Source organism: Nocardioides currus (assembly GCF_003057875.1).
Classification (GTDB): Bacteria; Actinomycetota; Actinomycetes; order Propionibacteriales; family Nocardioidaceae; genus Nocardioides; species Nocardioides currus.
Genome location: NZ_PYXZ01000013.1, coordinates 55,450 through 139,863 on the forward strand (window position 1 = coordinate 55,450; position 84,414 = coordinate 139,863).

Here is an 84,414-nt window from a genome sequence, read left to right on the forward strand (position 1 = left end):
CGGTCGCCCGGCCAGCCCATTCGCGACCCCAGTGTGGCAGGAGCAGGCCCGCTCAGGCGAGTCGGGTGATGTCGACCTGCACACGCATCGACGACGTCGCGGAACCCGAGTAGATGCCGTGCAGGGGGCGTACGTCGAGGTAGTCGCGCCCGGTCGCCACGACGACCCACCGATCGCCCGGCTCCAGGTCGTTCGTCGGGTCGTAGGCGTGCCACCCGTCGTCCCACCACTCGATCCACGCGTGCGACTCGCCGGCGACCGTCTCGCCGATGGCGGCGTCGGCGAGCGGGTGCAGGTAGCCCGACACGTAGCGCGCCGGGATCCCCATGCTGCGCAGGCCCCCCAGGGCGAGGTGTGCCATGTCCTGGCACACGCCGGCGCGCTGCTCCCACGCCTCGGCGGCCGGGGTGGTGGTGATCGTGGTGCCGGGGATGTAGGACACCTCGCGGTGGACGAACTCGCACATCGCGCGCGCCGCCTCCGCCGGGCGCGACGAGGACGCCGCGAGCTCGCGGGCCTGGGCGACGACCTCCTCCGGCGGGGCCACTAGGTCGGGCAGCTCGAGGTACTCGGTCCACCGGTCGCTGATCCCGGGATCGGACAGGTCCTCCCACGACAGCGCCGGCAGCGGCGCGGGCGCGCGCTCGGTGTGGACGGTCGAGGTGGCAGTGATGGTCATGGTGTCGTGCGGGTCGAGCACCTCGAAGGTGGTGACCTCGGTGCCGAAGTAGTCGCGGTAGGACGCCGACCACGGCGTCGGGCTGACCTGCACGCGGGTGTGCACCACGATCTGACCGGGCGCGGTCAACGGTGTCATCCGGGCCTGGTTGTAGGACGCCAGCGCCTTGCCCTCGTAGGAGAAGACGGTCGTGTGGACGATTCGCAGCTGCATCAGATCCGACCCCCGTGCCAGTTGGTGCCTTCGGAGCCGGCGAAGAACCGGCGGGTGACCGACTCGGTCGCCAGGGCGGTGGTGAGCTGGAGCTTCTCCATCTCGCCCGGCAGGTCGGCCACGACGTCGCTCAGCGCGCGGTACTCGAGGTCGGCACGGGTGCGACCGATCAACCGCAACGCGTCGTTCTGGAAGCCGGCCCGTCCGCCGGCCTCGAGGTTGTCCAGGCACTGCTCGGCGCGGTTGAGCGAGAAGACCACCGACCGCGGGAAGAGCCGGTCGAGGAGCAGGAACTCCGCCGCCCCGCGCTCGGTCTCGGCCCCCTTGTAGGTCCGCAGGAACGCCTCGTAGCCACCGCAGGCACGCAGCGTGCTGGTCCACGGAGCGCCCACGCCGCCCGCGTAGGCCGCCGTGGCGACCAACCGGGAGGTCATGTCGGCGCGTTCGAGGCACCGACCGAGGATCAGGAACTGCCAGCCCTCGTCGCGCGTCATGGTCGCGTCGGCGGCGCCGTTGATGAGGGCTGCTCGGTCACGGACCCAGCTGAAGCCGGACGCCGGGCCCTGCGCGCGGAACTGCCCGGTGACGACCGAGCGGTGCGTGGTGTTGATCGACTCCCACATGGCGACCGACAGGGTCTCGCGGGCCCGGCGGGCGCTCTCGCGCGCGGCCGCGAGCACGGCGGCGACCGAGGCGGGGGCCGTGCTGTCGTAGGCGAGCTGCTCCAGCATGAAGCGGGTGTCGACGGTGACGTCGTCGGCCACCTCGACCCCCATGATCGCGAGCAGGTTGCGGCAGGTGGTCTCCTCCGGGTGGGAGGTGTCCTCCAGCAGCAGCTGCGTCTGCACGTCGAGGATGCGGGCCGTGTCCTCGGCGCGCTCGACGTAGCGACCGATCCAGAACATGGACTGGGCGATGCGGCTCAGCACGGGTCGCCTCCCCACTCGTCGCGGCTCTGCTGCTGCTGCTCCTGCTGGTCGCGACCGCTGGTCAGGTCCTCGATCGCCGGTCCGTTGCTGGGCGGCTCCGCCGGGCGCGCGGTCACCGTGACCTCCTCGCGGGGAGCGCCGGACTGGGTGCCCGCCAGCACCCACGTGTCCTTGGAGCCGCCACCACGTGAGGAGTTCACGATCAGCTCGCCCTCGGCCAGCGCGACCCGGGTGAGCCCGCCGGGCAGCACCCACACCTTGGAGCCGTCGTTGACCGCGAACGGACGCAGGTCCACGTGTCGCGGCCCCATGGTGCCGTCGATGAAGGTGGGCACCGTGGACAGCTGCACCACCGGCTGGGCGATGAAGTCGCGCGGCTCGGCCATCACCTTCACGCGCAGGTCGTCGAGCTCGGCCCGGCTGGCCGCCGGGCCGATGACGATGCCCTTGCCGCCGGAGCCGTCGACCGGCTTGACGACGAGCTCGTCGAGCCGGTCCAGGACCTCCTCGCGGGCGTCCGCGTCGCCGAGCCGCCACGTGTCGACGTTGCGGAGCACGGGTTCCTCGCCGAGGTAGTAGCGGATGAGGTCGGGCACGTAGGTGTAGACGAGCTTGTCGTCGGCGACGCCGTTGCCGATGGCGTTGGCGAGCACGACCTGGCCCGAGCGGGCGGCGTCGACCAGACCCGGGCAGCCGAGCATCGAGTCGCCACGGAAGTGCACCGGGTCGAGGAACTCGTCGTCGACGCGCCGGTAGATCACGTGCACGGGCTCGGGACCGTTGGTCGTGCGCATCATCACGCGACCGCGCCGGCACTCCAGGTCGCGACCCTCGACCAGCTCGACGCCCATCGTGCGAGCGAGCAGCGCGTGCTCGAAGTAGGCGCCGTTGAAGACGCCCGGCGTCAGCACGACGACGGTCGGGTCGGCGACACCGGCCGGGGCGGCGGCACGCAGCGCCGCCAGCAGCCGCTGCGGGTAGCCCGCGACCGGTCGGATCCGGTGGGACGCGAAGGTCTCGGGGAGTGCGGAGGCGATGGCGCGCCGGTTGGTCATCACGTACGACACCCCCGACGGCACCCGGACGTTGTCCTCGAGCACCCGGAACTCACCCGCGTCGTCGCGGATCAGGTCGATCCCGCTGACGTGCACGCGCACCCCGTTGGGCGGGCGGATGCTCGCGGCCGCGCGGTGGAAGTGCGAGGACGTGGCGATCACCCGGCGCGGGATGACACCGTCGGCGAAGACCTGACCGGTGTCGTACACGTCGGACAGGAACGCCTCCAGGGCCCGCACCCGCTGGGCGACGCCGCGTTCGATGGTGACGAAGGCCTCCTGCTCGATGACCCGCGGCAGGATGTCGAGCGGGAACGCCCGCTCCTCACCACCGATGTCGAAGGTGACGCCCTGGTCGAGGTAGCTCGACTGGAGCGCCTCGACGCGAGCGGCCAGCTCGGCCCGGGTCATGCTGTCGAGCGTCTGGCGCACCGCCCCGTAGGCGGGGCGGGGGCCGGCGCCGTCGAACATCTCGTCGTAGGCCGCGCCCTGGCCTCCGGGGTAGTTCGCGAACATCGAGTCCATGCTGCGCCACCCTAGGGCCAGCCGGGCCGGCCCGGGTCACGGATTGGTCAGGACCTCGGCACCGGTCGGTGTCACCAGCAGGGTGTGCTCGAACTGCGCGCTGCGCTTCAGGTCGCGCGTGACGACCGTCCACTCGTCGTCCCACATGGTCCAGTCCGGGGTGCCGAGGTTGAGCATCGGCTCGATGGTGAACGTCATCCCGACCTTGATCTCCTCGTCGTGGTACGTCGAGTCGAAGTGCGGGATCACCAGACCGGAGTGGAAGCTGGTGCCGATGCCGTGGCCGGTGAAGTCCCGCACGACGCCGTAGCCGAAGCGCGCGGCGTAGGCCTCGATCACCCGGCCGATGACGTTGACCCGGCGCCCGGGCTTGACCGCCTTGATCGCCCGGTCGAGCGCGGTCCTGGTGCGCTCGACCAGCAACCGCGACTCCTCGTCGACGTCGCCGGCCAGGAAGGTGGCGTTGGTGTCGCCGTGCACCCCGTGGATGAAGGCGGTGATGTCGATGTTGACGATGTCGCCGTCCTGGACGACGGTCCCGTCCGGGATGCCGTGGCAGATCACCTCGTTGACGCTCGAGCACAGCGACTTGGGGAAGCCCTTGTAGCCCAGGGTCGAGGGGTAGGCGCCATGGTCGCAGAGGAACTCGTGCCCGATCCGGTCGAGCTCGTCGGTCGTGATCCCGGGGGCGACGGACGCACCGACCAGCTCCCGGGCCTGGGCGGCCAGACGACTGGCGATCCGCATCTTCTCGATCGTCTCCGCGTCCTTCACCTCGGAGCCCGTGAACGGCGTGGGGGAGGGCTGGTCGACGTACTCCGGACGGGCGATCGAGGCGGGCACGGCACGCCGCGGGGAGACGACGGCGGGGGCTACAGGACTCACGGCAGCGAGTGTAGTTTCTCGGACATGAGCGAGAGTGAGTACTGGTTCTGCCTCACCCACCACACCGTCGAGGGTGCCGACGGCTGCCGCGCCAAGGACCGTCTCGGGCCCTACTCGTCGGCCGAAGAGGCGTCGCGCGCGCTCGACAAGGTCGCGGAGCGCAACGAGGAGTGGGACAACGACCCGAAGTGGAACGACGACGGTCCGGGGTCGGGCGACGGTCTCACCGACGGCACGCCCGACAACTGACCTACTTCTTCGACTTCTTCTTGCCCTTCTTGCCCTTGCCGGTCGCGGAGGCGGCCGCCTTGCCGGCCTGATCGATCACCAGCTGGGCCGCCTCGGTGGCCTTGCGGGTGTTCTTCTCCATCGTGGCGGTCATGTCGGCGAGGGCCTTGCGCACCTCGTCGGCGACCCGCGTCGCGACCTCGCGCGCGACCCGCTCGGCGGTCTCCTGGGCGATCTTCTGCGCGGCGACCGCTGAGTCGATCGCCTGCACGCCGGCCGCGGTGGCCTTGGCGACCGGCGTGCGTCGCGGGTCGCTCGGCACAGTCGTCGCGGCCGGCGCGGCGTCCACGATGGGGGCCGGCGCCTGCACGGCGGGCGTCTTCTTCGCCGTCGCCTTGCTCGCCGCCGCGGAGGTCTTCCTGGCCGCCGGCGACTTCTTCGCCGTCGTCCTCTCCGTCTTCTTCGCTGCCGTGGAGGTCTTCTTCGTCGCGGGCGTCTTCGTCGCGGTGGTCTTCTTGGTGGTCTTCTTGGTGGTCTTCTTCGCGGCCGTGGTCGTGGTCTTCTTCGTCGCGGCCTTCTTGGCGGGCGTGCTCGGGGTCTCGCTCATGGGAGGTGCTCCTCGTCGACGCGGGTGGGTTCGCCCCGATCCTGCCGGGGCGAGCGTCACCTGTCACTCGTGTACGGTGCGCCGGGTGCCAGACGAGGAACCCGCTCGCGCCGCCGACGCCTCGCCGTACGCCTTCGCCGGGATGATCGGCCTGGCCGCCGTCTTCTTCCTCGTCGCCGCCACCCCGACCGTCGTCGACGCGCCGTGGTGGGCGGTCGCGCTGCTCCTCGTGGGGTGGGCAGCCGGGCTGGTGCAGGGCTGCCGCTGGTTCGTACGCCGCCCGGTGGCCGTGCTCGTGCTGTCGGTCGCCCTCGGGGTCGGCTGGTTCGCGGTCGTGCTCGCCGGTGCCCGCTGGTTCGACTGGGCCTGACCCCCGGCGGCTCGGCGCTGCGTGCTCAGCGGGGCGAGACGCGCAGGATGCGGTCGTCGTTGCCGGCGTTGCTCGTCGTGACCAGCAGGTCGCCGTTGGGCAGCGACGTCACGGAACGCAGCCGTCCGTAGCGCTGGAGCGCCGGCGGGGTGGCGACGTCCATCTGGGCCAGGCCGGCGTCGAAGCGGATGAGGAGCAGGCGCTCGCCGCCGAGTGCGGCGACGGCCAGCGAGTCGGCGTACGCACCCCACTGGTCGCCCGAGGTCCAGGCGGCGCCGGAGGTCGCGATCGTCGGGGTGCCCGAGGTCCAGATCGCCTCGGTCTGCTCGCCCGGCAGGGACTGGTCGGTCATCGGCACGCTCTCGTCGTAGCCGGGGCCGGGGTTCCAGCCGTAGTCGGCGCCGGCGAGGACGGCGTTGACCTCGTCGTCGCGGTAGGAGCCGTGCTCGATGCTGACGATCGACCCGTCGGCCCGCTGGGCCAGGCCCTGCACGTTGCGGTGACCGTAGTTGTAGACGAGTCGCTGGCGCGGGTCGCTCGCGTCGGCGAACGGGTTGTCGGGCATGGCCTTGCCGGTGCGACGGTCGACGCGCAGCACCTTGCCGCCCAGCGAGGTCAGCGTGCGCGGGTTGGCCGGGTCGGCGGCGTCGCCGGTGCCGACGTAGAGCGCCTTGCTGTCCGCGTCGAGCAGCACCCGGCACCCGCCGTGGCGCCCGCTCGTGGTGGGCAGCCCGGTGACGACGTGGCGCACCAGCGACGCCTTGCGCTCGTTGGCGCTCAGCTTCCACATCGACACCCGCACGTCGTGCGCGGACCCCTGTTGCCAGCCCTGGCAGGTCCAGAACCGCCGGGTCTTCGCGAACCTCGGGTCGACCGCGATCGACATCAGGCCGGTCTCGCCCGAGACCCAGACGCTCGAGCGCGGGAAGCGGACGGTGCGGCGCTTGCCCTTGCGCACGACGCTCAGCCGCGCCTTGTCGCGCTCGGTGACCAGCAGGCCGCCCGTCCCGATCGACTGCACGTCCCACGGGATGGAGAGCCCGCCGACGATCGTCCGCACACGGAGGTCGGGCACGGCGGGGGCCGCGGCCCGTGTGGCCGCCTCGATCGAGGCGGTGCCGCCGGCGGCGCGGTTGGCCTCTGCGGCGGGGCCGGTCAGCGCGAGGGCGCCGACGGCGAGGGCGATCGAGACTGCTCCGGACAGGGTGCGGCTGGCGCGGGAGGTCATGTCCCGACGCTAGCCCAGTGGTCCCGCTCCCGGCGAGGCACAGCGCGGCGAGGCCGTCAGCGCGGCGAGACCCGGATGACGTGGTCGATGGCGCCGTTGGAGGTGGTGACGAGGAGGTCGCCGTTGTCGGCGGAGGTCACCGACCGCAGCCGGCCGAACTTCATCAGGCTCTCGGGTGTCTCGACCCACTCGAGCACACCCGCGTCGTCGAACTTCATGAACACCATCTGCTGGGTCTTGAGGCAGGCCACGGCCAGCGTGCCGTCGAGCACCCCCCACTGCTTCCCCTCGACCCAGCGCGCACCCGAGGTGGCGAGGGTCGGGAAGCCCGAGGTCCACTTCGCGTCGCGCTGACCGCCGGGCAGGAAGTGGTCGGTCATCTCCACCGTCTCGTCGTACGGCGGTCGCGGGTCCCAGCCGTAGTCGCCGCCGGGGCGCAGCAGGTTGACCTCGTCGTCGCGGTAGCTGCCCTGCTCGACCGACCAGATCGTGCCGTCCTCGCGCTGGGCCAGCCCCTGCACGTTGCGGTGGCCGAAGGTGAAGACGTAGGCCCGGTTGCCGCCGTCGGCGTAGAACGGGTTGTCCGGCCACGGCTCGCCCGTGCGCCGATCGAGGCGCAGCACCTTGCCGCCGAGGGTGTCGAGGTTGCGGGAGTTCCCGGACACGTGCGCGTCACCGGTGCCCACGAGGAGGGCGCCGGACGTGCGGTCGATCAGGAGCCGGCACCCACCGTGCTGGCCGGTCGTGGCCGGGATGCCCGCCACCAGCAGCCGGGGCTTGCGGACCTTGCGGCGGACGAGCTTCCACGACATCACCCGGACGTCGTGGCCGGTCGTCGTGGTCCCGCCCTGGCAGGTGTAGATGCGGCGGTTCTTTCGGAAGTCGGGGTCGATGGCCAGCGACATCAGCCCGGTCTCGATCGAGACCCACACGTCCTCGCTGGGGAAGTCGACCCGGCGGCGCTCGCCGCGGGTGATCCGGGTCAGGTGGGCGTTGTTGCGCCCGGTGACCAGCAGGCTGCCCGACGGCAGCTGCTGGACGTCCCACGGGACGCGGAACCCCGCGGCCAGCTCGCGGACCTTGAGCCGGGGCAGCGTGCGGACCTCGCCCTGGAGCGTGCCGACCGTCGCCGGCTCGCGGCGCTCCGCATGATCCGGACGGTCCGACCCGTCGGCGGCGACGCCGTGCGGGGTGGTGAGCAGGCTGACGCCCAGGACGACGACGACCAGCAGAGCACGGCGCATGCCGCGACCATAGTCAGAAGGTGTGCTCGGTCCCGGGGAACGCGCCGCTGCGGACGTCGTCGGCGTAGGCGCGGGCGCCCTCGAGGAGCACGGAGTGCACGTCGGCGTACTGCTTGACGAACCTGGCCATCCGGCCGGTGCGCAACCCGAAGGCGTCCTGCCAGACCAGCACCTGGCCGTCGCATCCGTTGCCGGCGCCGATGCCGATGGTGGGGATGGTCAGCTCCTTGCTGATCTGCTCGGCGACGTCGCCGGGCACCATCTCCATCACGACGGCGAAGGCGCCCGCCTCCTGGACCGCACGGGCGTCGGCCAGGACGCGTTCGCTCGCGTCGCCGCGGCCCTGCACGCGGTAGCCGCCGAGGGTGTGCTCGGACTGGGGCGTGAAGCCGATGTGCGCCATCACCGGGATGCCACCCCGGGTGCACTTCTCGATCACGGGTGCCATCTCGGCGCCGCCCTCGAGCTTCACGGCGTGCGCGCCCGCCTCCTTCATGAAGCGGACGGCGGTGAGGTAGCCCTGCTCGGGGGAGGCCTGGTAGCTGCCGAAGGGCAGGTCGCCGACGACCATCGCGCGACTGACGCTGCGGGTGACGGCGCGGGTGAGGGGCAGGAGCTCGTCGACCGTGATCGGGAGCGAGGTCTCGTTGCCGAGGACGTTGTTGGAGGCGGAGTCGCCCACCAGCAGCAGGTCGATGCCGGCCTCGTCGAAGGTCTGGGCGGTGTACATGTCGTAGGCCGTCAGCATCGTGATCTTCTCGCCGCGCTCCTTCATCTCCCGGAGGTGATGGGTGCGGACCTTCCTGATCGGCGCGGTCGTCGCTGCGGGCGTGCTGCCACTGCCGTACGGCGCGGTCTCTTCGCTCATGCTCTGATCTCCTCCAGACATCTCGCAGCTCCCGGTCGGAGTCCACGGACGCCTTCAGGCTAGACCGCGTCGAGGGGGTACGGCGCTGTGTGAAGCGTCACTGCCCGATCAGCTCTGTCAGGCTCGACGGCCCGGCGTCGACCTCGTCCTCGTCGGCCGAGATGGGCTGGATCGAGCCGATCGACAGCTCGACCTCCGCTGCCCCACCGGTGGCCCCACCGGCGGCCCCGTCGCGCACGGTCAGCCGCACCATCACGTTGCCGCGGGTGGCCCGCACATCCTCGAGGTCGGTGGCCTCCCCGAGCGTCAGCCCGGCGTCCTCGACGGCCTGCTCGAGCGTCGCGCGGATCTGCCCGGGCTTCCCGGCGACGCCGGTGAAGCGGCCGGTGCCGCGGTAGTCGTAGAGCCCGAAGCCGCTGCGCTCGGTGAAGCGCATCGGCACGTCGGGGGCCGGGACGCCGAGGGCGCTGCTGAGGGCCGGGAGGACGTCACGCCCGACGTCGACGACCTCGGCGGACGTCTCGTCGGGGGAGGGGTCGCCGCCCTCGCGGACGTCGGTGCTGCACGCGAGGAGGGTCGCCCCCAGCACCGCGAGCAGCAGGAGCCTGGTCATGGCGCCCACCCTAGGCGGCCGCGTCACGGCCACAGGTCCGCGAAGTCGTCCACCCGGTCACCCACCCAGTCCTTGCCGTCCTCGTAGGCGTCCTGGACCTCCTGCACCGTGGTGTCGACCTCCTTCTCCACCTGGTAGGCCACCTCGTCCCTCGCCCAGTCGAAGGCCATGTCGTTGGCGTCCTGGGTGCGCCCGCCGGTCAGGTCGGGCTCGTCGCCGCGCACGATGTCGGTGAGGTTGCTCAGCGACTCCGGGTTGGTCACGGGGTCGAAGTAGGAGGTGTGGTTGGCGACTCCCTGCCCGAGGTTGTCGGCGTGGAACTCCGGTCCGGCGGCGCTCGTGAACACCTTGGCGCCGAAGTCGGCCTGGGTCGGGTCCTGGCCCATCCCGACGTCGCCGTCGCGACCGAGCCACGAGACGAAGTCGTTGTCGGCCGCCGCCGCGTAGACCTTGCCCTCGGGCATGTGCAGGTCCGCGGCGCTGTTGACGTCGTCCCCGCCGGCGCCCGGGCTGCCGATCAGGGCGAGCGCGTCCGCGTCCAGCCCGACGTCGTGCGCGGCGTGAGCGGCCGTCGTCGAGCCGTAGCTGTGGCCGATGACGGTGAGGTTGGAGTCGGCTTCCTCGGGCCGCTGGTCGCTCGCTCGCAGGCCGTCGACGAAGTCGGCCAGCAGCTTCCCACCCGCCTCGGCCTTGTCCTCGGTGACCACGCTGCCCATGTCCAGGCCATCACCGGGCCAGTCGAGGGCGTTCTCGGGGTTCCAGCTGGGGGCGTCGTAGCCCATCCAGGCGATGGTCGCCGCCGACTCCCCGTTGCGGATGGCCTGCTGCTGGAGCATGTAGGCGTCGCGCCCCTGGCCCGCGATGTTGGTGCCGTCGTTGGTGATGCCCGGCACGATCACGGCGGTGTTGTCGGCCGTGTCGGGGTCGCCGTAGCCGACCGCCACGGCGCCGTCGCCGCCGAAGGCTCCGGGCTGGTAGACGATCAGGTTGACGTCGGTCGTGGTGTCGGGCGGGTCGGCGGTGGTCGGGACGTCGATCGCGTCCTGTGCGGCCTGCGCGCGGTCGAGCAGTCGCTGCTCGGCCTTGGTGAGCTCCTCGCCGGCGTCGACCTTGGCCTGGAGGTCGTCGAGGTCGCGCTCCATCGAGGTGCGGTTGGCGTCGTCACGGTCACCGGTCGGGATGCCGTTGGTGTTGCCGACCAGGTCGGGGTCGCTGATCTTGAGGGCTTCGCGCTCGGCCTGGGTGAGGGCGTTCCACCAGTCGTTGATCGCCTCGGGGTCGCCGCCCAATCTGGTCAGGTCGTTGCGCAGCGCGGCGATGTCGGTGGTGTCGCGATCCGCCTCGTCGCGTCCCTCGCCCGTGGTGTCCACGGCCTCGAAGGCGGCGACCAGCGTGTCCTCCGCGGCGGTGACGTCACCCCAGAACGCGGCGATGTCGTCGACGAGCCGGTCGACCCTGCCCTGCAGCTCCCGGGCGCGGGTCTCGAGGGCGGCGACCTCGTCGGCGGTGCTCTGCCCGATCGCGGTGACCAGGGCGTCGATGTCGTGGTTGACGCCGGTGCGCCGACCGACGAGGGCGTCGCGCCGGGTGGTGAGGGCCACGACCTGGTCGACGTAGGTGTCGCAGGCGACCGCGACCCGGGCGAACGCGGCCCGGGCGGCACCGGTGTCCCGCGCGACGCGCGTCATCGCGTGGTCGGCGGCCTCGGCGGCGTCGCCCGTCCAGTCGGCGGGTGCTCCGTGGGCGGTCATCCACTCCGAGACGTCCGACATGGTGGTGGCGGCGGACCGGAAGGCGGTGGTCACGCTGCTGGCGGCCGGGCTGGCGGTCAGCTCCTGGACGGCCGCGACGTGCGCGGGCACGGTGATCGTCGTCATCACGCACCCCCGGTCGGGGAGGCGTTGCGGTCGGTCCACGCCATCAGCTGCTGGCTGCGCTCGACGACGTCGCTGTCGGCCTGGGCGTAGAGCAGGCGGGCCTCCCGCAACGTGTCGCCGTGGTCGGCGGCGTCGGTGCGCAGGCGCTTGACCTCGGTCATCCAGGTGTCGACGAACGCCCGGGCTGCGCCTTCCACCCGGTCCCCGAGCAGGGTGACGTCGGCGTCGGCGAGGGACTTGCCGCAGCCGCGGACGTCCTCGCTGGTCTCCTCCCAGGCGGTGGCCGCGGTGTCGAGGGCGGCGAGGTAGACACGCAGGCTCATGCGTCCGCCCCCTCGCCGGCCAGCAGCGCCTCGTGCAGCTGCGCGGGGACGTAGAGCGGGTCGCTGGTGATGTTGACCGAGACCGCGTCGTCGGCCGCGCTGGCGATCAGCTCGAACGGCCCCGCGACACCGCGGAGGCGCGGCGACCCGTCGGCGGCGGGCCGCGGCTCCCAGCCGAGCCGGACGAGCAGGTTGCCCAGTGCGCGGAGCAGCGCACGCGCCCCGTCGTCGCCGAGGTCGGCATAGCTCGCCGCGGTCACCCAGCGGCGTACCTCCGGGTGGGCCTGGCTCCACCAGTAGTCGACGCGGGTGGCGGGCTCGTGCCCGAGGTTGAGGCTCAGGGTCGCGAGCACGGTGTCGGCGTGGTGCTGGAGGGCCCGGCACTGCGCCCACGTCGCGCTCGGACGGTCGAGGATCGGCTCGACCGGGGGGAGCAGCACGATGTCGACGTCGGGGTGCCGCTCGCGCAGCACCCGCATCATCGGGTCGGCAGCCACGGCGTCCTCGGGGTCGTCCATGACCCCAGACTCACCCGTCGGGCGCGCGCCGAAACCTGGGGCCCGCCGACTGTGGAGGAACGGCCTTAGCCTCGCCTTAGCCATCGCATGGTTCGCGCTTAGCGCTGCGCGCGCGAATCTCTCCTTCGTCAGCCACACCGTCTCGAGGAGAGAAACCATGACCCGCACCAAGCTCATCGGCCTCGTCGCCGCCGCCATCGTCGTCATCGGCGCCGTGGTGGTGGCCGTCGTCTGGACCCAGGGCGACTCCGCCGAGGCCCGCGAGGCAGGCAGCTGCGAGGGCGCCTCGTTCGTGCTCGAGAGCGAGCGCGAGGACAACGCGACCGAGGTGTCGTTCGAGGTCCAGGCCAGCGAGCCCGGGCAGGCGTGGGACGTCCGGATCGCCCAGGGCGACCAGGTCCTGGTCGAGGGCACCCGCACCACCGACGAGGACGCCGAGATCGACGTCGACGCCTACCTCGCCGAGGGCGCCGCCGGTGACGTCACCGCCACCGCCTCCTTCGAGGGCCAGACCTGCACCGCCACCATCCCCGCCAGCTGATCCACCACCCATCAAGGAGATCACCATGAAGACCAGCACCCGCCTGACCGCCCTCGCCGGCGCCACCGCCCTCGTTGCCGCCCCGCTCACCGTCCTCGCGATGGCCCCCGCCAACGCCGACGTCGACCGCAACGGCCGCTGCGGGGCGGGCGTCTACGAGCTCAGCGTGGACCGTGAGCGCGGCGGCTACGACGTCGACGCCGGGATCGACGGTGTCAAGCCGTTCTCCAGGTGGACCTTCACGCTCACCCATGACGGCAAGCGCCTGACGAAGGTGACCCGCACGGCCGACGACGAGGGCGAGGTCGACGTCGATGCATTCGCGAAGAACACGCGCGGCAAGGACACGTTCGCCTTCACCGCCACGAGCGGTGCCGCGAAGTGCGGCACCAGCATCACCGTCGCCTGATCTCAGGCAGGTGGTCCGAGGTCGACCACCACACGGCCGCCGCCCGCGGGCGATGCGCCCACCACGAGACCGCCACCGGATTCGGTGGCGGTCTTGTGCGCGATCGCCAGGCCGAGGCCGCTGGAGTCGGCGCCGCTCGCCCCGCGGCGTACGACGTCGACGTCGTCCGGGAAGCCCGGCCCCTCGTCGTCGACCGTCAGCACCACGCCGCCGCCGGCGCGGCGGGCGATCGTCATCGCGATGCCCGCGCCCTCGGGGGTGTGCGTGAAGACGTTGTCGAGGAGCACGTCGACGAGGGCCGCGAGGTCGGGCTCGCTGGCGTGCACCTCCTCGTCCGGCCCCGTCGGGACGTCGATGGTCAACGTGCGGCCCTGGTCCTCGGCGAGGGGCAGCCAGAACGCCGCGCGGTCGGCGAGCACGGCCAGCGCCGGAGTGCCGGCGACCAGGCCCTCCCGCTCGGAGCGACGTGCCTCGCCGACCACGTGGTCGACCATCACCTGGAGCCGGTCGAGGTCCTCCGAGAGCCGCGCGCGGTCGTCGCCGGGAGGCAGGGCCTCGATCCGGAGGCGCAGCGAGGTGATCGGGGTCCGCAGCCGGTGGGACAGGTCGGCGACGGTCTCGCGCTCCCGTGTCAGGAGCAGCTCGATCCGGCCGACGAGCCGACGGAGCGCGGTGCCGAGCTCGCGCACCTCGGCCGGGCCGGACGGCGCGGGCGGACTGGTCCGGCGGTCGCCGAGGGTCTGGGCGTACGTCGCCAGGCGACCGATCGGCTGCACGAACGACCGACCGACGCGGTCGGCGATGAGCAGGGCCCCGAGCAGCAGGACGGCGCCGAGGCCCGCGAGCACGAGGTAGGCCCGGGCCGTCGGCCCGGAGAACACGCTGGGCTCGGGGACGAAGACCCGCACGACCGGGGTGTCGGCCGCGCCGCCCGAGCTGCCGCCGAGCGAGACCGGCACCAGGATCTGGGCGCCGCCGTCCACGTCGTCGACGCGGGCCTGGCCGGTCTGGCGCGACTGCACGACCCGTTCGTCCTCGCCCGGCTGGGGCCCGATCCCGGTGCCGTCGGGGTAGAGCACCGTCGTGACGCTGTCGGAGGTCTCGTTGATGCGCACGACGTAGACGCTGACGTCACCCTTGTCGGAGCCGGCCCCGGACACCACCGACTCGGTCGCCTGCAGCTCGAGCGCGGCCGCCGCCAGCCGGTCCTCGAGCGCGTAGTCGCGCATCAGGATCGCCATCGGCACCAGCATCGCCAGCAGCACCATCCCCACGGCCGCGGCGACGGTGACGATCAGGCTGCGGCGCACGTCAGCCGTCCGACGGGGGTGGGGACAGGCGTACGCCGACGCCGCGGACCGTGTGGAGGTAGCGCGGCTCGGAGGCCGACTCGCCGAGCTTGCGACGCAGCCACGAGAGGTGGACGTCGACGGTCTTGTCGGAGCCGCCCCACGCCTGGTGCCACACGTCGGCGAGCAGCTGCCGCTTGGTCACCACGTCGCCCGGCGCCTCCGCCAGGCGGGCGAGCAGGTCGAACTCGCGCGGACTCAGGTCGAGCACCGTGCCGTCGAGCTCGGCCGTGCGGGCCGCGGGGTCGATGCTCAGGCCGCCCACGACGGTGGCGCGCGGCCGGTCCTGGCCGCCGCTCGCCGTACGCCGCAGGACCGCGCGGATGCGCGCCTCGAGCTGGGCGGTCGTGTAGGGCTTGACGACGTAGTCGTCGGCGCCCGCGTCGAGGCAGCCGATCAGCGACGGGTCGTCGTCGCGAGCGCTGGCCACGATCACGGGGACGTCGCTGACCGCCCGCAGCATCGCCAGCACCTGCGTCCCGTCGACGTCGGGGAGACCGAGGTCGAGGATGACGAGGTCGGGCCGCGTGTCGACCGCGAGCGTGAGCCCCTCCATGCCGGTGGAGGCGGACGAGACCGCGTAGCCCAGGTCGCCGAGGGACCGCATGACCAACGGCCGGATGCGGGAGTCGTCCTCGATGATCAGCACCTGCGCCACGGGGACGAACCTATCGGGACACAATGAGGGCGTGAGCACCCGAAGCGCCTGGACGCGTCCGTTCGGCCTGGTGGCCGGCTGGCTCGTCGTCGCCGCGCTCGCCGTCGCCGTCGGCGTGGTGACCGTGACGCGCGTCGGCGGGACGCTCAGCGACCGCGGCCCGCTGGGCAACCAGGCCGCCCGCAACGACCTGCGCGAGGGGAGCGCGACGCCCGACCCGTCGCTGGAGGTCGTACAGCGGACGTTCGCGGAGGAGTTCGGCGAGGTCGACGTGTCCTGCCAGGGGGCGTTCGCCCGCGGGGTCGACGCGCGGCCGCGCGCCGGGTGGCGGACGGTGAGCTTCGAGACCGGTCCGGACGACGACGTCGACGCGGTCTTCGCCCGCGCCGGTCGCTCGATCGAGATCGAGGTGTTCTGCAACCGCGGCGAGCCGACGGTCAGCGAGGTCGAGCGGAACGAGCTGCCGGACGAGTGATCACGACGGCAGCGAGCGCGCCACCATCGTGCTCGACCGTGTGGTGGTGTATCCGAGCTTCTCGTTGAGCGTCCGCATGGCCGCGTTGCCGTCCTGGGTCCAGGTGTAGACCTCGGTGACGCCGTTCTCCGCGGCCCACGCGAGCGTGCGGAGCTTCAGGTGCACCGCGAGCCCTCGGCCGCGCCAGTCACGGCGTACGGCGGTGAGGGCGTTCTCCGCACGCGTGGGTGTGTCGGTGTCGCGGACCAGCCCGGCGCACCCGATCACGTCCCCGTCGCGCACGGCGAGGAACATCGGGTCGCCGAGCCAGCTCGTCGCCCACCGCTCGGCACTGACCTCGAGCGGGGTGGACAGCGCGAAGTCGGCCAGCGCCTGGTGCCCGAACGTGTCGTAGCAGGCGGCCCACAGGCCGGGCCGGTCGTCCTCCGTGACCACCTCGACGCCGTCCGGCACCCCGGTCAGCGCGGGCGCCTCGCCGACCGTCTTCGTCTGCTCGACCTCGTGGTCGGTGTCCTCGTAGCCCAGTCGGTGCGCGAAGGCCAGCGAGCCGTCGTCGTCGACGGTGGCCCGGATGCGGGGCATCCCCAGGCCGGCGACGTGCTCGGTCAGCCGGTCGAGCAGCGCGGTGCCGACACCCCGCCGACGGTGCCCGGGCAGCACCCGGGGTGCGACGGAGCCGGTGGAGGCGGAGTCGGAGAGGTCCGCGAGCCCGGACCCGACGACCCGTCCGTCGAGCCTGGCCAGGAGCATCAAGCGGCGCGGGGAGTCCTGGGTGCGGAGCTCGGCGACCGAGTCGCACCGCTCGTAGGGCAGCACCGCGATCCGGACCTGCCGCCACGCCTCGTAGTCCTCGTCGGTGACGCAGGCCGTGATCTCCATGTCGGCACGGTGCCGGACGGGTGGCGGCACGCGCCACTTGTTTCCCACGGAGGCTCCGGCGGATCCGATCCGCTGCGCGACGCGAGATCCGTCGTCGCTCTCCTAGAGTGACGCCGTGGACTTCTACTCCGCCTACGCCCAGGGCTTCGCGCGGGTCGCCGCCATCACGCTGCCGGTCGCGATCGGCGACCCGGCCACCAACGCCGAGCGCATCGTCGAGCAGGCGCGGGCCGCGTCCGACGACCACGTGGCGGTCGCGGTCTTCCCCGAGCTCGCGCTCAGCGGCTACTCGATCGACGACCTGTTCCTGCAGGACCCGCTGCTCGACGCGGTGCTGGAGGGGCTCGCCGAGGTCGTCGAGGCCAGCACCGACCTGCTGCCCGTCCTCGTCGTCGGCGCCCCGCTGGCCAGGGGCAACCGGGTCTACAACTGCGCGGTCGTGATCCATCGCGGGGAGGTGCTCGGCGTCGCGCCGAAGGCTCACCTGCCCACCTACCGCGAGTTCTACGAGCGCCGCTGGTTCGCCCCCGGGGACGACCAGCACGGGCAGTTCATCACCCTGGGTGGCCAGGAGGTCCCGTTCGGACCCGACCTGGTGTTCGCCGCCACCGACGTCCCCGGCCTCCTGGTCCACGCCGAGGTCTGCGAGGACATGTGGGTGCCGATCCCGCCGAGCGCCGAGGCCGCGCTCAACGGCGCGACGGTGCTCGTCAACCTCAGCGGCAGCCCGATCACGGTCGCCCGCGCGGAGGACCGCCGACTGCTCGTGCGCAGCGCGAGCGCACGGTGCAACGCGGCGTACCTCTATGCGGCCGCGGGCCAGGGCGAGTCGACCACCGACCTCAGCTGGGACGGCCAGACCCTGGTCTACGAGTGCGGGGACCTGCTGGCCGAGGGGGAGCGCTTCCCCGAGGGGGCCGTGCGCACGACGGTGGACGTCGACCTCGACCGGCTCCGCCAGGAGCGGCTGCGGCAGGGCACCTTCGACGACAACCGGCGGGGTTTCGAGGCTCGCTCCGCTCGCACCTCAACCACCGGTGGGGCAGAGTTCCGGCATGTCGAGTTCGCCCTCGACCCGCCGACCGGCGACATCGGGCTGCTCCGCAAGGTCGACCGGTTCCCGTTCGTCCCCGACGACGCCGAGCGGCTCGCGCTCGACTGCTACGAGGCCTACAACATCCAGGTCTCGGGGCTCGAGCGCCGGCTGCAGTCGATCGGCACGCCCAAGGCGGTCATCGGCGTGAGCGGCGGGCTCGACTCGACCCACGCGCTGATCGTCGCGGCGAAGGCGATGGACCGGCTCGGGCGACCGCGCACCGACATCCACGCCTTCACGATGCCCGGCTTCGCGACCGGCGAGACGACCAAGGGCTACGCCACCCGGCTCAGCGAGGCGCTCGGGGTCACCTTCGAGACGATCGACATCCGCCCCGCCGCCGAGCAGATGCTGGAGGACCTCGGCCACCCCTACGCCGACGGGCAGAAGGTCTACGACGTGACGTTCGAGAACGTCCAGGCCGGGCTGCGCTACGACTACCTCTTCCGCCTCGCCAACCACCGCGGCGGGCTCGTGGTCGGCACCGGCGACCTGTCCGAGCTGGCGCTCGGCTGGTGCACCTACGGCGTGGGCGACCAGATGTCGCACTACACCGTGAACGCGGGCGTGCCGAAGACGCTGGTGCAGCACCTGATCCGCTGGGTGGTGAGCAACGGCGAGTTCGGGGACGACACCAACGCGGTGCTGACCGAGATCCTGGCGCAGGAGATCACCCCGGAGCTGATCCCCACCGAGGAGGGCGTGAAGCCGCAGGCCACCGAGGACTCGGTCGGCCCCTACAACCTCCAGGACTTCGCGCTCTTCCACGTCGTGCGGCGTGGCTACCGCCCGCGCAAGATCGCGTTCCTCGCCTGGCACGCCTGGCGGGACGCGAGCACGGGGGAGTGGCCGCCCGGGTTCCCCGAGCACGCCCACGTCGCCTACGACCTGGCCACCGTCCGCAGGTGGCTGGAGGTCTTCCTGCGCCGCTTCTTCGCCAACCAGTTCAAGCGCAGCGCCCTCCCCAACGGCCCGAAGGTCAGCGCCGGCGGGACGATGAGCCCGCGCGGCGACTGGCGGATGCCGAGTGACGCGACCGCCGCCGCGTGGCTCGCAGACCTCGACTGGGTGCCTGAGGAGTGAGCCGACAACCAACTCCTCGCGCGCCGCGTCCCACCCGCGAACACCCCTGCGAAGAACACTGACCCCGGAAGGCAATTCGTGCTCCGTCTGCGATCCCCGCTCCGTCTCCGTGCTCGTGCGGTGGCCGGTGTGCTGATCGGCGCGCTGGTTCCCCTGACCGCACTCGCCGGCACCGCCCCCGCCTCGGCCGCCCCCGAGCCCTCGAGCCGTGCCGCGGCCGTGACCGACCTCGACACCGACATCACGCTCCTGATCGCCAGGTGCGAGGGCTGCGTCGTCACGATCCGTTCGTACGACGGCGTCAACCCGATCTACTCCACCGCGCCCGCGAGCGTGGCCGGCGGCTCCGTCACGTTCACCCTGCCGTCGGCGAGGACCGCCGGGATGAGCGTCCGGATCGACCCGACCTGGGTGACCGTCCCCGTGGCGGAGGACGTGCACGTGGCGTGGCGCTACAACGGCGCGGCGATCGGCGACGAGGTCGGCTTCAAGGCGGCGCGCTCCAAGCGACGCGCGAGCGGCTGCTGGGCCGGCACCGTCAACCCGGCCGTGACGCTGACCGTGAAGGTGCGCCGGGTCAGCTACCGCGGCAACCCGTCGGCGATCGCCTGGGCGCCGACGACGGAGAGCTACGTCCCGCCGATGGAGTCGACACGTCGCGGCGCCCTCCTCAGCGACGACGTCCTCGGCTGCAAGCTGTCCCGCTGACCCCTGCGCATCCTCAGTCGATCCGGATGTCCACGCCCGGGCCGACGTCGGCGCCGGTGAGGTAGAAGACGGTCAGGACCGCGACCCACGCGAACCAGAACGGCACCACGAACGGGATCATCCGGGAGATGACGGTGCCGAGCCCGGCCTGGGGCTCGTAGCGCTTGAGCATCACCAGGAAGATCCAGATGTAGGGGTTCATCGGCGTGATCACCTGCGTCGCGGAGTCGCCGACCCGGAACGCGGCCTGCACGAAGCCTGGCTCGAAGCCGAGCAGCGCGAACAGGGGCACGAACACGGCCCCCATCAGCGTCCACATCGACGACCCGCTCACGATGAAGAGGTTGAGCACCGACGCCAGCAGGATGAAACCGATGATCGCCGGATAGCCGGTCAGCCCGATCGACTCGAGCCCGTCGGCACCGGTCACGGCCAGCGCCGAGCCCACGTTGGTCCAGTTGAACAGCGCGATGAACTGGCCGAGCATGAACGCCAGGACGATGAAGGCCGCCATGTCCTTGATGCCCAGGCCCATCACCTTGGGCACGTCGGCGGCCCGGCGCAATGACCCGCTGGTGAAGCCGTAGGCCAGCGCCGGCCCGAGGAACAGCACGAACACGATGAACACGGTCGAGTCCAGCAGCGGCGACTCCGGCAGGAAGTTGCCGTCCTCGTTGCGCCACGGCGATCCGCCGGGCAGCACCACCGCGACGATGACGATCGCAAGCAGCGCGAACACGATCCCGGCCGCACGGAGCCCGCGGCGTTCGCCCGGATCGAGATCGGGGGACAGGTCGGTCGGCATGGCGCGCAGCGCCGGCGCCACGTCGTCGTCCTCCGCCGGGCTGCCGTCGATGTCGGCGTCGGCGTCGGCGTCCTCGACCATGTCGACCGGGGCTCCCTCGCGCACCAGTCGGGGCTCCACGACGCGGTCGATGACCAGGCCGGCGACGAGTGCCAGCACCACCGACGACGCCATGTTGAACCACAGGTTGGAGATCGGGGTGACCGTCGCGCCAGGGTCGGGGAGGCCCGCGGTCACCGAGTTGGTGATCCCGGAGAAGAGCGCGTCGAGGCTGGTGACGAGCATCGAGGTCGAGTAGCCCGCACCCACGGCGGCGAAGCCGCCCACGAGCCCGGCGAGCGGATGGCGCCCGGCGGCCTTGAAGACCATGGCGGCCAACGGCGGGACCACGATGAAGGCCGCGTCGGCCATCACCGACGCGTTCACGCCGACGAAGCCCACGGCGTAGGGGAGGAGCCAGCGCGGGGCCGAGCCGAGGCTGGCGCGGATCGCGGCGGCGAGCAGTCCGGTGCGTTCGGCGACCGTGACCGCGAGCAGGATCGTCACGACCGTGACGAGGGGCGGGAAGCCGATGAAGTTGGGCCCGAGGTTGACCGTCAGCCAGGACAGGCCGTCGCCGGTGAAGAGACCGCGCACGGCCGTCTCCTCGTCGGAGCCGGGGATGGTCACCGCGGTCCCCAGCACCTGGAGCACCGTGGAGATGACCCCGACCAGCAGGAAGAGCCCGAGGAACAGCAGGAACGGGTCGGGCAGGCGGTTGCCCAGTCGCTCGACGGTGGCCAGCGCACGGTCCGTGCGGGTCGCGGTCGTGCCGGGTCCGGACATCGCTCAGGTCCTCTCGAAGTAGGAGGGGACGTCGACGGCGCCGCCGGCGGCCTCGAAGTCCTCGGCGGCGATCCGTCGCAGCTCCGGGTCGCTGAGCCAGTCGGCGGACACGGCCGCCAGTGCCCACGCCGAGTCGAGCACCACCCGGTCCGCCTCCTCGGACACGGCGGCGTCGGCGAACTCGCGGGTGTGCAGCGACAGGTCGGCGTCGGTGATCCGGACCATCGCGTGCACCCCCGGGACGCGGTAGGAGACGTTGCCGAAGTCGGTCGAGCCCGCGAACATCCGGGGAACCACCTCGGGCGGCAGCACCGTCCGCCCGCGCTCGCCGTAGCGGGTGGTCCACGCGGCGGCCAGGGGCCCGTTGCCGCGGACGGGGAGGTAGGCGGGGGCCTCGTCCCAGGCGAGGTCGACGCCGCAACCGGTCATCAGCGCGGCCCCTCGTGCGATGTCGTCGAGCCGCTCGCTGAGGACCGCCAGGCCCTCGGGGTGCTCGCTGCGGAGGTAGAACAGCATCTCGGCGTGCTCGGGGATGACGTTGGGACGCTCGCCACCCGCGGTGACCACCCCGTGCACGCGGTCGGTCGGCGGCATCTGCTGCCGGTGGAGGCCGACGCCGGTGTACATCAGGTTGACGGCGTCCAGGGCGTTGCGACCCATGAAGGGCTGCGCCGACGCGTGCGAGGTGATCCCGGTGAAGGTCGCACGCAGCTGTCGGCGCCCGAGGAAGAGGGGATCGGCGACGTCGTAGGTGAAGGGGTGCACCATCAGGGCGGCGTCGACGCCGTCGAAGGCTCCCTCGGCGGCCATCATCTCCTTGCCGCCACCGCCCTCTTCTGCGGGCGTGCCGAGCCACACGACGCGGCCCGGCAACCGGTCGGCGACCGCGGCGAGGGCGAGGAAGGCGCCCAGTCCGGCGGTCGCGATCACGTTGTGGCCGCAGCCGTGCCCGATGCCCGGGAGGGCGTCGTACTCCGAGAGCACGGCGATGGTGGGGCCGTCGGCGTCACCGACCTCGGCCCGCAGCGCGGTCGGGAGGCCGTGCGCCTCGCGCACGACGTCGATGCCGTGGGCCTCGACGATGTCGGCGAGCGCAGCGGCGGACCGGTGCTCCTCGAACGAGACCTCGGGGTGCGCGGACAGGTCGTGGCTGGCTGCCAGCAGGGTCGGCGCCAGGTCGTCGACGGCCGTCCCGAGGGAGGCGAGGAGGTCCGCGTCCGCACCGCTGGTCGTGGCCTCCGGTGCGCGGGCCGTGCGTGACACGCGCCGGGTCTGGGCGGCGAGGTGGCGCAGGAGGAACCCGTCCGGCGGCGTCGGCGTCGAGGTGTCCGTGGACTGGTCGTGGGGGTGGCTCATCGTGCAGCATCCCTTTCCCGTGGTGAGCGGGCCCGAGTCGGGCGGCTGGTCCATCGACGCTAGCACCGCACGCCGGACGCCCGACCCGGGTGGAGGTGTCGGGCCGTTGGGCGGGCGCGCGTCCGACGCGGGGTCGCACGCCCCCTAGGCTGGCGTCATGGGCAAGCAGGAAGACTTCGTACTCCGCGCACTCGAAGAGCGCGACGTCCGCTTCGTGCGGCTGTGGTTCACCGATGTCCTGGGCTTCCTGAAGTCCGTGGCGGTGGCGCCGGCCGAGCTCGAGGGGGCCTTCGAGGAGGGCATCGGGTTCGACGGCTCGGCCATCGAGGGCCTGGCCCGCGTCTACGAGGCCGACATGCTGCTCAAGCCCGACCCGTCGACGTTCCAGATCCTGCCGTGGCGCGGCGAAGGCCCCGCGACCGCGCGGATGTTCTGCGACATCGCGATGCCCGACGGGTCCGCGTCGTTCGCCGACCCGCGCCACGTCCTCAAGCGCACCCTGAGCGCCGCGGCCGACAAGGGCTTCACCTTCTACACCCACCCCGAGATCGAGTTCTACCTCTTCAAGGACCACCCCGAGCCCGGCGAGGAGCCGCGTCCGGTCGACCGCAGCGGGTTCTTCGACCACACCGCGCAGTCGATGGGCTCCGACTTCCGCCGTGAGGCCATCTCGATGCTCGAGGCGATGGGGATCTCGGTCGAGTTCAGCCACCACGAGGGCGGGCCGGGCCAGCAGGAGATCGACCTGCGGTACGCCGATGCGCTCTCGACCGCCGACAACATCATGACCTTCCGCACGGTCGTGCGGGAGGTGGCGCTGAGCCAGGACATCTGGGCGTCCTTCATGCCCAAGCCGTTCACCACGCACCCCGGCTCGGGCATGCACACGCACGTCTCGCTGTTCGAGGGTGACCGCAACGCCTTCTACGAGGCCGGCGCGGAGTACCAGCTGTCGAAGACCGGTCGTTGCTTCATCGCCGGCGTGCTGCGGCACGCCAACGAGATCAGCGTCGTCACCAACCAGTGGGTCAACTCCTACAAGCGGCTGATCGGCGGCGGCGAGGCCCCGTCCTACATCTGCTGGGGCCACAACAACCGCTCGGCGATGATCCGGGTGCCGATGTACAAGCCCAACAAGGGCCAGTCCACCCGCATCGAGCTGCGCACGATCGACGCCGCCTGCAACCCCTACCTCGCGTTCGCGGTGATCCTGGCGGCCGGCATGAAGGGCATCGAGGAGGGGCTCACGCTGCCCCGCGAGGCCGAGGACGACGTGTGGTCGCTCACCGAGCGCGAGCGCAAGGCGCTCGGCATCGAGCCGCTGCCCAAGAGCCTGTGGGACGCCATCGGCATCGCCGAGGACTCCGAGCTGCTCGCCGAGACGCTGGGCGAGCACGTCTACGACTTCTTCCTGCGCAACAAGCGCGCGGAGTGGGAGGAGTACCGCGGGCAGGTCTCGGCGTTCGAGCGCGACCGGATGCTCCCGGTCCTCTGACCGGGGCCCGGGTCACCAGCTGAAGGCCGGCCGGATCCCGTCGGGGGGCGGGGCGGTCTCGTCGGTCGGCGCCGGCTCGGGGGTGGCACCACTCGCCTGGGCCGCCGACCGCAGCCGGGCGGGGACGTCCCAGATGGCCCGCAGGACCACTGCCGCCGCTCCGACGGCCAGCAACCGGGGGCCGACGACCGCTCCGGCGAACCGTTGCGTGGGGTGCGGGCGGGCGTCGAAGTCCTGCGGTGCCGAGCGCATGGCGCATGGTCGCACGCGCTCACGAGGCGATCGCGGCCGTCCGCCGCGCCCCGCCGGGCATAGGATTGTCGGCGTGACGACCCAGCGGCCCCGGACCGCGGGGTCACTCGTCCGGCTGGGCTTCCTCGACGGGGCAGCCGCCGCTGCGGGCCTCGATCGACTGGGTGAGCTGGGTCCGGAGATCTGCACGCCGCTGGCCGCCTCGGCCGACCCCGACGCGGCGCTGGCCGGGCTCCTCCGCCTCGCCGACGCGGTCGAGAACCGGGCCGAGCTGCTCGAGGCGGTCGCCGACGACGAGGGTACGGCGATGCGCCTGTGCTCGGTCCTGGGCGCCAGCGAGGCGCTCACGGCCCATCTCGTCCGGCACCCCGACCAGTGGCGTGACCTGACGGACCCCACCATCGGCGCCACGCGTGCCCCCGCCTTCGCGATGCGTGCGGCGCTGCTGGCCTCCGTCGGTGCCGATCCGCAGGTCGCGGAGCCGGTCGCCACGCTGCCCGACGCGGCGGCCGTCGACGCGCTGCGGGTCGCGTACCGGCGGATCCTGCTGCGGCTCGCCGCCCGCGACCTGGCCCACCACCTGCCCGTCGACGACGCGGCCGCCGAGATCGCGGACCTCGCGGCCGGCACCCTCGAGGCCGCGCTGGCCGTCGCCCGCGCCCGGGTCGGCGAGGCGGCGAGGACGACCCGGCTCGCCGTCATCGCCATGGGCAAGTGCGGTGGGCGCGAGCTCAACTACGTCTCCGACGTCGACGTGGTCTTCGTGTTCGCGCCGGTCGAGGGGGCCGACGAGGGGGGCGCGCTGCGGGCCGCGACCCAGCTGGCGTCCCAGCTGATGCAGGTCTGCTCCGACCACACCGCCGAGGGGACCATCTGGCCCGTCGACGCCAACCTGCGGCCCGAGGGGGCGTCCGGCCCCCTGGTGCGGACCCTCGCCAGCCACCGCGGCTACTACGAGAAGTGGGCCAAGACCTGGGAGTTCCAGGCGCTGCTCAAGGCCCGGCCCGTCGCGGGCGACCTCGCGCTGGGTGAGGACTACGTCCGGATGATCGAGCCGATGGTCTGGTCGGCCGCCGAGCGCGACGGCTTCGTCCACGACGTGCAGGCGATGCGCCGACGGGTCCTCGACCACATCCCGGCGCACGAGGCGGAGCGGCAGCTGAAGCTCGGGTCGGGAGGACTGCGGGACGTGGAGTTCGCCGTCCAGCTCCTGCAGCTGGTCCACGGCCGCGCCGATCCGGCGATCCGCGCGCGGGCCACGCTGAGTGCGTTGGCCGAGCTGACCGACGGCGGCTACGTCGGGCGCGAGGACGGCGAGGCGCTGCACGACGCCTATGCGTTCCTGCGGACCCTCGAGCACCGCATCCAGCTGCACCGGCTGCGGCGCACGCACGTGGTCCCGGACGACGAGGCCTCGCTGCGCCGGCTCGGACGCTCGCTCGGGATGCACTCCGAGCCGGTGGCCGAGCTCGACCGGCAGTGGAAGTACCACCGCCGCGAGGTGAGGCGGCTGCACGAGAAGCTGTTCTACCGTCCGCTGCTGGCCGCCGTGGCCAAGCTCGCAAGCAGTGACGCGCGGCTGTCCCTCGACGCGGCGGAGGCCCGGCTCTCGGCGCTCGGCTACGACGACCCGAAGGGCGCCCTGCGCCACCTCGAGGCCCTCACCAGCGGGGTCTCGCGCACCTCCGACATCCAGCGCACCCTGCTGCCGGTCATGCTCGAGTGGCTGGCCGACTCGCCCGACCCGGACGCCGGCCTCTTCGGCTTCCGGCGCCTGAGCGAGAGCCTGGGCCGCTCGCCGTGGTACCTCAAGATGCTGCGCGACGAGGGCGAGGTCGCCGAGCGGCTCGCCTTCCTCCTCGGCACCTCGCGCTACGCCACCGACCTGCTCGAGCGCGAGCCGCAGGGCGTGCGGATGCTCGGCGGCGACCTGTCGCCGCTGTCCGCCGAGGCGCTCACGACCGAGATGCTGTCGGTGGCGTCCCGGCAGAGCGATCCCGAGGAGGCGGTGCGGGCGGTGCGCGCCGTACGCCGCCGTGAGCTGTTGCGGATCGCCTGCGGCAACCTCGTCGCCGGCACGGACGTGGCGCTGGTCGGCGCTGGTCTGTCGCGACTCACGGACGCGACGCTCGAGGCGACGTTGACGGTCGCGATGGACGCCGTGCGGGTCGCCCGCGGCCTCGACGAGGAGCCCACGCGGATGGCGGTCGTCGCGATGGGGAGGTACGGCGGGTTCGAGCTGTCCTACGGCAGCGACGCGGACGTGATGTTCGTCCACGAGGCGCGCGAGGGCGTCGAGGCGCAGGTCGCGGCGGCGTACGCCCAGGCCGTGGTGGGCGAGCTGCGACGGCTGCTGTCCCTGCCCGCCAGCGACCCGCCGCTCGTGGTGGACGCCGACCTGCGACCGGAGGGCAAGCAGGGGCCGATGGTGCGCACGCTCGCCTCCTACGAGGCCTACTACGCCAAGTGGTCGCACGTGTGGGAGTTCCAGGCGCTGCTGCGGGCCGACGCGGTGGTCGGCGACCCCGAGCTCCGGGCACGGTTCACCGCCCTCATCGATCCGCTGCGCTTCCCCAGCGAGGGGATCTCGCCCGACGACGTGGTGGAGGTGCGCCGGATCAAGGCTCGCGTCGACGACGAGCGGCTGCCGCGCGGCGCCGACCCCAACACCCACCTCAAGCTGGGCCGCGGCGGCCTCGCGGACGTCGAGTGGACCGTGCAGCTGCTCCAGATGCGGCACGCGGGCACGGTGCCCGAGCTGCGCACGCCGCAGACGCTCGCGGCGCTGGAGGCGGCGGTGGCCGCCGACCTGGTCGCGGCAGAGGACGCCGAGGTGCTGGCCGACTCCTGGCGGCTGGTGAGCAGGATGCGCAACGCCGTGACCCTGGTGCGCGGCAAGCCGTCGGACCAGGTGCCCCGCGACGCGACCGAGCGGGCGGCCGTGGCGCGGGTGCTCGGCTACGCCGCGGGAGACTCCGACCGGATGGTCAACGACTACCTGCGCACCACCCGACGGGCGCACGCGATGGTGGAGAAAGTGTTCTGGGAAGAGTGAAGGACATGACTTTATTTGATGAAAGTGAAGTGATAGTCTTCTTTTCAGTGAGGTGAAGCCATGCCCGTCACCACCCTGATCGGCGACCTGATCGGCTCACGCGTCTCCGCGGACCGACGGGCGCTGCACGCACGGTTCCAGCAGGCCATCGACGACGTCAACGAGCGGTTCGCGCCGCCGACGCCCGCACGGATCACCGTGGGCGACGAGTACCAGGCCGTCTTCGCGAGCCTCGGCGACGCGCTGGCCGCGTCGCTGCTGGTGCGCATCGCGCTGCGACCCGACGGCGACATCCGTCACGGGCTAGGGCGCGGGGAGGTGCAGGTGCTCGACGCCTCGCCGCGGGTCGAGGACGGTCCCGGCTGGTGGGCGGCCCGGGCCGGGATCGAGCGGGTGGAGGCGGCCGAGGGTCGGGCGGCGTCGCGCACGCTGCGGACGGCGTACGTCGCCGGGCCGGCCGGCGAGGACGAGGCCGGCACCGGCCCCGGCACCGACACCGAGGCCCTGGTCAACGCCACCCTGCTGCTGCGCGACGAGCTGGTCACCGGGCTCTCCGACCGCTCGTTGTCGGTGCTGCGTGGTCTGCTGGACGACGAGACACAACGCGACCTCGCCGAGCGGCTGGGCATCAGCCCGTCGGCCGTCTCCCAGCGGGTCCGCGCCGACGGCCTCGGGACCATCGTGGCCGCCCATGACCTGATGAAGGAGATCCCGTGAGTTGGCTTGCCGTGCTGCTGATCGGGCTGGCACTCGCCGACCTGACGCACTCGGTGCGGCCGGTGCGCATCCTGCCCGAGTGCGTCGGGGCCGCGGGTGCCGTGGTGGTCGGGCTCGTCGCCGGGCTGACGCAGGGCCGCGACGTCGTCGCCCTGCTGCTGATCGCGATCGCCGTGCTGGCGTGGGGGCAGTCCGTGACCCACGGCTTCGCCGGCCGGATCCCGGCGTGCGTGCCGCTGGCCGTCCTGGCGTCCTCCGTCGGGGTCGCGATCGCCGTCGCCGGGTGGGCCGATCCGGCCGGCGGCTGGCTCGGCGACTGGCTGGACGGGACACCGCTGCCCGTGCTGGGCGGCCTGGACGCGGATCGCGCGCTGCTGCTGGGGGGTGCCTTCGCCGTCCAGCTGAGCACGGGCAACGTCGTGGTGCGCTTGGTGCTGGCTGCCACGGACACCGTCAACCCGGCCCGCCACGGGCAGAGCGACGACCCCGAGATGCAGCTCAAGGGCGGCCGCCTGCTGGGACCGTTGGAGCGGGTCTTCATCCTGGGCCTCGCGCTCGCGGGCCAGGTGACGGCCGCGAGCATCGTGGTCGCGGCCAAGGGGCTGTTGCGCTTCCCCGAGCTGTCCTCGCGTCGCGACCAGGAGCGCATCCACCTGCTGACGGAGTACTTCCTGGTCGGCAGCTTCGTCTCCTGGCTGGTCGCGCTGACCTCGCTCGTGCTGCTCATGGAATGATCTGCGCCATGACCGGCCGTCCCGACTCGCTGCTGTGGTGGCGCGCCGGGACCGTGTCGGCGATGACCTTCCTGCTCGGCGCCGTCGGGCACGTGAGCGCCGGCGGGCTGATGCCGTCGTGGGTGGTGCTCGCGGCGATGTTCGCGATCGGCACCACGGTCTGCGCCTCGGTGCTGTCCCAGCGGGTCTCCGCGGGCCGCATCATCGCGCTCGTGGCGCTGGGCCAGACGGCGTGCCACGCGGTGCTCAGCCTCGCGGCCGGCCACGCCGGCGACGCCCCCGCGGTGGCGCGCGACCTGGGCCACGGCGCGGGGACGAGCTCGCTCCCGGTCAGCGACGGCCACCGGGTGGGCTCGCTGCAGGACTACTACGACGCGACCGTCGGGGCGTCCACGACGGGCTCGGCGCTGACCGTGCCCGACCCGGCTGCCCTGCTGCAGCACCTGCCGATGTTCGCCCTCCACACGCTGGTCGCGGTGCTCGTCGGCCTGTGGCTGGCGGCCGGCGAACGAGCGCTCTCGGCGCTGCTGACCCTCGTCGTGACGCGCGTCGTCGCGCTGCTCGTGGTGCCCGCCGTGGCGGTCACCACCGCACCCCGCCTGGCGCCGCTGCGTCGGCGCCCCGCCACTCCTCCCTCGCTCGCCCGGGTGGCACGCACCGTCGTGCGCCGTGGTCCGCCGGCCCTCCTCGCCGCCTGACCATCCACCACCGACCGCGCGACCGCGGGCGCCGTACGCGCCCGTGCGCGTCCGTGCGGCGATCTCGCACTGCCGAGGAGACCTCGCATGACCACCCAGATCGACCCTGCCCCGTCGGGCTCGGCGCCGCCGCGCGCCACCTCGCCCCGGTCCACCACCGGCTCCGGCTGGTTCCGCGCCTTCTGGCGCTGGCACTTCTACGCCTCCTTCCTGGTGGCACCCGTCCTGCTCGTGCTGGCCGTCACCGGCCTGATCTACCTCTTCCGCTTCCAGCTCGAACCGCTGATCCACGCGGACCTGATGAAGGTCGAGGCGCCGTCGGCCACCTCGATCCAGCAGCCCTACGCCAACCAGCTCGCCGCCGTCGAGCGCGAGCTCCCCGACGCCACCGTCGTCTCGATGGCCGAGCCGCGCTCGGAGGGACGCAGCACCGTCTTCTCGGTCACGATGCCGGACGAGTCGGTGCGCGACGTCTTCGTCAACCCGTACGGCGCCGAGGTGCTCGGGTCCCTCGACCCCGACACCACGCTGTCGGGCTATGCCGTGCGGATCCACGCCGAGCTGATGGCCGGCACCTGGGGTGACCGACTGATCGAGCTCGCCGTCTGCTGGGCGATCGTCATGGCCGTCACCGGCTACTACCTGTTCTGGAAGGGCCGCAAGGCGCGGGCGCGGCAGAAGAAGGTGCTGCGCACCCGGCACGCCCAGATCGGGGTGGTCGCCGGCGTCGGGCTGCTCATGCTGCTCGTCTCCGGCCTCCCGTGGACCGGCTTCTGGGGGGCCAGGGCCCAGGAGCTGGCGACCGACCGGGGCACGTCGATGTGGTCGCTGGACCACGGCGCCATCTCCGACCCGACCTCCACCCTCGACGAGTCGCTGCCGCACAGCCACGCCACCGACGTGCCGTGGGCACAGGGCGCCACGGAGGTCCCACGCTCCGGCGAACCGACCGGCGAGGAGGGGGAGCGCTCGGTCTCCAACGTCGACACCGCGATCGCGGTCGCCGACGGCGAGGGGCTCCGGCACCCGATGACGGTCGCGCTCCCGGAGGACGACGGCGGGGTCTTCTCGGTCATCGGCTACGCGTTCGACGCGCCCAGCGACGAGCGGACCGTCCACGTCGACCAGTACGGCGGTGGGGTCGTGTCGACGTACGGCTTCGAGGACTACCCGACCCTGGCCAAGGTGGTCGCGCACGGCATCGGGCTGCACGAGGGCCGCTCGTTCGGCTACTGGTCGATGGCCGGCTCGACGTTGATGTGCCTGCTCGTCATCGCGTCGTGCGTCACCGGTCCGCTGATGTGGTGGCGGCGCCGGCCGTCGGGCTCGATCGGCGCACCGCGCGGGCGGATGCCGCTGCGGGGCACCCCGGTCCTGCTGGTGGGTCTGGTGGCGCTCGGGATCCTGCTGCCGTTCTTCGGGATCTCGGTGCTGGTCGTGCTGCTGCTCGACCAGCTCGTCGTCCGCCGGGTGCCGGCGCTGGCGGGCCGGCTCAACACGTCATGATCGGGCGCATGCGCTGACGGGCCGAAATGCAGCGGACGGCGTGACCCCGGTGGGGTCACGCCGTCCGGCGCGTTGGTGCGGTGATCAGCCCTTGTTGACGGCCGACTTGAAGGCGGCGCCGGCCTTGAAGGCGGGGGCGGTGCTCGCGGCGATCTCGATGCTCTCGCCGGTCTGCGGGTTGCGGCCGGTGCGCGCGTTGCGCGAGCGGGCCTCGAACGTGCCGAAGCCGGGCAGGGTGACCTTGTCGCCACCGGCGACGGCGCTGGTGATCGAGGACAGGACGGCCTCGAGAGCCTTGTCGGCCTGGGCGTTGGTCAGCTCGGCGTGCTGCGCGACGGCGTCGCGGAGTTCGGTCTTGTTCACGTGTGCTCCTTACAGATCGTGGGTTCTAACGCTCCAACCCAACACCACGGCACCCACGGACTTCAACGCACCCCCTCCCGGAACGGTGCGTAGCGTGGGGCCATGACCTCTCGAACCCCGGCCCGAGTCGGGTCCGCCCTCGTCCTCACCGGGCTCCTCGCCGCACCGATGGGCGTCGCCCCGGCCGGCGCCGCGGAGCACGCGGCGGGCCGGATCGCCGCCTCCGACGGCACCTGCACCTCCACGAAGCTGACCGGCGACAAGCCGATCCGGTCGAAGGCAGGCAAGAAGCTCGGGACCGCGCAGATGTTCACTGCGACGCGCGGCGGCGACCTCGGCTTCTGCGTCCGGATCACGCCGATCAAGCCGTTGCGCAAGGTCACGACGCAGGCACTGCTCCCGCACCAGACCTTCTTCGCCGACGGCCAGCCGAGCTCCCACGGCCTGATCGGCGGGTCGGGGCTGTGGCGCCACCCCTTCCTGGTCACCGGCAGCGACGTCGGCACGGGCTACTCCATGAAGGCGACCGCGAGGCTGGTCGTGCCCGGCGGACCGTCGGGCACGGCGAAGCTCGAGGGCACCCTGCCCTGAAGACACCCGGTGCCGGTGCATCGGGCGGCGACTTCTCGGGCGAGTTGTCGACGTCGGGGTGCTTGCATGCCCCCTGACGTCTGGGTTTCCCCGCAGGAGCGGGGAAACCCGGAGGGCTCTCAGGTGATGACGACCGGCTGGCCGCCCGAGACGAGCCGCCAGTCGACGGATGCGAACGCGGCGGGGTCGATGGTGCCGTTGGCCGTGACCCAGTCGATCAACAGCTGGCGGATCTCGTTCTGGCGGTTGTAGACGACCGGCGCGGTCGAGACGTGCGGGAACCCGCCGCCGCCCGACTGGCGGTAGTTGTTGACCGCCATCGCGAACTCCTGCGTCGCGGTCACCGGCACCCCGCCGTACGACAGGTCGAGGATCCGGGAGCCGACCGGCTGGGCGATGTCGATGTCGTAGGTGAGCGGTGCGTCGAGCCCGGCGATCGTGTCGAAGTTGTAGTCGGGGGTGCCGTTGGGGGCGGTGGTAGTGACGGCGTTGGTGACGTCGGCGACCGCGAACGGACCGGGTCCGGCGACCTGCTTGAAGTAGCGCGCGGTGAACTCGAGGTAGTCCTTGACCTGGGCGCCGGTCACCTTCACACCGAGCAGCGTGTTGTCGTAGATGTAGAGCCCGGCGACGTCGCGGACCGTGACCTGCCCGGCCGGGAACGACGCGGCCCGGTTGAACGGGGCGGCGATCGAGAGCACGGGGAGGGTGGCGTCGGCCCCGGTCAGGCCGGCCTTGACCGCGTCGGCCTGGACGAAGTTGACGAAGTCGATGATCGGCACGTCCTCGACCACGGCCCGGGCCGCGGACAGCGCGGCGGCGGAGGTGCCGACGGGCGAGTTGACGTAGGCGACGACGGTGTCGTGCTGCTTCTGCACGGCCTTCAGCACCGCGGGGTCGGCGGGCACGGCGTTGGAGTTGAGGGTCTGCGAGTGCGCGCCGACCAGCTTCCACCGGCCGTGGTGCAGCTCGACGTCCAGGTCGATCATGGCGACCCGCATGCCCCAGTAGAGCGGCTCGCAGAGCACCACCTCCTGCCCGGTGGTCGCGTTGGTGACGCGCCGCTCGGCGATCTCCTTGTGCGCGTGGCCGACCAGGATCGCGTCCACGCCCGGCACCTGCTCGGCCACGAGGGTGGCGGCGTTCTCGGGGTAGGGGAGCGCGTCGCCGTACGACGAGGACGTGTCGGCGCCGCTGTGGGCGGACACGACGACCAGGTCGCAACCGCGTCGCTTCATCTCCGGGACGAACTTCGCGGCCTGCTCCACCAGACCGGGGAACTCCATGCGGCCCTCGACGTTGGCCTTGTCCCAGATGGCGATGCCCGGGTTGGTGAGCCCGAGGATGCCGACCTTGAGGTTGGCTCCGTGCCGCTGCTTGAAGGTCTTGATGACGTACGGCGGGAACACCGGCCGCTTCGTCGCCGGGTCGACCGCGTTGGCGCCCAGCAGCGGGAAGTCGAGCTGGGACTCGAACCTGCGGAGCGTGTCGATGCCGTAGTTGAACTCGTGGTTGCCGAGCGCCGCGGCGTCGTAGCCGACGAGGTTCATGGCGTTGGCCATCGGGTGCCGGCCGCCGCCCGTGATCGGCTCGATGCGCGCGTAGTAGTAGGCGAGCGGGGTGCCCTGCAGGGTGTCGCCGGCGTCCAGCGTCAGCACCGACTGGTCGCGGAGCCTCGCGCGGGCGGCCTTGATGACCGCGGCGACCTTGGCGACCCCGATGTCGTCGTGGTCGGCGTTGTCGAACTCGGCGTTCTTGAAGTAGTCCCAGTTGAAGACGTTGCCGTGCAGGTCGGTCGTGCCGAGCACGGTGACGCGCGTCCGCGACCGGCCGTGCCCGTGTCCGCGCCCGCCGTGCCCGCCGTGCGCGTCGGCGGGGAGGGGGACGGCGACGAATCCGGCGGCGGCGAGGATCGCGGCGCCGCTGAGGGCCGTACGGCGCGTGGTGGCAGGTGTTTCCAGGGTCATGTGGGACTTCCCGAGAGTGGAGTGGATGGGGCTCCATCTACCTACAGGACCGGCCGGACGGTCAACCGCGGGTCGCGGTGATCAGTCGAGCTTCCCCAGGATCGCCGCGACGCCGAGCACCGCGAGGGCGACGACCGCGCCCCCGCCGCCGATGGCGCCCACGACGAGGGCGCCCTTGGACTCGGCCGGCAGCGTCGCCCAGAAGCCGGTGCGGTAGCCCGACGCCGCCAGCACCGCTCGCACGGGCTCGTGCAGCTCGCGGGACGAGAACCGGACGTCGACCTGGCGCCCCACGGAGCCGTCGGTGCCGACGCCCCACTCGATGCGGCGCTGGTAGGACCAGGTGCGTCCCGACTGCACGCGGACGCGGCCCGAGAGGCGTGCCGGACCGGCATCGAGGTCGAGGTCCTGCTCGTAGTCGCGCACCACGGCGACACCGGGACGGGTGGCGACCACCTCCACGCCGCGCACCACCTTCACGCGGTGCGCCGACGCCCAGCCGAGGAACGTCGCGTCGGCGAGGTCGGCATGGATGCGGATCGTGCTGCCCTCCAGGTCGACGGCGTACGGCGTGCCGGCCAGCCGCTCGCGGACCAGGTCGGCGACGCGGTCGAACGGCAGGGTCCCGTCCGCGGTCGCCGGCAGCCCTGTCCGGTCGGCGGTCTGCTCGCGCCGGGTGGCCGGCACCCACCACGCCATCACCAGCCCGACGAGGAGGAAGACGAGCCCGACGAGCAGCACCCACTCGCCGGTGACGACCGCCGCCACCGCCAGGCCGAGCCCGAGAGCGCTGAAGGCGAACGACATCACGGTCATCGGGATCCAGGTCTTCACCGCCCGATCACATCACGCGGGGGAGGTGGGACGTTCCGAGGCGTAGAGCCGGTGCAGGAAGTAGGCCGCGACCGCGCACAGCACGTGCCACGCGGCGTGGCCCTGCAGCAGGGAGTGCGGGTCGCACCACCCGTGCTGTGAGGCGTTCCAGATCACGAAGGCGACGAGCATCGAGGCGAGGGCCGCGACGCCGAAGGAGATCGTGCGCCGCGTCTCGCCGCGTCGCCACAGGACGGTCTCCAGCACCACCGCGGCGACGAGCAGCACCCCGAACGCGAGGTTGCCGGCGACGTGCACGACCGGCACCGGTCGCGACCACAGGCCGGCGAGCTCGCAGCCGAGCACGCACGTGGCGTACGCGACACCGAAGGCCGCCGGACCGCGGCGAGCGACCCGCACCCAGGCGTACGCCGCCGCGAATCCCGCGACGAGATACATGCTGAGCAGGTCGAGGTGCCCGCCGAGCTCGCTCTGCGTGGCGTGCATCGCGGCGGAGCCGGGACCGAGGAGCACCACGATGCAGGCGAGGGCGGTCTGCAACCGGCGTGGCATCACGGAGCCGGCAGCTGCGGTCGAGCCCGCGTGCGCGGCGATCGCCAGGCCCGCCAGCACGAAGCCGAGGTTGGACCAGCTGTTGGCGGGCTGGAGGACCGCGCCGGAGCGCGCTGCCTCGCAGAAGTTCGACCCCCGTCCCACGTCGGGACCCAGCCACGCCTGCCCGACCGCCGCCACGAGCAGGCCCACCGACAGCACCGCGACGGCGCCGGTGACCACGAGTGGGCGTGTGGACTGCATGCGCCATCTGACCATGAGCCCGACGGGCGACCGACCGAGCGACCGGGACCGCGGTCCCGGGAGCAGCCAGGACCCGGCCGGCTGTCCGACGACTGCCCGATGACGTCGGGACACCCGTCCCGGGCGCGCGCGGCTCCTCCCGCCGGGGTCGGGCCGGCGGCCTGCGCGCCTTCGAGCTCGCCCTCTCCCTCCTCCAGGTCGCCCCCTGGAGGGCGGCGGCGGACTCCTCACGTCCGGCCGAGGCGACCGAGCCGCCGGGCTCGAGGTCTCGGTCCGGGGCGTCGACACGGTGGACGACCTGCACCGGGCGGTCGAGATGGGGGTCACCCGCGTGCTCACGGGCCGCCCCGAGGTGGTCGGGCGGGCGTGCTGAGCGGGACGCGTCCTCGACTCAGTCGTTGTGCGCGCGATGGTCTAGATTCACGCCCCGTGAGTGCTCAGGCCCCTTCTGCCGTCATCCTGATCCGCGCCGAGCGGTTCACCCCCAACCCCGCGACCGCCGCCGACAACGCCTTCCAGGGCGACGTGCCGACCGGTCAGTCCGAGGACGAGATCTCGGCCCGGGCGCTGGCGGAGATGGATGCGCTCGCGGCGGCGCTGCGCGACGCGGGGGTGCGGGTGCACGTCTTCGCCGACGAGGACCACACGCGCCCGGACAGCGTGTTCCCCAACAACTGGCTCTCGACCCACGCCGGCGGCTCCGTCGCGGTCTACCCGATGTATGCCTCCAACCGCCGCCACGAGCGGCGCACGGACGTGCTGGAGATGCTGAAGTCCGACTATCGCGTGCAGTCGATCGTCGACTACTCCGGCCTCGAGCCCGACGGCATCTTCCTCGAGGGCACCGGGGCGATGGTCCTCGACCACGTCTCCCGGGTGGCCTACACCGCGCGCAGCCACCGCGCCGACATCGCGGTGCTCGAGCGCTTCTGCACCGACTTCAACTACGAGCCGATGGCCTTCGACGCCGTCGACGCGGGCGGCGTGCCGGTCTACCACACCAACGTGATCGCCTGCGTCGGCACCGAGGTCGCGATGATCGCGCTCGAGATGATCCCCGACGAGGTGCGCCGCGAGCAGGTCCGCGAGCGCCTGAGCGTCAACGGCCGTCAGGTCGTCGAGCTGACCGAGGACCAGATCCGCGAGTTCGCGGGCAACGCCGTCGAGCTGTGCGGTCGTACGCCGGAGGGCAAGCGTCGCTACATCATGGCGATGTCCTCGCGGGCGCGCCGCAGCCTGCGACCCGACCAGGTCGCGGTGATCGAGGAGTCCTGCGAGATCGTCGACGTCGACATCCCGACCATCGAGCTCGCCGGCGGGTCGGTGCGCTGCATGATCGCCGGTGTGCACCTCGACCGGCGGGTGCCGCTCGAGGAGGCCGTGCTCACCGAGGCGGTCGAGGCGATCAACGAGGACAACCCGGTCACCCCCGACGGCCGCAACATCGCCAACTTCGACTGATGGACACGACCGAGCCGGCCTTCCGACGCGTCGCCGCCAGCTTCGCGAAGCAGGGGCTGATGGCGCACCTGGGCGCCCGGCTCGGTGAGGTCTCGCCCGGCGAGGTCCACATCCACCTGCCGATGAGCCCGTCGGTCACCCAGCAGCACGGCTACTTCCACGGCGGGGCGACCACGACCATCGCGGACAGCGCCGGCGGGTACGCAGCGCTCACGCTGCTGGACGACGCCACGGAGGTGCTGGCCGTCGAGCTCAAGGTCAACCTGCTCGCCCCGGCGATCGGCGACGAGCTCGAGGCGGTCGGCACGGTGCTCCGGTCGGGGCGCACGCTGACCGTCTGCCGGATGGACGTGTTCGCCCGGTCCGGCTCCGAGCGGAAGCTGGTCGCGGCGGGGCAGCAGACCGTGATCGCCGTACGCGCCTGAGGGAACCTCGACGGCCGCGGCGGTGTAGACAGGGTGCTGGCTCCCACCGAACGGAGTGACGATCAGCGCCGATGACGATGCCGTCCTGGTCGCCCACGCACGCGCGGGCGACCCCGACGCGTTCGCCGTGCTGGTGCGCCGCCACGCCCCGATGGCCATGCGCACGGCCGCGCTGCTGGGGGCCGGCGCGAACGCGGAGGACGTCGTGCAGGACGCGCTGGTGAAGGCCTACGGCTCCCTCGGACGCTTCCGCGAGGGGCGCCCGTTCCGGGCGTGGCTGCTGCGGATCGTGGCCAACGAGACCCGCAACGCGCACCGGTCGTCCACCCGGCGCAGCGCGCGCGAGCAGCGGACACCACCGCCGGAGCTGCTCGACCCGGTCGGCGAGGTGGTGCACCGCGAGGAGAAGCAGCGCCTCCTCGACGCCCTCGACCGGCTCCCGGTCACGTTGCGCGCCGTCGTCACCTGCCGCTACCTGCTCGAGCTGGACGAGGCCGAGACCGCCGAGGTGCTGTCCGTGCCCCGCGGCACCGTGAAGTCGCGCCTGAGTCGGGGGCTCGCGCGGTTGCGCGTCGAGCTGGACGCCGGGACGGACAGCGAGGTGGGCCATGTCTGACGCCCTCGAGGCACGACTGCGCGAGCTCGGCCGCGACGTGCGGGTCGAGGTCCCGCGCGACCTCGAGGCCGCGGTGATGACCCGGGTGCGCGCGGCGCCGGTGCCGTCCGTGGGTCGCCGGACCCGCCTGCGCCGCTGGGTGGCCGGTGCCTTCCTCGGGCTGCTGGGCGTCGGCGTCGTGGCGTCGCCGGTGGGCGCCTCCGTCCTCGACTGGTTCGGGTTCCACGGCGTGGTCGTCGTCGGGGGGCAGCCGCGGGCCACCGACGAGCCGACGGTGCCGGGCGAGCCGGCGGGCCTCGGCCTGGACGCCGCCGCGGACCTGGCCGGCTTCACCCCGGTCGTGCCGGCCCTGCTGGGGGACCCGGACGGGGTCGCCGTCTCGGCCGACGGCGAGATCGTCTCGCTGTCCTGGGGCAGCGGCGAGGACACTGTGCGCCTCGACGAGTTCCGTGGCTCGATCGACCCGATGTTCCTCAAGTCGGTCGACCAGTCACGGATCGTCACGATCGACGCCGGGGTCGCCCTGTGGCTGGCCACGCCGCACGACGTCGGCGTGGTCACCGACGACGGGAGCACGCGGCGCCTCGATGCACGCCTGGCCGCACCCACGCTGGTCTGGACGCAGGGCGACCTCACGCTGCGCCTCGAGGGCGACCGCACCCTCGAGCAGGCGGTCGCGATCGCCGAGTCCGCCCGCTGAGGGGAACCGATCGGCCGGCGGCGGTGTATCACTGGCAGCCGATCCGAGGAGGAGCCATGCGCCGGACGCTGGCCGTCGCCGTACTCACCGTGTGGGTCCTGCTGGGACTCCCCGCCACCGCCCACGCGGGTGGCCCGACCAGTGTCCTCATCACGCAGCCGGCCGCGGGGCGCGCGACCGCGCTCTACTACACCGCGGGGGAGTACGCCGAGCTCGAGCGGCTGATCACCTCCGAGCCCCACCTGGGTGACGCCGAGGCGCCCGGTGCCGGCGACGCCACGACCTACCAGCTGACCTGGCTGCTCCACGACGTGCAGGTCTGGCGGACCGACGCGCTCACGGTGGCCGACGACGGGTCGGTGTTCGTGCGCACCGTGTTCCTGGACGGGACGGGTGGCCCGGAGGTCGGCGACACGGGCCCGCGGCGAGTGGTGCGCGGTCCGGAGCTGGCGGTGCTGCTCGACAAGGTCGTCGGCCGGAGCGCAGCCGCGGCGACCGCGGTGCAGCCCGTGCAGCCGATGGGCCACGAACCGACCGTGGCGCCGGCAGCTGCGGAGCCGACCACGCGATGGTTCACGCTGGCGGGGTGGCGCTGGCTGGTGCCGGGCCTGGTCGCGGGCCTGCTCCTCGGCTTCCTGGCGGTACGGCGCGGAGCACCTCCCGAGCCTCGTCGGGTGCTGGTCGACGTCTCCCCGTCCGACGAGCCCGCCCGTCGGGGCTCCGCCGTGCACCCCTGAGCGGTCGGGTCAGGCGTCGACGGTCCGGGTGAACTGGTCGACGAGGAAGCGCGTCATCTCGATGCGCTGCGTGAACGAGGCGCTGGGTGCGTCGGCCGGGGCGGCGTGGGCGAGCTCGCCGTACAGGAAGCCGTCGAAGCCGCTGCGGAGCAGGGCGGACGTCGCGAACGCCTCCGGCACCGTCTCGAGGCCGGTGGTCAGCCCTTCGGCGGCCAGCCCCTCGACGTACGCCGGGACGATCGTGGCCGCGATCGCGGGCATCCGGGAGGCGGGCACGACGTCGGCGTGGACGAGGCCGACGAGCAGCTGCCCGAGGTCGAAGCCGACGACGTGCGGGCTGCGGAACGAGACGTCGATGACCACCAGCTCGGCGTCGTCGTGGGCCGGGACGAGGAGGTTCTGCGGACTCGCGTCGCCGTGCGGCAGGGCCTGGGTGAGCGAGTCGAGGCGGTCGAGCAACGCCGGGATCCGTTCCCCGAGGGCGGTGAGCCGCGAGGCGAGGTCGCGGTGCGCGACGAGCCAGGGATGACCCCAGAGCCCGTCGTCCCTCAGCGGCACCAGGCCACGCGCGGCGACGGCCTGCTCCGCATACATCCGCAGCGCGAAGCCGGGCGGGAAGCCGCTGACGGCGAGCACGTCCGTGGCGGTGGAGCGGGCGTTCCAGCGTCCGAGCAGGTGGGCGGCGCGCGCGAACCGGGCATCGTCCCACTCCGCATCGGACACGCCGACGTCCTCCTGCCAGACGGCGACCCGGTCCTCCGGGAGCTCGACGACCCGCGCCAGTCGCGGCGACCGGAGCCCCTGGGGCAGCGAGGCCTGGACGACCGGGTCCCACAGCTCGAGCTCGGAGCGCCACGGGAACGAGTCGGCGAAGTGGGTCGCGACGTGCGGCGGGAGGAGGCGCAGGTCGGGCCAGTGGCGCACGTGCTGCAGGAGCTTGCAGAACAGCGACCAGGCCGAGCCGTCGGCCGTCGTCCCGCTGACGCGGTAGACGCCCCCGGTGGCCGGTGACCCCATCGAGTGGGCGACGGTGGTCAGTCGGGCATCGCCGGGTCGCGGGTGCCGGCCCGTCGAGGCGGTCACCAGCTCGTCCAGGGCCCGGTCGACCGCGTGCTGGTCCGCGTCGCAGCCGAGCAGGGCGGCGAGCGTGGTGGTCGGCACGGGCGGCAGGTCGTCCCGCACACGAGCGCCGTGCCCGAGAGCCTCGGTCGTCAGGTCCACGGGGCACTCCGAATCGTCAGGTAACCTTACTTCTTCGCAGATAGTAAGGTTGCCTTATGACATCGGTCAAGGACGATCTTCCCGACCACGCGCTGGCGCTCCTGGGCTACGTCATGGACGGGATGCGCCGCGAGGTGCTGGAGCAGACGTCCCTCATCGCCGGGCCGGCGCACGGACTGCGGAGCAGCCACATCCGGCTGCTCAGCCTGACGCCCGTCGACGGGATGAGGGTGACCGACCTGGCCGAACGGGTCGGCATGACCAAGCAGGCGCTCGGTGAGTTCGCGACCGGCCTGGAGGGGCTGGGGCTGCTCGAGAGCGTGCGCGACCCGAGCGATCGCCGGGCCCGCATCCTGCGGCCGACCGCGCGGGGCCGGCGGGCGGTGGCCGACAGCGAGGCCGTCATCCGCGAGGTCGAGTCGCGCTGGCGCGACCGGGTCGGCCACCAGCGCTGGGACGCGCTGCGCCAGACCCTGTCGGACGCGGCGGAACCGGATGTCTCGAGCTAGGCGCCCGGGCCCTCGCCGGCCGGGATCTGCTGGCCGAGGTACTGCTGGAGCCCGACCCTCTCGATCGCGTCGAGCTGGCTCTCGAACCAGTCGGCGTGCTTCTCCTCGTCGCGCACCATCTCCTCGAACACCGCGGCGGTGCCGTGGTCGCCGAGGTCGTGGCACTCCTGCGCCGAGGCGTTGAACTGGTCGACGGCCGCCTTCTCGCTGGCGAGCGCGAGGCGCAGCATCTCCTCGGCGGTCTCGCCCACGGTGATCGCGCCGAGCTTCTGCACGTTGGGATGGCCGTCGAACATCAGGATGCGGTTGATGAGGTCGTCGGCGTCGCGCATCTCGTCGATCGAGAGGTCGTAGAACACCGTGCCGAGCCGGCCCAGGCCCCAGTTGTCGAGCATGCGCGCGTGCAGGAAGTAGGTGTTGGTGACGGTGAGCTCGAACGTGAGCGCGTCGTTGAGCAGCTCGACGACACGGGGACTAGCTGGCTGCACCATCCACCTCCAGGAGAGTCGCTTCCTGCTCGTGATGCTGGCACACCAGCGCCTTCACCGTGAAGATGCAGGACCCACAATCCTGGGCCGCTCCCGTCGAGCGGCACACCGCCGAGACGGTGCGTGCGCCGTCGGCCATCGCAGCGGACACGGCGCGGTCGCTCACGACGCGGCAGTGGCACACGATCATCGGACGGCTCGCCTTCGGGCGGGAGGGGGATCGGACGACTGAGGTTAGCCTAACCTGCACCGATCGCCATCCCGGCGTCTCACTCAGCGGCCGGAGCGCGAGGCGGGCTCACCGGTCAACACGCGTACGGCGAGGTCCGTCGTCGCCTCGACGTTCAGGAACCCGACGACGCGGCTGACCCGCTCGATGTCGAGCGGCAGGAGCCCGGGTGTCCCGGGCACCTCCGGCGTCAGCCCCAGGTCGATGTCGTCGTGGCCGGCCATCATCGACACGTTGAAGTCGTAGCGCTCGCGGGCCCCGGGCGCGGAGAGGCGGCGCACGACCCCCGCGCCGAGCCGACGGCCGCCGGCGTCGAGCGACCACGCGTCGAGCGCCGCGGCGAGGGTCCGGCCCTCGTCGTGGTCGATGTCGGCCCAGGCGGCGGTCATCGACCCGGCCGCGGCGAGCAGGGCGGCGGCCGTCTTCTCGCCGATCCCGGCGACTCCGGGCAGGTTGTCGCTGGCGTCGCCACGCAGGGCGGCGTAGGCCAGGTAGTTGGTCGACGCGACGCCGTACATCGCCTGCAGGCTACGGGGATTGAGGAGCGGCGAGCCGTGGATGCCGCCGTCGATGAGCCGGAGCACCTGCGTGTGCTCGCTGATCTGGGCGAAGGCGTCGCGGTCGGAGGTGACGATGACGCAGCTCCAGCCGTGCCGTCCGGCCCACGTGGCCGCGGCCGCGTTGACGTCGTCCGCCTCAAGCCCGGGCGGGGTGACCGTGGCCAGGCCGAGCGCGTCGAGCAGCGCACCCGCCCGCTCGAGCTGGTCGATCAGCTCGGGGTCCTTGGGCGCGCGGCCCGCCTTGTAGTCGGGATAGGCGTCACGCCGCTTCGACGACGTGCGGTCGTCGAGCCCGAAGACCACCGCGTCGGGCGCGAACCCGTCGATGCACTCGATGATCTGGCGGAGCATGCCGTGCAGCGCCCACGCCGGGCGTCCCGAGCGGTCGAGGATCCGGGTGTGGGCGCGCGCGTGGTGGTTGCGGTGCAGCAGCGACGGCGCGTCGACGACGAGGAGCAGCTTGCGGCTCGGGGCAACGGATGACGTCATGGCGATCGACGTCATGCTAGGCCCGGAGGCCGGACGGTCAGCGACCGGCGTCGAGCATCTCGAGGCGCGTCGCGACCTTCACGCGGATGCGGCCGGCGGTCTCGCCGAGGCCGATCTCGTGCTGGTCCAGCTTCAGCCAGTGCTCGAGATCGGCCACGTCGACGCCGCGCTCGAGCAGGAACGCGTCCACGGCGGCGGGCTCGCGCGAGGTGGCGGTCTCGGTGGTCTCGGCGAGCAGGTGCGCCACGGTCTCGGCCGCGTCGCTCTTGGTGTGGCCGATCAGGCCGATCGGACCGCGCTTGATCCATCCGGTCACGAACGTCCCCGGGACGCGCTCGCCGTCGAGGTCGAGCACGCGTCCGCCGTCGTTGGGGACGACGGCGGCCCGCTCGTCGAAGGGGAGCCCGACCACCGAGGAGCTGCGGTAGCCCACGGCGCGGTAGACGGCCTGGACGTCCCAGTCGGTGATGAGCCCGGTGCCCTCGACGGAGTCGTCGCCGACCAGGCGGGTGCGCTCGGTGCGCAGCGTCCGGACCGAGCCGTCGTCGCCGACGATCTCGACGGGCTGCTCGAGGAAGTGCAGGTGGATGCGGTGCGGCTTGCCGGTGGGCTCGCGACCGACCCAGTTGGCCAGGGTGTCGAGCACCATCTTGGCCTGCTTGTTGCGGCCGATGTGCGCCATGGAGGCGTCGTCGACCTCGAAGCCCTCGGGGTGCACGACGACGTCGACGTTGGGGGAGTGCGCCAGCTCGCGCAGCTCCAGCGGCGAGAACTTCGCGTAGGCCGGGCCGCGGCGGGCGAAGACGTGCACGTCGGTGGCGCGCTTGGCCTTGAGGCCCTCGTAGACGTGGGCGGGGATGTCGGTGGTGAGCATCTCGTCGCCGGTCTTGGCGAGCACGCGGGCGACGTCGAGGGCGACGTTGCCGGCGCCCAGCACGGCCACGTGCTCGGCCTCGAGCGGCCACGTGGTGGGGGCGTCGGGGTGCGAGTCGTACCACGAGACGAAGTCGGCAGCGCCGTACGAACCCTGGAGGTCCTCGCCCGGGATCTCGAGGGCCCGGTCGGAGCGGGCGCCGGTGGCGATGACGACGGCGTCGTAGAACTCGCGCAGCTCCTCGAGCTTGATGTCGTCGCCGAGGTCGACGTTGCCGAGGAGCCGGACCTCGGGGTGCAGCAGCACGCGCTGCAGGGCCTTGATGATCTCCTTGATCCGCGGGTGGTCCGGCGCGACGCCGTAGCGCACGAGGCCGAAGGGCGCGGGCAGACGCTCGAGGATGTCGATCGAGACGTCCACGTCGGACTTGACGAGCTGGTCGGCGGCATAGATGCCGGCCGGACCGCCGCCGACGATGGCAACACGAAGAGTCATGACGCCAAGTCTGACAGGGATGTCTCGACACATAACGAAGTTGTGGTTGTCCTCTCACAAGGTAGCCTTGTGGCTGTGTTGGGACCTCGCGTGCCGGAGCTGCGCGCCCTCGAGCTGCTCGTCGAGGTGGCCCGCACGGGCACCGTGAGCGCCGCCGCCGACGTGCTCGGGATCACCCAGCAGGCCGCCTCGTCGCGGATCCGCACGATGGAGACGATGATCGGCGAGCCGCTCCTGTTCCGCACCCGCCGCGGCTCGAGCCTCACGCCCACCGGGGACCTCGTGGTCCAGTGGGCACACCGGGTGCTCGAGGAGGCGGCCCAGCTCGATGCGGGCATCGCGGCCCTGCGCTCCGACCGGCGCGGTCACCTGCGCATCGCCTCCAGCCTGACGATCGCCGAGCACCTCCTGCCGGGCTGGCTCGTCGCCGTACGCGCGGATCAGGTGCGTGCCGGGCTCGAGCCGACCGAGTTCACGATGACGGCGACCAACAGCGCCCGGGTGGTCGACATGGTCTCCGCCGGCGAGGTCGACCTCGGGTTCGTGGAGGGACCCGATGCCCCGACCGGCCTCCACCACCGCCTGGTGGGTCGCGACGAGCTGGTCGTCGTGGTCGCCCCGGAGCACCCGTGGGCGCAGCGGTCACGCAGGCGCGTCGCCGCCAGCACGCTCGCCGGGACCCCGCTCGTCGTGCGCGAGGTGGGGTCGGGGACGCGGACCGTGCTGGAGCGGGCGCTGGTGGGACTGGCGGTCGCGACGCCGGTGCTGGAGCTGTCGAGCACGGCGGCGGTGCGCGCGGCGGTCGCCGCCGGTGCCGGCCCGGCCGTGCTCGGTGCGCACGCGGTGCGCGACGACCTCGCCACCGGGCGGCTGGTGGCGGTCACCGTGCACGGCCTCGACCTGCCGCGGCGCCTCAACGCGGTGTGGCGCGACGGCACGCAGCCGCCCGCCGGCCCGGCGCGCGAGCTCGTCGCCCGCGCCGTGCGCAGCCACCAGGGCCGCTGAGGGCGGTCGGAGTGTCGGTGCGCAGGCGGTGAGCCAGCCACACTTCGTCGCGTTGGAAGGTGGGTGGGTCACCGCTGCGGGCGTGGCGCGCGGGGCCGTCGCCGCGCAGCCCGTACGTCCGCTCAGCGCAGCTCGCGCGTGCTGCCCTTGCCGCCGGTGATCGCCTCGGCCGTGCCGATCAGCAGGACGGACGCGACGATCGCGAACACGGTGCCGAGGAAGTCGAGCTCGGTGATCTTGCCGGTGCCGATCAAGCTGGCGAGGAGCCCGCCGATGACCGAGCCGACGACACCGAGGCCGAGCGTGGCCAGGATGCTGAGGTTCTGCCGACCGGGCTTGATCAGGCGGGCGATCGCCCCGATGACGAGACCGAAGAAGAGGAAGCCGATGATCGCGAACATGGGGTGCTCCTGGGATCGAAGAGCCGGGCTGACACCGGCGACTGACTTTCAGCGTAGCCCCGCGATCCACACGCTCACGGGTCGAAGAGCCGGTCCTGCGCCTCGACGGAGGTGACCTCGAGGCGCACCGCCAGCACCTTGTCCGGAGGCAGGTTGACGCGCGTCAGGATGGCCTGGACCTGCGGCAGCACCCAGCTCGTCGACTGCAGCTGCACCCGGGCGATCTCCGTCCCGACCAGCAGCCACACGACCGGGTCGCCGCCACGGTCGGGCAACCAGTGAGCCTCGAGCACGCCGGCCGGTGCCAACGAGGCGACGAGCGGCAGCATCGCCGCGTCGGCCGCCCGGCGCACCTGCTCGTCGGTCATGTCACCACGCTAGACCTGCGACGCATACGGTGGCGCCCGTGAGTGATCCCGAGCTCGTCGTGACCAGGGCCGACGACGTCGTGACCGTGGTGTTCAACCGTCCGCACCGCCACAACGCCTTCACCCGCGCGATGTACGCCGAGCTGCGCGAGCTGTGCGAGGAGCTCCGCCAGGACTCGCGCGTCCGCGCGCTGGTGCTGCGCGGAGCCGGCGGGCGAGCGTTCGCCGCCGGCAACGAGATCTCCGACTTCGTCGAGGCCGATGCGGTGGCCTACGAGACCTGGATCCGCGAGCTGCTCGACCTGCTCCTCGAGCTGCCGCAGGTGACGATCGCCGCGATCGACGGCGTCTGCGTGGGCGGCGGGCTGGCGGTGGCGACGCACTGCGACGTACGCATCGCCACCCCGGCCTCGCGGTTCGGCTACCCGATCGCGAGGACCCTGGGCAACGCGCTCGCGGCCCCGGTCGTGCACCGGTGCACGTCGGTGTTCGGCGAGTCGCTGACCCGCTCGATGCTGCTGACCGGGCGTCTCGTCGGTGCCGACCGGGCCTTCGCCGTGGGCGCACTGACCGAGCTGGCCGACGACCTCGACGCGGCCGTCGACCAGCTCGTCGCCGACGTGCTGGCCGGGTCGGCGACCACCCAGCGCGCGACGAAGCGGCAGCTCAACGCCCGCGCCCTCGAGCAGGAGGCCGCGCCCGGGTTCGACGAGGAGCTGCTGCGCTCGGTCTACGCCGGCTCCGACTTCGCCGAGGGCGTGCGGGCGTTCCTGGCCAAGGAGAAGCCGTCGTTCGGCAGCTGACCGCGGTAGGCCGTCCCGGACTCAGGGGCGCAGCAGGATCTTGCCGACGCGACCGGGCTCGAAGTTCGCCCGGGCGGCGTCGGCGATCTCGTCGAGGCCGTAGACCTTCTCGACCGGCAGGGTGAGGGAGCCGGACGAGATCCCGGCGACCAGCTCGCCGAGCAGCTCGCCGCGCTTCTCGCGGGACATGGCGGCGAAGACCTTGCTGCCCCAGAAGCCCTTGATGACGACCTGCTTGAAGATCACGTCGCCCGAACCGATCTCCAGGGTGGGCGAGGCCATCGCCCCGAAGACCACGAGGACGCCGTCCTCGGCGAGCAGCGACACGACGTCGCCCGCGGCGCTGCCGCCGACCGAGTCGACGCCGGCCACGACCGGGGCGTCCCCGACGATCGCCTGCACGCGCTCGCGCCAGCCGTCGTCGTCGGTGGCGACGACGTTCTCGATGCCCTGCGCGCGCAGCTCCTCGACGCCGTCCGCGCGGCGCACGAGGCCGAGCACGTGGACGCCGCGGGCGGCGGCCAGCTGGGCGAGCAGGCGTCCGACCGCGCCGTTGGCGGCGTTCTGGACGAACCAGTCGCCCGCGGAGAGCTCGAGGAAGTCGAGCAGCGAGATCGCGCTGAAGGGCATCGACACGAGCTGCGACGCGGCCTCGTCGTCGATGTCGTCGGGGACCGGGATCACGCCGGCCGCCGGCGCGACGATGAGCTCGGCCCAGGCGCCGAAGCTGCCGCCGGTGGCGACGCGCTGGCCGACCTCGAGGTGCTCGACGCCCTCACCGAGGGCCTCGACGACCCCGACGGCCTCGGTGCCGGCGCGGGCGGGCATCTCGGGCTTGAAGCCGTAGCTGCCGCGCACCGTCCAGAGGTCGTGGTTGTGGATGGGGGAGAGGAGCACGCGCACGAGCACCTGGCCCGGGCCGGGCTCCGGGTCGGGGACGTCCTGGACCGAGAGGACCTCGGCCGGGTCGCCGAACTGGGGCTGGACGAGTGCGCGCATGGGTGGTGCCTTCCATCGGGGTGGTTGCTCGGTCCTGGCTGGAACGGTTCGCGAGGCGAACCTATGCCTCGCGGTGCCGGGGTGAGCCCGACGTCACAGTGCCTCTCGCGGTCAGGGGGCGACCGGGGGCACGAACTCGAAGGTCGTGCCGAGCAGCCACAGGAGCAGCAGCACCACCGGCAGGTGGAAGACGAACTGCAGGAACGTGAACCCGACGAGGTCGCGGGCGCGCACCCCGAGCACCGCGAGCAGCGGGAGCATGAAGAACGGGTTGACCAGGTTGGGCAGCGCCTCGGCGGCGTTGTAGATCTGGACCGTCCAGCCGAGGTTCATCCCGACGTCCGTGGCCGACTGCATGACGTACGGCGCCTCGACCAGCCACTTCCCGCCGCCGGACGGCACCAGCAGCCCGAGCAGGGCGGTGTAGAGCGCGATCACGACCGCGAAGGCGCCGCTGTCCCCGACGCTGGTGAACAGGTCGGCCAGGTGCTCCGAGACCGTGGCCCCGCCGCGACCGGGGGCGCGGGTGAGGACGGCCGCCATGGCGGCGTACAGCGGGAACTGCACCAGGACGCCCGCTGTCGTGGGGACGGCCTTGGTCACCGCGTTGAGGAAGCCACGCGGCGTCCCGTGCAGCACCAGTCCGAGGATCAGGAAGACCATGAGGTAGCCGTTGAGGCTGCTGATGACGGTGAGGAACGGCAGGGTCGCGAACTGGTGCACCAGCCAGCCGAGGGTCAGCAGGCCGACCAGCGCCGGGAGGATCCGGGAGAACTCGAGCCACTCGCCGGGACGGGTCCGCTCGGCCGGCGGCTGCACCTCGTCGGACAGGTCGACGGCCATGTCCTCCGCGGTGCGGATCGCCGCACCCCGGGGGGCGGAGGCCCACGCCACGGCGACGCTCAGCACGATCAGGACCGCGGCCATCGTCAGCGACTGCCAGGTCAGGATCGTGGCGCCGAAGTCGAGCACCCCGGTGATGTCGAGCAGCTCGGGCGGCAGCGACTCGGGCGTGGCCTGCAGCTGCGCGGCGGACGAGGAGAGCCCGAGCGCCCAGACGGCGCCGAGGCCGAGGTAGGCGGCGGCGCCGAGGGCGCGGTAGTCGGTGCGCAGGTCGCTGCGCCGGGCGATCGCGCGGGCGAGCAGTCCGCTGAAGACCAGGCTGAGGCCCCAGTTGAGCATCGAGACCAGGCACGACAGCAGGGCGACGAACGCCACCGACCCGCGCGGTGTCGAGGGGAAGAGGGCGATGCGCTCGATGATCCGCGCGACCGGCGGTGAGGTCGCGACGACGTAGCCCGTCAGCACCACCATCGCCATCTGGAGGGTGAACTGGGCCAGGTCCCAGAAGCCGCCGCCGAAGGTCTCGACCACCGTCACCGGGCTGGACCCGTTGACCATCGCGGCGACCGAGACGATGACCACCCCGGCCAGGGCGAAGACGTAGGCGTCGGGGAACCACTTCTCCGTCCAGGCGGCGCTGCGCTGGGCGAGGCGGGCGAGGCCGCGCTCCTGTCCGGTGTCAGAGATCGTCGACATGATCCACGAACGTATCGGACCCCGGCGCCTCCCGAGATGCAGGCGCTGACGACTACCGTCGCCCCATGCCGGGGCACCAACGCATCTTCGTGGTCACCACCGCCGCGACCGACGCGGAGCTGACCCGCGCGCGGGCCGAGCTGGGACGGGACGCGCTGGTCCTCACCGCCCCGACCGCCGACGCCGAGCGGGTGGTGCGTTCCTTGGCGGCCACTCCCCGGGCCGAGGTGCTGCTGGCCCCCGTGAGCCACCCGGGGTTCGACCGCGGGCACCGGCTGGACGACCTGGTGCGCCGCCACGCCCTCGCCGACCGGTTCCGCGACGTCGTGGTGGTGGCCGACCCGGCGACGACCACCCTGCTGCTGCGGGTGCTCGCCCCCGATCAGCTGTCGGACGAGGGCGCGGTCACGAGGGTCGGCCTGGCCCGCGGGGACCGACCCGTCAACGCGCTGAGAGCAGTCCTCGGCGGCGGCGTCGTGGGCCTCGTGGCGAGCCTGCTGGAGCGGCAGCTGGAGATCCTGGCCCTGCCGGCCGTCGCTCTCGTGCTCGGGCTGGCTCTGCACCTGGTCCCGCGCTGGCGGCACGTGGGTCGCGAGCTCCTGCTCGTGGGGGCGGTCGCCACGGTGGCGGTCTTCCTGGCGGTCGCCGGGTCGGCCCGCTTCCCCGCCGGCTGGTGAGCCGGCCGTTCGTCAGAAGTGCTCGTAGTCGACCGGCTCGTCGCCCTTGACGGACGCGTGCACCGGCATCGCCGAGACGGCGTGCTCGAGGAGCCAGTAGATGGCGTAGCCGACCGCACCCAGGATGGTCGGCGGCAACACCCAGATCGCGGTGGCGGCGGCGGTCAGCCCGGCGCCGTACTGCCGACCCCAGAGCAGGGACGAGGGCAGGGGGGCCGCGGCGGCGACGCCCACGAGGAGCCACTCCTGCGTGCACAGGGCGATCACGAAGGTGGACATCCCGACCGCCGCCGCGACGGACCAGAGCAGGAGGAGGCCGCGCAGGCGCGGGGACCGCCAACGGGTGCCGAAGGCGACGGCCGTCCACATCATCCAGCGGCGGACGAACCGGACCCCGAGCCCCTTGAGCATGAACCGGAAGAACCGGTCGGCGACGGCGTCCTCCACCCCGAGGTCGTTGGTCGGCCCGATCAGCCGGTCGTGCAGGAGGGCCGCCGGCGTGTGCACGTCGTAGGAGCTGACGAACCAGCGCAGCGCGGCGGGGACCGACGCGAGGTCGGTCAGCGGCGGGTCGCCCAGGTCGCTCGGCCGCAGCGTGCGGGCGCGGTCGGGGAGGTCGGCGACCCCTGTGTCGCCCGTGTAGGTCATCGACGACTCGAGCAGGAACGACTTGCGACCCACCTGCCGCAGCAGGATGGTCGCGGGCTCACCCGGACGATCGGGGTCCTCGAAGCAGCTGGCCCACGGCACCCTCGTCCCGATCATGCCCACAGGGTGGCGTGGCACGCTCCGGCGGACAACCCCGCGGCGGGTCGTCACCGGAAGTCCCGGGACGAGGCGCGCGCCTGCAGCACCGCCCCTGCTCCCGGTGCGACCACGTCGATGCCCTCGACCCGGTCGGCGATCAGGTTGGTGACTCCCTCGTTGCGCTCGAGGCGCCCACGGATCACCACGGCGATCCGGTTGCGGGCCGCCTGCCGGTGCACCTTCATCACGCCGACCGAGCAGACGACGTTGAGCATGCCCGTCTCGTCCTCCAGGTTGAGGAAGGTGACGCCCATCGCGGTCCCGGGTCGCTGGCGGTGGGTGATGAGCCCGCCGACGTGGACCCGGCGGCCGGACTCGGTCCCCTCCAGCTCGGCGACGGAGCGGATGCCGGCGCGCCGCAGGTCCTCGCGCAGGTGGTCGATCGGGTGTCGTTCGGGCGAGACCCCGGTGGCCCACAGGTCGGCCAGGGTCACCTCCTCCTCGCTCATGCCCGGGAGCATCGGGGCCGCCGGAGCCGGAGTGGTGCCCGGGACGTGTTCCGCTCCCTCCGCGAAGCCGGCCGCCCACAGTGCCTCGCGGCGGTCCATGCCCCAGGCGTCGAAGGCGCCGGCCGTCGCGAGCGCCTCGAGCTGGGCCGAGGTCAGGTCGGCGCGCCGGGACAGGTCGGTGACCCCGGTGAAGGGGGTCTCGTCGCGCGCGGCGACGATCCGCCGCGCCACCTCCAGGCCGATGCCGCGCACCGAGTCGAGCCCGAGCCGGACGGCGAGGTAGTGGTCGCGCCGGTGCGCCGGGACCGGGTCGGGCGTCCCGCCGATCCACTCGGTGCGCTCGAACCTCGGTCGGCAGCACTCGTCCGGACCGGTGGCGGCGACGGGCCCGACGACCACCGGCTCGAGCTCGGCCTGCGCCGCGGATCGGGCGACGTCGGGGCGGCGCACGTCGACGCCGTGGCGCCGCGCGTCGCCGACCAGCGACTGCGGGGAGTAGAAGCCCATCGGCTGGTTGCGCAGCAGACCGGCCAGGAACGCAGCGGGGTAGTGGAGCTTGAACCAGGACGAGGCGTAGACCAGCAGGGCGAAGGAGAGGGCGTGCGACTCGGCGAAGCCGAAGTTGGCGAAGGACAGGATCTTGACGTAGATCGAGTCGGCGAGGTCGCCCGTGATCCCGCGCTTCTCCATGCCGGCGTAGAGCTTCTGCTTGACCGACTCGATGCGCTCGACCCCGCGCTTGGACCCCATGGCGCGTCGCAGCAGGTCGGCGTCGTCGCGGCTGCAGTCGCCCAGCGTGACGGCCATCGCCATCAGCTGCTCCTGGAACAGCGGCACCCCCTTGGTGCGCTCGAGCACCGGCACCAGCTCGGGGTGGTCGTAGGTGACCGCCTCCTGGCCGGTGGCACGGCGGACGTAGGGGTGCACGGCCCCGCCCTGGATCGGGCCGGGTCGGATCAGCGCGATCTCGATGGCGAGGTCGTAGAACTCGCGGGGCCGCAGCCGCGGCAGCGTGCCGATCTGCGCGCGGCTCTCGACCTGGAACACCCCGATCGAGTCGGCGCGGCACAGCATGTCGTAGACCGCCGGCTCCTCCTTCGGCATCGACGCGAGGTCCCACTCCTCGCCCAGGTGGTCGGCGACGAGCCGCATCATCTGGTCGAGGGCGCCGAGCATGCCCAGGCCGAGCAGGTCGAACTTGACCAGTCCCATCGTCTCGCAGGCGTCCTTGTCCCACTGCAGGACGGTGCGCTTGTCCATCCGAGCCCGCTCGATCGGGCAGACCTCGCCGATCGGCCGCTCGGTCAGCACCATCCCGCCCGAGTGGATGCCGAGGTGGCGGGGTGCGCCCATCAGCTCCTCGGCCAGGGCCACCACCGGTGCGGGGACGTCGTGGGCGGTCGGGTCGCCCTGGTCGCCGGCCACCACGGACTTCCACCCGTCGATCTGCTTCGACCAGGCGTCCTGCTGGCCGGGGGAGAAGCCCAGCGCCTTGGCGGCGTCGCGGACCGCCATCCGCGGCCGGTAGGTGATGACGTTGGCGACCTGTGCGGCGTTGCGCCGGCCGTAGGTGTCGTAGACCCACTGGATGACCTCCTCGCGGCGGTCGGAGTCGAAGTCGACGTCGATGTCGGGCTCCTCGTCGCGGTGGGCGGAGATGAACCGCTCGAAGGGCAGCTGGTAGAAGACCGCGTCGACGGCGGTGATGCCCAGGGCGTAGCAGACGGCCGAGCTGGCGGCGGATCCTCGGCCCTGGCACAGGATCCTGCGTCCGCGGGCGAAGGCGACGATGTCGTGGACGATGACGAAGTAGCCGGCGAAGTCCTTCTCGGCGATGACGCGCAGCTCGTGCTCGAGGCGCTCGCGCGCCTCCGCCTCGTGGGGGACCCCGGCGTACCTCTCCGCAAACCCACGCTCCGCGAGCACCCGCAGCCAGGAGTCGGCCGTGTGGCCCTCGGGGATCTGTCGCTTCGGCAGCGCCGGGGATGCCTTGCGCAGGTCGAAGGCCAGCTCGTCGGCGAGGGTGACGCTGCGCTCGACGGCGCCCGGGTGGGCCGCGAGGGCCGCGCTCACCTCGGCACCGCTGCGCAGGTGGGCCGAGCCGGAGAGGTCGAGCCAGCCGTCGAGGTCGGCCAGGCTGCGCCGGGCGCGCACCGCCGCCATGGCCGAGGCCAGGCGGTGCCGTTGCGGGGTGGCGTGGTGCACGTTGCCGGCAGCCATGACGTCGAGGCCGTGCACGCCGGCGAGGCGGGCGAGGGCGGCGTTGGTCGGGTCGGCGCCCGGGCGCGGCGACAGCTCGACGAGGACGTCGTCGATGCCGAACAGCGACGTCAGCTCGTCGAGGGCCTCGCTCGCCGCGGGGACTCCTCCGGAGGCCAGTGCCTGCTGGACGGCGCCCTTGCGGCACCCCGTCAGCACGACCCAGTGCCCGCGCCCGCGCTCGCCGAGCTCGGCGAGGTCGTACGCGGGGCGCCCCTTCTCGTCCCCGCGCAGGTGGGCGTCGGTCATCGCGGCGGCGAGGCGGTGATAGCCCTCGACCCCGCGGGCCAGCACCAGCAGGTGGCTGCCCTCCGGGTCGGGCACGCCGTTCTGCGGCGCGGTCAGTCCGAGGGACAGCTCGGCGCCGAAGACGGTGGGCAGGTCGTACGCCGCCGCTGCCTCTGCCACCATCGGCGCGGCGTAGAAGCCGTCGTGGTCGGTCACCGCCAGCGCGTGCAGGCCGAGGCGCACCGCCTCCTCGACCAGCTCGGCGGGCGAGCTGGCGCCGTCGAGGAAGCTGAAGTGGCTGTGGCAGTGGAGCTCGGCGTACGGCGTGACGGAGGTCGGCCGCTGGATCGCGGCCGCCTCCGTGGCGGCGCGCCTGCGCCGGGACACGGGGGCGTCGTCCGCTCCGGGCAGGCCGCTCAGCCGCCGCTCGAGCTCCTTCCAGTGCATGGCCGGGTTGTTCCAGCCCATCAGTCGTAGCCCGCTTCCAGCGACCAGCCCTCGGGGGCGCGCACCAGCAGCCAGGCGCGACCGTCGGCGCCCACGACCTGGAAGCGGGCACTCGGTCCGGTCCCGCCGGACCACCAGCCCTCGTCCGTCGGCCACGGCCCCGCCCAGGCGGTCACGGGCTGCCAGGGGAGCATGCCGTCACCGACGCGGAAACGCCGCGGCACGCCGCTGACCACACCACGGTCGGTGACGCACACCTCGCGGCCGGCGTCGTCGACGACCTCCGCGACCGGGGGCGTGGCGAAGACCCGGACGGGCGCCGGCCCGGGGACGCGGCCGGGCCAGGGCCGGTCGACCGGGCGCAGGTCGACCGCACGCTCGCCCCAGGGCACCAGCGACTGCCTCGCCGAGGGGGTGCGCCCACCCTGGAGGGCAGGCCGCAGCACCGCCTCGAAGCCGACCATCCCCTGCACGCGTGCGACGCCGCGCTCGACGAGGTCGTCGGAGGCCGAGCCCCACAACGCCTCGCCGTGGGCGGCGGCCGGCTCGACCACCTCGGGAACGAACCGGATCCGGTCGATCGGGGCGCGGACCTCACCGGAGGCCTTGCGACCGCGCAGCGACCCCCCGACGTCGGCGCCCTGCAGCTGCCAGTGGACCCGGTCGACCAGGTCGCGGGCGCCGAAGTGGCGCGGGTGCAGCCAGGTGCGCGACGAGCACACGACGCCCTCGGACTCTGCCTCGACCCGCACCCCGGTCGCGACGAGCTGGTGGTGGGCCAGCTGCGCGACGAACCGCTCCGCCGTGGTGCGGACGCTGAAGGTGATCGCCTCGACGGAGTCGAGCGGCGGCTCGAAGACCGCGTCGGCGTCGAGCTCGGGCGGCGGGGTGCGTGCCGCGAACAGTGCGGTGTCCTCGCCCCGTGCGCGTCGGCGCACGGCCGCGCCGTAGGCACCGAGGCGGTGCTCGACCGCCTCGCCGGGGAGGTCGGCGAGGTCGCCGAGGGTGCGCAGCCCGAGGCGCTGCAGCAGGCTGACCAGCTCGCGCCCGCGGGGTCCGTCGTCCTGGAGCACGTGGACGGGCAGCCCGCTGAGGAAGGAGGCGGACCCGCCCTCGGGCACCACGGTCCAGGCCTGCACGTCGGCCGTGCGGGCGGCCTGCTCCGCCGTGAAGAGGTCGTCGGCGATCCCGACGCGCACGTCCCACACACCGACCTCGACCAGCGCCTGGCACACCGTCGCGGCGGCGGCCGGCTCCGTGCCGTACCAGCTGCCGGGCGCCCGGACGGCCAGCAGCCCGGGACGCAGCGCGGCCACCCCCGGACGCAGGTCCTCGACGGTGGCGAGGACGGGCTCGAAGGCCCGGGCGTCGCGATCGGGGTTGGCGGGCAGCAGCAGCAGCTCGGGGCACCGGGCCTGGGCGTCGCGTCGACGCTGTCCGCGACGCACCCCCTCGGACCACGCCGGACCGTTGCAGACCTCGACGGCGTTGGCGGACAGGACCGCCGCGGCGGCGCGGGGGGACCGATCGGCCTCGTCGAGCGCGGCGACCACCGACCAGTCGGGGCACCACACCACCATCACCCTCATCCCGAGGCCGCGCGGATCTCGGCGAGGGGACGATCGACCCGCTGCGCGCCCGGCCAGGTGAGGTCTGCTCGCTGGGGCGGTCGCGCCCCGCGGCGTACGACGACGCGTGCCCGCCGCTCCAGCAGCCGGCCGGTCCCGGACCCCGGCCCGCTCCACGTGGACTGCTCGACGCTGACCCGGGCCTCGACCCGCGGCCAGTCCCCGTGGACGACGAGGACCGCCGACCTCGTGCGCAGCCGGGAGTCGAGGACGCCGGCGGTGCGCTCGTCGACCGAGGCGGGCGGTCGGAGCACCACCACGCGGAGCACGTCGACCAGCGCGGCCGTCACCTCCAGCCAGTGCTCGCCCGGGTCGGGCACGAGGACGGTGCGCGACAGCTCGATCCCGAGCTCGGCGGCGGCCTCGACGCCGAAGTCGGGGCAGCCCGCGAACCCCACCCACTCGCCCGCCCGAGAAGCACCCGCGGCCAGCGCCAGCGCCAGCGACGCGGAGTCGACGGCGTAGGTCGAGCCCGCGTGCAGGGGCACCAGGTCGACCAGCCCCGGCAGCGTCGGGACCGGCTGTGCGGCAGGCTTGCGCTCCATCGCGGCCATCCGCTCGCGCAGCTGCTCGACGACCGGACGGCCCGGATCGAGCGCGACGGCGGAGCGGGAGGACGACATCCACCCATCATCGAACACCTGTTCGAACGGGTCAAGCGGAGGTCGGAAATCAGGTGCGGAGGAGCTGGGAGAGCGGTCGGCGCCGGATGCGTCGCCACTCGAGGACGGCCACGGCGACAGCAGCGACGACCAGGATCGGCACCACCCCGATCGTCCACCACGACACCTCGACGTCGGTGGGTGACCCCGCGGTGAGGGAGCCGAGCATCGCGTAGGAGCACGCGACCCCCAGCAGCCAGCCGGCGAGCGCCGCGACGGCGACCGGAACGGCCAGCTCGCCCACCAGCACGCGGCGCACCTCGCCCTGCGGCAGGCCCAGCGCGCGGAGCCGGCCGAGGGACCGCGCGCGCTCCGGCGCCTGGGCCGCGGCGGACAGCAGCAGGCCCAGGATGCCCAGCACGAGGAGGAGGACGGAGGACGCGACGGCCAGGTCGATCAGCGCCGAGGGGAGGGGGGCCGTACGCCGCGCCTCGAGCTCGTCGGAGAGCCGCACCACGGAGTCGACGCCGTCCACCCGCGAGGCGATCCGATCGAGCGCGGCGTCCGTGCCGGTGCCGACGACCCAGAGGGTGTCGGGCAGGGCGACGGCACCGGCGGCGGCGAAGGAGTCGGTGTCCACGACGAGCACCGGGGCCGCGGAGGCGTCCACGTCGGGTGCGGTGCCCACCACGTCGATCGGGACGCTCGTGTCCTCCCAGCGGAGGGAGGCCGTGTCCCGCAGGACGGAGTCGCCGCCCACCAGGAGGGCGGGCACCTCGTCGCCGTCCGCGGCGTCGAGCCGGCCGAGCTGGGGCGCGTCCGCGAGATTGCTCGCCGCCAGCAGCGCGGCGTAGTCGCCCGCGTCGACCACGACCAGTCGCACGGCCTGGGACGCGCCGCCGGATGACAGGCGCGCGCCGTCCTCGACCCGTGCGGCCGCGGCGGCGTCCACGCCCGGCTCGTCCTCCGCGTCCTCGGCGAGCTGGGCCAGGTCCGCCTGGGGATCCGCGTCGATGCGTGCGTCGCCACCGACCGACGACAGCGCCGCGGACGTCTGGCCCGCGCGGTCGGACTCGGCCAGCGAGGCTCCCAGGGTGATGCCGGCGACGGCCACCACCACGACGAGCACCGGGAGGGCCCGCGCGCCGGCCTCCCCGATCCGGGCCGCCACGAAGAAGCCGACACCACCCGGCGAGCGACGGGTGGCGCGCAGCGCCCAGCGCACGGGGACCGGCAGCACGCGGAGCAGGACGAGCGCCCCGGCGACCGCCCACCAGGTCGGCGCGCTCGCGGCCGTCACGTCACCGCCGGCCGCACCGTCGCCCGCGACACCCCGCTGCAGGAGGGCCGAGAAGGAGAGGGCGGCCACGAGCAGCACGGCGGTCTCGACGGCGAGTCGACGCAGGAGCCGGGTCCTGGTCGCCGTACGACGTGCGCTGCGGTTGGCAGGCACCCGGCGGGCGCCGGCCCAGACGTCCGCCCACGACGCCCCGAGGACCGGCGAGGCGAGGGCGGCGACGACCGCCACCGGGACGGCCCAGGCCCACCCGGCCGAACCGGTCACGAGCACGACCGCGCCCAGCCCGACCACCGCTCCGAGGACGGCCACCGTGAGCCCCTCGACCAGCAGCTCCAGCCCGATGCTCGCGAGCGAGGCGCCGCGCTGCCGGGCCATGGTCAGCGGATCGCGACGCCGCAGGACCAGCAGCTGCGCCGCGAGGACGAGCACGAGGAGCGTCGCGGCGAGCAGGCCGATCAGGAGCACGTCGGCCCGGCCCCGTGCGGAGGCGATGTCGGCCCGGGCCCGTTCCAACGTCGAGCCGAGCAGGCTGTCCCAGGCGACGTCTCCCCGCGACAGTGACGCCGAGGCCTGCAGCGAGACGATCTCCCGCTCGAGGGACCGCGCTGCCAGCCACCGCACACGGGACGGGTCGGGCCTGAAGGAGACACGACGGGTGAGGTCGTCCGCGGGAAGGACGAGGCGCAGGTCCGCGAGCGACCCGGCGGAGACGAGGGCCGCGGCGGAGGTGTAGGGAAGGCCGTCGGCCGTGCCCTGGACGGGGTGGAGCAGCCGGGCCGACACGTCCCACGCCTCGGCGTCCGGGTCCCCGGGCGTGAACACGCCGCTGACACGCAGCTTCGCCGAGCGGCCCTGCTCGTCCTGGACGGTTCGTCGGTCGCCCGCCTCCAGCTCCAGGGCGTCGGCGACGGTCTGGGAGAGCGCCACCTCCACCAGTCCCAACGCCCTGCGGGGCACGGCGCGCGGTGGGCCGCCCTCGTCGTACGTCACGGCGGGCGCCTCACCCGCCGTGTCGACGAACGCGAGCTGGAGGAGCTTCGTGGGCCCGACCTGACGCACCTGCAGCGTCGGCGTGGTGACCCACGCGACGCCCGGCCGCAGCACGGCGTCGAGCCCTGCTGGGAGCGCCTGTCGCGCATAGTCGGCGTCCTGACGCACCTGCACGGCGGTCGACGGGTCCCTCGTCTTGCCCCGAGGGTCGTCGTACCACGCCGGCAGGGTCGCCACCACCGCCCCGCTCGCGCCCGCGTCGTGCACCGCCGCCGCGATCGCGCGGTCGGCGGCCCGCTCGGTCACGGGGTCCACGGCCGCCGCGAGACCCACGGTGAGCGCCACGACCAGCCCCGTGAGCAGCAGGAGGGGCCAGTCCGCCCGCCACCGCCCGCCCACCGTCGCCGCGTGCGCCCGGGGGAATCGCCTCCTCATCGCGCACCCCGCAGCCGGGAGGGGTCGGAGGCGCGCACGTGCAGCACGGTGAGCGCCGTGGTCACCACGACCGTGCCCCCGAGCAGCCCGCTCAGGAGCAGCAGCTCGCTCGTCCACGGCCAGGCGACGACGGCCGACGGGACGGGCGCCGCACCCAGGTCGGAGCGCACCAGGTCGGGCCCGAGGAGGACCGTGGCGACGACCCCGACCAGGGCGCCCACCACGATGGTCGGCACGAAGAACGCGAGGTGCTCCGCGAGCAGGAGGCGCCGCGAGGACCGGCGGGACAGACCGAGTGCGCGCAGTCGCACCACCTCGGCGGAGCGCCGCTGCCGTTCGGCGCCGAGCACGAGCCCGACGCCCGCGAGGAGGAGGGCCGCCGCGAGCGCGACCAGGGTGAGGAGCGTGGTCGGGACGGCGACTCGCAGCGGTCCCTGCGTGAGCTGCTGCGCGACGTCCTGCCGCAGCGTGACCTCGCCGAGGCCGAGGTCCCGCAGCGCGTCCACCGTCGCCGGCGAGGGGTCGGCCACCCACCACGAGTCCACGACCGGGTCCAGCCGCCCGGCGTCGATGAGGGCTCGCGACACTGCGTCGACGTCGGCGAGCACCGCGACCTGTGCCGGCGCGGACGGGACGGCGGGCACCACGCCGCGCACCTCGAGGGTGAGCGTCGTGCCGTCGACGACGGCGGAGAGGCGGTCGCCGACCCGGGCACCGACGGTGTCCACCAGCGCCTGCGAGGCGACGACGGGGATGCTCGTCGTGGCCGGGAACGCCGTGGCGAGGAGGTCCGCCCCGGAGTAGGAGAAGTACTCCAGGTCGAGGCCGAAGGTCGCGGTCAGCTCGGTCGCGTCGCCATCCTCGGTGGACCGGACGTCCATCGTCGCCCCGGCGACCGGGCTGTCGTCCTGCAACGGCAGCAACCGCCACGGCGGGGGTACGGCGCCCTCCCGACCCGTCGCCGGGACGTCGACGACGACGGCCACCTCGGTGCGGTCCCTGGTCGGCTCCTCGCCCGCGTAGCCGTCGAGCTCGAGGCGGAGACCGACGAGGCGCAGCCCGGGGTCGAGCGGCGCGAGCCACCGCACCGGATGGGCGGCGCCGTCGAGCGGCAGCACACCCGCGGAGACGGTGCTGCGGAACCCGGAGCCGTCCTCGACGACCGCGGTCGGCACCGCCGTGAGGGCCGTGCCGGGAGCGCTCTCTCCGCGCAGCGTGACGGGCTCGCCGCCGCCGGGCAGCGGCACGCCCGCGACCGCCGTGTCGGGTGCCAACCCGCCCCCGGCCTCGGCCCAGCTCCGGTCCTCGCCGGTCCGACCGCGCAGCAGAGCACCCGACTCACGGGTGTCGACGGCCAGCAGCACGGGGCGCGACGCGTCGGTCCCGACGAAGCGACCGAGGGCCAGCGGCCGGTGCACGACCGGGGAGACGGTCGACTCCGCGTCGGTGGCCTCCTCGACCCGGGCGGCCTCCGCCGTCCCGGCCGGCGCGGCGAGCGCGAGGGCGAGGTCGGTCCCGACGCGCAGGTCCGCCTGGTCCACCTGGGACCGCTCCCAGGTCGAGCGCAGGGCGACCCCGAAGACGGCCGCCGCCACGGCCGCGCCGACCAGCACCATCGCCGTACCCGCATGCGGTCGGCGGGCAGCCTGCTGCGTCGCGAGGGGCCAGACGAACGAGCGAGACCTGGTGCCGACGCCGGCGGCCCGGACGAGGACAAACGGCACGAGGCGCACGCCCAGCACGGTCAGGGCCGCGATGGCGAGCACGGGCGCCACGGTCAGGGTGACGTCGTTCGAGCCGGCTGCCGTGGGGGACTGGGAGCGCAGCTGCCACCACGCGAGTGCGGCGGCCGCCAGCAGCAGGGGACCGGCACCGAGCCGCGCCAGCACGCTGCGTCGGGTCGCGGGGCCCGGGTCGGTGACCCCGCCCAACGTGGTCGCGACAAGCGTCGTGGTGAGGAGGACGGCGGCCGCGAGCACCGCCGCCACCAGCGGCCACGTGAAGGCAGGTCCGCGGGCGAGGCCGGCGGCGGCGAGGTCCGGGAGGTGCGTCAGGCGCGCGTGCATCACCGCGGCCGCAGGGACGGCGAGCACCGTCGCCACGAGGGAGAGGAGGAGCGCCTCGCCACCTGCCGCCGCGATCCGCTGGCGCCGGCTCAGGCCCATCGCCACCAGGAGGTCACGCTCGGCCTCACGCACCGAGGCCACGAGCCACCCCGCCAGCAGCGCGGCGGCCAGGGCGAGCGCCACCCCGAGCAGCAGCACCACCAGCACGGTGGCCCGGGTGCTGTCCTGCTGCGCGTGCAGCCGGGCCAGGGTCACCGACAGGTCTGAGGCGACCCGAGTGAGCCGCGCCCGGTCGCCCGCGCCGGCCGCGAGGACGCCCGACGCGTCGTCCAGGCCGTCGACCACGCCCCTCAGCGCGGAGTCGGTGGCCCGGGCCGGGCTCGGGTGGCCGGTCACGCGCAGGCCGCCCACGGACGACCCCGTCGCGAGGAACGACGTCTCCGTGACCACGAACGGGCCGTAGGTCGGCGCCGCCTCGAGACCGTTGCTGTACGTGGCCGAGAAGCCGGCGCCGGAGAGCGGGTCGCCCTCCCAGTCGGCCTGCGAGCGCGGGCGGAAGGTGCCGACGACCTCCACCGTGACGGGGTCGTCGAGCCCGCCGAGGCCGATCTCCCGGCCGAGCACCAGCTCGTCGCCGAGGGCGAGGTCGAGCAGCCGGGCGGTCGTGGCCGGCACCACGGCTTCGTACGGCGCGGCCGACTCGCCCGGCCACCGGCCCGAGACGAGGACGGCTCGTGACTCCAGGTCGTCGGTCGTCGTCAGGTAGGCCTGTCGCTCACCGTCCTCGAGCAGCCGCAACCGGGACACGGCCGTCGTCTCCAGGCGCGGGTCTGTCGCCGCGAGGACGTCGCCCACCACGCGATCCGCCTCGTCGCGGACGTCCGCGACGTCGTCGCCGGCCAGCTCGACGACGTACGCCGTCACGCTCAGGTCCGAGGGCTGGGACCGTTCGACGGCGACGTGGAAGGCCCGGTCGGCCGTGGTGGTGAGCACGAGCGAGCAGACGCCGACGAGGGTGGCGGCCGTGGCCACCAGCAGGACGACGGAGGCGAGCAGCCGTCGCTGCACCGACGCTCGCCGCAGCACCAGGCCCAGCACGGTCCGCCTCAGCCGCCGACCCGGCCGTCCGAGATCGCGAGGACCCGGTCGGCGAGGGCCATCAGCACCGCGTCGTGCGTCGCCACGACGGCGGTCACGCCCTCGGACTCCACGACCGCGCGCAGCAACGACATCACGGCCAGCCCGGTCTCCGTGTCGAGCTGGCCGGTGGGCTCGTCGGCCAGCAGGAGGCGCGGCGACCCGGCGAGCGCGCGGGCGATCGCGACCCGTTGCTGCTGGCCACCCGACAGCTCGCCCGGCCGCTGGCCCGCGTGGTCGCGCAGGCCCACGAGGTCGAGTAGCAGCTCGACGCGCTTCTCCCGGTCGGCGACGGGCGTGCGCCGCAGCCGCAGCGGCACGCCGACGTTCTCGGCCGCGGTGAGCGCCGGGATGAGCCCGAACGTCTGGAAGACGTAGGACACCGAGTCGCGCCGCAGCGCGCTGAGCCCGTCCTCGTCGAGGGTGGTGACCTCCGAACCGTCGATCCGCACCGAGCCGGAGTCGGGGCGGTCGAGGCCGCCGAGCAGGTTGAGGAGGGTGGTCTTCCCCGACCCCGAGCGACCCACCACGGCCACCATCTCGCCGGGTGCGACGTCGAAGGAGACGTCGCGCAGCGCTGGCACGGCGGTGGCGTCGGTGCCGTAGGTGCGGGTGAGCCCGCGCACCTGCACCATCGGTCCTGCCAACGGCTCGGCGGGGTCGCTCACGCCCCCTCGCCGCGGTCCGAGCGGATCTCGACGTGGTCGGCGGCGAGCGCCAGCCGGACCCGCCGGGTGAGGTCCAGCGCCTCGCGGTAGTCCCGGGGAAGCTGCACCCGACCCGCACGGTCCATCACGGCGTACTCCTCGGCCGTGGCCGGCGCATCGTCGGTCTCCTCGCTGCGCAGCACCTCGCTGCTGGTGCGACCGTCACGGATCGCGACGGTCCGGGCGACCTGCCCGCTCACCGCCGCGTCGTGGGTGACCACGACGACGGTCGTCCCCAGCTCGCGGTTGACGGTGCGCAGCGCGGCGAACACCTCGGCGGCCGTCTCGCTGTCCAGCTCGCCGGTCGGCTCGTCGGCCAGCAGCAGCTGCGGTCGGTTGGCGAGCGCGACCGCGATGGAGACGCGCTGCTGCTCACCGCCCGACATCTCGACGGGACGCCGGTCGGCGCAGTGCGCCACCCCGAGCAGCTCGAGCAGCTCCGCAGCACGCGATCGGCGTACGCCGCGGCGCTCGCCCGCGATCGTCATCGGCAGGTCCACGACCTGGCCGGCCGTGAGGTAGGGCACCAGGTTGAGCGCCGCCTGCTGGCGGACGAACCCGACGACGTGGCGCCGGTAGTGCACCTGCTCGGAGCGGGACAGCTCGGTGAGGTCGTGACCCGCGACCCGGGCGCGTCCGGCGGTCGGGGCGTCGGCGCCGGCCAGCACGTTGAGGAGCGTGGACTTGCCCGACCCGGACGCGCCGACCAGGGCGATCAGCTCGCCCTCGTGCACGAGCAGGTCGAGCCCCTGCAGGGCCTGCACCTCGACCGTCTCGGTCTGGTAGATCCGCACCACGTTGTCGCACACGACCAAGGCGTCGTGCCCGAACTCGAGTCCGTGGTGGGGAGCGGCGGGAAGGGTCAGCACCGGTCCACCACCACTTGTCCTCCCTCGGCACGCGCTGCGCGATGCTAACAGCCGGTGGCGGGCACGACCGGCCTCGACGGCCCGGATGGCTGGTGACGAACCGCCGGGGAGGTGTCATGGTGGACGCATGGCCGACGAGGACATCATCAGCAGGATCAACGCGCTCGTGGACGAGGAGCACCGACTGCGGTCCGGGTCGGGCACCGACCGCGAGCGGCTCGAGGCGCTCGAGATCCAGCTCGACCAGTGCTGGGACCTGCTTCGCCAGCGGCGCGCCAAGCGCGAGTTCGGCGCACCCGAGTCCGAGGCGCACGTGCATCCGGCGGAGACCGTGGAGAAGTACCTCTCCTGAGGCATCCGCTCCGACCGGGTCTGCTCGCCCGCGGAGGGCGGCGCGGCGGTCGCCGCCGCTCGGAAGCAGGCTCATGAGCCTGATCGTGGTCGAGCAGCCAGCCGGCGCGCGAGGTACGGCGCCGTGGCACTGCCCGCTGCCGATGCGATGTCGGTGGGGGTGCCGGTCGCGATCACCCTCCCACCCGCATCGCCACCGCCCGGGCCGAGGTCGATGACCCAGTCGGCGGTGGCGATGGTGTCGAGGTCGTGCTCGACGAGGACGACGGTGTTGCCGGCCTCGACGAGCAGGTGCAGCTGTCGCAGCAGCAGGTCGATGTCGGCGGGGTGAAGGCCGGCGGTGGGTTCGTCGAGCAGGTACAGCGCGTGGCCGCGCCTGGCGCGCTGCAGCTCGGTGGCCAGCTTGATGCGCTGGGCCTCTCCGCCGCTGAGCTCCGTCGCGGGTTGACCCAGCCGCAGGTAGCCCAGCCCCACCTCGCGCAGGGTCTCGAGGCTCCGGGAGGCCGCAGGCACATCCACGAGGAACGTCGCCGCGTCGTCGACCGTCATCGCCAGCACGTCGGCGACGGTCCTGCCCTCGTAGGTCACCTCGAGCGTCTCGGCGTTGTAGCGAGAGCCATGGCAGGTCGGGCAGGCCGCGTAGGTCCCGGGCAGGAACATCAGCTCGACCGCCACGAAGCCCTCGCCCTGACAGGTCTCGCACCGGCCCTCGGCGACGTTGAACGAGAACCGACCGGCGCCGAAGCCGCGTGCCTTCGCCTCGTCCGTCGCCGCGAAGAGCTTGCGCACTGCGTCGAACATCCCCGTGTAGGTCGCCAGGTTGGACCGCGGGGTCCGTCCGATCGGGCGCTGGTCGACCAGGACCAGGCGGTCGAACGCCTCGAGCCCCGACGCGTCCCCCACCTCGACGTCGAGGTCGGCCTGCTCGGGGTCCTCCGGTGCCAGGCCCAAGTGGCAGCGCACGAGCTCGGCGAGCACCTGCGTGACCAGCGTCGACTTGCCCGACCCGGAGACCCCGGTCACCGCCGTCAGCACGCACAGCGGGATGTCGACCGACACGTCGGCGAGGTTGTGCCGGGAGACGCCGCGCAGGTGCAGGTGGCCGTGCGGCGCTCGCGGGGCGTGGTCGAGGGCGTCCGCGCGCCCGAACAGGTGCCTGCTGGTGGCGGACTCCTCGACGTGCTCCAGGCCGGCCACCGGGCCGCTGTAGAGCACACGACCACCGCCGTCCCCCGCACCCGGACCGATGTCGACGACCCAGTCGGCGCGTCGTACGACGTCCATGTCGTGCTCGACCACGAAGAGGGAGTTGCCGGACGCCTTGAGCCGGGTCAGCACGTCGAGCAGCGGCTCGGCGTCGGCGGGGTGCAACCCGGCCGACGGCTCGTCCAGGACGTAGGCGACGCCGAACAGGCCCGAGCGCAGCTGGGTCGCGATGCGCAGGCGCTGGGCCTCGCCGGGCGACAGGGTGGTCGAGGACCGTCCGAGGCTGAGATAGCCCAGGCCCAGGTCGAGCAGCACCTCGATGCGCGCGACCAGGTCGGCGCAGATCCGCACCGCCACCTCGTTGGTCTCCTCGGGCAGCTCGGCGACGGGCCGCAGGACGGCGACCACGTCCGTGAGGGACATCGCGTTGACCTCGGCGATGGAGTGCCCGGCCACGGTGACCGCGAGCGCCTCGGGTCGAAGCCCGCTGCCGTGGCACGCGGGACAGGGCACGCTCCGCACGAACCGCAGTGCGCGGTCGCGCATCCGTTCGCTCGTGGAGTCGGAGAGCACGTGCATGACGTGCTTGCGGGCGCTCCAGAACTTCCCGTGGTAGCCGTGGTCGATGCGGTCCCGCTGGGGCTTGATCAGCACGGAGGGCTGCTCGTCGGTGTAGAGCAGCCAGTCCCGGTCCTTCGTGCTCAGCCTGCTCCACGGCCTGTCGATGTCGATGCCGAGCCCGCTCACGATGCTGCGGAGGTTGGCGCCCTGCCAGGCTCCGGGCCAGGCCGCGATGGCGCCGTCGCGGATGCTCAGGGACGGGTCCGGGACGAGGAGGTCCTCGGCCACGTCGTGCACGACGCCCAGCCCGTGGCAGCGCGGGCAGGCTCCGGCGGCTGTGTTCGGCGAGAAGGCCTCGGCCGCCAGGTGCGCGGCGCCCGACGGGTAGGTCCCCGCTCGTGAGTAGAGCATCCGGAGCAGGTTCGACAGGGTCGTGATCGTGCCGACCGTCGACCGGGAGCTGGGTGCACCCCGCCGCTGCTGGAGGGCCACGGCCGGCGGGAGTCCGGTGATCTCCTGCACGTGCGGAGCGCCGACCTGGTGGAGAAGCCGTCGTGCGTACGGCGCGACGGACTCGAAGTAGCGACGCTGCGCCTCGGCGTACAGCGTGCCGAACGCGAGCGAGGACTTGCCGGAGCCGGAGACGCCGGTGAAGGCGACCATGGCGTCACGCGGGATGTCCACGTCGACGTGGCGCAGGTTGTGCTCGCTGGCGCCGCGCACGTGCACGAAGGTGTCGCTCGGGTCGTAGGTCATGATCCATCTTGACCCTCGGTGCGCGGGCCGGCGTCGGCACGTGGCTGAGGTGCGGCGAGGACGACCCGGAGCCGGCGGCTACGAGCCGCTTCGCTCCTTCTCCAGCCGTCGCCAGAACTCCAGCGCGGCGTACTCGATCTCGAGCCCCAGCTGGAGGGGCACCATGCGGTCGGCGACCTCCTCGCGCTCGGAGAAGCGGGCCTGGATGGACTCGTAGACCTCGATGCGGTCCTGGTGCTGGAGGATCTGCTCACGCGCCAGGTTGAGCACGTCCTCGGGCTGGGCGAACTCGCCGAAGAAGAGCTTGAGCTCGGCGACGTCGCGCACCTGGAGCTGCTCGGTGGTGGGCTCGGCCAGCCAGGTGCACAGTGCGTCGCGGCCCTCGTCGGTGATGGAGTACGTCTGTCGGCGTCTGCCCTCGGACTCCACCTCGAGGTCGAGCAGGCCCAGCTCCTCGAGCCGCTTGGGCTCGGAGTAGAGCTGGGCGTGCGGGAAGGGCCAGAAGTAGCCGACCGAGTGGTTCACGGCGCGCTTGAGGTCGTACGACGTGCTCGGCCCGCGCATCGCGACCATGCCGAGCACGACGTAGGACGTGGTGGTCAGCTTTCCCATTGACATGGTCCGGATCGTACCGTAGCGTGCGTGTCGTTCGAAACAGACGGTATGAATCAGACGATCGGATCGGGACCATGGATCTTGCCACCGCCTTCCGATGGACCACGGAGCGCTACCCCCATCGCCGGGCCGTCGGCGGTCCCGTTCCCATGACGTATGCCCAGTGGGACGCACGGACAGACCGGGTCGCACGTGCCCTCGTCGCCCTCGGTGCCACACCCGGGACACGGGCGATCTTCCTGCTCCAGGGCGGGGAGCCCCTCGCCACGTTGCACCTGGCGGCGCAGAAAGCCGGCATCGCCTCCCTCCCGCTCTCCACCCGGTTCGGCGCCGACGAGCTCGCCTACTGCATCTCCGACTGCTCGCCGGTGCTGATCGTGGTCGACGAGACCACCCACGACCTGGTCGCACTGGCGTTGGAGAGCGTCGAGCAGCCACCCGCTGTCGTGTGGGCCGGCGCCGCTGCCGACGCACCTCGCGGCACGATGTCGTTGTCGGCCGAGATCGAGCGCACCAGCCCCGGCCCGGTCGGCTTCGTGCCGAGCGAGGCCGACATCAGCGTGATGCTCTACACCTCGGGCACCACCGGTCGCCCCAAGGGGGTGCCCCGCACGCACTTCGCCGAGTTTCAGTCGGCGCTCGCCCACCTGCTGCAGACCGGGCACGCTCCGGGCGAGGCGACCCTCGGTGTGATGCCCCTCTTCCACACGATGGGTCTGCGCAGCCTGCTGGCCACCGTCCTCGCCGCCGGGACCTGGGTGCCCCAGGCGAAGTTCGACGCCGAGGCGTCGCTCGAGCTGATCGTCAGGGAGAGGATCGGCGCGCTCTATCTCGTCCCGACCATCTTCTGGGCACTGCTCCAGACCGGCCGCCTCGCCGAGGCGACGTCGGTGCGCAAGCTGGCGTACGCCGGGGCGTCGATGACTCCCACGCTGGCCGAGGGGCTGGGGGAGACCCTGAACCCCGAGCGGTTCGTCAACCATTTCGGCAGCACCGAGATCTACACGTTCTCCATCGGCCCCGACGGCGTCGCCAAGCCCGGGTGCGCCGGCCGGGCCGGGGTCTTCTCCAGGCTCCGGCTCGTCGATCCTGACCCGGGCGCCCACCCCGACGACGTCGTCGCCGACGGCGAGCAGGGCCAGGTGGCGGTCTCGATGGCGAGTCCCGAGGCGTTCGCCGGATACTGGAACCGACCGGACGCCGACGCGAAGTCGATCCGCGACGGGTGGTACTTCACCGGCGACCTGGCCACCACCGACGAGGACGGCGACCTGTGGGTCGCGGGACGCGTCGACGACATGATCAACTCCGGCGGGGAGAACATCTACCCCGAGGAGATCGAGAACGCCCTCGCGAGGTGCCCTGACCTGGACGAGGTCATCGTGGTCGGCACGCCGCACGACAAGTGGGGCCACGCGGTCACCGCCTTCGTGGTCGGACCTCGCGGTGTCGACCCGGCCCACACGCTCGCGGCGGTCGAGGCCTACGTCCGCGACGCCTCCGGGCTGCCGTCGATGAAGCGCCCCAAGCGCATCGTCGTGGTCGACCGGATCCCGAGGTCCGCCGTCGGCAAGACCCTTCGCCGGCACCTCGTCGCCGGCGACTTCTCGGCGCTCGCGGACTCCACCGGTACGGCGCCGCGATGAGCGCGCCGAGCAAGACCGGACCGAGCCGCATCGAGGACGCCGCCCTGCTGACCGGGCAGGGGCGCTTCCTCGACGACATGGACCCGCTGCCCGGCACCCTGGTCGCCACCGTCGTGCGCAGCCCCCATGCGCACGCCCGGATCACGGCAGTGCACCTCGACGCCGCGCGCCGGCACCCGGGTGTGGCCGCCGTGATCGGTCCGGACGAGGTCCTGGCCACCCTGCGGCCGTTCCCGCTGTCGGTGAAGGCGCCGACGCCCTACTACCCGACCGCGACCGACAAGACCCGGTTCGTGGGCGAGCCCGTGGTGGTGGTCGTGGCGACCGACCGCTACTCCGCCGAGGACGCCGCGGAGCTCGTGGAGATCGACTACGAGGTGCTCCCGGCCGTCGTACGGACGGATCAGGCGCTCGAGGACGACGCCCCCCGACTGCACGACCAGGCCGACAGCAACGTCGCCACCGATCGGACCTTCACGTTCGGCGAGGTCGACGCCGCCTTCGACCGAGCGGCTCACACCGTGACCGGCCACTACTCGTTCCCGCGCTACTCCTCCATGCCCATGGAGTGCTACTCCGTCGTCGCCGACTGGCAGGACCGCGCCGACGGACCGGAGGTCACCGCCTGGTCGAACTTCCACGGACCGTTCTCGATGGCCCCGGTCGTGGCCGGCTGCCTCGGCATCCCGACCTCGTCGCTGCGGCTCGTCGTCCCGGCCGACATCGGTGGCAGCTTCGGCATCAAGTCGGCCGTCTACCCCTACATCGCGCTCATGGCACTCGCGAGCAAGCATGCCGGCCGGCCGGTGCGCTGGACCGAGGACAGGCTCGAGCACCTGCAGGCCAGCTCGTCGGGCTCCGACCGGTTGATGACCTTCTCGGCGGCGGTCGACGCCGACGGAGTGATCAGCGCCCTGCGCGTCGACCTGGTGGACAACGTGGGCGCCTACCTGCGTCCCCCCGAGCCCAGCACGCTCTACCGCTGCTTCGGCAACATCACCGGCGCCTATCGCATCGACGAGGTCGAGATCCGGGCCCGTGCCGTCGTCACCAACAAGGCTCCGACCGGACTCAACCGCGGGTTCGGCGGTCAACAGCTCTACTTCGGCCTCGAGCGGCTGATCGACGACATCGCGGTCGAGCTCGGGCTCGACCCGGCCGATGTCCGCCGTCGCAACCTTCTCCACGCCGACCAGTTCCCGCACGCCACGCCCAGCGGGGGCATCTACGACAGCGGTGACTACCACCGCGCCTTCGAGCTGGCCCTCGAGAACGTCGACTACGAGCGGTTGCGCAAGGAACAGGCCGCAGCCCGCGCCGACGGAGAGTGGATGGGCATCGGCATGGCCACGATCGTCGACCCGTCCGCCACCAACATCGGCTACGTCGGACTCGCGACGCCGGTGCAGGACCGGACGGCCAGACGGGGCAAGTCGGGCTCGACCGAGCACGTGCGGATCAGCGTCGACCTGCAGGGCGTCGTCTCGGTGCTGCTCGGCACGGTCCCGCAGGGACAGGGCCACGCCACCGTGGCGCGTGACATCGTCGCCCAGCACCTCGGACTTCCCGTCGAGCAGGTGCGGCCGCGTGTCGAGATGGACACGGCCAGCACCCCGTGGACGATCAGCTCCGGGAGCTACTCCTCCCGGTTCGCCCCGCTGCTGACCAGTGCGCTGCTCGAGGCCGCCGACGGGATCGCGGCCACCATCAGGCTCGCGGCAGGGGTGCTGCTGGAGGCCGACCCCGACTCACTCGAGCTGGCCGACGGCCACGTGCGCGTGATCGAGGACCCCGATCGGGCCGTCGAGTTCAGGCACGCCGCCGGGCTGGTGCACTGGGACCCGGGCTCGCTGCCCGACGGCGTCGCGGCGCGACTCTACGAGGAGGCGGCCTTCACCCCGCCGCAGTCGAAGGCGGCCTCCCGGACCGACCAGATCAACTCCAGCCTCTGCTACGGCTTCGTGGCCGAGGTGGTGGTCGTGCGGATCGACCCGGAGACGATGCGGGTCTCGATCGAGAACGTCTCGAGCGTGCACGACGCCGGCACGATCTTGAACCAGACGCTGCTCGACGGCCAGATCCACGGTGCCCTCGCGCAGGCCCTCGGTGGCGCGTTGTACGAGGAGATGACCTACTCCGACGCGGGGCAGCCGACCGCCGGCACCTTCATGGACTACCTGTGCCCCACCTCGGCGGAGTCGTGCTTCCCCCTGGTCAGCGACCACGTGGTCACGCCCTCGCCGCTCACGCGACTCGGCGCGAAGGGATCGGGCGAGGGCAGCTCGATGAGCCTGCCGGTCGCGATCGCCAACGCCGTCGCCGACGCGCTGGCGCCCGAGGGCGTCGCGATCAGCTCGCTTCCGCTGCACGGAAACGTCCTTCACCAACTGCTTCACCAGACGAAAGGAACCTGACATGCCACTCACCGGAGGCGAGATCCGGCTCGACCGCAGCCACGACGGCAGGGTCGCCAACCTGACGCTGTCGCACGGCCGCTACAACATCATCACCTGGGAGACCCGCCAGGTGATGGCCGACCGCTTCGCCGAGATCGACTCGGACAAGGACGTGCAGGTCGTCGTGGTCCGGGCCGAGGGCGAGCACTTCACCTCCGGCGGCGACATCGCCGGCTTCATGGAGGTCGACCCGGTCGACCTGACCGACCTCGGCCACAACGTGACCGCGGCCGCTCGCAGCCCCAAGCCCGTGATCGCCGCGATCGACGGTTACTGCTTCGGCGTCGGCCTCGAGCTGGCCCTGGCCTGCGACATCCGGATCGCCACCGACCGGTCGCGGTTCGCCCTGCCCGAGATGAAGCTCGGCATGATTCCCGGCAGCGGCGGGACCCAGCGACTGGCTCGCCTGATCGGCCTGTCCCGAGCGAAGTACCACATCCTCACCGGCGAGCGGATCACCGGACAGCAGGCCCTCGACTGGGGCCTCACCTCGCACAACTGCGCCGATGCCGACGAGCTCGAGAAGCGGACCGACGAGGTCGTCGCCCTGCTGCTGAGCCATTCGCCGATGGCGATGCGGACCGCCAAGGAGGTCCTCGACAAGGGCGTCGACGGCCCGCTCTACACCGGCATCGAGCTGGAGCGGAAGGCCTACTCGATGCTGCGTGCGAGCCACGACTTCGCCGAGGGTGTCGCGGCGTTCGAAGAGAAGCGCCCGCCGAAGTTCCAGGGTCGGTGAGCCGGCCGTGAAGCCTGCCCCGTTCGCCTACGTCCGCCCCGGCACGACCGAGGACGTCCTGGCCGAGCTCGGCCGGGACGGCGCCAAGGTGCTGGCCGGTGGCCAGTCGCTCGTGCCGGTGCTGGCGATGCGACTGGGGCGCCCGTCCACGCTGGTCGACATCAACGCGGTCCCCGAGCTCAACCGGATGTCGCGGACCGACGGCCACCTCCGGGTGGGTGCGACGGTGCGCCAGCGACAGGTGCAGTACGACGACGCGGCGGCGGCCGTGCCCTTGCTGCGGCTCGCGCTGCCGTGGGTCGGTCACCGGGAGATCCGCAGTCGGGGCACCGTGTGCGGCAGCATCGCGCACGCAGACCCGTCTGCCGAGCTCCCCGCCGTCGCCTCGTGCCTGGACGCCACCATGGTGGTGACCAGCGCGGGGGGCGCGCGGGAGATCTCGGCCAGCGAGTTCTTCACCGGCGCGATGAGCACCGCGGTCGTGCCCGAGGAGCTCCTGACCGAGGTCCGGTTCCCCGTGGCCGCGGACGGCGAGGGCTTCGGTTTCGGTGAGATAGCCCGCCGCCACGGCGACTTCGCCCTGGCGGGCGTGGCGGTGCGCGTGCGCACCACCACCGCGGGCCCCGAGGCTCGGATCAGCTGCTTCGGCATCTCCGACCATCCGGTCACCCGTGACGTCTCCCCGCAGCTTCGCGCAGCACTCGACGCCACCGGGGCCGAGCCCGACGGCTCCGGTCTGGGCCGTGCCCTTCGGGACCACGCCGTGGCGATCGCCGACGACGTGGTGGACACCGGTGGCGACGCGCACGCGAGCGCGGCGTACCGCCGCCAGCTGGTCGCCGGCCTGGTCTCGCGCCACGTCGCGCGCGCCTACCTGAAATCCGTCCGACCCAACCGAGAGGGGGAGTCCTCGTGAGCCTCCCGAACGCCTACGCCCGCACCGAGGCCGACGAGACCGTCGACGTCACCATGACGGTCAACGGAAGCGAGGTCACGATGTCGCTGCCCGCCCGGGTCACGTTGTCGGACGCGCTGAGGGACCACCTCGGACTGACCGGCACCCACGTCGGGTGCGAGCACGGGATCTGTGGGATGTGCACCATCCTCGTCGACGGCCAGGCCTCCCGTGCCTGCCTGCTTTTTGCCGTCCAGCTCGACGGTGCCGAGATCGTCACCGTCGAGGGCCTCGGCCGTCAGGACGACCTCCACCCGCTGCAGGAGTCGTTCAGCAAGCACCACGCCCTCCAGTGCGGCTTCTGCACGCCGGGTTTCTTGATGAGCTCCTACGACCTGCTGACCCACGAGCCCGACGTCGCGACGGACGACCTGCCCGGGGAGCTGTCCGGAGTCCTCTGCAGGTGCACGGGCTACCGCAACATCATCGACGCCGTCGACGAGGTGGCGAACGCCCACCGCGCCGGGCTCCCGGGACCGGGCAACTGTGCCCAACGCACCCTGGTCGGGCGTACGCCGGCCGGCGCGGGCACCTCCGCGACGGCCGAGGACGCCCAGGTGGCCGTCCCGGGTCACCACCCCGACGAGATCGCCCTGCCCTCGGGTGAGCCCACCATCACCGTCGACGTCACCAGCCAGCTCGAGTCGACGCCGGAGGAGGTGGCCGGGGTCTTCCACGACATCCGGCTGCTCGCCCGCTGCCTGCCCGGCGCGGAGCTCACCGACGAGCTCGGGGACGACTGGTACCGCGGCCGGGCCCGGATCGCCCTCGGCCCCGTCCGGCTGTCCTTCGACGGCATCGCGCACGTGCTCGAGCAGCGCGACGACCGGCTCACCCTGAAGGCTCAGGGCAAGGACACCGGTGGCGGCGGCGCGCAGGCGGAGATCGTGATGACGGCCACGCCATCGGGGACCGGCGTCTCGCTGCACGCCGAGGCCAGGGTGTTCCTCACCGGGCGGATCGCCAGCTTCGGGCGCTCCCTCGCCGGCGACGTCAGCCGCCGCATGTTCGAGGACTTCGCCCGGGGCATGGACCGGGCCGCGGCCGGCGCCGAGCCCGATGTCGGCGCCAAGCCGCCCGGTGCCGTGGCGATCCTCTTCGGCGCGCTGTCCGACAGGGCCCGGACCCGCTACAGGAACCTCCGGCAACGCAGCCGGGACCACAGGCGACGCGACGGGCGTCGGCCCCCCTCCAGAGACGAACGGTGACCCATGTCCCAGCCCACAACTGACCCCGCTGCCGGCGCTCCGCCGAGCAAGTCCGCGCTGCCCGCCGCCTTCGCCTCCGTGGCCGGCTGGGCATTCGACCTCTTCGACCTGTTCCTGCTGCTCTACGTCGCGAAGGCGGTCGGACACCAGATCTTCCCGGCCGAGTCGGAGACGCTCAGCCTGGCTCTGGTCTTCGCGTCGTTCGCCGTCAGCATCGTGATGCGTCCCGCCGGTGCGGCCTTCTTCGGCGAGCTCGCCGACCGGAAGGGCCGCAAGACCATCATGGTCACGGTGATGGCCGGTGTCGGCCTGTCGACGGCGGCCATGGGCCTGGTGCCCACCTACGCCTCGATCGGCGTCGCCGCCCCGATCATCTTCCTGGTCCTGCGTGTCATCCAGGGCCTGTTCGTCGGCGGCGTGACCGCCACCACCCACACCCTGGGCACCGAGAGCGTCCCTCCACGCTGGCGCGGCCTGATGAGCGGCCTGATCGGCGCCGGCGGCGCCGGGCTGGGTGCGGCGATGGCCAGCATCACGTTCATCGTGGTGAGCCAGTTCTACCCCGGTGACTCGTTCAACGAGTTCGGCTGGCGGGTGATGTTCTTCAGCGGCCTGATGGGCGGCCTGCTCAGCCTCTTCGTGCTGCGCAAGGTCGAGGAGTCACCGATGTGGCTCCAGGCCCAGGAGGCCGCGAGGTCCGGTGCTCCGGCCGCGCGGATGCGGTTCCTCGACCTGGTCAAGGGGGAGTACCGCAGCATCACCCTGGTCAACATCGCGGTCGCCGCGGGCGGAGGGGCGATGTACTACCTGACGTCCGGCTTCCTGCCCACCATGCTCGACTCCGTGGTGGGGATGCCGTCGGGTCCGCGCGGCGGTGTGCTGCTCGCGAGCAGCCTGGTCGTCGTGGTCGCATCGATCATCGCAGGCGAGGCCAGCCAGCGCTACGGCCGTCGCCCGACCATGGTGACGCTGGGTGTGGTCAACATCGTCGCCCTCCCGGTCCTCACGCTCTTCATCGCCCGCAGCGACCCGGGCAGCACGACGCGGATCATGCTCGCGGCGTGCCTGCTCGCCTTCCTGGCCAACGCGGCCTACTCGCCGGTGATGATCTTCCTCAACGAGCGCTACCCGACCGCGATCCGCTCGCGCGGCACGGCCGTGTCGTGGAACACCGGCTTCATGCTCGGTGGCCTGCTGCCCACCTTCGTCAACCTGCTGAGCCCGACCGTCTCCGACATCCCGGGTCGATTGGTGGCGTTCATCATCGGTGCGGCGGCGGTCTTCATCGCAGCCGTGCTGTGGAGCCCCGAGACGCGTGGCCGTCTCGACACGGACACCCGGGCAGGCAGGCGGCAGCGGATCTGACGCGACACTCAACGCCTGGGTGCGCGGCGGAACCGCCACGCGCGCAGGGCCAGGTGCAGGTTGAGCCTGGTGTCGACGTCCGCGAGGTCGTGATCCGAGATCTCGGCGATGCGCCCGAACCGGTAGCGCAGCGTGTTGCGATGGACCGAGAGCTCACGCGCGGTGTCGTCGTACCTGCCGCCCAGATCGAGGTACGTCGCGAGCGTGGGCACGAGATCGGTGCCGTGACCGTCGTCGTAGCTCAGGAGCTCCCCCAGCCAGTCATCGATCAGGCGCTCGACCTCACCGACGTTGTCGTCGAGGGCGAGGATCCGCTCGACCCCCAGGTCGGAGTAAGCGATGGAGCCGCGCGGGTCGCTGACTGCTACATGACGCAGGTCCGCGCCTACATCGCCATGGTCCTCAGTGTGCTTCCGCGGTCGCGGGAGCTCGACGACGCCGGGTGAGCGCCGACCGTCGACGCGCCGTCGGCGCGATCCTGTCGCCCGACCGGGTCAGAACTTGTGCGAGGACTTTCGGTCAGCCATTATTGACTCAATACTGATTGAGCGAATGGCGAATGGCGGGTGGCGATGGAGTTCGGCTCGCGGGTGGCGGGGTTGTCGGCGCTGGCTGAACCGGTTCGGCTGCGCGTCGTCGACCTGCTCCACGCGGGGGATGCGTCCCCCGGCGAGTTGAGTGCGGAGCTCGAGCTGCCCTCGAACCTGTTGGCCCACCACCTCACGGTGCTCGAGGACGCCGGCATCGTGTCCCGACACCGTTCGCACGCCGACCGGCGCCGTACCTATCTCCGGCTGCACCACGACAGCCTGATCGGTCTGCTGCCCGGCACCGCGTCCGCGGCCGGGTCGGCGGCGGAGCGCGTGGTGTTCGTGTGCACGGCCAACTCGGCGCGCTCGCAGCTCGCGGCGGCGCTCTGGCGAGAAGCCAGCCCTCTCCCGGGCACCTCGGGTGGCACGCACCCCGGAGCGGTCATCGCGCCCGGCGCGGTCGCGGCTGCACGCCGCCACGGCCTGACCCTGGTTCAGGAGCGACCCCAGTCGCTCGACGGCCTGCTCCGCGACGGTGACTACGTCGTGACGGTGTGCGACGCCGCTCACGAGGAGCTCGGACCGATCGACCCCGGACCGGGAGTCCGGCCGCGGTTGGCCGGCGTGAGCCACTGGTCTGTCGCCGACCCCGTCGCCGCAGGCACCGACGCGGCGTTCGACGCTGCGTACGACGACATCGCGGGCCGTGTCGCCGACCTTGCGCCTCGGCTCGCCCACCCCCGTGCCACCGCCTCGTAGGAGAGTCGATGACCACCGAGCAGTGTCGTCCGTGCGCTCATGTCGGAGATCACCCTCGCCCCGGCGGCGCGGGAGGCAACGCGTGAGTGCTGCACCCCCGCCCGTCCCGCTGCACCGCAGGCTCGTCGCCGAGCTCCTGGGCACCGCCCTGCTGGTCGCGGTCGTGGTCGGCTCCGGCGTCGCCGCACAGCAGCTCTCGCCGGACGACGTCGGCCTCCAGCTGCTCGAGAACTCGACGGCCACCGTGCTCGGCCTCGCGGTCCTCATCGTGATCTTCGGTCCCGTCTCCGGAGCTCACTTCAACCCCGTCGTCTCAGCGGCCGACTGGGTGCTCGGCCGTCGCGCCGGGACCGGCCTCACCGGCGTCGAGGTCGGCACGTACACCGTGGCGCAGACGACCGGCGCCATCGCAGGTGCCGTGCTGGCGAACGTCATGTTCGACATCGAGGTCACCGAGCTGTCGGGCACGGAGCGGGCCGGTTCGAACCTCCTGATCGCCGAGGTCGTTGCGACCGCAGGACTGGTCACGCTCGTCTTCGCCCTCGCCCGCACCGGCCGCGGCCCCCTGGCTGCGCCGGCCGTCGGTGCGTACATCGGCGCGGCCTACTGGTTCACCGCGTCGACGTCGTTCGCCAACCCGGCCGTGACCATCGGCCGGATCTTCTCCGACACGTTCGCCGGCATCGACCCCGCCTCCGTGCCGGGCTTCGTCGCGGCACAGCTGGTCGGCGGCCTGACCGGCATCGCCCTGGTCCGCTACCTGTTCCCCGACGTCGAGGCCGCAGCCGGCGACGTCGTCGTTCCCCGCATCACCACCCCAGCCGAGTCGACCCCCAGGAGCACCCGATGACCGCCCCGACGTCCCCGACCGACACCGACGTCCCGCAGGTCGTGTTCGCCTGCATCCGCAACGGCGGCCGATCGGTCATCTCCCGCGTCCTGACCGAGCACTACGCGGGCGGTCGGGTCGTCGCCCTGTCCGCCGGCACGCAGCCCGGCGAGCACATCCACCCCGAGGTCGCCCACGCACTCGAGGAGCTCGGACTGGACACCTCCGCCGAGACGCCGACCCGGCTCACGCACGAGACCATCGCGGCCTCGGTCATGGCCATCACGCTCGGCTGCGGCGAGGAGTGCCCCTACGTGCCCGGGGTGAGGTACGTCGACTGGCCGGTCGCCGACCCCGGCGGTCAGGACGAGGAGACGGTGCGCGGCATCATCGCCGACATCGACGGGCGCGTCCGCGCGCTGCTGGTCGAGCTCGTCCCGGACCTCGAGCTGCCGGAGTCCGTGCTCGCCTGACGCTGGACTCCTCTCCTGCTCGGCTCAGTCGGCCCTGCGACGCTCGAGCAGGACCGTGTCCCGCCACGCTCCGTCGAGCTGCGCGATCCGGGAGCGGACCGCGAGCGTGGCGTAGCCGGCCGAGTGGTGCAGTGCGATGGAGGCCCGGTTCTCCGGGAAGATCGACGTCTGCAGCGTCCAGAGCCCACCGGCGTCGGCCTCGTTGACCTGGCGCCACAGCAGTGCCTTTCCGATGCCGCGGCCGCGGGCTGCCTCGGTGACGTAGACCGACGACTCGCCGACGCCTGCGTAGCACTCTCGCTCCGAGACCGGCGAGACGGCGGTCCAGCCGACGACCTGGGTGGTGCCGTCGACCTCGGCCTCGGCGACCCACCGGTGACCGTCGAGCCACTTCCTCGCCAAGGTGGACACGTCCGGCACCTGGGTCTCGAAGGTGGCATTGCGGGTCGCGATGCCCTCGGCGTAGATCTCCCGCACGACCGCCAGGTCAGCGTCGGTCATCGCGCGGGTCGCGACGCCGGCTGGGAGGTCTTCGGGGCAGCACGGCCGCGCAGCAAGAGTCCCCATGACGACGTCGGCGGCGTGGGGGAGCCCGGTGCAGCACTCGGGGTTGACCGACACGTGCTTGCTGGTGCCGACGCGGTCCACGGACACGAACCCGACCTCGGCAAGCTTCTGCACGTGGTGGGTGACGGTGGGCTGGCCGATGCCGAGCTCGCGCGCCAGGTCGCCGATGCGGATGTGGCCGGCCGGAGCGGTCGACACGGCGTGCAGGAGCCGTACCCGCGTGGGGTCGGACAACGTGGAGAACCAGCCGGCGAAGGTCTCGGCCTCCGCGCGACCCAGCGCCGGTGAAGTGCCGTCGTCAGGCCGGCAGGCGATGTCGCACCCGACTTCGCGCGAAGCACCGATGGCATCCTGCGCGTGCGCGGCGACGGTCTCGTTCTCGGTCGTGGTGGTCACGAAGCCACCTTACATCGAAGATTGTCGATGGAACCCTTGCTTTCATCGACTCCGGTCGATACTGTCCGCAGATATCGATCACCGTCAATGCTTCAGGAGCTTGTTGTGACCACGCAGGACCACGTCGGCACCACCTCGCAGCCCACACCTCTTCCGGTAGCCATCATCGGCGCCGGTCCCATCGGTCTCGCTGCGGCGGCCAACGCTGCGGAGCGAGGCATGGACTTCGTCATCCTCGAGGCCGGAGCCGAGGCGGGCGCGGCGGTCGCAGACTGGGCCCACGTACGGCTCTTCTCGTCCTGGTCCGAGCTCGTCGACCCGGCGGCACGCCGACTCCTCGACGCCGCGGGCACGTGGTCCGCGCCCGACGATGGCGCGTACCCGACGGGCGCGGAGTGGCGCAGCGCCTACCTGCAGCCGCTGGCCGAGCTGCTTGACGGCCTGTCCCGTGGCTCCGTGCGGTACGGCTCTCGCGTCGCGGGCGTGAGCCGTGCGGGACGTGACCTGCTGGTCGACTCCGGCCGCGAGTCTGACCCGTTCGCCCTCCACGTCGACGGTCCGGACGGCCGTGCGCGGCTGCTGGCCAGCGCGGTCGTGGACGCCTCGGGCACCTGGACGAGGCCGAACCCGCTGGGTGCCGACGGCTACCCCGCACTCGGAGAGACCGAGAACGCTGCCCGCTTGACCTACGGCATCCCCGACTTCCGTGACCCGGCCGTCGCCGCCCGGTTCGCGGGCAAGCACGTGGCCGTGGCCGGCAAGGGCGCGTCGGCGCAAGGCGTCCTCATCGGCCTCGCCCAGCTCGCACAGACTGATTCCGCCACCCGCGTGTCGTGGCTGCTGCGCCGCCCCGCGGTCGGGGACGCGTTCGGTGGCGGCGACAACGACCAGCTCGAGGAGCGCGGCAAGCTCGGTCAGGACGCGAGGGCCGCCGCCGAGAGCGGTGTCGTGACCAGCATGACCCGGTTCCGGACCATGTCCGTGACCCCCCAGGAGGACGGCCGGCTGAGCATCGCGTCGGTCGACGGCCAGCAGGTCACCGACGTGGACGAGGTCATCGTGGTGACGGGCTTCCGTCCCGACTTCACGTTCCTCTCCGAGGTCCGGCTCGACCTCGACCCCGCCCTCGGGTCGACGCGTGTCCTGGCAGACCAGATCCACCCCGACCACCACAGCTGCGGAGACGTGGCCCCGCACGGCCACCGCGAGCTGACCCAGCCCGAGAACGGCCTGTTCCTGGTGGGAATGAAGTCCTACGGCCGCGCGCCGTCGTTCCTGGCCATGACTGGCTACGAGCAGGTGCGTTCCGTGGTCGCCGCGCTGGACGGCGACTACGAGGCCGCCGACCGGGTCGACCTGGTCCTTCCCGAGACCGGCGTCTGCAACGGTGCGGGTGCATTCGACGACCCCGACGCCGCTGCGGTCGGCGGCGGATGCTGCGGACCCGTGGCGATCACCAAGACTCGCACGTTGGTCGTGGCGACCGGAGACGCAGAACGCCGCCGACCGACCCGGAGGTCGGACGGCGGCGTTCGCGACGTGGCTCAGATGTCGTAGTACTGACTGACTGACCCACGATGACCTGCGCAAACGTCGAGATCTCCCGGTCATTTGTACCGGACTTGTAACAGGCTAGCTCTTCTTGCAGGGGTCCTGGAAGCGAACAGACCGCCCAGATTAACCTAGAGAACGACGGTTCTTTAGGTAGACGGCTGCGATCCGGTGACGGGGGAGAGGGCACAGAAGCCGACGGGTCAAGTGTCCGCTGTTGCCGAAACCGGTGCCCGTGCACACGGACGTACCTAAGCTAAGTGGGTCGCCGGCCGGTTTCGTGGCTCTTCCCAGATGAGGGTGTAGGTCGGCCGGGCGCGTCGGTCCGCAGATAGACGTCGAGGTCTCCAGACGATGGAGGTTCCTACGCCATCCATCCGAAAGACCTCGACGTGACCGACGCTACCCCGCCGGCCGGCTTCGGCCGCCCTGACCTGACCGCCTTCGCGTCTCATCCCAACCGACCCTGATCGAGTCTGCTGACCCCCTCGACGAGAACGCAGCGACATCACAGCCACCCAACCCCGACCGTCCGGGAAGCCGGGACACGTCACATGGCCTGTGCTGCGGGCGTGTCGAGTGGGTCGTCCAGGGCGACGCAGGAGCGTCGACGCGACGTGCTGAGAGGTGGTTCCAGTCGAGCACTAGGACACCGGCTACAGGCATGGCGATAGGTCAGGAACGGCGTCGCTCCCTACGCAGGAGGGAGCGCAGAGTCTCGGCGTTCGCGTAGCCGACCCGTAGCGCGATCTCGGCGGAGGTGAGGTCCGTGGTTGCTGAGAGGTGCCGAGCTCGTTCGATGCGAAGCCGTTGGACGAAGCCGAGCGGAGTGAGGTTGAGCGCCGCACGGACTCGTCGTTCGAGGGTGCGCCGGCTGGTGCCGAGCGACTGCGCGACGAAGGCGACGTTGAACGGTTCGTCCAGGCGGGCGCGCACGAAGCGTTCGAACTCGACGACGATCGGGTCCTCGTGCCGGAGATGTTCGTAGGCGACGAAGGCCGCCTGCGACGGACGCTCGTCGATGATGAGGAGCTTGGCGACATGTTGGGCCAGGTCGGGGCTGATCGATCGCACGAGTGAGAGCGCGAGGTCGATGTGGGCGAACGCGGCGCCGGCGGTGACGAGGTTCCCGTCGACCACGACCATGGTGTCGAGATCGAGGGCGACGGTCGGATAGCGCTTCAGGAACTCCGGCCCCAGGAACCAGCTGGTCGTCGCCCGCCGATGATGCATCCGTCCGGTCTCGGCGACAGCGAACACGCCGGTGCACGCCGCGGCGATCCGGGTGGTCGCGTCGTCGAGGCGCCCGAGCGAGGCGATGACCGAACGAGCATCTCGGCTCTGGAGGGCGTCGTTGGTAGCGGCGGCCGTGAGGGTTCCAAGCGCAGGGACGACGACCACGTCGAACTCTGCGGACTCTGACAGCGGGTGGTCCACCGACAGGGTCATCGATGCCGTCGTGGTCACTCTCCGTTTCGGTCCGAGGATGGCGAGTTCGATCGGGTCGATCCGCGGGTCGACATCGCCGCGGGCTCCGTCGGCCACCCGCACGATGTCGATGACCGACGCGACAGCCGAACCGAAGCAGCCGTCGATCGCGATCAGTCCGATACGCATGGCGCGAACAATAGCAATACTGCCGTATACGCCACTTCTCACCTGCCCTTGCTCGTCATACGCTGAACTCGCTTCACCAGGAAACCTCGACACCTAGGAGAACCCCTCATGTCCGCACCCGCATCACTTCCGTATGCCTTCGTCGCCAAGATCGTCGCGGCCGATGGGCAGCACGACGCGCTCGCCGATCTGCTCGCCGGCGCTGTCGCGCTCGCCAACGAAGAAGTAGGAACGATTGTCTGGTTCGCGGTCAGGACCCACGCCGACACCTTCTGGATCTTCGATGCATTCCCCGACGAGGCCGCTCGCGACGCCCACGCCAACGGCGCCATCGTCGCAGCCCTGATGGCCAACCAGCACCTCCTCGGCGCAGCACCCGAGATCCTGGCGGCCGACGTCCTCGCGTCCAAGCTCCCGTAGTCCGCCAACGCACGAGACGATCGCGCCCCGCCGAGCCGTCGCCGGGTCGCGACGCAACGCCACGCTGCGTTGCCGAGCGGTGCGAGGCCTTTCGGCACACGGACGGGATGCCGGCCGCGAGCGCTCAGCCGGCGAGGGGTCCGTCGCAGAGGAGAGCGACGTCGGTGTCGGGCAGAGCCGTGAGGCCAGCGCATCGCGCGACCACCAGAACCGAACCGCCCCTGCCCTGCGTTTCCGCAGGTCAGGGGCTGTTCGCCGGAGCCGCCTGTCGGAATCGAACCGACGACCTAATCACGTCGGCTTTGCGTCTATCGCTTGATGCGCCCACTGGGCGAACGAGCCGCTGACCTGCGCAAACGCCGAGCGTGGGGGACGCCGCCATCCGGTGGTGACCGACGACGACCGACCAGTACCGACCGTTTCACCGGAGCTTGCGGCGGCGTCGAAGCCGAGCAAGCTCCATTCCTTTAGTTCACCGCGCCCTCCTCCTCGCCGGTCCCGTCGTCGCCGAAGACGTTTCAGGGGTCTTCTCAGATGACGGTGTAGGTCGGCCGGGCGCGTCGGTCCGCAGATAGACGTCGAGGTCTCCCGACGACGGAGGTTCCTACGCCATCCATCCGAAAGACCTCGACGTGTCCGACGCTACCCCGCCGGCCGGCTTCGGCCGCCCTGACCTGACCGCCTTCGCTCGACTCGACGGCCTCGGTCTGAGCGTGACCGGACAACGACTTGAACCGGATCGTGCGGTCCTCGCGTGCCGCTTGGTGGAACCAGATCAGGGGTGCCGACGGTGCGGCAGCGAAGGCGCTGCTCGTGACACCGTGATCCGGCGGTTGGCCCACGAGCCGCTGGGCTGGCGACCGACCGTGCTGGAAGTTGTAGTGCGCCGCTACCGCTGTGCCGACTGCGGACACGTGTGGCGTCAAGACACCAGCGCCGCGGCGGAGCCACGCGCGAAGCTCTCGCGCACCGGGCTGCGGTGGGCGCTGGAAGGGATCGTGGTCGCACGCCTCACCGTCGCCCGTGTCGCCGAGGGACTCGGGGTCGCGTGGGACACCGCCAACAACGCGGTCCTGGCTGAAGGCAAGCGGCTGCTGATCAACGACCCCACGCGGTTTGAGGGCGTGAAGGTCATTGGCGTCGATGAGCACGTCTGCAGCGCCCCAGGTTTTCGGCCGTTCCTATGCGGGGTGCGGCTCTCGGTTGAGAGTCGCGTAGTGGTCCTGCTCGTACTCCACTGGGCTCATCATCCCAAGGGTGCCGTGCAGGCGTCGGTTGTTGTACCAGTCGACCCAGCCTGCGGTGGCGTACTCGACGTCGGCGATGGTCCGGTACGGCCCTGTGTGGAAGACCGTGGTGCGGATGCACTCGGTCTTGTAGAGCCCGATGACGCACTCCATCAGGGCGTTGTCGTAGGCGGGACTGCTGAAGGTTTGGTTGTCACCTGACCTGTGGCGATGTGAGTCGCCGCTGGAAGGATGTCGACCATGCCTGCTCCCCATCCCAAGGAGTTCCGCGACGATGTCGTTGCGGTCGCTCGG

81 protein-coding genes, 1 other RNA gene and 1 pseudogene (1 of these 83 only partly in view) are annotated in these 84,414 nt (G+C 72.5%); 37 read left to right on the forward strand and 46 right to left on the reverse strand.

The window, feature by feature from the left end:
• The 5 genes from rnpB to map form a co-directional block, all read right to left on the reverse strand.
• An RNA gene (rnpB, locus tag C7S10_RS21265) (RNase P RNA component class A) lies at window positions 1-19 on the reverse strand; it reaches 364 nt to the left of the window's first position.
• Between the two features lie 33 nt (window positions 20-52).
• Window positions 53-892, reverse strand: coding sequence for a transglutaminase family protein (locus C7S10_RS21270; protein ID WP_207769508.1), 840 nt, complete (start codon window positions 890-892; stop codon window positions 53-55).
• Window positions 892-1,821: an alpha-E domain-containing protein gene (locus tag C7S10_RS21275; protein ID WP_108346819.1), complete on the reverse strand. Its 930-nt coding sequence runs from the start codon at window positions 1,819-1,821 to the stop codon at window positions 892-894. The genes C7S10_RS21270 and C7S10_RS21275 overlap by 1 nt, the downstream gene beginning before the upstream one ends.
• Complete coding sequence (locus C7S10_RS21280) at window positions 1,815-3,401, reverse strand: circularly permuted type 2 ATP-grasp protein (RefSeq protein ID WP_108346821.1); 1,587 nt, start codon at window positions 3,399-3,401, stop codon at window positions 1,815-1,817. The genes C7S10_RS21275 and C7S10_RS21280 overlap by 7 nt, the downstream gene beginning before the upstream one ends.
• Window positions 3,402-3,437: 36 nt before the next feature.
• On the reverse strand, window positions 3,438-4,286 hold the full coding sequence (map, locus tag C7S10_RS21285; protein WP_108346823.1) for a type I methionyl aminopeptidase: 849 nt from the start codon (window positions 4,284-4,286) through the stop codon (window positions 3,438-3,440).
• Between the two features lie 24 nt (window positions 4,287-4,310).
• On the opposite strand from map, the gene C7S10_RS21290 reads away from it, so the two are divergent.
• Window positions 4,311-4,535 carry a hypothetical protein gene (locus C7S10_RS21290; RefSeq protein WP_108346825.1) on the forward strand — a complete coding sequence of 75 codons (225 nt, stop codon included), beginning with the start codon at window positions 4,311-4,313 and terminating at the stop codon, window positions 4,533-4,535.
• Between the two features lies 1 nt (window position 4,536).
• On the opposite strand, the gene C7S10_RS22640 is transcribed toward C7S10_RS21290, so the two are convergent.
• Window positions 4,537-5,121, reverse strand: a complete 585-nt coding sequence (locus tag C7S10_RS22640) for a hypothetical protein (protein WP_207769509.1) — start codon at window positions 5,119-5,121, stop codon at window positions 4,537-4,539.
• 85 nt (window positions 5,122-5,206) lie between these two features.
• Here C7S10_RS22640 and C7S10_RS21300 point away from each other — a divergent pair, with 85 nt between their 5' ends.
• Window positions 5,207-5,491: a hypothetical protein gene (locus C7S10_RS21300; protein ID WP_108346827.1), complete on the forward strand. Its 285-nt coding sequence runs from the start codon at window positions 5,207-5,209 to the stop codon at window positions 5,489-5,491.
• A gap of 25 nt (window positions 5,492-5,516) precedes the next feature.
• On the opposite strand, the gene C7S10_RS21305 is transcribed toward C7S10_RS21300, so the two are convergent.
• The 7 genes from C7S10_RS21305 to C7S10_RS21335 form a co-directional block, all read right to left on the reverse strand.
• Entirely contained in the window at window positions 5,517-6,719 is a 1,203-nt protein-coding gene (locus C7S10_RS21305) for a PQQ-dependent sugar dehydrogenase (RefSeq protein ID WP_207769510.1), read from the reverse strand.
• A gap of 56 nt (window positions 6,720-6,775) precedes the next feature.
• Entirely contained in the window at window positions 6,776-7,963 is a 1,188-nt protein-coding gene (locus C7S10_RS21310; RefSeq protein WP_108346829.1) for a PQQ-dependent sugar dehydrogenase, read from the reverse strand.
• 13 nt (window positions 7,964-7,976) lie between these two features.
• A complete protein-coding gene (gene panB / locus C7S10_RS21315; protein WP_279303184.1) occupies window positions 7,977-8,831 on the reverse strand; it encodes a 3-methyl-2-oxobutanoate hydroxymethyltransferase in 855 nt (284 codons plus the stop codon).
• A 97-nt stretch (window positions 8,832-8,928) separates the two neighbouring features.
• On the reverse strand, window positions 8,929-9,444 hold the full coding sequence (locus C7S10_RS21320) for a hypothetical protein (protein WP_108346834.1): 516 nt from the start codon (window positions 9,442-9,444) through the stop codon (window positions 8,929-8,931).
• 23 nt (window positions 9,445-9,467) lie between these two features.
• Window positions 9,468-11,321, reverse strand: a complete 1,854-nt coding sequence (locus C7S10_RS21325; protein WP_108346836.1) for an alpha/beta hydrolase — start codon at window positions 11,319-11,321, stop codon at window positions 9,468-9,470.
• The gene (locus C7S10_RS21330; RefSeq protein ID WP_108346838.1) at window positions 11,321-11,644 is read right to left on the reverse strand and encodes a hypothetical protein; all 324 of its coding nucleotides are present in this window, start codon (window positions 11,642-11,644) and stop codon (window positions 11,321-11,323) included. The genes C7S10_RS21325 and C7S10_RS21330 overlap by 1 nt, the downstream gene beginning before the upstream one ends.
• Window positions 11,641-12,162, reverse strand: a complete 522-nt coding sequence (locus C7S10_RS21335; RefSeq protein WP_108346840.1) for a hypothetical protein — start codon at window positions 12,160-12,162, stop codon at window positions 11,641-11,643. The genes C7S10_RS21330 and C7S10_RS21335 overlap by 4 nt, the downstream gene beginning before the upstream one ends.
• Window positions 12,163-12,319: 157 nt before the next feature.
• Here C7S10_RS21335 and C7S10_RS21340 point away from each other — a divergent pair, with 157 nt between their 5' ends.
• Complete coding sequence (locus C7S10_RS21340; RefSeq protein WP_108346842.1) at window positions 12,320-12,703, forward strand: hypothetical protein; 384 nt, start codon at window positions 12,320-12,322, stop codon at window positions 12,701-12,703.
• A gap of 25 nt (window positions 12,704-12,728) precedes the next feature.
• Window positions 12,729-13,112, forward strand: a complete 384-nt coding sequence (locus C7S10_RS21345) for a hypothetical protein (protein WP_108346844.1) — start codon at window positions 12,729-12,731, stop codon at window positions 13,110-13,112.
• A gap of 2 nt (window positions 13,113-13,114) precedes the next feature.
• Here C7S10_RS21345 and C7S10_RS21350 read toward each other — a convergent pair whose 3' ends face one another.
• Window positions 13,115-14,422, reverse strand: a complete 1,308-nt coding sequence (locus tag C7S10_RS21350) for a sensor histidine kinase (protein WP_108346846.1) — start codon at window positions 14,420-14,422, stop codon at window positions 13,115-13,117.
• A 1-nt stretch (window position 14,423) separates the two neighbouring features.
• Window positions 14,424-15,119 (reverse strand): response regulator transcription factor, encoded by a 696-nt coding sequence (locus C7S10_RS21355; protein WP_108346848.1) that lies wholly within the window; start codon window positions 15,117-15,119, stop codon window positions 14,424-14,426.
• Window positions 15,120-15,150: 31 nt separating this feature from the next.
• Here C7S10_RS21355 and C7S10_RS21360 point away from each other — a divergent pair, with 31 nt between their 5' ends.
• The gene (locus tag C7S10_RS21360) at window positions 15,151-15,594 is read left to right on the forward strand and encodes a hypothetical protein (RefSeq protein ID WP_108346850.1); all 444 of its coding nucleotides are present in this window, start codon (window positions 15,151-15,153) and stop codon (window positions 15,592-15,594) included.
• Here C7S10_RS21360 and C7S10_RS21365 read toward each other — a convergent pair whose 3' ends face one another.
• Complete coding sequence (locus C7S10_RS21365; protein ID WP_108346852.1) at window positions 15,595-16,473, reverse strand: GNAT family N-acetyltransferase; 879 nt, start codon at window positions 16,471-16,473, stop codon at window positions 15,595-15,597.
• Window positions 16,474-16,588: 115 nt separating this feature from the next.
• Between C7S10_RS21365 and C7S10_RS21370 the strand changes: the two genes are divergently transcribed.
• Together C7S10_RS21370 and C7S10_RS21375 are read left to right on the forward strand one after the other, a co-directional pair.
• Entirely contained in the window at window positions 16,589-18,652 is a 2,064-nt protein-coding gene (locus C7S10_RS21370; protein WP_108346854.1) for an NAD(+) synthase, read from the forward strand.
• Between the two features lie 120 nt (window positions 18,653-18,772).
• On the forward strand, window positions 18,773-19,360 hold the full coding sequence (locus tag C7S10_RS21375; protein ID WP_108346856.1) for a hypothetical protein: 588 nt from the start codon (window positions 18,773-18,775) through the stop codon (window positions 19,358-19,360).
• Between the two features lie 13 nt (window positions 19,361-19,373).
• On the opposite strand, the gene C7S10_RS21380 is transcribed toward C7S10_RS21375, so the two are convergent.
• Window positions 19,374-20,990 carry an AbgT family transporter gene (locus C7S10_RS21380; RefSeq protein WP_108346858.1) on the reverse strand — a complete coding sequence of 539 codons (1,617 nt, stop codon included), beginning with the start codon at window positions 20,988-20,990 and terminating at the stop codon, window positions 19,374-19,376.
• Window positions 20,991-20,993: 3 nt separating this feature from the next.
• Window positions 20,994-22,346 (reverse strand): M20 family metallopeptidase, encoded by a 1,353-nt coding sequence (locus C7S10_RS21385; RefSeq protein ID WP_108346860.1) that lies wholly within the window; start codon window positions 22,344-22,346, stop codon window positions 20,994-20,996.
• Between the two features lie 157 nt (window positions 22,347-22,503).
• Here C7S10_RS21385 and glnA point away from each other — a divergent pair, with 157 nt between their 5' ends.
• Window positions 22,504-23,841, forward strand: coding sequence for a type I glutamate--ammonia ligase (gene glnA, locus C7S10_RS21390; RefSeq protein ID WP_108346862.1), 1,338 nt, complete (start codon window positions 22,504-22,506; stop codon window positions 23,839-23,841).
• A gap of 12 nt (window positions 23,842-23,853) precedes the next feature.
• On the opposite strand, the gene C7S10_RS21395 is transcribed toward glnA, so the two are convergent.
• Complete coding sequence (locus C7S10_RS21395) at window positions 23,854-24,093, reverse strand: hypothetical protein (RefSeq protein WP_108346864.1); 240 nt, start codon at window positions 24,091-24,093, stop codon at window positions 23,854-23,856.
• Window positions 24,094-24,166: 73 nt separating this feature from the next.
• Here C7S10_RS21395 and C7S10_RS21400 point away from each other — a divergent pair, with 73 nt between their 5' ends.
• The 5 genes from C7S10_RS21400 (at window position 24,167) to C7S10_RS21420 (ending at window position 30,803) form a co-directional block, all read left to right on the forward strand.
• Complete coding sequence (locus C7S10_RS21400; RefSeq protein WP_243395525.1) at window positions 24,167-27,148, forward strand: bifunctional [glutamine synthetase] adenylyltransferase/[glutamine synthetase]-adenylyl-L-tyrosine phosphorylase; 2,982 nt, start codon at window positions 24,167-24,169, stop codon at window positions 27,146-27,148.
• A 60-nt stretch (window positions 27,149-27,208) separates the two neighbouring features.
• A complete protein-coding gene (locus C7S10_RS21405; protein WP_108346868.1) occupies window positions 27,209-27,865 on the forward strand; it encodes a SatD family protein in 657 nt (218 codons plus the stop codon).
• Window positions 27,862-28,599, forward strand: a complete 738-nt coding sequence (locus C7S10_RS21410) for a hypothetical protein (protein WP_108346870.1) — start codon at window positions 27,862-27,864, stop codon at window positions 28,597-28,599. Before C7S10_RS21405 ends, C7S10_RS21410 begins: the two co-directional genes overlap by 4 nt.
• 8 nt (window positions 28,600-28,607) lie before the next feature.
• Window positions 28,608-29,297 carry a hypothetical protein gene (locus tag C7S10_RS21415; protein WP_108346872.1) on the forward strand — a complete coding sequence of 230 codons (690 nt, stop codon included), beginning with the start codon at window positions 28,608-28,610 and terminating at the stop codon, window positions 29,295-29,297.
• A gap of 87 nt (window positions 29,298-29,384) precedes the next feature.
• Window positions 29,385-30,803: a PepSY-associated TM helix domain-containing protein gene (locus tag C7S10_RS21420; RefSeq protein ID WP_108346874.1), complete on the forward strand. Its 1,419-nt coding sequence runs from the start codon at window positions 29,385-29,387 to the stop codon at window positions 30,801-30,803.
• Between the two features lie 84 nt (window positions 30,804-30,887).
• On the opposite strand, the gene C7S10_RS21425 is transcribed toward C7S10_RS21420, so the two are convergent.
• Window positions 30,888-31,166 (reverse strand): HU family DNA-binding protein, encoded by a 279-nt coding sequence (locus tag C7S10_RS21425; protein ID WP_108346876.1) that lies wholly within the window; start codon window positions 31,164-31,166, stop codon window positions 30,888-30,890.
• Window positions 31,167-31,268: 102 nt separating this feature from the next.
• Between C7S10_RS21425 and C7S10_RS21430 the strand changes: the two genes are divergently transcribed.
• Window positions 31,269-31,757, forward strand: coding sequence for a hypothetical protein (locus tag C7S10_RS21430; RefSeq protein WP_108346878.1), 489 nt, complete (start codon window positions 31,269-31,271; stop codon window positions 31,755-31,757).
• A 119-nt stretch (window positions 31,758-31,876) separates the two neighbouring features.
• Here the strand turns inward: C7S10_RS21430 and C7S10_RS21435 are convergent, their stop codons facing one another.
• The 3 genes from C7S10_RS21435 to C7S10_RS21445 form a co-directional block, all read right to left on the reverse strand.
• Entirely contained in the window at window positions 31,877-33,724 is a 1,848-nt protein-coding gene (locus C7S10_RS21435; protein ID WP_108346880.1) for a bifunctional metallophosphatase/5'-nucleotidase, read from the reverse strand.
• Window positions 33,725-33,805: 81 nt separating this feature from the next.
• A complete protein-coding gene (locus tag C7S10_RS21440; RefSeq protein ID WP_108346882.1) occupies window positions 33,806-34,558 on the reverse strand; it encodes a hypothetical protein in 753 nt (250 codons plus the stop codon).
• A gap of 12 nt (window positions 34,559-34,570) precedes the next feature.
• On the reverse strand, window positions 34,571-35,353 hold the full coding sequence (locus C7S10_RS21445; RefSeq protein WP_108346884.1) for a ceramidase domain-containing protein: 783 nt from the start codon (window positions 35,351-35,353) through the stop codon (window positions 34,571-34,573).
• A 429-nt stretch (window positions 35,354-35,782) separates the two neighbouring features.
• Between C7S10_RS21445 and ctlX the strand changes: the two genes are divergently transcribed.
• Genes ctlX through C7S10_RS21470 form a run of 5 tightly spaced genes read left to right on the forward strand, consistent with a single transcriptional unit; the run spans window position 35,783 to window position 39,292 of the window.
• The gene (gene ctlX / locus C7S10_RS21450; RefSeq protein ID WP_108346886.1) at window positions 35,783-36,814 is read left to right on the forward strand and encodes a citrulline utilization hydrolase CtlX; all 1,032 of its coding nucleotides are present in this window, start codon (window positions 35,783-35,785) and stop codon (window positions 36,812-36,814) included.
• Complete coding sequence (locus C7S10_RS21455; RefSeq protein WP_243395526.1) at window positions 36,814-37,239, forward strand: PaaI family thioesterase; 426 nt, start codon at window positions 36,814-36,816, stop codon at window positions 37,237-37,239. The genes ctlX and C7S10_RS21455 overlap by 1 nt, the downstream gene beginning before the upstream one ends.
• 55 nt (window positions 37,240-37,294) lie before the next feature.
• Window positions 37,295-37,855 carry an RNA polymerase sigma factor gene (locus tag C7S10_RS21460; protein WP_243395527.1) on the forward strand — a complete coding sequence of 187 codons (561 nt, stop codon included), beginning with the start codon at window positions 37,295-37,297 and terminating at the stop codon, window positions 37,853-37,855.
• Window positions 37,848-38,555, forward strand: coding sequence for a hypothetical protein (locus C7S10_RS21465; protein ID WP_108346888.1), 708 nt, complete (start codon window positions 37,848-37,850; stop codon window positions 38,553-38,555). Before C7S10_RS21460 ends, C7S10_RS21465 begins: the two co-directional genes overlap by 8 nt.
• A gap of 56 nt (window positions 38,556-38,611) precedes the next feature.
• Window positions 38,612-39,292, forward strand: coding sequence for a hypothetical protein (locus tag C7S10_RS21470; protein ID WP_108346890.1), 681 nt, complete (start codon window positions 38,612-38,614; stop codon window positions 39,290-39,292).
• Window positions 39,293-39,301: 9 nt separating this feature from the next.
• Here C7S10_RS21470 and C7S10_RS21475 read toward each other — a convergent pair whose 3' ends face one another.
• A complete protein-coding gene (locus tag C7S10_RS21475) occupies window positions 39,302-40,513 on the reverse strand; it encodes an aminoglycoside phosphotransferase (RefSeq protein ID WP_108346892.1) in 1,212 nt (403 codons plus the stop codon).
• Window positions 40,514-40,569: 56 nt separating this feature from the next.
• Here C7S10_RS21475 and C7S10_RS21480 point away from each other — a divergent pair, with 56 nt between their 5' ends.
• Entirely contained in the window at window positions 40,570-41,022 is a 453-nt protein-coding gene (locus C7S10_RS21480) for a MarR family winged helix-turn-helix transcriptional regulator (RefSeq protein ID WP_108346894.1), read from the forward strand.
• Here C7S10_RS21480 and bfr read toward each other — a convergent pair.
• From bfr to C7S10_RS21500, 4 genes are all read right to left on the reverse strand, one after another.
• On the reverse strand, window positions 41,019-41,513 hold the full coding sequence (gene bfr, locus C7S10_RS21485) for a bacterioferritin (protein ID WP_243395528.1): 495 nt from the start codon (window positions 41,511-41,513) through the stop codon (window positions 41,019-41,021). The two genes, C7S10_RS21480 and bfr, sit on opposite strands and share 4 nt — an antisense overlap.
• Window positions 41,497-41,700, reverse strand: coding sequence for a (2Fe-2S)-binding protein (locus C7S10_RS21490; RefSeq protein WP_108346896.1), 204 nt, complete (start codon window positions 41,698-41,700; stop codon window positions 41,497-41,499). The genes bfr and C7S10_RS21490 overlap by 17 nt, the downstream gene beginning before the upstream one ends.
• 83 nt (window positions 41,701-41,783) lie before the next feature.
• Window positions 41,784-42,788 carry a 5'-3' exonuclease gene (locus tag C7S10_RS21495; RefSeq protein ID WP_108346982.1) on the reverse strand — a complete coding sequence of 335 codons (1,005 nt, stop codon included), beginning with the start codon at window positions 42,786-42,788 and terminating at the stop codon, window positions 41,784-41,786.
• Between the two features lie 37 nt (window positions 42,789-42,825).
• Window positions 42,826-44,157 (reverse strand): FAD-dependent oxidoreductase, encoded by a 1,332-nt coding sequence (locus C7S10_RS21500; protein ID WP_108346898.1) that lies wholly within the window; start codon window positions 44,155-44,157, stop codon window positions 42,826-42,828.
• A gap of 75 nt (window positions 44,158-44,232) precedes the next feature.
• Here C7S10_RS21500 and C7S10_RS21505 point away from each other — a divergent pair, with 75 nt between their 5' ends.
• A complete protein-coding gene (locus tag C7S10_RS21505; protein ID WP_207769511.1) occupies window positions 44,233-45,162 on the forward strand; it encodes a LysR family transcriptional regulator in 930 nt (309 codons plus the stop codon).
• Window positions 45,163-45,284: 122 nt separating this feature from the next.
• Here the strand turns inward: C7S10_RS21505 and C7S10_RS21510 are convergent, their stop codons facing one another.
• Together C7S10_RS21510 and C7S10_RS21515 are read right to left on the reverse strand one after the other, a co-directional pair.
• A complete protein-coding gene (locus C7S10_RS21510) occupies window positions 45,285-45,563 on the reverse strand; it encodes a GlsB/YeaQ/YmgE family stress response membrane protein (protein WP_243395529.1) in 279 nt (92 codons plus the stop codon).
• A gap of 74 nt (window positions 45,564-45,637) precedes the next feature.
• The gene (locus tag C7S10_RS21515) at window positions 45,638-45,931 is read right to left on the reverse strand and encodes a hypothetical protein (protein WP_108346902.1); all 294 of its coding nucleotides are present in this window, start codon (window positions 45,929-45,931) and stop codon (window positions 45,638-45,640) included.
• 38 nt (window positions 45,932-45,969) lie between these two features.
• On the opposite strand from C7S10_RS21515, the gene C7S10_RS21520 reads away from it, so the two are divergent.
• Window positions 45,970-46,734, forward strand: a complete 765-nt coding sequence (locus C7S10_RS21520) for an enoyl-CoA hydratase-related protein (protein WP_108346905.1) — start codon at window positions 45,970-45,972, stop codon at window positions 46,732-46,734.
• A gap of 21 nt (window positions 46,735-46,755) precedes the next feature.
• On the opposite strand, the gene C7S10_RS21525 is transcribed toward C7S10_RS21520, so the two are convergent.
• Together C7S10_RS21525 and C7S10_RS21530 are read right to left on the reverse strand one after the other, a co-directional pair.
• Complete coding sequence (locus C7S10_RS21525) at window positions 46,756-47,733, reverse strand: zinc-binding dehydrogenase (protein ID WP_108346907.1); 978 nt, start codon at window positions 47,731-47,733, stop codon at window positions 46,756-46,758.
• A 111-nt stretch (window positions 47,734-47,844) separates the two neighbouring features.
• A complete protein-coding gene (locus C7S10_RS21530; protein WP_108346910.1) occupies window positions 47,845-49,272 on the reverse strand; it encodes a short-chain fatty acid transporter in 1,428 nt (475 codons plus the stop codon).
• A 65-nt stretch (window positions 49,273-49,337) separates the two neighbouring features.
• Here C7S10_RS21530 and C7S10_RS21535 point away from each other — a divergent pair, with 65 nt between their 5' ends.
• Window positions 49,338-49,949: a hypothetical protein gene (locus tag C7S10_RS21535; protein ID WP_108346912.1), complete on the forward strand. Its 612-nt coding sequence runs from the start codon at window positions 49,338-49,340 to the stop codon at window positions 49,947-49,949.
• A 12-nt stretch (window positions 49,950-49,961) separates the two neighbouring features.
• Here the strand turns inward: C7S10_RS21535 and C7S10_RS21540 are convergent, their stop codons facing one another.
• Genes C7S10_RS21540 through C7S10_RS21575 form a run of 8 tightly spaced genes read right to left on the reverse strand, consistent with a single transcriptional unit; the run spans window position 49,962 to window position 63,873 of the window.
• Window positions 49,962-50,714 carry a DUF1353 domain-containing protein gene (locus C7S10_RS21540; protein WP_133176583.1) on the reverse strand — a complete coding sequence of 251 codons (753 nt, stop codon included), beginning with the start codon at window positions 50,712-50,714 and terminating at the stop codon, window positions 49,962-49,964.
• Window positions 50,715-50,764: 50 nt separating this feature from the next.
• Window positions 50,765-54,160 carry an error-prone DNA polymerase gene (locus C7S10_RS21545; RefSeq protein ID WP_108346916.1) on the reverse strand — a complete coding sequence of 1,132 codons (3,396 nt, stop codon included), beginning with the start codon at window positions 54,158-54,160 and terminating at the stop codon, window positions 50,765-50,767.
• On the reverse strand, window positions 54,160-55,719 hold the full coding sequence (locus C7S10_RS21550) for a Y-family DNA polymerase (protein ID WP_243395530.1): 1,560 nt from the start codon (window positions 55,717-55,719) through the stop codon (window positions 54,160-54,162). The genes C7S10_RS21545 and C7S10_RS21550 overlap by 1 nt, the downstream gene beginning before the upstream one ends.
• Window positions 55,720-55,724: 5 nt before the next feature.
• Window positions 55,725-56,390 (reverse strand): hypothetical protein, encoded by a 666-nt coding sequence (locus tag C7S10_RS21555; protein WP_108346920.1) that lies wholly within the window; start codon window positions 56,388-56,390, stop codon window positions 55,725-55,727.
• Window positions 56,391-56,439: 49 nt separating this feature from the next.
• Window positions 56,440-59,094 (reverse strand): FtsX-like permease family protein, encoded by a 2,655-nt coding sequence (locus tag C7S10_RS21560; RefSeq protein ID WP_133176584.1) that lies wholly within the window; start codon window positions 59,092-59,094, stop codon window positions 56,440-56,442.
• Complete coding sequence (locus tag C7S10_RS21565; RefSeq protein ID WP_108346924.1) at window positions 59,091-62,258, reverse strand: FtsX-like permease family protein; 3,168 nt, start codon at window positions 62,256-62,258, stop codon at window positions 59,091-59,093. The genes C7S10_RS21560 and C7S10_RS21565 overlap by 4 nt, the downstream gene beginning before the upstream one ends.
• Before the next feature lie 8 nt (window positions 62,259-62,266).
• Complete coding sequence (locus C7S10_RS21570) at window positions 62,267-62,965, reverse strand: ABC transporter ATP-binding protein (RefSeq protein ID WP_243395531.1); 699 nt, start codon at window positions 62,963-62,965, stop codon at window positions 62,267-62,269.
• The gene (locus tag C7S10_RS21575) at window positions 62,962-63,873 is read right to left on the reverse strand and encodes an ATP-binding cassette domain-containing protein (RefSeq protein WP_207769512.1); all 912 of its coding nucleotides are present in this window, start codon (window positions 63,871-63,873) and stop codon (window positions 62,962-62,964) included. The genes C7S10_RS21570 and C7S10_RS21575 overlap by 4 nt, the downstream gene beginning before the upstream one ends.
• A 127-nt stretch (window positions 63,874-64,000) precedes the next feature.
• On the opposite strand from C7S10_RS21575, the gene C7S10_RS21580 reads away from it, so the two are divergent.
• A complete protein-coding gene (locus C7S10_RS21580) occupies window positions 64,001-64,225 on the forward strand; it encodes a DUF2630 family protein (RefSeq protein WP_108346928.1) in 225 nt (74 codons plus the stop codon).
• 71 nt (window positions 64,226-64,296) lie between these two features.
• Here the strand turns inward: C7S10_RS21580 and uvrA are convergent, their stop codons facing one another.
• Together uvrA and C7S10_RS21590 are read right to left on the reverse strand one after the other, a co-directional pair.
• On the reverse strand, window positions 64,297-66,747 hold the full coding sequence (gene uvrA, locus C7S10_RS21585; protein WP_108346930.1) for an excinuclease ABC subunit UvrA: 2,451 nt from the start codon (window positions 66,745-66,747) through the stop codon (window positions 64,297-64,299).
• Window positions 66,748-66,825: 78 nt separating this feature from the next.
• Window positions 66,826-67,365: a PadR family transcriptional regulator gene (locus C7S10_RS21590; protein ID WP_108346932.1), complete on the reverse strand. Its 540-nt coding sequence runs from the start codon at window positions 67,363-67,365 to the stop codon at window positions 66,826-66,828.
• A gap of 71 nt (window positions 67,366-67,436) precedes the next feature.
• On the opposite strand from C7S10_RS21590, the gene C7S10_RS21595 reads away from it, so the two are divergent.
• Genes C7S10_RS21595 through C7S10_RS21620 form a run of 6 tightly spaced genes read left to right on the forward strand, consistent with a single transcriptional unit; the run spans window position 67,437 to window position 75,731 of the window.
• Window positions 67,437-69,008 carry a class I adenylate-forming enzyme family protein gene (locus tag C7S10_RS21595; protein WP_108346935.1) on the forward strand — a complete coding sequence of 524 codons (1,572 nt, stop codon included), beginning with the start codon at window positions 67,437-67,439 and terminating at the stop codon, window positions 69,006-69,008.
• Window positions 69,005-71,422 (forward strand): xanthine dehydrogenase family protein molybdopterin-binding subunit, encoded by a 2,418-nt coding sequence (locus C7S10_RS21600; RefSeq protein WP_108346937.1) that lies wholly within the window; start codon window positions 69,005-69,007, stop codon window positions 71,420-71,422. Before C7S10_RS21595 ends, C7S10_RS21600 begins: the two co-directional genes overlap by 4 nt.
• A 1-nt stretch (window position 71,423) precedes the next feature.
• Window positions 71,424-72,203, forward strand: coding sequence for an enoyl-CoA hydratase/isomerase family protein (locus C7S10_RS21605; RefSeq protein ID WP_108346939.1), 780 nt, complete (start codon window positions 71,424-71,426; stop codon window positions 72,201-72,203).
• 7 nt (window positions 72,204-72,210) lie between these two features.
• Window positions 72,211-73,119, forward strand: a complete 909-nt coding sequence (locus C7S10_RS21610; protein ID WP_108346941.1) for an FAD binding domain-containing protein — start codon at window positions 72,211-72,213, stop codon at window positions 73,117-73,119.
• Window positions 73,116-74,366, forward strand: coding sequence for a xanthine dehydrogenase family Fe-S subunit (locus C7S10_RS21615; protein WP_108346943.1), 1,251 nt, complete (start codon window positions 73,116-73,118; stop codon window positions 74,364-74,366). The genes C7S10_RS21610 and C7S10_RS21615 overlap by 4 nt, the downstream gene beginning before the upstream one ends.
• Before the next feature lie 3 nt (window positions 74,367-74,369).
• Window positions 74,370-75,731: an MFS transporter gene (locus C7S10_RS21620; protein ID WP_108346945.1), complete on the forward strand. Its 1,362-nt coding sequence runs from the start codon at window positions 74,370-74,372 to the stop codon at window positions 75,729-75,731.
• An 8-nt stretch (window positions 75,732-75,739) separates the two neighbouring features.
• Here the strand turns inward: C7S10_RS21620 and C7S10_RS22415 are convergent, their stop codons facing one another.
• A complete protein-coding gene (locus tag C7S10_RS22415) occupies window positions 75,740-75,943 on the reverse strand; it encodes a helix-turn-helix domain-containing protein (RefSeq protein ID WP_165807268.1) in 204 nt (67 codons plus the stop codon).
• 12 nt (window positions 75,944-75,955) lie between these two features.
• On the opposite strand from C7S10_RS22415, the gene C7S10_RS22420 reads away from it, so the two are divergent.
• The 4 genes from C7S10_RS22420 to C7S10_RS21640 all read left to right on the forward strand — a co-directional run bounded on the left by C7S10_RS22420 (window position 75,956) and on the right by C7S10_RS21640 (window position 78,322).
• Window positions 75,956-76,177, forward strand: coding sequence for a hypothetical protein (locus C7S10_RS22420; RefSeq protein WP_165807269.1), 222 nt, complete (start codon window positions 75,956-75,958; stop codon window positions 76,175-76,177).
• A 126-nt stretch (window positions 76,178-76,303) separates the two neighbouring features.
• The gene (locus tag C7S10_RS21630; RefSeq protein WP_108346988.1) at window positions 76,304-77,020 is read left to right on the forward strand and encodes an arsenate reductase/protein-tyrosine-phosphatase family protein; all 717 of its coding nucleotides are present in this window, start codon (window positions 76,304-76,306) and stop codon (window positions 77,018-77,020) included.
• A gap of 82 nt (window positions 77,021-77,102) precedes the next feature.
• Window positions 77,103-77,870 (forward strand): aquaporin, encoded by a 768-nt coding sequence (locus C7S10_RS21635; RefSeq protein ID WP_108346949.1) that lies wholly within the window; start codon window positions 77,103-77,105, stop codon window positions 77,868-77,870.
• Window positions 77,867-78,322: an arsenate-mycothiol transferase ArsC gene (locus tag C7S10_RS21640; protein ID WP_108346951.1), complete on the forward strand. Its 456-nt coding sequence runs from the start codon at window positions 77,867-77,869 to the stop codon at window positions 78,320-78,322. Before C7S10_RS21635 ends, C7S10_RS21640 begins: the two co-directional genes overlap by 4 nt.
• 24 nt (window positions 78,323-78,346) lie before the next feature.
• Here the strand turns inward: C7S10_RS21640 and C7S10_RS21645 are convergent, their stop codons facing one another.
• On the reverse strand, window positions 78,347-79,285 hold the full coding sequence (locus C7S10_RS21645) for a helix-turn-helix domain-containing GNAT family N-acetyltransferase (RefSeq protein ID WP_243395532.1): 939 nt from the start codon (window positions 79,283-79,285) through the stop codon (window positions 78,347-78,349).
• Window positions 79,286-79,390: 105 nt separating this feature from the next.
• On the opposite strand from C7S10_RS21645, the gene C7S10_RS21650 reads away from it, so the two are divergent.
• A complete protein-coding gene (locus C7S10_RS21650) occupies window positions 79,391-80,842 on the forward strand; it encodes an NAD(P)-binding protein (RefSeq protein ID WP_243395533.1) in 1,452 nt (483 codons plus the stop codon).
• A gap of 669 nt (window positions 80,843-81,511) precedes the next feature.
• Here C7S10_RS21650 and C7S10_RS21660 read toward each other — a convergent pair.
• Window positions 81,512-82,546 (reverse strand): GlxA family transcriptional regulator, encoded by a 1,035-nt coding sequence (locus tag C7S10_RS21660; RefSeq protein WP_480241883.1) that lies wholly within the window; start codon window positions 82,544-82,546, stop codon window positions 81,512-81,514.
• A 15-nt stretch (window positions 82,547-82,561) separates the two neighbouring features.
• On the opposite strand from C7S10_RS21660, the gene C7S10_RS21665 reads away from it, so the two are divergent.
• Together C7S10_RS21665 and C7S10_RS21670 are read left to right on the forward strand one after the other, a co-directional pair.
• Window positions 82,562-82,873: a putative quinol monooxygenase gene (locus C7S10_RS21665; RefSeq protein WP_035904877.1), complete on the forward strand. Its 312-nt coding sequence runs from the start codon at window positions 82,562-82,564 to the stop codon at window positions 82,871-82,873.
• Window positions 82,874-83,505: 632 nt separating this feature from the next.
• Window positions 83,506-84,027 (forward strand): annotated as a pseudogene (locus C7S10_RS21670) (transposase); the annotation flags it as partial.
• A gap of 27 nt (window positions 84,028-84,054) precedes the next feature.
• On the opposite strand, the gene C7S10_RS21675 reads toward C7S10_RS21670, so the two are convergent.
• The coding region (locus tag C7S10_RS21675) for an integrase core domain-containing protein (RefSeq protein ID WP_423802732.1) at window positions 84,055-84,414 on the reverse strand (360 nt) is incomplete at its 5' end.

Coding starts and splice junctions, on each gene's coding strand:
- glnA (WP_108346862.1), top strand. CDS start 22,504: ATGGGCAAGCAGGAAGACTTCGTACTCCGCGCACTCGAAGAGCGCGAC.
- C7S10_RS21340 (WP_108346842.1), top strand. CDS start 12,320: ATGACCCGCACCAAGCTCATCGGCCTCGTCGCCGCCGCCATCGTCGTC.
- C7S10_RS21540 (WP_133176583.1), bottom strand. CDS start 50,714: ATGATCGGGACGAGGGTGCCGTGGGCCAGCTGCTTCGAGGACCCCGAT.
- C7S10_RS21345 (WP_108346844.1), top strand. CDS start 12,729: ATGAAGACCAGCACCCGCCTGACCGCCCTCGCCGGCGCCACCGCCCTC.
- C7S10_RS21495 (WP_108346982.1), bottom strand. CDS start 42,788: ATGACGTCATCCGTTGCCCCGAGCCGCAAGCTGCTCCTCGTCGTCGAC.
- C7S10_RS21525 (WP_108346907.1), bottom strand. CDS start 47,733: ATGCGCGCACTCGTCCAGCCCCAGTTCGGCGACCCGGCCGAGGTCCTC.
- C7S10_RS21280 (WP_108346821.1), bottom strand. CDS start 3,401: ATGGACTCGATGTTCGCGAACTACCCCGGAGGCCAGGGCGCGGCCTAC.
- panB (WP_279303184.1), bottom strand. CDS start 8,831: ATGAGCGAAGAGACCGCGCCGTACGGCAGTGGCAGCACGCCCGCAGCG.
- C7S10_RS21530 (WP_108346910.1), bottom strand. CDS start 49,272: ATGTCGACGATCTCTGACACCGGACAGGAGCGCGGCCTCGCCCGCCTC.
- C7S10_RS21465 (WP_108346888.1), top strand. CDS start 37,848: ATGTCTGACGCCCTCGAGGCACGACTGCGCGAGCTCGGCCGCGACGTG.
- C7S10_RS21630 (WP_108346988.1), top strand. CDS start 76,304: ATGGAGTTCGGCTCGCGGGTGGCGGGGTTGTCGGCGCTGGCTGAACCG.
- C7S10_RS21395 (WP_108346864.1), bottom strand. CDS start 24,093: ATGCGCTCGGCACCGCAGGACTTCGACGCCCGCCCGCACCCCACGCAA.
- C7S10_RS21420 (WP_108346874.1), top strand. CDS start 29,385: ATGACCACCCAGATCGACCCTGCCCCGTCGGGCTCGGCGCCGCCGCGC.
- C7S10_RS21535 (WP_108346912.1), top strand. CDS start 49,338: ATGCCGGGGCACCAACGCATCTTCGTGGTCACCACCGCCGCGACCGAC.
- C7S10_RS21330 (WP_108346838.1), bottom strand. CDS start 11,644: ATGAGCCTGCGTGTCTACCTCGCCGCCCTCGACACCGCGGCCACCGCC.
- C7S10_RS21605 (WP_108346939.1), top strand. CDS start 71,424: ATGCCACTCACCGGAGGCGAGATCCGGCTCGACCGCAGCCACGACGGC.
- uvrA (WP_108346930.1), bottom strand. CDS start 66,747: ATGACCTACGACCCGAGCGACACCTTCGTGCACGTGCGCGGCGCCAGC.
- C7S10_RS21405 (WP_108346868.1), top strand. CDS start 27,209: ATGCCCGTCACCACCCTGATCGGCGACCTGATCGGCTCACGCGTCTCC.
- C7S10_RS21515 (WP_108346902.1), bottom strand. CDS start 45,931: ATGACCGACGAGCAGGTGCGCCGGGCGGCCGACGCGGCGATGCTGCCG.
- C7S10_RS21560 (WP_133176584.1), bottom strand. CDS start 59,094: ATGAGGAGGCGATTCCCCCGGGCGCACGCGGCGACGGTGGGCGGGCGG.
- C7S10_RS21470 (WP_108346890.1), top strand. CDS start 38,612: ATGCGCCGGACGCTGGCCGTCGCCGTACTCACCGTGTGGGTCCTGCTG.
- C7S10_RS21490 (WP_108346896.1), bottom strand. CDS start 41,700: ATGATCGTGTGCCACTGCCGCGTCGTGAGCGACCGCGCCGTGTCCGCT.
- C7S10_RS21600 (WP_108346937.1), top strand. CDS start 69,005: ATGAGCGCGCCGAGCAAGACCGGACCGAGCCGCATCGAGGACGCCGCC.
- bfr (WP_243395528.1), bottom strand. CDS start 41,513: ATGGTGCAGCCAGCTAGTCCCCGTGTCGTCGAGCTGCTCAACGACGCG.
- C7S10_RS21335 (WP_108346840.1), bottom strand. CDS start 12,162: ATGGACGACCCCGAGGACGCCGTGGCTGCCGACCCGATGATGCGGGTG.
- C7S10_RS21620 (WP_108346945.1), top strand. CDS start 74,370: ATGTCCCAGCCCACAACTGACCCCGCTGCCGGCGCTCCGCCGAGCAAG.
- C7S10_RS21665 (WP_035904877.1), top strand. CDS start 82,562: ATGTCCGCACCCGCATCACTTCCGTATGCCTTCGTCGCCAAGATCGTC.
- C7S10_RS22640 (WP_207769509.1), bottom strand. CDS start 5,121: ATGAGCGAGACCCCGAGCACGCCCGCCAAGAAGGCCGCGACGAAGAAG.
- C7S10_RS21430 (WP_108346878.1), top strand. CDS start 31,269: ATGACCTCTCGAACCCCGGCCCGAGTCGGGTCCGCCCTCGTCCTCACC.
- C7S10_RS21365 (WP_108346852.1), bottom strand. CDS start 16,473: ATGGAGATCACGGCCTGCGTCACCGACGAGGACTACGAGGCGTGGCGG.
- C7S10_RS21640 (WP_108346951.1), top strand. CDS start 77,867: ATGACCGCCCCGACGTCCCCGACCGACACCGACGTCCCGCAGGTCGTG.
- C7S10_RS21595 (WP_108346935.1), top strand. CDS start 67,437: ATGGATCTTGCCACCGCCTTCCGATGGACCACGGAGCGCTACCCCCAT.
- C7S10_RS21550 (WP_243395530.1), bottom strand. CDS start 55,719: ATGGTGGTGTGGTGCCCCGACTGGTCGGTGGTCGCCGCGCTCGACGAG.
- C7S10_RS21510 (WP_243395529.1), bottom strand. CDS start 45,563: ATGTTCGCGATCATCGGCTTCCTCTTCTTCGGTCTCGTCATCGGGGCG.
- C7S10_RS21325 (WP_108346836.1), bottom strand. CDS start 11,321: ATGACGACGATCACCGTGCCCGCGCACGTCGCGGCCGTCCAGGAGCTG.
- C7S10_RS21580 (WP_108346928.1), top strand. CDS start 64,001: ATGGCCGACGAGGACATCATCAGCAGGATCAACGCGCTCGTGGACGAG.
- C7S10_RS21555 (WP_108346920.1), bottom strand. CDS start 56,390: ATGTCGTCCTCCCGCTCCGCCGTCGCGCTCGATCCGGGCCGTCCGGTC.
- C7S10_RS21435 (WP_108346880.1), bottom strand. CDS start 33,724: ATGACCCTGGAAACACCTGCCACCACGCGCCGTACGGCCCTCAGCGGC.
- C7S10_RS21455 (WP_243395526.1), top strand. CDS start 36,814: ATGGACACGACCGAGCCGGCCTTCCGACGCGTCGCCGCCAGCTTCGCG.
- C7S10_RS21380 (WP_108346858.1), bottom strand. CDS start 20,990: ATGTCCGGACCCGGCACGACCGCGACCCGCACGGACCGTGCGCTGGCC.
- C7S10_RS21480 (WP_108346894.1), top strand. CDS start 40,570: ATGACATCGGTCAAGGACGATCTTCCCGACCACGCGCTGGCGCTCCTG.
- C7S10_RS21270 (WP_207769508.1), bottom strand. CDS start 892: ATGCAGCTGCGAATCGTCCACACGACCGTCTTCTCCTACGAGGGCAAG.
- C7S10_RS21590 (WP_108346932.1), bottom strand. CDS start 67,365: ATGTCAATGGGAAAGCTGACCACCACGTCCTACGTCGTGCTCGGCATG.
- C7S10_RS21445 (WP_108346884.1), bottom strand. CDS start 35,353: ATGCAGTCCACACGCCCACTCGTGGTCACCGGCGCCGTCGCGGTGCTG.
- C7S10_RS21290 (WP_108346825.1), top strand. CDS start 4,311: ATGAGCGAGAGTGAGTACTGGTTCTGCCTCACCCACCACACCGTCGAG.
- C7S10_RS21320 (WP_108346834.1), bottom strand. CDS start 9,444: ATGACCAGGCTCCTGCTGCTCGCGGTGCTGGGGGCGACCCTCCTCGCG.
- C7S10_RS21310 (WP_108346829.1), bottom strand. CDS start 7,963: ATGCGCCGTGCTCTGCTGGTCGTCGTCGTCCTGGGCGTCAGCCTGCTC.
- C7S10_RS21305 (WP_207769510.1), bottom strand. CDS start 6,719: ATGACCTCCCGCGCCAGCCGCACCCTGTCCGGAGCAGTCTCGATCGCC.
- C7S10_RS21415 (WP_108346872.1), top strand. CDS start 28,608: ATGACCGGCCGTCCCGACTCGCTGCTGTGGTGGCGCGCCGGGACCGTG.
- C7S10_RS21500 (WP_108346898.1), bottom strand. CDS start 44,157: ATGACTCTTCGTGTTGCCATCGTCGGCGGCGGTCCGGCCGGCATCTAT.
- C7S10_RS21545 (WP_108346916.1), bottom strand. CDS start 54,160: ATGGGCTGGAACAACCCGGCCATGCACTGGAAGGAGCTCGAGCGGCGG.
- C7S10_RS21385 (WP_108346860.1), bottom strand. CDS start 22,346: ATGAGCCACCCCCACGACCAGTCCACGGACACCTCGACGCCGACGCCG.